Source organism: Acinetobacter sp. LipI_15 (assembly GCF_058242865.1).
Window position 1 is genome coordinate 2882836 of sequence record NZ_JBZAYN010000001.1, and the last position, 115343, is coordinate 2998178.

Here is a 115343-nt window from a genome sequence, read left to right on the forward strand (position 1 = left end):
TACCGCAGCCATGATCAAAGTAAATTTAGCGACTTGTGGTTTACCATTTTCATCTGCTTTTACATCAGATGAGATGGTGTGCTGTGATTCCTTAACCTGAACGTCAGCATACTCTCGTGGTTTACGGTAGCTATAAAAAACAGCAATTAATAAGCCAACAAACATCCCAAATACTGGAATTGCCATAGCAGTTGGAATTTGATCATAGCTGATGTTGAAACCGTATGGCTTACCAAAGGTATTGATGTTTTGACCTAAAATATCATTAAGGAAAATAGCACCAAAACCAAAAGGTACCAGCATATAAGTCGCCACAAGACCAAAAGTCAGAACACAAGCAATCAAACGACGGTCAAGTTTTAAATGATTAAATACACTGAGTAATGGTGGAATTAATACTGGAATAAACGCAATGTGCACTGGAATCACGTTTTGTGAACATACGGCGGCTAAAGCGATAGTAGCGAAAATGACGTATTTCACGCGATTCTTGGCTTTCACATTACTGTTACCTTTGAGTTTGGTAATCAGTTGATAAGCCAGTAAATCGGGCAAACCTGAACGCGCAAGTGCCAAAGCAAATGCCCCCAACACGCCATAAGCAAGTGCGATTTGAGCACCGTTGCCTAAGCCACTATTAAACGCTTCGATGGTGCCATGAATACCAAGGCCAGCTAACAAGCCACCTGTTACTGCACCAATGATCAGTGCAAATACAACAGGCACGCGTGCCAGCGACAGTCCAAACATGACTGTAATTGCGGCAAGAATAGCAAACATAAGAAAAAAGGGAGTCTGACAAAAAACCGTATTTTATCAGAATTTGCTCGCTATTTAGCCCCCTATCGATGAAGTGACACTGTTGAAAGATTTACTTAAAGCTGCTGTGATTGCGCAAATTGAGCGATGTAACCTGCAATTTTTTCGGGTTGGCTTAGCACAGCCCAATGATTGGCATTGACTTCAACTACAGATAAATCTTCAACCCAATTAGGTAATTCTTTAATGTAGTCTGGACTGACAAAATTATCATGTTTCAACACAATCGCTTGTACAGGACAGACGGCATGACGTTGTCTAGGCTGAGTTAAGCGGGGAATAAAATTAGCACGGTAAAGCGCAATACCGTGTTTACCATCATGCTGAATATTATGATTCAAAGGCAATTCTTGAGTACGTTCTAAATCATTCACAATTTTTCCCCAACGTTCAGCATTCAAAAAATGCCACGCGGTCGGTGCCAAAAATGGTAATTGGAATACCCCGATGTACCATGACTTACTTAATAATTTGAGTAATTTTTTCTGCTGATGCTTAAAGCTATTTCTGAGCAAAAATGCCGCATGATCCAAACATGGCCCAGAAATAGTTGAATAAGACAAAATACGTGAGCGAAATTTTGGCTCAGTCACCGATTCCCAAGATTGGATAGAGCCCCAATCATGCGCGGCCAAATGAAAACTACGTTCGCCTAATACCGCTTGCGTTACACTATCCAAATCAAGTGATAATTGCTCCAAACGATAGTCTCGTACTTTACGGGGCACAGATGACTGCCCTGCACCTCGCACGTCATAGCTCACAATATAAAATTCAGAACCAAGATGTTCAATAACTGGTTCCCATACTTCCTGATTATCAGGATAACCATGAACCAAAACCAATGCCGGCTTAGTTTCATCACCCCATGTCTTCACATAGAGCCGTTGTTGATCTGTGGTATTCACCCATTGCGTATTTAGTGGTTGCATTCTTCTTGTCCTTTTATCGATTCCATCGAATTGACGTTTTATTTGTGAACATGGGCAATGTGATCAATGCCACAGTTTGGAAACTCATTTAGTATGCAAAGTTCAGCATAAAAAAAAATTGACCCAGTATGAGCATAATCCAGAAAATAATGACAATGCCTATTGTCTCTAAATTCTTACTCAATCATTATGCCCCTTATAAAGGTGCTGGCATTTCGATTGATAAAATTGATCTCGCCAATTATCACATTCGCGTCAAAATGCCATTAACTCGCAAAAATCAAAATATCGTCGGTGTACATTTTGGCGGTAGTCTTTATTCAATGGTTGACCCATTTTATATGTTGATTTTGATGCATCACCTTGGCTCACGTTATATCGTGTGGGACAAAGCGGCAAATATCCAATTTTTATCCCCCGGGCGTGGAACGGTATACGCTGATATCCAGCTCGACCCAAATGAAATCAACCATATTAAAAACTTAGCAGATAACCACGTACCTGTGCTACGGAACTATAGCTTAAATATTTCTGATGAAGCAGGCTTACGTATCGCTGAAGTTCAAAAAACCCTATACATTCGTCGCAAGCAACCCCGTCCCCGCAAATAAAAAAGGCGCTTATCTTTAAGCGCCTTTTCATTCAATTTTATCGGATTGGATTAGCGATTTTGCTCAATTGCAGCACCTGCACCACCACCGATTGCACCACCAATCGCAGCACCGGTGTTACCACCAAAGATACTTTTACCGACTGCAGAACCAATCGCACCACCTACACCACTATATGAGGCATTTCGGTTTGAACCGTTTTGAGTTTTACTACCGACAGCTGCACCAGCACCACCACCAACGGCTGCACCTACAGCACCACCGACATTATTACCCACACCACCACCAATGGCACCACCTAAAGCTGCAGCACCAATACGTTGTTCATTTGGCGACATGCTTTCACAACCAGTAAGCATTACGGTCGACATCATCGCGACTGCGCATACGCTCATTACTTTTTTCATTGTGATGTTCCTTGTCTTCTTCAATACCTATGATTCTAAAACCATTGTATGAAACAATTAAATATAGCTTGTTACGGCTTGGAGCATAAATGCTGCATTTTGTAAAAAACCACGCCTAATCGCTCACAAATCACTCAGGATTTTCATCCAAAATCATCAAATCTTTTGTGGTTTCACCATTTTCAGTCAGCACAGCATGAGAGAGTTTGGCTTTGCTTTCTGGATCTGTTGCCTGATCTAGTTTTAGCGTGCGTTTAATCGGGTCTTGCCCTTTCTTAAACTCTACACCTTCTGCATCAATATTGGTGTTTTGACGAATAATCTGACCGTCCTGCTTCACCGTAGTCTTGGTTTCAATTTTAGAAGTCGGGATGATAACACCACCACGTTGTACTACTGGAATCGATAATTTCTTTTCAGAAAAATCACTTTGGTGATCTGAAAGTTCAATTTCACGTGCCACGATATCCTGACCTTTATTGGTCATTTCTAACACTGTTGCAGTTACTTGGCGTACAGGTTCTTGACCTGCAACACGGCGAATCACTTCTGTTTTTAGTACTGGAACTACAGCTTTATCTTCTACCACAATCGAATTGGGCATAGGTGCAGCAATCGCTGTCAATGAGCTGAATAATGCAGAAACTGCGAATAATTGCTGTGTGAATTTCATCAAAAGACCCCGTTATGTTTAAGTTTAAAAATCAAGAGATTTGTTATGTTCTATTTTTACTATAGGAAATAAATCAACATTAGGAAAGCTTTAATTTTCAATTCATCCGCATAAAAAAAGCCACCCAAAGGTGGCTTTTTTGAATGATTTAAGGGCTAATTAAAGACCGTTAAATTCATCGCTAAATGCTTGGCTTAATGCTTGATCTACATCAGAGAAATCATTGTGAAGCTCAAGCTCTGCAGCTTCAGACTCTTGACGACGACGTTCTAAGTGGTAAGCCAAACCTGTACCCGCTGGGATCAGACGACCTACAACTACGTTTTCTTTCAGACCACGTAATTCATCTTCTTTACCTGTTACAGCAGCTTCAGTTAACACACGAGTTGTTTCCTGGAACGATGCAGCAGAAATGAACGAGTCAGTAGAAAGCGACGCTTTGGTAATACCCATCAATTGACGTTCAAACTTCGCTGGGAACTTGTTCTGAGCTGCCACAGCTTGGTTTTCTTGAACAACGCGGATGTATTCCACTTGCTCGCCTTTGATGAAGCTTGTATCACCACCGTCAGTGATTTCAACTTTACGAAGCATTTGACGTACGATCACTTCAATGTGCTTGTCGTTGATTTTTACACCTTGCAGACGGTATACGTCCTGAACTTCGTTCACGATGTAATTTGTCAGTGCAACTTCGCCTTTCAAACGTAAGATGTCGTGTGGGTTTTGCGGACCATCAGAAATGGTTTCACCACGGTTCACATGCTCGCCTTCGAACACGTTAATCGTACGCCATTTCGGAATTAGCTCTTCGTAAATCTCAGAGCCATCATCCGGAGTAATCACAAGACGGTTCTTACCTTTGGTCTCTTTACCGAAGCTTACGATACCTGAAATTTCAGCAAGGATCGCGTGTTCTTTCGGTTTACGTGCTTCGAACAAGTCAGCTACGCGTGGAAGACCACCGGTAATATCACGAGTACGTGAAGATTCTTGTGGTACACGACCAATAACATCACCGACACCAATTGTTTCGCCATCGCGCACAGTCAGAATCGTGTTTTGTGGTAGGAAGTAGAACTGTTCGCCGCCATCTGTTGTATCCAATACAACAGCTGGACGCATATCTTTACCAGATGCTGGACGTGAAGTTACTGGAAGTACCTCAATAGTCGTCATACCTGTTGCATCATCAGTTTTCGATGTCACAGTTACGCCATCAGCGATTTGGCTGAAACGCACTTTACCTGCAACTTCGGTAACCAATGGATGTGTATGCGGATCCCAAGTCGCTACGATACCGCCAGCTTCCACAGCTTCGCCATCTTTAATGATGATTGAAGCACCGTATGGAATTTTGTAACGTTCGCGTTCACGACCGATGTCATCTGCGATACCGATTTCACCTGAACGTGAAGTTGATACCAAGTGACCTTTAGCGTGTTGTACTGTTTTCACATTGTGGAAACGTACTGTACCTTTGTTACGAACTTGTACGCTGTTAGCAGCAGAAGTTCGGCTCGCAGCACCACCTACGTGGAACGTACGCATTGTTAACTGTGTACCTGGCTCACCAATTGATTGAGCAGCCATTACACCCACAGATTCACCTGGATTCACCAAGTGACCGCGAGCAAGGTCACGACCGTAACATTTCGCACATACACCGAAAGTAGATTCACAGTTTACAACTGAACGTACTTTCACTTCATCGACACCTTGCTCTTCTAAGTAGTTTGCAAGTTTTTCGTCGATTAAAGTATTACGTGGAAGAATCACATCATCCGAACCTGGTTTCTTCGCATCTTCAGCAAGTACACGACCCAATACTCGAGTACCTAAGTTCTCGATGACATCGCCACCTTGAATGAACGGAGTCATTACAAGACCGTCGAAAGTACCACAATCTGGCTCAGTAATTACCAAGTCTTGTGCAACGTCAACCAAACGACGAGTCAAGTAACCTGAGTTCGCAGTTTTCAATGCAGTATCGGCCAAACCTTTACGTGCACCGTGTGTTGAAATGAAGTACTGAAGTACGGTCAAACCTTCACGGAAGTTCGCTTTAATTGGTGTTTCAATGATCGAACCATCTGGTTTCGCCATCAAACCACGCATACCCGCTAACTGACGAATCTGAGCTGCCGAACCACGGGCACCTGAGTCAGACATCATGTAGATCGAGTTGAATGATTTTTGTTTCTCGTCTTCACCCTGTTTGTTTTTAACAGTTGTGAAAGACAAGTTGTCCATCATCGCTTTCGCTACTTGGTCGTTTGTACGTGCCCAAATATCGACAACTTTGTTATAACGTTCGCCGGCAGTTACGAAACCTTGCTCGAATTGTTGTTCAATTTCGCGAACTTCAACTTCAGCTTTTTCGATAATTGCTTGTTTTTGTGGCGGAATCAACATGTCTTCCATACCAACAGACACACCTGAGTGAGTCGCTTGACGGAAGCCCAAGTACATCAATTGGTCAGCGAAGATAACAGTATCTTTAAGACCTAATTTACGGTAGCAAGAGTTGATCAATTTAGAGATGTTCTTTTTCGTCATCTCAACGTTGATTTGTTGGAAATCCATACCTTCAGGTACAACTTCCCAAAGTAAACAACGACCTGGAGTTGTGTCTACAACAATGGTTTGTTGTTCACGGTTACCATTTTCGTCAATGACTGTTTGGTGTACACGTGCTTTTACGCGAGCGTGTAAATCAACTTGACCTGTTGCAAGTGCACGGTTTACTTCGTCAGTATCCGCAAACACCATACCTTCACCTTTGGCATTGATCGCATCACGAGTGATGTAGTACAAGCCTAAGACAACGTCCTGAGAAGGTACGATGATTGGCTCACCGTTCGCAGGAGAAAGAATGTTGTTTGTTGACATCATTAACGCACGAGCTTCTAACTGAGCTTCAAGTGTTAATGGTACGTGTACCGCCATTTGGTCACCGTCGAAGTCGGCGTTAAATGCCGCACAAACTAACGGGTGAAGACGGATCGCTTTACCTTCAATCAGGGTTGGTTCAAATGCTTGAAGACCCAAACGGTGAAGTGTAGGCGCACGGTTCAACATCACTGGATGTTGACGAATTACGTGAGCAAGTACGTCCCAAACTTCTGGAGTTTCACGCTCAACCATTTTCTTCGCAGCTTTAATGGTTGTCGCTTGGCCAGATGCTTGTAGTTTCGCGAAAATGAATGGTTTGAATAATTCAAGTGCCATTTTTTTCGGAAGACCACATTGGTGCAGACGTAAAGTTGGACCTACAGTAATTACCGAACGACCAGAGTAATCGACACGTTTACCCAATAAGTTTTGACGGAAACGACCTTGTTTACCTTTGATCATGTCTGCCAAAGATTTAAGAGGACGTTTATTCGAACCAGTAATTGCGCGACCACGACGACCGTTATCAAGCAATGCATCAACAGACTCTTGTAACATACGTTTTTCGTTACGTACGATAATGTCTGGTGCTGCAAGGTCTAGTAGACGTTTTAAACGGTTGTTACGGTTGATTACACGACGGTAAAGATCGTTCAAGTCAGAAGTCGCAAAACGACCACCTTCTAGAGGAACCAACGGACGAAGATCAGGTGGAAGTACTGGAAGTACATTCATCACCATCCATTCTGGTTTGTTGTTCGACTCTTTGAACGCTTCCATCAATTTCAGACGTTTAGAAGCTTTTTTAAGCTTCGTTTCTGAAGTTGTATTTGGAATTTCTTCACGAAGACGTGAAATTTCAGCTTCAAGATCGATGTCTTTCAACAAATCTTGAACTGCTTCTGCACCCATTTTCGCAGTGAATTCATCACCGTGTTCTTCTAAAGCAGTGAAGTATTCTTCATCGTTTAGAAGTTGGTATTTCTCAAGTGGAGTCATACCTGGGTCAGTTACAACGTATGATTCGAAATACAATACACGTTCGATATCACGTAAAGTCATGTCTAAAAGCAGACCGATACGGCTAGGAAGTGATTTTAAGAACCAAATATGTGCAACTGGAGAAGCAAGGTCAATATGACCCATACGCTCACGACGTACTTTTGCAGTTGTTACTTCAACGCCACATTTTTCACAAATGACGCCTTTGTATTTCATACGCTTGTATTTACCACACAAGCATTCGTAATCTTTTACTGGACCAAAGATTTTGGCACAGAATAAACCATCACGTTCAGGTTTGAACGTACGGTAGTTAATGGTTTCAGGCTTTTTAACTTCACCATGAGACCACGACTTAATCATTTCTGGTGACGCAAGACCAATACGGATGCGATCAAACTCTACAGGAGCATGACCGTCTGAATCCGTCTTTTTGCGCATGATATCGAGCAAGTCTTTCAATTTTTTTCTCCGTGTGTTGTGGAGATTTTCACTTCACAACTGGGTCACAAATATTGTTTTTTAACTGAGAAATCCCCCTTGCCCCTCTTGATTAAAGAGGTGAGAAGCACTGCTTCGCAAGGGAGATTCAATGGAACTAATTAGTCACCATTTTTCAGTTCAATGTTGATACCTAAAGAACGGATCTCTTTGGTCAATACGTTGAACGATTCAGGCATACCTGGGTCCATGTAATGGTTACCATCTACAATGTTCTTATAGATACGGGTACGACCTTCAACGTCATCCGACTTCACAGTAAGCATTTCTTGAAGTGTATATGCTGCACCGTAAGCTTCGAGTGCCCATACTTCCATCTCACCGAAACGCTGACCACCGAATTGTGCTTTACCACCAAGCGGTTGTTGAGTTACTAGAGAGTAAGAACCAGTAGAACGCGCATGCATCTTGTCGTCAACCAAGTGGTTCAGCTTCAACATGTACATGTAACCTACAGTTACAGGACGGTCAAAACGTTCACCTGTACGACCATCATACAATACTGTTTGACCAGTACGTGAAATGCCACCAAGTTCTAACAATTCTTTGATTTGTGATTCTTCAGCACCATCAAATACTGGTGTTGCTAAAGGAACACCTTTACGCAAGTTACCTGAAAGCACCAAGATTTCTTCATCAGTCAAGCTATCAAGATCTTCTTGTTCGCCACCAACTTTGTTGTAAATCTTGTCTAAGAAATCACGAAGCTCAAGTACAGTACGCTGCTCTTTCATCATCTTGTCGATTTGATCGCCAAGACCTTTAGCCGCCATACCCAAGTGAGTTTCAAGAATCTGACCCACGTTCATACGTGATGGTACACCCAGTGGGTTAAGTACAACATCAACTGGAACACCGTTTGCATCGTGTGGCATGTCTTCTACAGGCAAGATGTTTGATACAACACCTTTGTTACCGTGACGACCCGCCATTTTATCACCCGGTTGGATGCGACGTTTTACAGCCAAGTAAACTTTAACAACTTTCAATACGCCAGTTGTCAGTTCATCGCCTGTAGAAAGTTTGCGTTTTTTCTCTGCAAATTTCTCGTCAATTTCAAGGCTCTTCTCTTTCAAGAACACTTGAATTTGAGTTAAACGTTCAGCAATCGCTTCGTCGACTGGTTGGATTTCAATAAGATCAACCAACTCAAGACCAGACAATAACTCTTCAGTTAATTTGTCACCGCGTTTAGTTGTACCGCCACCGTTAGATTCTTGACCTTTCAATAGACGAACAATACGTTCACGAGCTGCTTCTTCAAAGATTTTGTATTCTTCTTTCAAGTCTTTACGGTAAGCATCAAGTTGTGCTTTCTCAATTGCTTGAGCACGTTCATCTTTTTCAAGACCATCACGTGTGAACACTTGAACGTCAATTACAGTACCTTTCACAGATGAAGATACACGTAATGAAGAGTCTTTTACGTCAGCCGCTTTTTCACCGAAGATTGCGCGAAGCAATTTTTCTTCCGGAGTTAACTGCGTTTCACCTTTAGGCGTTACTTTACCAACAAGAATGTCACCAGCAGTTACTTCAGCACCGATATAAACGATACCTGATTCATCCAATTTAGAAAGTGCAGCTTCACCCACGTTCGGGATATCCGCTGTAATTTCTTCAGCACCCAATTTGGTATCACGTGCAACACATGAAAGCTCTTGGATGTGGATAGACGTTAAACGATCTTCTTGAAGTACACGCTCAGATAATAAGATCGAGTCTTCATAGTTGTAACCGTTCCAAGTCATGAACGCTACACGCATGTTTTGACCCAATGCCAACTCACCGCCATCTGTTGATGGACCATCAGCAAGAACGTCACCACGTGCAACTTTATCACCTAAACGTACAACAACGTTTTGGTTGATACATGTATTTTGGTTCGAACGTGTGTATTTGATCAGGTTGTAGATATCTACACCTGCTTCGCCTGCCACCATCTCTTCTTCGTTTACACGAATAACGACACGAGAAGCATCAACGAATTCAATACGACCACCACGTTTCGCAAGTACACACACACCCGAGTCATGCGCTACGTTTGCTTCCATACCTGTACCAACAAGCGGTTTGTCAGCACGTAATGTAGGAACAGCCTGACGCTGCATGTTTGAACCCATCAATGCACGGTTGGCATCATCGTGTTCAAGGAACGGAATAAGTGATGCCGCTACAGATACAACCTGCTGAGCAGATACATCCATATGCGTTACTTTTTCTGGTGGAATACGTACGAATTCACCTTGGTGACGTACAGATACGAATTCTTCAGTTAAGTTACCGTCTTTATCGATACCAGAATCGGCCTGTGCAATCACAGTACCTACTTCTTCAATCGCAGAAAGGTATTCAACGTCATCCGTTACACGACCATCAACAACTTTACGGTATGGAGTTTCCAAGAAACCGAAGTTATTACATTTCGCATAAACAGAAAGTGAGTTGATCAAACCAATGTTTGGACCTTCAGGAGTCTCGATTGGACATACACGACCGTAGTGAGTTTGATGTACGTCACGTACTTCGAAGCCCGCACGTTCACGAGTCAAACCACCTGGGCCCAATGCTGATACACGACGTTTGTGTGTAATTTCAGACAACGGGTTATTTTGGTCCATGAACTGAGACAACTGGCTTGAACCAAAGAATTCTTTGATTGCAGCAGCAACTGGTTTCGCATTGATTAAATCTTGCGGAGACAAGTTATCAGTTTCAGCTTGAGATAAACGTTCTTTAACAGCACGTTCAACACGAACTAGACCAACACGGAATTGGTTTTCTGTCATTTCACCAACAGAACGAACACGACGGTTACCCAAGTGATCGATATCATCGACTTCACCTTTACCGTTACGGATTTCAACTAATGTTTTCAATACATCAGTGATGTCTTCGTTCGAAAGAATACCTTCAACTTCACGAGACTTCTGATCCGTACCCACTTCGTAAGGACGACCCAAACGACGGTTGAACTTCATACGACCTACTGGTGATAAGTCATAACGTTCAGAAGAGAAGAATAAATTGTTGAATAAGTTTTCAGCAGCTTCTTTTGTTGGTGGCTCACCCGGACGCATCACTTTGTAGATTTCTACAAGTGCTTCTTCACGACCAGTTGTAGTATCTGCACGTAAAGAGTCCGCAATGAATGGGCCACGGTCGATGTCATTGGTATAAAGTACGTTGAATTGTTTAACACCGCCTTCAGCCAATTTCATCATAATTTCATGGCTTAGTACTGTATTTGCAGCAATTACTTCGCCATCACGTAACGTTACATCTTCAGCAACAATACGTTCATATAGATATTCATCAGGAACAGAAAGTTTTTCAAGACCTGCTGCTTCCATTTGACGAACATGGCGCGCGTTAATACGTTTACCTTGTTCAACAATTGTCTTACCGTCTGTACCCACGATATCAAACTGTGCCATTTCGCCACGTAGACGTTCTGGAACCAAGTCAATTTGATAGCTACCCATATCAAGATATACAGGTACTTTTTCGTAGAACATGTCTAGGATTTGTTCGTTGTTATAACCCAAGGCACGAAGCACAACAGTCGCAAGTAATTTACGACGACGGTCAATACGTACGTAGACCAAGTCTTTTGCATCGAATTCAAAGTCTAACCATGAACCACGGTAAGGAATGATACGAGCAGAGTAAAGAACTTTACCGCTAGAGTGAGTTTTGCCTTTATCGTGGTCAAAGAATACACCTGGTGAACGGTGTAATTGAGATACGATTACACGCTCAGTACCATTGATCACAAAGGTACCGTTGTCTGTCATAAGTGGCATTTCACCCATGTAGACTTCTTGCTCACGCACATCTTTGATTGTTTTAGTTTCGCGATCTTTAATGATCAGACGAATTTTTACACGCATTGGCGCCGCATAAGTTGAGCCACGAAGAATACATTCGCGCACATCAAATTCAGGCTTACCAAGACTATACTCAACAAATTCTAAAGCAGCATTGCCAGAATAACTTTCAATAGGAAAAACTGAACGAAATGCGGCTTGGAGACCGATATCTTCGCGGTTTTTTGGAGTTTTGCCGTCTTGAAGGAAAGTTCGGTACGAGTCGACTTGAATCGCGAGCAAGTACGGAACATCCATTACCTTGGGCAATTTACCAAAATTCTTACGGATCCGTTTCTTTTCGGTATATGAGTATGCCATCTGGAGTCCTCGGAAAGTAAACTAAGTCCGCCTGCAGAACGAACTTAGAAGGAATTACGCAGGCCGATATGGCCACCACTTTCACAAATGCTGCAATTTTTAGTGGTATTAAAACGCTTAACAATATTTTTTACTGAAAAATATTGGTAAGCGTTTGGTTTTATAAATTATTTTTAATTTGTATGATTTTTATATCATGCAAACAAAAATCGAGCCGATTATTGTAACGCAAAAAGGCTGATGACCCAAGGGCCACCAGCCATTTTTTGGAGCCGATTATAAAAAAATCGACTCCCCTTAAGATTACTTAAGTGTAACTGTAGCACCAGCTTCTTCAAGTTTTTTCTTAAGTTCTTCGCCTTCTTCTTTAGAAACGCCTTCTTTAAGAACTGAAGGAGCGCTTTCAACAAGATCTTTAGCTTCTTTAAGACCAAGGCCAGTAGCTTCACGAACTGCTTTAATTACAGCAACTTTGTTAGCACCGAAAGAAGTCAACTCAACGTTGAATTCTGATTGTTCTTCAGCAGCACCACCAGCAGCGCCAGGAGCAGCAGCAACTGCTACAGCAGCAGCAGATACGTTGAATTTTTCTTCGAAAGCAGAAATAAGTTCAACAAGTTCAAGAACAGTTTTTTCAGCAACTGCGTTTAAGATTTCTTCGTTTGTTAAAGCCATGAGAGTAACTCCAAATGGGTATTGAATGGTGTGTAAATTGATTTAAACTTAAGCAGCTTCTGACTCGTTTTTCTCTTTGAGCGCAGTAATAAGGCGACCCAATTTCGAAATAGGAGCTTGAAGAACGCTTGCAAGCATAGTAAGCGCTTTCTCTTGGTTTGGAAGGTTCGCGATAACGCTAACTTCAGCACCTTGATAAACTTTACCGTCAAATGCAGCAGCTTTAAGTTCAAATGCTTTATTAGTTTTAGCAAATTCTTCGAACAAACGAGCAGCTGCGCCCATGTCGTCTTCAGAAGTTGAGAAAGCTAAGATTGTTGGGCCAACAAGGTTGTCGCTCAAGATATTGAATTGAGTATCTTGAAGAGCACGTTTAGCCAAAGTGTTACGAACTACGCGAGTAGCAACACCTAGTTTACGAGCTTCAACACGTAGAGCAGTTAATTGCTCAACAGTTAAACCTTGGTAGTCAGCAACAACAGCAGCATACGCAGTAGAAGCAACTTCAGTTACTTCAGCTACGATCTGTTTTTTGCCTTCGATAAGAAGAGCCATTGTAAAACCTCCTAACGGTGATTTATGCACCTATACAGATGCACTCCCAATTCGTTAGCTCATCACTGAACCAACACGCGGAGGAGGAACAAATCACACCACCGCGTCTATTCAGGCTGGGCTATTAAGAAGAAAGCATAAAACTCCCCTCGCCTGAGGTCTTTGACGCTGATAAATCTAAATTTATCAATTCAAAGTTTGCCTGAATTACGCAATATACGACGAAGCGTTTCTTGCGTAATATTTAAAGCAGCGCTTTAAATATTACTCAGGGCTTTAAAATTCTGTAATAAGTCGAAACTTATTTAGAAACGTTTGCTACATCAACAACAAGACCAGGACCCATAGTTGAGCTTAAAGTGATCTTTTGGATGTAAACACCTTTAGAAGTAGCAGGTTTTGCTTTCTTAAGGTCAGCTACAAGAGCTTCAACGTTTGAACGAACAGCTTCAGCAGTGAAACCTACTTGACCGATCGCAGCGTGGATAATACCAGCTTTGTCTACACGGTAACGTGCTTGACCAGCTTTCGCGTTTTTAACAGCAGAAGCTACGTCAGGAGTTACAGTACCCACTTTAGGGTTTGGCATTAAGCCACGTGGACCAAGAATCGTACCCAACTTACCAACAACGCGCATTGCATCCGGAGCTGCAATTACTACGTCAAAGTCAAGGTTACCCGCTTGGATGCTTTCAGCAAGATCATCAAAACCAACAACGTCCGCGCCTTCAGCTTTAGCAGCTTCAGCAGCAGCGCCTTGAGCAAACACAGCTACACGTACAGTTTTACCAGTACCTGCAGGAAGTGTAGTCGCGCCACGAACAACTTGGTCAGATTTACGAGGATCAACACCTAGGTTTACAGCAACATCCAAAGATTCTTTGAATTTTACTGCTGGAAGGCCGTTAAGAACTGCAACTGCTTCTTCCAAAGTGTAAACTTTGTTAGCTTCAACAGCAGCAACAATGGCTTTTTGACGTTTAGTTAATTTAGCCATGTCTTATAGCTCCACTTCCAAGCCCATAGAACGCGCAGAACCAGCAATGGTACGTACACGTGCGTCTAAATCAGCACCAGTAAGATCTGGTTCTTTAGTAGTCGCAATTTCTTCTAATTGAGCGCGAGTCAACTTACCAACTTTAGTTTTGTTAGGTACAGCTGAACCCTTTTGGATGCCCGCAGCTTTCTTAAGAAGAATCGCAGCAGGAGGAGTTTTCATGATGAATGTGAACGACTTGTCGTTGTACACAGTGATCACTACTGGAATTGGAAGACCAGCTTCAACTTTTTGTGTCGCAGCATTGAATTCTTTACAGAATGCCATGATGTTAACACCACGTTGACCTAGTGCAGGACCAATCGGTGGAGATGGATTTGCTTTACCAGCTGGAACTTGCAGCTTGATATAGCCGTCAATCTTCTTAGCCATTTCAATTACCTCTGGGTACTAACGCCGCTAGGCTCCCCAATGATTTCAAGTAACGATACCGTTACAACAACAATGCCCGACTCATAACAAATCGGGCGTTTATCAACCAAGTTAAATTAAACTGATTTTTCGACTTGGCGAAATTCCAGTTCAACTTGAGTTGGTCGATTAAATACATTAATCGTCAACGTTAAACGTGACTTATCGTATAGAACTTCTTCCACCACGCCTTTAAAGTCGGTGAATGGACCGTCAATTACGAGTAATTCTTCACCTGGTTCAAACATCGTCTTAGGACGAGGTGATTCGCCAGTATTGCGTACACGTGCAAGAATCGCATCAGCTTCTTTTTGCGTAATTGGTGCAGGCTTTTCTGCAGTACCACCGATGAAACCTAATACTTTTGGACACTCTTTAACAATGTGCCAAGTTTCATCATTCATTTCCATCTCGACTAACACATAGCCAGGAAAGAATTTACGCTCAGATTTACGTTTCTTACCATCCTTCATTTCCACTACTTCTTCAGTAGGGACAAGGACTTCACCAAAGCTATCGGCTACAGCGCTACGCTGGATTCGATCATTAAGTGAGCGTAACACTTGTTTTTCATAGCCTGAATAGGCATGAATAATGTACCAACGTTTCATAGCTCTCTTACCCGATAATAAACTTCATTAACCAGCTCAAAGCATAGTCAAAGCACCATAATAAAATAGATGCCACTAAGACTACCGCAAGTACCTGCCAAGATGTGGTCATGGTCTCTTGCTTGGTTGGCCAAGTCACTCGACGTAACTCAATTCGAGCATCTTTCAACAATCGAACAAAGCCTTTGCCTTGATGGGTGGCGTATAATAAACCTAAAGCCACGATGATACAAGCCAAAATTACCCCAACACGGATCCAGACATCATTCGCTGGTGCCCAGTATGCTGGCAAATGTTGATTCACCATCATAGAACTACCGAGTAAAATCAACGCGATAACCCACAGAACATAGTCTAAAGGGGAACCAGAATTAACAACTTCAGCAGGATTATTTCTTTGAGGAATTGGCGCGTCGCTTAATGCGTCACGCGATTTATCATTCGACATTTTTGTACTCGTCGTAGGATTCGCGACTTATTATATGACCAGTTGAGCCAGCATCAAGCTTCTTTTTAAAAAAATTTGGCAGGCCAGGAGGGACTCGAACCCCCAACATTCGGTTTTGGAGACCGACGCTCTACCAATTGAACTACTGACCTGCAGAGCAAATCGAGAGTCGAAACTCTCGATCTGTACAAAGATAACTGTATTATATTATGCAGTTACTTTAGAAACAACACCCGCACCAACTGTACGGCCACCTTCACGGATCGCAAAGCGTAAGCCAGCGTCCATTGCGATTGGGTGGATTAATTCTACTGACATTTCTACGTTGTCACCAGGCATAACCATTTCAACGCCTTCTTTAAGCGCGATCGCACCAGTTACGTCAGTTGTACGGAAGTAGAACTGTGGACGGTAACCGTTAAGGAATGGAGTATGACGACCACCTTCGTCTTTAGAAAGTACGTATACTTCTGCGTCGAATTTAGTATGCGGTTTGATTGTACCTGGTTTAGCAAGTACTTGACCACGTTGAACGTCTTCACGTTTAGTACCACGTAGAAGAACACCACAGTTCTCGCCCGCACGACCTTCGTCAAGAAGTTTACGGAACATTTCTACGCCAGTTACTGTTGTTTTAACTGTATCTTTAATACCAACGATTTCAACTTCTTCGCCTACTTTCACGATACCAGTTTCAACACGGCCAGTTACTACTGTACCACGACCTGAAATTGAGAATACGTCTTCGATTGGCATAAGGAATGCTTGGTCGATAGCACGTTCTGGTTCTGGGATGTAAGAGTCTAGAGCTTCAACAAGAGCAACTACAGCATCTTCGCCGTATTGACCAGCTTCACCATTAAGCGCTGCAAGAGCAGAACCACGGATTACTGGAGTGTCGTCGCCTGGGAAATCATAAGTAGAAAGAAGTTCACGAACTTCCATTTCTACTAATTCAATTAATTCTTCGTCGTCTACGATATCGCATTTGTTTAGGAATACAACGATATAAGGTACACCTACCTGACGAGAAAGGAGGATGTGTTCACGAGTTTGTGGCATTGGACCATCAGTCGCCGAACAAACAAGGATCGCACCATCCATTTGCGCAGCACCAGTAATCATGTTTTTAACATAATCGGCGTGACCTGGGCAGTCTACGTGAGCGTAGTGACGGATTGGAGAATCGTATTCTACGTGTGAAGTATTAATTGTAATACCACGTGCTTTTTCTTCTGGTGCAGAGTCGATTGCAGCGTAATCTTTCGCTTCACCACCGAATTTTTTTGCACATACAGTTGCAATTGCAGCTGTTAAAGTCGTTTTACCATGGTCAACGTGACCGATTGTGCCCACGTTAACGTGCGGCTTATTACGTTCAAACTTAGCCTTAGCCATGCTTTTCTTCCTCGTTTACGTCGAACACAATTCTGAGTAAAACCCAGCTCCGACATATCGCCTAAAAAAAATAAACACCCAATACTTGAAAAGCAGACTAAAAAGCCTGCTTCTGGAATCTTGCGCAACATTTAAAGTTGCTAAACTGTAAAATCTGGAGCTCTTATCGAGATTTGAACTCGAGACCTCTCCCTTACCAAGGGAGTGCTCTACCACTGAGCTATAAGAGCAAATATAAGCACTTCAATAGATATGGAGCGGGAGACGAGGGTCGAACTCGCGACATGTAGCTTGGAAGGCTACCGCTCTACCAACTGAGCTACTCCCGCACGATGTTGGTACAAACCACTTATTGAAGTCTTAAAATTGGTGGTGAGGGAAGGATTCGAACCTTCGAAACTTTCGTAGCGGAGTTACAGTCCGCCCCCTTTGACCGCTCGGGAACCTCACCATTTTACACTTACTTCAGTGTTGTTCTTTCTACTCACTCTCAAACTTTCTAAGATGGTGCCGGCACACGGATTCGAACTGTGGACCTACTGATTACAAGTCAGTTGCTCTACCAACTGAGCTATGCCGGCGTTTCCTAGTGTTTCGTACGTTTCGTATCGGAACGGTGTGCAGTTTAGCAAATCTTGAAATCCTTGCAAGTGTTTTTTCTAAAAAAAACGTGAAAAACTCATAAAATCAATCCATTTGATGATAATTCAACCGCTTTGATCACTGCGCGAGCTTTTATTTGGGTTTCATTCCACTCTGATTCAGGATTAGAGTCATACACCACCCCTGCTCCAGCTTGAACATAGACCTTATTTTCACGAATTACACAGGTACGAATCGCAATCGACATGTCCATTTCGCCATGCCAGCCTAAATAACCAACAGCACCACCAAAAATTCCACGTTTTACTGGTTCAACTTCGTCAATAATTTCCATAGCACGGATTTTTGGTGCGCCTGAAAGCGTACCCGCAGGGAATGTTGCCTTAAAAACATCCAAAGCATCGACATCATCACGTACTTCACCTTGCACATTTGACACAATGTGCATGACATGCGAATAACGTTCGATCACCATTTGATCAGTCACGTGAACTTTACCGATTTTAGAAACGCGTCCAACATCATTTCGCCCCAAATCGATCAACATCAAATGCTCTGCAATTTCTTTTTCATCAGATAGCAAATCTTTTTCTAGCGCTAAATCTTCTTCTTTTGTTTTACCCCGTGGTCGCGTTCCCGCCAAAGGACGAACTGTTGCCACACCATTTTCTAAACGGGACAAAATTTCAGGTGATGAACCGACGATATGAAAAGGAATGTCATTTTCTAGTGTCTGCCCTTGCACCAAGAACAAATATGGCGATGGATTGAGGTGACGTAGTGCACGATAGACCTGCAAAGGCTCACCATCAAAATCTGAGACCATACGATGGCCCGGCACAACCTGCATCACATCACCGGCTTTAATGTACTCTTTTACTTTCGCAATAGAGTCAATAAAGTTGTCATGTCCAGTGATGGATTCAAACTGTGGTGCAGTATGCTTATTTGCTTTGAGTGCAATTGGGGTTGCCAAAAGTTCTTCTAGCTCATCCAATTGTTGCTGCGCCTTGGTATAGGCCTCAGCATCATTTACATCGGCATGCACAATTAAGAATAAGGTATCCTTAAGGTTATCAAAGACGATGACGGTTTTTGATAGCATCATCCAAATATCCGGAATCCCGACCGGGTCAGCTTCTGGAACGTTATTGAGCTTTGGTTCGATATAACGTACAGCGTCATAACCAAAGTATCCAACCAATCCACCGGTAAAGCTCGGCAACGCTGGCAAATCTTGCTGTGTAGGCACTTTATATTGTGCTTGGAAGTCACGAATGTATTGAAATGGGTCAGCACATTGTTGTTTTTCAACCGAGCCATCAGCATGTTGAACGGTCAACTGCCCTTCATTACACGAAAATACGGTGGACTCGCCCAAGCCAATAATGGAGTAACGCGCCCAGTTTTCGCCACCCTCTACAGATTCAAATAAATAGGCTTGTTTATGTTGTTTTAATCGCGCAAAGACAGACAGCGGAGTTTCTGTATCTGCCAAGCGCTGACGATATACCGGAATCAAGTTATATCCAGCAGTTTTCAGTTGTTCAAATTGAGTTTGTGTAGTCATTTGGGTTTCTCTATATTTCGCGTGGTCAATTTCAGTTAATTTCTTCTCATGCTGATTGAGTGACGCCATCGAAATACTACACACTTGCTCATTTTCACTTCCTTAACCCTACTTATTTCAACCCAATAATTCTTTTAAGTTATCAACCACGTGCTGCGGCTGACACTCTCGAATATTTTCACCATGATTATAGCCATAGCTGACCACAATACAATCAATACCCGCACGACGTGCTGCCTCTACATCATTGACAGAATCACCCACCATCAAAATTTGCTGTTTCGGCAAGGCATAATGCTCCGCACAATACTCTAGCTGCTTGGGATGTGGTTTACGCTCTTCAAAACGATCTCCACCAATCACATCATCAAAGTATTCATGCATACCTAGTGCCTGCACAATACTGCGTGCCGGTTGCTCTGGTTTATTGGTCACACAAATCAGAATTTTCTCTTCTGCTTTTGCCCAATCCAAGAACTCTAGAATACCGTCAAAGGGCTGCGTCAAGACACAAGGATCTGCATTGTAAATCTTTAGAAAAGTTTCCAGCAAAAGATGGTGCTGTGCGGCATCCACCTTCCCGGTCAAGTATTCAAGTACGCTATGACAAAACAATGAAGTTCCTTTCCCAATCCAGTTTCGCACCTGCGCTTCTGTGACCAAAGGTAATTGCAAAGCATTTAAACTCATATTCATCGCACGATGTAAGTCAGATGCTGAATCGACTAGCGTTCCATCCAGATCAAATAAAATCATTTGGCGTTCTGCTAAACGAACTTCAAACATAATGTCCCTCTATTTTTTTAAATTTTCCACATAAAAAAGGCATGCCCATGCATGCCTTTTTGAGGAATGTCTCGGTTTATTTAAACAACACCCATGCAATAATTGCAAGAATGATTAAAACAATGACCGAGATTAAGCCTACAGATGCATTTTTTTGCGCTTCACGTTCTTGCTCTACACAAGCTGCTGGAATTTCTACATCACATGCCTCATTTTTCGGAGCAGCAGTAATGTCAATTCCCTCAGGAATTGGCGCAGGTTTAGGCACACCCACATTGGTCGGCATACCATCACGAGTCAATTGAACTGAACCATCACGCTCTTTCAACTCTGGCATCCCTTGATCATTCATTTGTTGTGCTGCAGTTTTAACGATAGGCTCTTGTGCAGCAGTCTCAGAAACTGCAACAGCTTCAGACGGCTGCTGAACAGAAGTAATCTCTTCTGCTTGCAACGCTTCAACGCTTTGTTCGATATCCGCTGGGATCTGAACAGCTTTAGCTGGAGCCAATAAACTAAACTTCACACTGGCAAACTGTACAATATCACCTTCTTTTAAAAGTGATTCACCAGTCAAACGGACATCATTAATAAACGTCCCATTGGATGAATTGAGATCTTGCAACCAGAGTGCCTGATCTTTCAGTACAAAGGCAGCATGTTTACGCGATACATCAGATTCTTGTAAAACAATATCTGCTTGTTGATGACGACCCACCAACATATCTCGCTCAATACTAATTTCTTGTCCTGTTAAATCACCAGAAATTGCTTGAATTTTCCAAGTCATGAAGTTAATTCTCTATTGCTCGTTTTTTTCATCATAGCATGCTGTGGTTTCAAAGCTAAACCACTCTGCTGTCTAACCTAAGGCATGCCCGCCACTTTGCCATTCGGTACGGTAATGGTTTGGCGCTTCACCGCAGGTTCAATGGCGACTGGCGTGGAGACCACTGCCGCTGGCTGTGTGGTTTGTGGTGCTGTAGGTACCGTCTTATACACAGGGGCTGGTGCTGTACCTTTTGAAACAGGTATGCGCTGCTGATACACATCGTCCACATTTTCAGGTAATTTCGCAAAATTACCGTCATTATCCAGTGCCAGTTGCAGACTATAGAGCTGACTGTAACGTTGCTGAGACATTTTCTTCACATCAGCAGAATTTCCAACAATGGTCGGATGAATAAAGATCAGCAAATTGCGTTTACTGTTGGATTTTCCTTCCGAGCTAAAAAGTTTGCCCAGTACAGGAATAGCCCCGAGCCCCGGAACGGATTGACGCCCATGCAATGTATTGTCCGAGATCAACCCCCCCAACACAATCGTTTGACCATGCTCTGCCAAGATCGAGGTTTTAATCGCACGTTTAGTCGTAACTAAGTCCGACGCTTGGCCTTTATTGTCTTTTACATCAGAAACTTCTTGCTCGACCTCTAAACGCACCGAGCCGCCATCACCAATATGCGGCACAACTTTCAAAGTAACACCGACATCTTTACGCTCAATCGATGTATACGGATTGGCTGTACCACCATTGGTGGTGACCGAACCTGTCACAAATGGAACGTTTTCACCCACCACAATATAGGCTTCTTCGTTGTCCATCGTCACTATCGACGGTGTAGATAATAAATTGGATTTGGTCTTTTCTTTTAAGGCCTGAATCATCGCACCATAGAGTTTGCGCGAACCATCACTGCCTTCACGATAATCACCAAGAACTAAAGAAGTACCGGCACTCACCGCGCTACCTGCACCCGCAGCGCCGCCAGTTAAATATCCTGCGGCAATATTTTTTAAACTAGAACCAAAGTTATCAAAGTTAATTAAGCCGATACCACTACTGATATCTCCCAACGCCCATTGCACACCGAGCTGATCGGTATCCGTGCCTTCAACTTCAATAATCGCCGCTTCGATCAGCACTTGCTGACGACGAATATCGAGCTGCTGAATCGCAGATTCAATTTCTCGCATGAGCTGCGGATCTGCTTTTACAATCAGTGCATTTTGTGTGGCATCAGCAATAATACTCACGCCATTGGCATTAAAGCTTGAGATACCGTTTTGCGTATTATTGGAAGAGTTATTGCTGTTGAGGTTAATACCAGAACTGGTGTTGTTTTGTGAACTGAATGACTGTGAATTTGAACTGTTACTATCATTCATTAAACTGTTCATCGTGCTGCTATTTGAGCTATTCGATGAATTTGTACTCGAAACGGCCTGCCCTGTGACCAAGCCTTGTAAGATTTCTGACAAGTTTTTGGCACTTGCATACTTTAGACGAAAAACTTTCAATCCACCCAATCGATCTGCCGCAGGCACATCTAAGGTCTCAATAATCTTACGAATACGCTTACGTGTCGCTGTATCACCTTTAATGATAATACGATTGGTTCGATTGTCTGCGATAATACGAATTCGTGACCCTTTTGGGTCTTTTGATGCGCCGGTCGAACTCATCGACTCTAACAGCCCAATCATTTCTTCGGCCTGACTAGATTGCAGCGTCACGGCTTCGATATCATTTTGACCCGTTCCATCTAAATTACGAATAATCGTTTCGAGCTGATAAATATTACTTGCGCGATCTGACACAATCAGCGCATTGGTCCCTGCCACTGCTGACAAATGTGCAAATTGCGGCATCAATGGACGTAGGGCTGGAATTAAGTCGTTGGCATTGGTGTTATCAAGCCAAATCACTCGGGTGACAATTTGGTCTCCAGATGCACGGTGGCGCGCATCATAAGGAATGCCCGAGCTTTTTACATTACTGTCTGGAACCAGTTTAATGGTGTTGCCTGATGGAATCGCTACCACGCCATTGACATTCAATACACCGAGAAACAGGTCATAGACTTCATTTTTATTTAAAGGCTTATTGGAAATAACCGTTACATTTCCTCGTACCCGTGGATCAACTGCAAAATTTTTCCCCGTGATATCTGCGACTTCATTAATGAATGCCGTAAGATCTGCATCACGTAAATTGATTTTCCATGTTTGTGCATAACTTGCTGTGCTGACCATAGCAACCAAGGGCACCATGGCATAGGCAGCTAAAGTTGAACGGTTATTATTAAATAAAGCCATATACGCCTGTGTTTCCTAACCCTATAAAGTGATGAAACATCACTAAAAATCCTGTTGTATGGTCATCACTTGATCACCACGTTTGACTTCAAGTTTCACCTGCCCTTCACGGCGGGCTTGTTCTAATAATTGCGCCTCAGATTGTCCTGCACCGACTGCCTGCCCATTTAAAGACATGATGCGGTCACCCGGTTGCAAACCCAATTTATTTCTCAAGGCAGCAGGTGTTCGATTTGAAATCTCAAACCCACCATTACCTGATGGATTCACCCCCATTTCCTGCAGATATTGCTCACGATTTTCTGTCATGCGTTGTACGGCCTGACCAATCGCGGACTGCGTCGTGCCTTGCCCTGAATTTGCAGGATTAGCTGCATTTTGCATGCTGTTATTTTGCAAAGATCCGCCTGATGTTGCATTGGCTGTAGGGACAATCGGTTGATCTAATCCGTTTTCAATACCTTGGAACGCTAATTCACGCCGTGCACCATTACCCTGCGTTAAAATCACCTTATCCCAATAAACTTCAGCCAGTTGATATGATGAACCTTGAATGGTTTCTCCAACCAAGTAGCGATCTGAACTCTCATTGACCTTAATCACTGCCGACGAGTAGCGACTTGGCTGTCCAACCACCACACCTTGTAACACCATATTTAACTGCGCGTCAGCTGCTGAACTGCGGTTTTCCTGAAACAAGGCAAAAGAGCTAATATTAGGAACTTGCGTTTGCTGTGAACCCAATTCAACTCGGTCTAACTGCATGGCTTGTGGCGGTGCAATCAATAACCAAAATAAAGCGGCTAACTTCCAGCACAGGTACAAAATTATTAAAACCAAGACCACAGGTGCAAGTCGATCTGTTTGCTTCCAATTGATCTCGCGGATTTTTTCGAAATAGTCAGCCATCAGTTCACCCCACTCAATAGGGGTTGACGCGAACTAATCACATACGTATCTAATCCTGCCTTACCTTCATAGGAAGCAACATTCATCAAAAAGCGCTGGGTTAATTGCACATCCAACATGAGGTCTGGCTCAAGTGACATATTCATCATTTTTTGTTCACGTTGATCTCGAACATCAATCGACAATTTACCATTATCGTCTTTTAATTGAGCCAACATGGCAGGCACATTCATTGACTCTTGACGCTGTGCAAAGCTAAATGATAAATCCCCACCTGCCCACTGTATCTCGCCTGATGAACGACTAAATCCCTGTTGTGGCTTATATTTAAACTGCACATCTTTTAATTGAATGGCATTCATTGGCCATTGCCAATCGGCAAAACTTTTTAAGGTTTCAGGGGCAATTTGACCCTCTAAGTTTTTGATACTGATACTTTTGCCAAAACCATACCCCATCACACCTTGCAGTTTGGTATTACCACTATGAATTTCAACATTTGCACCCAAGCGCAATAAAATCAAATCCCACGGGCGCGTGTTCCAGTTTAACGAGCCTTTCAAGTTTCCTCGTGTCCAATCTGCTTGCCCGTGCCAAATATTGCCACTGACGTTATGTAGCATTTGGTTATTTTTATAAAACTTTGTAATGAGCCACGCTGCTGGTACTTGCAGCATAACGAAAATTAAAAAACTGATCGCAGCAAAAATGAGCCACCGAATATTATTAGTTTTATTGATCATCCCACCACAACCGATCCATCAATTTTTTTCCATCATTTAAACATTTTTCTTTATAGACACATTATGCATACTTTTTCTGCATAGCCAATTCAAAGAGATAAAAAAACCAGGCATTTGCCTGGTTTAATTATCCTGAACTCAGGATATGACGATTTCATGAATTATTCTTAAATTAAGAAGTCTTCTAGTTTCGCGCCTTTTTCTAGCTCAGCCACTAACCAACGCGGTTGTTTACCACGACCAGTCCAAGTGTCATCTGCATTAGTTTTGCTACGGTAACGTGGCTCAACAGCTTTACGAGTTGATTTTTTACGTTTGCTTGAACCAAATTCAAGGATTTGTTCAACGCTTAAATCTAAATTTTCTGCAATTTCAACAATACGGTTGTACGCATCTTCAATCGCTTGATCTTTTTTAGATGCAATCAGTGCTTCAGCTTCTACTTGAAGCTTCTTTAACTCTTCAACTGATAAATTACTAATATCAGGCATAATCTTTAACTCCGAAATTTCATTTTAATAATGCTTATGAAAACTCGTTCATAATATTATAATAAAATTTTTATTCAATAAATAATTTTCATTTTACTACAATATTTTAACACGACTCCTTAAAATATATAAAGTTAAATTGTATTTAAATATTATTTCCCACTGAATTTTCTAAGGCTTTTATTTTGGTTTTAATATTTTCTGGAATAGAGGTTTTTTGTAGGGTAGTTTTATCCACGCACACAATAACCGCATCGCCTGTTGCAACAATTTTTTGTTGCTGTTCACTCCATAATATATAACTCATACGAAATGCACTGTTTCTTAATTCTTCAACGCGCGTTGCCACTTTTAAAATATCAGGATAAACCACTGGGCTTAAATATTTACACTGGCTTGAAGCAACAACCGTAACCACAGACTGATTAAATATATCCAACTGATCTAAATAACCAATCCGCGCACTTTCCATATAACGATAATAATGCACGTTATTTACATGCCCAAAAGCATCCATATCCCCCCAAGCGACGTGTTGAGTATGAACCAATGAATATTGAGCTAAATCTTCTTGCATATAATGTCCTTATATTCGAATTTCCATAAAATTGGCATTATTTTCAAATATTAAATTTAATTGTTTGATCAAGTCATCCTGCTGATTTAAGGCTGACTTGATGCGTAAATAACTCATTAATACATCATTTGGATATAATTCTAACAATGCATCTGCTTCAGCTTGACGTGCTGTCGCTTGGTAAATATTCCATTTTGCAAAACTAAAAACAGGCAGCGCAGGATACTTTTCTTCCCAACGTTGAATCTGCTGTTCTACAGCCACATAGTCAGGGTTTTGCTTCAGCATTTTTTGCTGGAACCACAAAAAGAACACTTCTTTGTTAAATTGCTGTTCCAGCAAATGAATGGCCAATTGCTCATGCTCCTGACTCATCTCTGGCATACGAGACAAGACTTTCAACCATAGCACCTTGACCGCATATTTACGCTCTGTAATTTGATCTTGCAAATCCAAATAACGCTGCTTTAAATACTGCAAATCATCGACATCAGCTTGATCAAATGCAGATAATAATTGTTCCAACCAAGCTTGTTTTGTCAGCTCATCTAAATGTCCATAACGTGTTGAACGCAAATACAACCAAGGAAACTGCAACGCAAACATGCCCCATAGCGTGGTTAAACGCTGCTCATAGGCAGTGCTGACTTTTTGCAACCATGGCGATAGTTCATGTTGATTTAAAAATTCAAGATGCGTTAAAGCCTTTTCACCCTCTTGTTGGGATAAATAAATTTCAATCCGTTGCAATTCTGCAAGTTCAAAAGCCATTGGATTGGTCTGAGTTAATGCATTTAATGCTGTTTCATATTGTTGCTGAATCCAATATAAACGCGCATCAATCACCCCTTTTAATAATCCAGACTCAGTAAAAGCTTGCTGAATAAAGTTTTTTTGATCTTGCGCAGCATTTAAAAGCCAAATGACAGCCAATTGTTCATAGGGATGCAGTTTATTAAAACTAAAGACTGTTTCAGATTTACGCTGCTCTCGACTTAAATAGCGTTTAACCGCATACCAAAGCATTTGCACGAACAAACTCAGTAGTGCCAGCAATAATGCTAAAAACCAAATATTGGATTGAACTTGCCATTCACGCCAGTATAAATAGACATAGCCTGCACCATGTCCAAAACTCAGCAAACTAATAATGGCAACAACCAATAAGCTAATAAATAAATAGGCCAATAAAATATGTTTCATAGTCGATTATCCTATGAGTGCCCGAGTATTTAATAGTGGTACAGAAATAACCGGAATGTCCTTTAATTGTTCTAAACGTTGGCGTATCGGTTTTAATGAAGCATCTGGCAATTGCTGCATAATTTGCATAATTTCAGTGATTTCTTGTTGAAATTGAGGATATTGTCCTTGATTTAAAACTTGCTGAGCCAAAATTAAACGTAACTGCATTTCTTTTAATACCAAGCTACGCTGCATTAATACGGGACTCGGTTGTTCGACTGATTCGACTTGAATCCATTTTTGCCAAAAAGAAAGACCTTTTTGCTGCTCTTTTGAACTGTATGGCTTTAATATTTCTTTTTCTAACAATTGATCGATCGATTGCAGGGTATTTTTCACTTTATCAGATTGCAACTGACGCTCTGTCACATATTGCTTTAAGGTCTCACGGTCTTTTTGAATCACCTGATGCAAACTCATACGCAGTGCAGGTGCCAAGCTCAACTGATCTAATTGTTGGTCTAATTGGTTTAATTTTTCCAAAGCGACAGCAAATTGTTGTTGCTGCATGGCAAATTCAACCAAATCAAGTTGCTGGCCCACAACCATCATTGGCTCAATACTATGGGTCGCCTCAGCAGCAATCGAAGCATTCGATGTCGTTGCAGCCGACATCTCGGTCGTTGTGCCATTCAACTGGCGTTTCAAAGCCACGACCTGATCATTCAAACCTGCATTGCGCTGTTGCAATAAAGTTTGTTGTTGCATCAGTTCGGTTTGTTGAGCATTGACCTGAAACAAGTCAAAACTGAGTTTAGCCAACCAAAGTACGGCGACAATGACCACAACGACAAACAACTTCTTCATGTATTTCCCTGCACGACTTGCACATGCTGCAATATGTGTGTCGCGTTTAAATCTTCGAGTTGAATAATTTTAAAATCTTTGTTCAGTGTTATACGACTTTGCTCAAGTAGCTCGAACAACCTTACACCTAAAACTAAAAAATGTGCATGACTCAGCACTGATAAATGCGACTGAATCAAGTCAAGCCAATTGAGCCAACTGGCCTCACTGGTGATCAACATACAATACGGAGATGACAACTGATGTTCAGAAATAAGTGTTTTTACTTTTTGAGTGGTCTCTTCCGGTAGATGCCGTTCGTATAGCACAAAATTGAGAATCTGAATGCCACGTGCTAGCAACTGCTGCATCATAAATTGACGACCACCTTCACCGCGCCAAAACGCTACACAAGCCCCGGCCTCTAATTGTTCTAAATGGCTTAAGGTGAGCATTCCCTCTGAGGTTTCCACCTGCGGCACAACACTGTGAATGCCATAATCAGCCAGCTTTGCTGCGGTTGCGTCACCGACTGCAATCCATTGAGTATGTTCGAGCTGTTCAAGTGAAATGCCTGCCTTACGCAGACCTTGTATACCAAAGGTGACCGCAGAGGGGCTCACCACAACCAATACATCCGCAGCACTCAACTGGGCGTAGCACGCTGCCAATGCTTCTGACCATGCCCGCGGCTTGAGCTCAAGTAATGGAAGCTCAGCCACAGCAACACCCGCAGAGCGCAGCGTCAAGCTAAGCTGCGCTGCACGATCTGTCGGACGTGTATTGATAAAAAGCATGTATTAATACAGTGCCTTTAAAATTTCACCGGCACCTTGGGCTAACAAGTCTTGGGCCAATTTGACACCAAGCTGTTCAGCCTGTTCGGGAAGACCTACTTGCTGTGCTTTCAACAAGGTTTGACCGTCAACACTACCGACTCGACCTTCCAAATGAATCTGACCATTTTCTAAGGTTGCATAACCTGCAATCGGTACTTGGCAGCCACCTTCTAGATATGCATTAAATGCACGTTCTGCGCGTACACAGGCATTGGTCTCTGTATGCATTAAGGGCAAAATTAAATCCAATACAGTTTGATCTTGGCTACGACATTCTAGGCCCAATGCACCTTGTCCAACTGCAGGTAAACTCACAACAGGCTCAAGAGTATGACGAATACGCTCTGCTAAACCCAAACGCTTCAGCCCTGCACTCGCCAAAATAATCGCATCATAGTTGCCCGCATCGAGTTTAGATAAACGCGTACCCACATTGCCACGCAGATCAATAATCTCAAGATCAGGACGTTGTTTTAAAATTTGGCATTTGCGGCGCAAGCTCGATGTCCCAACCTTCGCACCTTGTGGTAAATCATCAAAACTGTTATAGGTATTTGAAACGAAAGCATCTAATGGATCTTCACGCTCACAAATCACGGCCAAGCTTAAACCTTCAGGCAATGCCATCGGCACATCTTTCATCGAATGAACTGCTAAGTCTGCACGACCATCCAACAACGCCGCTTCTAATTCTTTTACAAATAATCCTTTTCCCCCAATTTTGGCTAAAGGGGTATCTAGAATCTTGTCACCTTGAGTCACAAAGGTCACCAACTCAACTTTCAAATTTGCATGAAGAGCTTCTAAGCGTGCACGAATATGTTCCGCCTGCCAAAGTGCAAGCGGGCTTTGTCGAGTTGCGATCTTAAGGATATTCATAAATTTTAAAATACAGTCTATAGGGCTATTATTCTAAACTTAACTTGCTCAGTTGAAAATGCAAGCTTAATTCGCAATGTACTTTGACCCTTGCCCTATAATTTTTGTATTCGCTCACGCAAATTCGGTAAATGTCGACGGCTGACCGCCAAGCGCTCGTCTAAATCTCGACAACGCACTTGATATTGCCCTGAGCTTACAACCTCTAAACCATCTAAAAAGCTCACAGACACCAAGGCATTGCGATGAATGCGTATAAAACGATCACCAAATTCATGCTCTAAATCTTTCAGCGTTTCATCAATGAGTACGCTGCCATTTTTGTGCCGAACAGTGACATATTTCTGATCTGCAAGAAAATAGTAAATATTTTCCACAGGTACCAACTCTACACCACGATAGGTCTTTGCCGCGATTTGATGGCGGCTGATTTTAATTTCGTCCATATTTTCTTTTTGTTTTATCGTGCTCAATTGAGCTTGGGTTAATTTAGTTAAATGATCTAAAACCTGCTGCAATTCCTGTTGCATAACTGGTTTTAGTAAATATCCCTCTGCATTCGATTTAAATGCATCAAGTGCATGATGATCATATGCAGTGCAAAAAATAATAGCGGGCATGGGGTCTAATTCACGCAACAATTTCGCGCAAGTCAACCCATCCATTTCAGGCATTTGTATATCTAGTAAGATGACATCAGGCTCGAGGCTTTGAGCCAAGTCAATCGCTTGTTGACCATGTGAAGCTTTCGCAACCACCTGATGTCCAAGTTGAGTGACTAAACGTGACAATCGCTCTACTGCTAGAGGCTCATCATCACAGATTAGGATGTCCATTTCTCCTCCTTATCTCGTTAACGTCATTTATTTTTATTGGTCAACTGAGATTTCTATTTATATTGATATTGCACCACAGTCGTATACATTCCCTCGCCTGCGTAGGTTTGAAAAGTGACATGCTGACCATAATATGCCTCAAGTCGCTGTTTCACGTTTTCGATGGCAATACCATTCCCCTGACGTAATTTAATTGTATCCTGTGTATAAGGATTTGTAATAACGATATTAATTTGATTTTGTAATATTTCAATCAATATATTTATCGTACTCTTTGTCAAAATCTTTTCAACTCCATGAAAAATACTATTTTCTAACAAAGGTTGTAAAGTTAATAGTGGAATTTGTACTTGCGCGTATTGGTCAATGTCAGCCAGTTTCCATTCCACATTGAGCCGATCACCCAATCGCATTTGTTCGATGGCCAAATAACGCTGACACAGATCAATCTCATCTTTAAGACTCACCAACTTCAATTCTTGAAAACTTGCACGGAACAAACGAGATAAATTCAGCAGCATTTGCTCCGCTTTATCTGGGTCAATCGCAATCAAGCTAATCACATTGTTTAAGCTATTAAATAAAAAATGCGGATGAATCCGAGCTTGCATAGCCTGAATACGTGAGTTTAATTCACTATGATGTTGTCGCCCCCACTGTTCTCTTAAATATAAATATCGAAAACAAAATGCCCCAAGTAAAACCCCATAGCTCAGATTTAAAACCACACCAACAGTTAAAACGTCTGTACTGAAGCCAGTTAAACTAAAATTTTCACCAAAATAGATCAAGACATTTAAAATTAAGGTGGTGAACAACACCAAAGCTTGCAATAAAACAAACCCGCTAAACATGAGCATTTTCATGCTTAAACCACGCGTCTTACTTTGCAAAAGCTCTGAAAATGCAGCAAATGCCAATAAAATCCAGTTAATAAACAACACATGCTGCATGACACTGGAAAAACTTAAAGCATGCCACGATTGAGCTTGGGCCAAGGCCAAGACCAAAGCCACAATATTGCCCGCAAGAAACAGCTCCCACAGATAGTGCCAACGGCCCATTTTTCCTGAAAATACAGAAATTGTCATAGGCCCAAACCTTGTCTAAAAGTTTGATCAACTTGCCCTTCGGCAACTGGGTTCGAATTTGCTATACTCTTGCTCAGTTCTATGCTTTTTATCTTATTGAGCCGACATGACCACATCTTCTAATTCCTCAAATCCGTCACAAGCCCAAACTTCAGGCATGTGGGGCGGTCGTTTTTCCGAAGCTACTGACGCTTTTGTTGCTGAATTTACAGCATCTGTACAGTTTGACCAACGCTTTTATAAACAAGATATTGCAGGTTCAATTGCACATGCAACCATGCTTGCAAAAGTCGGCGTTCTGACTGAACAAGAGTGTGACGATATTATTAATGGCTTAAACACCATTAAAGCAGAAATTGAAGCGGGTAACTTCGAATGGCGCATTGACCTAGAAGATGTGCACATGAATATTGAGTCACGCTTGACTCAACGTATCGGTATTACAGGTAAAAAACTACACACCGGTCGTAGTCGTAATGACCAAGTTGCAACCGATATCCGTCTGTATGTTCGCGACGAAATCGATGCGATTTTAGAATTATTGAAAAAATTACAAAAAGGCATCCTAGGCTTAGCGGCGAAAAATACCAATACCATCATGCCGGGCTTCACGCATTTACAAACTGCACAGCCAGTGACTTTTGGTCACCATTTAATGGCGTGGTTTGAAATGTTGGTACGTGACTCAGAGCGTTTAATCGACTGCCGTAAACGTACCAACCGTATGCCTTTAGGTTCTGCTGCACTTGCAGGAACAACCTACCCAATTGACCGTGCATTCACTGCCGAATTACTAGGTTTTGAAGCTGTCGCTGAAAACTCTTTAGACGCCGTATCTGACCGTGATTTTGGTATTGAATTCAATGCGGCAGCATCACTTATCATGATGCATTTATCACGCATGTCAGAAGAAATGATTCTTTGGACATCGGCTCAGTTCAAATTTGTGAACATCCCTGACCGTTTCTGCACTGGCTCTTCAATCATGCCGCAAAAGAAAAACCCAGACGTTCCTGAGTTGATCCGTGGTAAAACTGGCCGTGTATATGGTGACTTGATGAGCCTATTGACCCTGATGAAAGGTCAACCATTGGCATACAACAAAGACAACCAAGAAGATAAAGAACCACTATTCGATGCAATCGATACTGTTCGTGGCTCACTCATGGCATTTGCCGACATGATCCCTGCACTAGTGCCAAACATTGACATAATGCGTGAAGCAGCGCTGCGTGGCTTCTCAACTGCAACTGACCTTGCCGACTACCTCGTTAAAAATGGCGTGGCATTCCGTGATGCACATGAGATTGTGGGTAAAGCAGTTGCTCTCGGTGTTCAAGAAGGCAAAGATCTTTCAGAATTAACCCTTGAGCAACTTCAACAGTTCTCTGACTTGATTCAGGCCGATGTCTTCGAAAAAGCATTAACACTTGAAGCATCTGTCAATGCACGTAACCACATTGGTGGTACTGCACCTGCTCAAGTTGAAGCAGCAATTGAACGCGCACACGCACGTTTAGAAAAACTTTACGCATAACTTTTTCAAGTTAAATGGAGTATTGATATGTCTCGACAAGTGTTTTGCCGTAAATATCAGGCTGAAATGGAAGGTTTAGACTTTGCACCATTCCCGGGTGCGAAGGGACAAGAATTGTTTGATACTGTATCTAAACAAGCTTGGCAAGAATGGCTAAAACACCAAACCACGTTGATCAATGAAAAACGTTTAAACGTGTTTGAAGCTGACGCGAAAAAGTTCCTTGAAGAGCAACGTGAAAAATTCTTCAGCAATGATGAATCTTTAGAAAAAGCCGAAGGGCTGAAGCCTGAGTAATTTTTAGAGCGCTGCTCTAAAAATTACGCAAGACAAGCGAAGCGCGTAGCTTCAAATGTCATGAAGGAGTCCAATGGGACTCCTTTTTTGTACTCAGGAGCACTGCTCCGCCACGCCGCAAAACAAGCAGCTATGCTGTGCGTAGGCTTTAATTGAAAAGAATCTCCAATCTTGGGGATTCTTTTTTATTGCTCTAAAAATTACGCAACACAAGCGAAGCGCGTAGTTTCAAATGTCATGAAGGAGTCCAAAGGGGCTCCTTTTTTATACTCCGCCACGCCGCAAGACAAGCAGCTATGCTATGCGTAGGCTTTAATTGAAAAGAATCTCCAATCTTGGGGATTCTTTTTTATTGCTCTAAAAATTACGCAACACAAGCGAAGCGCTTAGCTTCAAATGTCATGAAGGAGTCCAAAGGGGCTCCTTTTTTGTGCTTAGGAGTACTGCCACGCCGCAAGACAAGCAGTTATGCTGCACGTAGGCTTTAATTGAAAAGAATCTCCAATCTTGGGGATTCTTTTTTATTGCTCTAAAAATTACGCAAGACAAGCGAAGCGCGTAGCTTCAAATGTCATGAAGGAGCCTAAAAAGGCTCTTTTTTTGTGCTTCGGAGCACTGCTATTTTCGCAAAACAAAGATGACGTCTGTGTAAGCTTTCATTGGGAAATGATCTTCATCATTGCTGAAATATCTTTTATCCATTGATCAATTTTATTTAAACTTAAATAAATGTATTTATTATTTAAATAATGTTAAATGTGTTTTTATCATCACATATATCGATTTTCATTGTTTAAATCCAAACAAAACCTACCAAAGTTATCGGCCAATTTGTATCAAAAATTCTGAATGTAAATTTGTGATACATTTCTCAATAAAACACAACATTACACTACAATAAACTCCATGTATTTCTAAATCTGCTTTCCTATAATAGCAATCAAGAAGATGGAAACATCTTCCATAATAGCGATAAGTAACCCCGATTTTCCTTCCCAGATTTCCCCCAAAATCTGGGAATTTTTTTATCCAAAATTTGCGCCAACGTCTCACATTTAACTTCAAGCTCTAATCAAATGAAGCGCTGTTCAAACTAGTCAAACCCTCAATTTTTTCTAAAAACTCGGCAATAAAAAAGCCCCGATCACGGAGCTTTTAATAACTTACTTTAAATCAAGGTTGCTTTAAATACGGCCATGCGGCTTTCAAATATATAAACATCGACCATAACGTTAAAACTACGGCTGTATAGAGCAATCCATACGCCAACATTTCTAGGGGTTGCCAATTTAGCAAGAACACTGAAATCGCAATCATCTGAAATGCTGTTTTATATTTACCAACGGTTGAAACCGCAACACTGGTACGCGCGCCTAATTCAGCCATCCACTCACGTAGGGCAGACACCGTGATTTCACGTGAAATAATTACAATCGCTGCAAAGGCCATCGAAATGGTCGGTTGCCATTGCACCAAAACGATCAACGCTGTTGCAACCATCAATTTATCTGCAACAGGATCGAGAAAACGTCCAAATGCTGAAGTTTGATTTAAAGTTCTTGCAAGGTAGCCATCAAACCAGTCAGTGACAGCTGCGATCACAAAAATAGCGGTCAGCAATATATGACGTGACATGCTGGCAGCATGTTCACCCACGCCCATTGCAGGTGGCCAGTACGCCACCAACAAAAACACAGGAATTAAAGCAATTCGTGCCAATGTTAAAATATTAGGAATATTCAGGATTCGACCTGTTGTCATAGACACCCCAGTTTTCCCCTCATGCACGATGAAAATGCAAAATAATTTGAGGATTTATCCATCGTTAGTTGCACTCACTTTATACGAAATGCCCCTCAGTGTCACTAGGCAAACACCGTAACAGTCTGTCGCGCAATCGCTATCAACTGGTTATTTTCATCCCATAAATGAGCATATTCTGTAGCGTATCCATCCGCTGCATAATCGGTAAATACTTTATATTTAAACCAATTATGTAAGTTTGATTGCAAGGGATGTACATAGGTCAATGTCCACGTTAAAGAACTCGCAGGTGCCATGGTTTTGTACATAGGCAGTACACCGGGCGGCCACATATCCATCGAGACCATTAGGTCAGCAACAGTCATCTTACGGTTATCGTGGCGTTCTGGATTAAAACGCATCCAACCACTAAAGTCAGGCTTTTTGCTTGCAGTACACGGATACTGCCCATCTACCCAGGCCAAATCCATTTGCTGAAAGCACTGGGGTGCAAGTGGATGATGTTCGGCAATCTTTAAGCTGCTCACTTCAGGAAAATCGGGTGCTTGACGCTCCTGATTGACGGCAATGCTTGATTCACGTGGAACACCAAAGCTCGCCAATAAAATGCTTTGTACGGCATCATCTTGCCAAATTCGAACTTCGATGGTGGTGACGGATTTGCCCTGTCTTAAAATTTCCGCACTTAAACGCACGGGCGCCAATTGTACTGGGCCTACAAATGTCACACTACAGCTGAGTAAACGTCGCTGCGGATCTGCAATGGTGGCAACGGCTTTGTGCATCATCATGCCAGCCACTAAGCCGCCATAGATCGTACGCCCTTGCAACCATCCTTCTGGAATCTCAACCCATTCATTGTGTTCAATATGTTGATACAACTGTGCGAGTAACATCATCATCCCTGATCATATTTTTGATTTTTATATCATTGTATAAAAATCAAATGATGTGAATGATCAGTGACTCATGCGTCAATGAGCATTTTGGCAAATTCAGGATTGACCCGTCATCGATTGAACTTAGTTCGCTCTATTCATGCAGGATTTTATAAATGGTGCGCGCCATCACATCGCCTAATCCCGGTACAAGTTTTAAATCATTTTCAGAAGCCTTCAACACCCCTTGAATGCCACCAAAATGGGTCAGAAGATCCCGACGACGTTTTGGACCTAAGCCCGGAATCACCTCAAGTACCGATGAGCCACGTTTTTTATCTCGTTTCGCTCGGTGTTTGGTAATGGCAAATCGGTGGGCTTCATCACGAACCTGTTGAATCAAATGCAGGGCTTTATGGTCTTCAGGCAATTGGATTTTTTCACCATCGGTAAAGTGCAATGTTTCTAGACCCGGTTTACGCCCCTCACCTTTGGACACCCCGACCATAAAGGCATCGAGCTCGAGTTCTTGCATGACTTCCATCGCCATGTGTAATTGACCTTTACCCCCGTCAATTAATAGCAAATCGGGCAGCATATGCTTTTTATAGCGGCGGGTCAGCGCTTGACGCATGGCAGCATAATCATCTCCTTCGGTAATATCATTGATGGAAAATTGGCGATAGTCACGCTTTCTTGCGCCGCCCGCATCAAAGACCACACAAGACGCTATGGTCGCCTCACCCATAGTGTGAGAAATATCAAAACACTCAATACTGTCAATCGGCCGCCCAACGACTTGCTCTAACTGATGAAAGCGCTCATTCAATTCAAAATGGTCAGCCAGTTTACCTTTAATGGCGTGCTGCACATTCATCTGTGCCAATTCTTGCCACTCTGCACGGGTTTCACGCACTTTATGTTTGATTTGAATCCGCTTTTCAAAGTGCTGGTACAAAGCATCTTCCATGTCTTTGCGATCTGGAATATCGACATTGATGATAAGTTCTGCAGGGATTTCATCTGCCACCTGAAAGTAAAAATTGGCAATGAAGTCCGAGAGCATTTGACCTAGATCATCACCCTGCATATCAGGGAAATAACTCTTTCCGCCGAGCATTTTGCCATTGCGCACATGCATGATTTGCACACAGGTCACACCAGCTTGATAAGCAATGGCAATGATATCTGCCTCGCCTTTGACTTTATAAATCGCTTGCTGAGTTTGCACATCACGTAGCAGTGCCATACGATCACGATAAAACACTGCCTTTTCAAACTCCAAAGCTTCTGCCGCAGCTTCCATTTTCCCAATCAGCTCTTGATTGAGCTCTTTGGTGTCGCCTTGTAAGAACCGAATCGAGTTATTGACATCTTCTTTGTAATCTTCGGGTGAGATCAACCCCACACAAGGCGCGGAACAGCGCTTAATTTGGTATTGCAGGCATGGTCGTTTACGCTGCGAAAAATAGCTATTTTCACACTGACGCACATTAAACAATTTTTGCAGCACCACCAAAGTATCACGCGCGTTATAAGCACTCGGATAAGGCCCAAAAAACTTACCAGCTTGATGCTTACCTTTCCCACGTCCTGCGGCAATTCGTGGATAGGGTTTATCGGCAGAGATAAAAATATAAACATAAGACTTATCATCACGCAGCATGATGTTATACGGCGGACGATGCAACTTAATCAGGTTTTGTTCGAGCAATAGGGCTTCCGTTTCAGAACGCACCACCAAACTTTCAATATCATAAATACGGGCAACCAAAGCCTGCGTCTTGGGATGCTCAATGGTTTTCACAAAATAACTCGACACACGATTTTTTAAATTCTTTGCTTTACCCACATACAGCAACTCACCGTCTTTACCCAACATGCGGTAAACACCGGGTAAAGTCGTCATATTGGCAAGAATTTTTTCAATATGTTCGCGTGCGTTTTCGTTCACTTTTGCCTTGTTCCGTCTTCGATATTGCTCTTTGACATGATGTGATGCTTTTACCTGCATTTTCAAGCAATCCAGCAAATTTATTGTTGCTCATAACAATGAGCTGATTGCTAAAAGCTATTAATGCAAAATTCTAAATTTGCTATGCTCAAAACATCCCGCTTTAGGAACATGATGCATGACGAACGCCAATCCCGCCATCCATGTCGTACACCCGACAACTTCGACGCAGAGCACTGCTGAAAAAAACCGTTTGATGGGGAAGCCGCGTTTTCATTTTGAACCGCATGACGTTATGCAACGCTTAAAGCAACGGATCATTAGACAAGAAGCAGCATTAGACGAAATCGAAAAAATGCTGCATGTGGTCAAGGCTGATTTTTCCAGTCCTGAACGACCGCTCTCCGTAACCTTAATGCTTGGACCGACAGGTGTTGGTAAAACCGAAACTGTGCGTTTAATCAGTGAAGTGATTTATGGCCGACCTGATGCCTTTTGCCGTATTGATATGAACACGCTCGCACAGGAACATTATGCGGCTGCCATTACTGGTGCGCCTCCGGGCTATGTCGGTTCTAAAGAAGGCCATAGTTTATTTGATGAAGTTGCCATTGCAGGTAGTCATACCCGTCCGGGCATCGTGCTTTTTGATGAACTGGAAAAAGCGTCAACCGAAGTGCTTCGCGGCTTAATGAATGTGCTAGATAGCGGAAAATTAACCCTAACCTCAGGTACAAAAACCATCGACTTTCGTAATTGTATGATCTTTATGACCAGCAATGTCGGTGCACAAGCGGCACAGCAATATCTAGATAAGTTAAATTTTTTGCCCGAAAAAATACAAAAGGTTTGTCTCAAGCGCGTGCCGGTCAGCAGCATTATTGAAAAAGTCATGCAACGTAAATTCGACCCTGAATTTATTAACCGTATTGATCGTGTATTGCAATATCAACCCGTTCAAGATGATGCCTTGCCCCGTTTGGTGGAGATTGAACTGGAAAAACTTAATCAACGCCTACAACATCAAAAACGCAGTATCAAACTCACAGATGCAGCCAAAGCACATTTTTATCAGAACCATGATATTCGTTATGGCGCACGACATTTAGCACGAAAAATACGGGTTGAACTTGAACCTATTTTGGCGGTGTATTTTTTGAATCATCCCGAACAAACTAAAATACACCTAGATGCACAACTTGGACAATTGGTTATTATTAAATAATTCACTGGTCTTTAAAAGGCATGCTCACATACCTTTATTCAGCATTCTTATATTTATTGGATTGGAACACCAATCTATTTATTGGATTGGAACACCAATCGCTTTAGCAAAAGCTTGCGGATCTTTCGGTGAAACCATGACAAATTTGGTTTTGCCATCTCGAAGATATTCAATTTTTAAACGTTTAATGGAAAGCGCAGGTGCCGCAGACAAATCCTGACTTGCACTGATGCGTTGGATATCCTGCAAAGGAATCTGCCAACGTAGAAACATGCTACGGATGTTTAATTCTGTAGCGGAAATTTGATAACGTGTATTGAATATTGGCCACCACAGCAGTAATACCGTTAAAATATACACCGCGGTATGAAGAGGATATTGCTGCATCGTGCCTTTGGCTTGCATGGTGAGTAATAATTGAATGAGTAAACCGCTCATACAAACAATAAACGCCACCACCCACCAATCTTTTTTTGAACGAAAAACTTGCATCTTATCCCCCATCAACTGCTTTTATTCTATACAAGATTTTGCAGGATGCATCTGCTATTTCAGCTTTATTTTTGCAGGAAATAAGCATACTTATCACATTATTTTCAAGAATATGGAGATCCATTTCGCTCAAGTTTCGCTAGTCATCTATTGTTATTTTTGGCGTTATTTACGCTCGGATCACGCTTCTTTCTACATAGGTTGTTCCTGCAAACGTTTATAATTCTTTTTCTCTCGATACATTTTAGCATCGGCTTGTTGTACCAAGCTCATGGCATCTACATAGCCTTGCTGATGGTCTGTTTGGCACAGCCCAATACTTAAACTTAAGCCTGCTTCCATTTCCGCCACCGCTTCTAATAAACGAGGAATCAAACTCGCTTCCACATGCTTTTCACTACATCCCGGCAAGACCAAACAAAATTCGTCTCCGCCATAACGGAAGCAATGATCATCTAAACGTGCAACCGACTTTATGGCCGCAGCAACCATTTGTAGTACCTGATCTCCACGTGGATGACCTTGTTCATCATTGATCTTTTTAAAATCATTGATATCAATAAACACTACTGTCACAGGTTCATGATTACGCTGTGCGGTATATAAAATACTGGTCAATAAGGTCGATAAATGCCGGACATTTAAGAGTCCTGTTAATGGATCGCGCTGTGAAAGCTCTTCCATTTCTTGTGCATGAAACTCTAGCGCATGCGCATACTGTTCCATTTTTTCACGGGAGATCTTCACCTCATTAATCAAACTCCACACATAGGTTTCCACCACCAATGTAGTGTCGAACATAAAGAGCTTTTCCAAGGTGTTAATAATCCGCTGATATTGTTCCGTATCATTAAAGGTACGCTGAATTAAGCGAAACAACATGGTCTTTAGGGTATGCACCGCAGAGAGATACAACTTCGGCTCTACACCTATGCGCTTATGAACCAAACCAATCCGTAAACGGTTATTCACATACGCGCTGTCATAGCGCCCGGAAAATAAATCCAATAAATATTGATGCTGCGCGCGTTGCAAACGCTTCAAGGTATCAAGATCACCAATCAAAGTGGCAATTTCTGGAATTGAGGTCTGATTTTCATAAAATTCATCGACCATACTGTCGAGGATCGGCGCCACAATTCCACCAATCGAAGCCAGTTCCGCCAGCTCTAAATCAGTCAAGCCAAGCAACTGTTTACGTCGTTCTATATCTTGCATCGAAATATGCATTTGATGCATCAATGTTTGGTTGGTTGCTTTCATGAATCGGATCCCCTTCCCGCCAAATCCTTCCCTTCAGGCGTTTACACAGGGTTTCTATGCAGTAGGTCTGCAATGTTTCCACCGTTTTCACCTTTGGGTTTTGGCTATCATTGATGATGACGCTTTTCTTTCAGCTCAATGGTTTGGCATGGGCTTAAGTTTGGACGTCAACATCATATTCCTCGTCTGTTGGCACATTTTTTCTGGCTTATTCTGGTTCTGGCTTATTCTGGCTAACACTATTACTGCTTTTAGCTGATTTGCTCTGCATGATTATTTTTATTCTGCTTGCACGATAACTGATATTTCGCTGACTGTCAGCATAAAAAAACGCCCCTAAGGGCGCATTTTTTCAATATTTATTCTACTTTTAAAATAAATATGGACGTACAAAAATCAGGAAGAACAGCCCCAACATCAGGAACCACTTTAAAAAGTAATACAGTGAACGATTGGTTTTTTTCAAGGCTTTGGCTTTTATGCGAATTTGATAGACATAGCCAAACACTTTATTTAAACCACCCGTTTTATCACCACTTTCATTGGGTGAACTCGCAGCAGTCATGACATTTTTACCAAACCAATGGTTAAAAGCTTCCATCCACTTCGACTTTAATGGCCGTTCAACGTCTGCAAAGAAAATGATCCGGTTCTGATCCGTTTTATTTTCAGCATAGTGAATATAAGTTTCATCAAACACCACACTCTCGCCGTCACGCCATGAGTACCGCTGACCATCGACATCAATAAAGCAACGGTCGTCATTGGGCGTCAGTAAGCCCAAGTGATAACGCAATGAACCGGCATAGGGATCTCGATGACGGACTAAACGACTGTCGGGCGCCAACTCGGTAAACATCGCGGCTTTAATGGTGGGTAGGTTTTTTAATAAAGTCGTAGTTTTTGGGCAAAGTTCAGCAGCCGAAGGATGGGCTGAGTCATACCATTTTAAATAAAAGCGTTTCCAACCTGTTTTAAAGAACGAGTTAAATCCAAGGTCATCATAAGTACTCGATGCTTTGATGCCACCTTTTTCATATAAGGCCTTGGCTTCATCACGAATCATTTCCCAGTTTTCATCTAAGACTTTTAAATCTTTAAAATGCTGCGTGTCGATATAGGGTTGGCTCGGCACTTTTGAAAACATGTACATGAGAAAATTGATCGGTGCGAGCAATGTCGAATGATCAAAAAACTGACGATAAAATGAATGACGGACTTTACCGCGTTGCTGGATATAAAACGCAGAAATGACAAAGACCGCCAGGATAATCCACTTAATCATATGAGGACCTGGTGCTAATAAGCATTGTGCTTAATGAAAAATTAACTTTTGAGAACGCGGCGAGTATAGCATAGTGCTCAGTGACGCTTAAATAAGCAGCATAGAACACTGTGTCTCAGCAAAGATGGATGACAATGGTAAAAGTAAATTGACTATTCTGCCGAAAAATACACTTGCTTTTTTCTTGAATTTTTCTTTCGCATCTCAATCTATAGCTTACATTTATAAAAAAATGTGAACTGAAACATAAGCTTCAACATATTTAATCAGAACGATAGCGTTTAAAGGCAGATCCGAAGGCTATTTCCAAAAGAAATTTTGATGACCCTAGCGTCACGGCTTGATACAACTTGTTATGTTCTTTTTAGATATAGTTATCGTAAGATTAGCGAGGCATAAAGTGTACGCAGGAACCGCGTACTCGCTTCACAACATCAACTTAGAAGTCCTCCAAAATAAAGGAGATCAGGCATGATCCACGCTGGCAATGCCATTACCGTCCAAATGCTTTCGGACGGAATTGCAGAATTCCGCTTTGACTTACAAGGTGAGTCGGTCAACAAATTTAACCGCGCAACAATTGAAGATTTTAAAGCTGCAATTGACGCTGTTAAAGCAAACGGTGACATCAAAGGTTTAATCGTTACTTCAGGTAAATCTACATTTATCGTGGGTGCAGATATCACTGAATTCGGTGAAAACTTCGCTCAAGGCGAACAAGCGATTGTGGATTGGGCATTGCCTGTTCACGACATCTTCAATGCGTTTGAAGATCTAAACGTTCCTAAAGTTGCTGCAATCAATGGTATGGCATTGGGCGGCGGTTTTGAAATGTGCTTAGTGTGTGACTATCGTGTGATGTCAGAAGCTGCACAAGTTGGCCTTCCAGAAATCAAACTGGGTATCTACCCTGGTTTTGGTGGTACGGTTCGTTTAAGCCGTGTGATTGGTATCGACAATGCGGTTGAATGGATGGCAATGGCTGCGCCGAAAAAGCCTGCTGCTGCGCTCAAAGACGGTGCTGTTGATGCAGTTGTTGCCGCAGACAAACTACAAGACGCTGCAATTGACCTTGTGAAACAAGCGATTGCTGGCCGTGTAGACTGGAAAGCAAAGCGCCAAGAAAAATTAGATCCTGTTAAATTGAACATGCTTGAACAAATGATGGCATTCAATACAGCGAAAGGTGCAGTTCTTGCAAAAGCAAATCCTGCTCAATACCCAGCACCAAAACTTCTTTTAGACTCATTACAAGCAGGTGCAAGCCTTCCACGTGATGAAGCATTGAAAATCGAAGCGCAAGGTTTTGCTAAAGCGGCTGTAACTCCACAAGCAGGTGCGTTAATTGGTTTATTCCTTAACGACCAAATTGTGAAGAAAACTTCGAAGAAATATGAAAAAGGTGCGCACCCTGTCAACCAAGCCGCTGTATTAGGCGCGGGTATCATGGGTGGTGGTATTGCTTACCAAGCGGCAAGCAAAGGCACACCGATCATCATGAAAGACATTGGTAATCCACAACTTGCTTTGGGTATGAAAGAAGCAAATGGCTTACTGACCAAACAAGTTGAACGTAAGAAGATGAAACCTGCGCAAATGGGTGAAACTCTTGCGCGCATCCGTCCAACTTTAAGCTATGACGAGTTTAAAGAAGTGGACATCGTGATTGAAGCGGTGACTGAAAATCCAAAAGTAAAAGGCATTGTACTTGCTGAAACTGAGAAAAATGTTCGTGACAATACGATCATTGCTTCAAATACTTCAACAATTTCAATCACACGTTTGGCTGAAAACCTACAACGTCCTGAAAACTTCGTAGGTATGCACTTCTTTAACCCTGTTCACATGATGCCATTGGTAGAAGTGATCCGCGGTGAGAAAACATCTGCTGAAGCAATCGCGACAACTGTGGTTCTTGCTCAGAAAATGGGTAAAACACCAATCGTGGTTAACGACTGCCCAGGCTTCTTGGTAAACCGCGTACTATTCCCTTACTTCGGTGCATTTGACCTTCTACTGAAAGACGGTGCTGACTTCCAGCAAGTTGATAAAGTGATGGAAAAATTCGGCTGGCCAATGGGTCCTGCTTACCTCATCGACGTTGTGGGTATCGACACAGGCGTACACGGTGCGGAAGTAATGGCAGAAGGTTTCCCTGACCGCATGAAGCCAGACTACAAAGGCGCAACTTTAACCATGTACGAAAACAAACGTCTTGGTCAAAAGAACGACGTTGGTTTCTACAAATACGAACTTGACCGTAAAGGTAAGAAAGCCAAAGTGGTTGATCCTGTGGCTTACGAACTTGTGGCTTCTGTTGCAACTGCGGAAAAACGTGAATTTGACGCTCAAGAAATCATTGACCGTATGATGCTGACGTTCTGTAACGAAACTGTTCGTTGCCTAGAAGACAACATCGTAGCGACTGCTGCTGAAGCAGATATGGCGATGATCATGGGTGTAGGTTTCCCTCCATTCCGTGGTGGTCCATGCCGTTACATCGACCAAACAGGTGTCGCTGAATACGTAGCGCTTTGCGACAAATATGCGTATTTAGGTAAGGCTTATGAAGCGCCACAAATGTTGCGTGACATGGCTGCTAACAACAAAAAATTCTACGGTTAAGGAGCAACGTGAATGGCTACTTTAAATCCACGTGACGTTGTCATCGTTGATGGCGTACGTTCAGCAATGGGTAAAACCAAAAATGGTATGTTCCGTAACGTCCGTGCTGACAGCTTATCTGCTGAATTAGTACGCGCGCTTGTTGCTCGTAACCAGTTTGATACCAATGAAGTTGAAGACGTAATCTGGGGCTGTGTAAACCAAACCCTAGAGCAAGGTATGAACATTGGTCGTAACATTGCATTGTTAGCAGACCTACCACGTACTGTTGCAGGTCAAACAGTGAACCGTCTTTGTGGTTCTTCTATGCAAGCAATCCACACAGCGGCTGCGCAAATTGCAACCAACCAAGGTGATATCTTCATCATTGGTGGTGTAGAGCACATGGGTCACGTTGGCATGATGCACGGCATCGACATCAACCCTGAAGCGTCTAAGCACTATGCAAAAGCATCTAACATGATGGGCTTAACGGCTGAAATGTTAGGTCGTATGAACGGTATTTCTCGTGAAGAACAAGATGCGTTTGGTGTTGAATCACACCGCCGTGCTTGGGCTGCAACACAAGAAGGTCGTTTCAAAAATGAAATCGTGGGCGTTGAAGGTCACGATGCAAATGGTTTCAAAATTCTGTGCGATATCGATGAAGTGATTCGTCCTGATGCAAACCTTGAAGCATTCCAAGCTTTACGTCCAGTATTCGATCCGAAAGGCGGTACAGTAACTGCTGCAACATCTTCAGCGTTGTCTGATGGTGCGTCTGCAATGTTGCTGATGTCTGCGGAACGTGCTCAAGCGCTAGGTCTTAAGCCACGTGCTGTAATTCGCTCTATGGCGGTTGCAGGTTGTGACGCTGCGATCATGGGTTATGGTCCTGTACCAGCAACTCAAAAAGCGCTTAAACGTGCTGGCTTGTCAATTGCTGATATTCAAACGTTTGAATTGAACGAAGCGTTCGCTGCGCAAGGTTTGTCTGTTCTTAAAGGCTTAGGCATTTATGACCAACAAGACCGTGTGAACTTGAACGGTGGTGCGATTGCATTGGGTCACCCATTGGGTTGTTCTGGTGCGCGTATCACAACGACTTTGCTGAACGTGATGGAACAGCAAGATACACAAATCGGTCTTGCGACGATGTGTATCGGTCTTGGTCAAGGTATCGCGACTATTATCGAACGTGTTTAATATTTAGTTAAATACTGAGATAAAAGAAACCCCGCTTAGTGCGGGGTTTTTTAATAAAGATTTAATTAGATTATTAACACAATTTATGCATAATACGCATAGAAATCAAACAAAACCAAACAAGAGTTTCTATGAAAAATATTGTGTTACCACTGATCGCCAGTCTTGCATTTACAGGTTGTGCAACAACAAAAATCTCCGAAGAGTCGCGCCAAAAATTAAATCAGACCCAAGCTGCAATCCAAGTAAAACCTGTAGCGATTTTTGTGAACTCATGCCTTTTAACCAATGAATTAGGGAAAGATTTAGTACTCATCGAGCCTACTAAACTTACAAGTGAGAAGTTTATTCAAACTTTTACACAACAGTTAAACCAACATAATGTCACTGTTAGTACCTCTGCTACGCCGTTTATTTGTGGTTCAATGCCTGAAGAACAGCTTAAAAAATACGAATTTCAGGTTGATAGCAATTCTAAAAGAGCGCCTATCAGCACATATCCTCTTCTAAATCAAAATAGCAATATGACTGATGATCAACGTGCAGCAGCATTTGCACTTACTCAGTTTATAGCCAAAACAGATGCTGTAAATTTATCAAATGTTCGAAATAGAAATGCAAAACTAGATATGCCTCAGCTTGATGAAACAACTGTCAAGACTTTAAAAGAATGGGCAAACTCAAACTATATTTTTTTAGTTTCGCTTGATGGATTGAATGCATCTGTAGGAAGTAAATTTGCAATGGGTGCCTTAAGTGTAGGTGTAACACTAGCAACTATGGGTGCAGGTGCTGGAATAGTTACAACATACATGCCTAAGGAAGGTCAGCAATACTCAGTTCGTTTATTAGACTTAGATAAACAAACATTTGAATGGCATAAAGCTGACTTACTTAAAGGTAGAATCTACTCTACTAATAACCATAATTTACAAGCAGACCAAATCCTTAATCCATTGTTTGAAACTAAAGTAAATTAAGTTCAGGCTCAGATATAAAGTTGCATGCTGAGTACAACGCTTTTCAGCATGCAACAACAGAGATTGAGTGTTCAAATTTACCACATTTAGGCTTAACAAGGGTCAGCTCTAAATAAGTTTAAAAATTCATTTCGTTAAAATATTCTATGACCACTAAAAAATAATCAACATCATTTATTAACCTTAATTACTCATTTGGGTACATTTTATTAAATTACTCGACCTACATATAAGTACTACCAAACTAACTCAAAACTGGATCCCATTTTTTCAGTATTAAGTAAAGTAAGTGTTGAGTTGATCCCCAACTCTTCAACTCAACATTCTACAATTCTAGGCTTAAATTTTCTGCGCCAACAAAGTCGCAAAATGCTGTTTAATCCGCTGCCCTTCTGAATCCACCCGATGCAACTCCCCGACATTTTCATTGTATTTCACAATATTCCAGCCCTCATACAAAGCATTTAACTCCCCTGCTTTAAAGCTAAATGGAAAGTCAGGCTGTGCAGGCAGATCAGGCGTATCCATCGCACAAACTATCAGGTTATAACCATTGATATTTGTCGCTTGCTGCATCTGCTGAATCAGAGGCTTCACTGTCTTGGCTTCTAAAAACATCATCACCACGGTACAGCAAATAAAGTCGTATGTACCTGTAATGCTTGGGTCAGCGTTTAGATCACGCTGCTGCACATGAATATTTTCAATGCCTTCCGCAGCGATCACCTCTTGCAGCTTGTGCAAACTGTGTGGATTGACATCCCAAGCATCTACCTCAAAACGCTGCTCAGACAACTGACTTAAGTACAGCGAATTACGCCCCTGCCCACAGCCGACATCCAAAGCACGACCACCTTGCAAATATGGTGTTGCTGCCAAAATTTCTGAATGTGTTGGACTGAGCTGATACTTCTTATAAAAATAGTCCTGTGCTAAGCAATAAAAACTCAACTGACATTGCACATCGTCACTCGCAGACACAATCTTGTGCCACGCCTGCGGTTCGATAAACGGCGGTGGCTGATCTGGGCTAAATACATGCGTGGAAAGGATATTTCCAGACGCATCTAACATGGCAAAGTTCACTTCACCTTGCAGTACGGTGAGTTTTGCCCAAGTGCCTGCTTTGGTATTGTGCTGATTTTTAAAACCTTGTGGAATCGACTGCTGCGTCCACACAGGGAACTGTTTATAACAAATAAGCTGCTGCATCTGACGTAATCCCTCATGCGACGTTATTTTATGCCATACCAATGGCGGAAATGTATATTTACCATAACGGCTTTAACAGTGATTTTAAATCAGCTTTGAATTGAGAATTTCGGATGCTGTGCAATGCACGCTGTTTTTGTTTGTTTTTCTGCGTAACACCATGTTATCCGTTTGTAACATTGGTGGAATATTCACACAATCAAATCCCTCACTCTGTACCGTGTAACCTAAGCGCTGTTGATAAGGCATAAAATTTACAATGCCTTATTTTAACTAAGTTTTATAGAGTGATGACTATGAACGCGATCAAAACTACTTTAGCTGCTGCTTTAGTTGCTGCTACAACTTCTGCTATGGCAACTACTGCTGTAGAACAAAAACCTGCGACTGCTGTTGAAGCTGTAAAAGCTCAAGCTGCACAAGCGAAAACTGCAACTGTAGCTGCTGCTCAAGCAACTAAAGATGCTGCTAAAACTCAAGTGGCTGTTGCAGAAAAAGCAACTCAAACTAAAACTTTAACAGTGAAAGAAACCACTAAAGCAAAAACTGCTGACATGAAAAAAGCAGTTGTAGAAAAAGCAGCAGCAACTAAAGAAACTGCAGTTGCAGCAATAGATGCAACTGTAGAAAAAACTGTAGCGGCTAAAGACGCTGTTGTTGCAAACACTGTTGCAGCAAAAGACGCGACTGTAGCAAAAACTGTAGCAACTAAAGATGCTGTCGTTGCAAAAACTGTTGAAGCAAAAGATGCAGCTGTAGAAAAAGCAACTGATGCAAAAGAAGCTGTTGAAACTAAAACTGAAGAAGTAAAAGCTGAAGCGAAAAAAGACTGCGCTAAAAAATGTGCAGAGAAAAAAGCTGAAGCAGCAAAAGCTGAGAAAAAAGGTTTCTTTTCTTGGTTCAAAAAAGCAGCTTAATCATTGATTAAATGCTAAAAAAGATGCCTTCACGGCATCTTTTTTTTGCCCATTTAGACTGCAATACTGCTTTCTGCCAACGGAATAATTTTTGATAAACAAACTGATTTTTCCCTTGTGATTTCGCCTGATATAGGCAGGCATCGACATGCTGTAGAGTCGTGGAGTAATTAGACAAACTCAACTGTTGAAACTCGGCCAAGCCCATACTAAAGCTGACATCTAGCATTAATTGATCTTTTCGAAACGGCACATGTTCGCAGCGTTCCAAAATTGTTTCACACAACATTTTACCCTGCTCCAAATCGGCACCTTCGAGCAAAATTAAAAATTCTTCACCGCCCCAACGACTAATAAAACTCGCGCGTGGACTACAATTTTTTAAGATTTTTGCCAAATGCACCAAAACACTGTCCCCCATTTGGTGTCCATATTGGTCATTAATTTTTTTAAAATTATCGACATCGAGCAAAATGACGCAGCCTTTATCAACCGCACCCTCTATAAATATTTGTTCTTTAAAGGCATGGCGATTTTTCAGTCCCGTCAACTCATCGCAAAAACTTACACGTTGCAAAGCCAAATATAGACGTTTATTTCGTGCATACAGCTCACAAATAAACAGAAAAATGATCAAATAAATACCCAATGCCAAACGATAAGAACTGATCCGCGAGAGCATATGTACCTGTGCATCCGACCAATATTCCCCAGCCAATGGCATGGCACCATACCAGCCACAGATCAGCGTCATTAAGCCAATCAGCCAGCAAAAGGTTTTGAAGTCATATTTGATCGCGTAGTAACACATCAATAAAGGCAAGACCATGCAAGCATAGAAGATCTGATCATTTGAGATCACATATTGGACGGCCAGTGCCACGATCAGATAGCCATAATCCACCCACGGTACATTCATCCAGCGCTGAACACCAAACAGTAAACACACCACAGCCAAACTTGTTGCAAATTGCTCTAGAAAATAATCAACAAAGGCAAAGTATTGGTTGTCCATCTGAAAGCACGCCACAAACAAGAGACTGCCTGCAAAAGCACTCACGATACTCGGAACAGCTAACATTAGGGTTCGCTTAAAGCGGCGTTTTTTTAAATGGCTCAGCGCTAAATAGGCTTTAATAAATACCCAAATCTGAAATGCCGAAATCGCACACAGGAGAAATTTATCTTCTAAGATTTTGGCAGGATCGACCATCAGCGAAGCCACAAAGATCGCACTAAAAGCATAAAGCACGATCAGTAAATCGTGACTTAAATGCTTTCGCATTAAAACCATGCCATAGGCAGCGAATGCATTTACCACCCAAACAGGGCTAATGAATAATTCATAGGTATAGCCTATCGACACCAATGAAACCGCACATATGGCAAGCCATAGCAGTATTAATTTTTTCATACGCTAAAAAAATCGTCTCTAAAAATGGCGATAAACCTTTCATTCAAAGCCAATCGGTCTAAGGTTAGAATTTTTGCAAGTTCAATACAGCTCAGCTTCTTATGAGTTATGGGCTGCTGGCTAAAAAGTTATGTTTAAATTTTCGGCGTATTTTAAGTGATTTAAGTCACACTATTGGTTGATAGTTGTATTAAATTTGCAATTTAAACAATCGAAGACTGTTTTAAAGCCAATGTTTTTTGCGCCATTCGTGCTAGTTCGGAACTCAGTTCCCCAAATGATGCTCGATAACAACAAAAAAGCCATCCGCTAAAGGATGGCTTTGAATTGCATAACATGTCTCGAAGTTGTGCTGAATAATTTGAATGAAAAGGACTTATTTTAATATTTGTAATTGTTCCATCAACCAAGCCATGTATTTATCTTGATCCATAAAGTCAGGCGCCGTCCCTGTATCCAAACTATAAAATTGTTGATTAAATTCAATCACAATCTGTTCAGTCAGATGCCAATCTTCAATCATGCGAAAATACTGACTGAAGAAAAAACGGTTCTTGCCCCAATTGTTTAAACTTTCCAAACGTGGATATTGGCGGTTCGCGATAAAGTCGATATAGACCTGCTGAATATCATCAAAAATCTGAATAGCTCGCATGAGCATGGACCTCTATATGATGTAAAACCTTGCTATAAGCCACTTTATCGCGCAATTTTGAAAGAGAGATGACAGTCAGTTAAAGCTTTTGTTTCAACTCTGAACGGTTCTTTTGGCGGATCTCATCCATTTGCGCATTGAGCGCTAACATCTCTGTATAAAGCTGATTAAACTGCTTTAAAGGCGCATCTTCATAGAACATAAATAATTTATTTTTCTTTTCCCATTTATTGGCTTTTAGTACAGCAAAGATCTCATCAGCCTTCGCCAAGCTTTGCTTTTCTAACTCAAATAAAGCATGCGACTCATCACTATCACGACTGTCTCTTAAACTCTGGGCAATTTGCTGACGAAACACCTGTTTGACTGCCAACTGTTTGGCCTGCGCTAAACCATTTTCCTCTTGCTGTGTGGTTTTTTGTTCATAAGCATCGACCACTGCATGCACCTGCTGCAGCATTTGCTCAGTCTCTTGATATTGGTTTTTTTTATCTTTTAATAAGCGATCGATATCGAGAAATTTATCCCAATTCAGTGCTTTAAGATCACGAATATATTGATTCCGCGCTTCTGCACGCTGCACCATTTGGCTCAAAATAAAATCCGCCATGATCTTATAATCACCCGTTAATCGTGCATCTGTTACATTGAGTTGTATCGGTTCTTCCCAGTGCTGAGCTTGCTGAAAGATTTGCTCAGTTTTTTCACGTAAAACCGTTTCATAGGTCGAGAGTTGGGCAGCTTCTTTTTGCTGCACTGAATATTGATAAAACATCCAACCAAACACCAATACCGTGGCACTGGCCAAGACAACAAAGATACGCGGCATAATGAGCTCCGAACCCTCTTTTATTCAGTTTAACGAAAAGTTTGAAGATTGACGATAAAATAGCCATGTTTTTTAGCGATGCTATTTAACTTCATCAATGTAGAAAGACCTAAATTACGCATGCCATCAAAACGAAAATTCATGGATAAAGCATGAATTTTCGCATTCAATTTGCTGTAGAGGTGTATTCGATTATGGGGTCTTGATCGGATTGGTATTTAACTGACGGTCGATGTTTCCGAGATTGATTTGCTCACGACTGATTTGCACATTGGTCGCATTACGGTCAATCCCAAAGGGTTGCAACATAATATATAAACCATTGCGTGGGTCAGAAGACTGCAAACCTGCGGCAATATTTAAAACATGCTGTTGCATCAAAGGCGATAAATTCGACATATCTGGCACTGCTGTGGCAGGTAAGATATCAATATTTGACACGATTGTTGCATCGACACCTTTGTTTTGAGTATCACGCTCAAGTTGCATCACCCGTTGCTGTAAGGCTTTACGGCGATCCACCTGCTCTTGATACTCAACAATGCCCGTCTCTGCACGCATTTCACGCTCTGCCATAATGGTTAAAGCAGGCATCTGAATGGCTTGTTGTTCGGTTTCATCAGCTTTTGTAGTGGCTTTTTCCGCAGCCAATGTACTCATAGCCGTCATTGCTGCACTAACAAAAACCAAAACGGAAACAGATTTAGGGAGATTCATCATGTTCATTCCGAGAGATTTAAAAATAGAAAATTGAAAAAATTTACACTGCTATTATTGTACAACAATTAATCAATTTACCAGATTTAACCCCGACAAACGGCAGGAGAGCACAGCTTATTTAAACCTCACTTTGCTCATTCTAGACTTGAGATATCGTCCTTTACCTATCTGCATTGCCGCTGCTTTTTCTCTTTTATACTGTTCCAATTCTTAACAGCACAGGAAATGACAAAGCAAACTCTTGCTGCGGATGTCGGCTAAAGAAATCCTGCAAAGCTGCACACGGCTGAAGTGTCGGATGCCGCTGTTGATAGTGTTTAAGCCCAGACCACGTTTGCAAATAGTCCAAAATTTGCTGTGCACTCCACCTGTAATTTAAAAACAGCTGAGGGACTGCTAACTCCTGAAATGGAAACGGAATACTACGATATTCTTCGTCGATGTAACGACGTTCAGCATCCCAATAGCCTTTTAACGTGACAAAATACAGATCCTGTAAGAGTTGGCTTAATTCCGCGTGTTCAAATTGAATCAGACCATAACCCACAATGGCGATATGACCTTGGGGTTTCAATACGCGTCGTACTTCTGCATAAAATGCAGCAAAATCGAACCAATGAATCGCTTGCGCGACTGTGATTAAATCCACTGAATGGTCTGCAAGCGGACAATGTTCGGCGCTAGCTTGCTCATAACGCACATTGTCTAAATTGGGTGCTTGTGCCAATTGTTCAGCACTCAGATCTGCCGCTAAAACCTGTTGAAAATAGGATGCCAAACCTTTGGTAAATTGACCTGAACCTGCACCGCAGTCCCATGCCAGTTCACGCACGGCAACATGCTGCAAGATGCTATCGACGACTTCAGCAGAGTAACTTGGACGTGCTTGTTGATACAGCGCACTCCCTGTAGAGAAAAGGTCTTTCATTGTAGGAATTCATTGGTTGTTTTTTTATCATTTTAATCGAATTTTTAGGGTCGGAAACTAGCACTTAAATCATAGCTTCAGCGATAAAATTTAAGCTTCAAGCATTTACTCAATCACATGCTGTATATAAAAACTGGTCTGCGCAATCGGGCTTAATTGATCATTCATTTGATAATATTTCACATCATAATGACCAGTTTTCCATCCAGTCATAGGATAGAAACTCACCCAGTTTTGTTGCTGTTGCTCACTGACTTTGCGTGGCGTAAAGAGCAGCTCTTCACCGCTATCACGATGCGTCCAACGCACCATGACTTGCATATTGTTTGGAACTTTCCCCATGGTATCAAAATGTGCATACAACGGCTGTGTGAAATAGATTTCACGAGGCAAGACACTATCTACATCTAACTGTGATTGATCTGTCACATACGCTTGCCCTGCCAATCGCTGATGCGGATCATTTTTGGCTTGTAGAAATTCGTCTAACATCTGTTGCGCAAATTGTTGCTTATTTTGAATCCCTGCAAAACTGTAATTGGGAAATGCCTGCTGTAAATATCGCCCCAATTGTTGATCTGAAGTCTGCTGAATAATGCTCTTTAGCTGACGATGTTGGCTTTTGAGTTGTTGCTGTATATCTTTAGAATGAGGTTGATCCGAGGCATCTTGATCTAAAGCCAAGAGTGCCACAGGATTACTCGTCACCAAAGAGACAAGCGAGTGCTCAGGTGGCGACGATGTCAAGCTTGGTTGGTCATTCCACGATGCCGCAATATAGCCCAGTGCAAAACAGAGCAGTCCAAGCACCGCATATTGAAGTCGCTTCAACTGTCACTCCACGAACCTATGTTCATTTGATTAAAAGCCACAGCGAAGCACTTCTGTGCCGACAATATACTCACCAGAGTTCATCGTCGTACCCGTATTAATCACCTGATTTAAGCTAAAGTTAGATCCAACTTTTAATTTAAGCAGACCATTATCACATGCTGCAGTGATTCTACTGCACGATGCTGTAATTATTTTATCGAGCGATGATTCACAAGAAGTACAATTGCCATTATCACAAAGCGCTGCTGCATTTTCACTTTTACATTCATAGGTCACACCATTTTGGATAATGGTTTTAGAATAGGAAGAATCGACATTACTGCCGCCCCCGCCACCACATGCGCTCAGCAAGGCACTCATGCCGATCAAAACAGGAAATAATATTTTTTTCATAACCTTAACCCTTATTTTTTAATAATTTTCTTATAGCAATTGGGCCCATCATCTGGCATCGATTGTAGCAGTTAAACTGTGCGAAATATCAACACCTGAAAAACAGCAGACGAAAAAAAACCTCAAACAATCGTTTGAGGTTTTTCGAATATGGTGGCGAGACCCAGGATCGAACTGGGGACACACGGATTTTCAATCCGTTGCTCTACCTACTGAGCTATCACGCCGATGCGGTGTATTAAGCCGCATCTCAGTTAATTAGTCAATCATATTTATAAAAATATTTTTCGTATGCATATTTTTTAGGCAAAAAAAATCCCTGATGGGATCAGGGATTGATAAACTGAAAAATCAGTTTTGAATATGGTGGCGAGACCCAGGATCGAACTGGGGACACACGGATTTTCAATCCGTTGCTCTACCTACTGAGCTATCACGCCGATGGGGCGTATTAAACAATTTCAGTCTCATGGCGTCAAGCATCCGTTGCGCTTTTTTGTGCAAATGTTTATTTTTAAATCAATATTTCACACTATTTGCTTATTTTTTGAGTGCTTTTAAATTTCCACAGCTGAAATTACAGTGACGACAACGTATTTATCCAACAAAAAAGCAGCTCACTGGCTGCTTTCAATTGGGGGACCAGTTATTCAGCCGCAGTAATTTTACCAATGTGCGCCAAACAGCGATGTATCGCGCCACAACCTGGTTCAAAAGTTTTCACCCCTTTTTCTTCTTCCATACGGGTAGCCTCACTGACCAAGCGCTCTGCAACACCACGCCCACGATTTGCAGGGTGTACCACAATATATTCAAGGGTTTTGCTTTCACCTTGGCCTGTACACCAAATCGCGCCAATCAATTTTGTATTAAATTCTGCAGTATAAACTAAGGTATACTGAGCTAAGTTCTGCTCAAGTTGTTCAATCGCATCGGAACCGTCGCTAAACTCAGGGCTGGTGTCATACAGTCGCTCAAGCTGGCTGCGCACTTCATCATTTTCCAAAGAAGTATAGGCATGTACGGTAATAGGCATTGATAAACCCTCCTGAGCAATCTAATATGCGGTGACTTTTCGTCACAGCGAAAATATTTTTACATCAATCATTTTGACGTATTTGAGGAACGTGTCTATGACAGATCGTATCAGTGAAGTGGTAAGAAACACCAACGAAACCAAAATTCGAGTTCGTGTGAATCTTGATGGTACTGGTCAAGGCACTTTAAACACTGGTGTTCCATTTTTAGATCATATGATTGATCAAATCAAGCGACATGGTCTGTTTGATATTGATATTCATTGTGATGGCGATCTTGAAATTGACGATCATCATACTGTAGAAGACTGTGGGATTACACTGGGTCAAGCTTTTGCTCAAGCACTGGGCAATAAAAAAGGTTTACGTCGCTACGGTCACTTCTATGCGCCACTTGATGAATCACTGAGTCGTGTTGTGGTAGATTTATCTGGCCGTCCGGGTCTTTGGATGGATATTCCATTCACTCGCGCGCGCATCGGGACTTTTGATGTGGATCTTTTCTCTGAATTTTTCCAAGGTTTTGTGAACCATGCGTTAATGACGCTGCACATCGACAACCTAAAAGGTAAAAACAGCCACCACCAAATTGAAAGCGTATTTAAAGCCTTTGCCCGTGCATTACGTATGGCGTGTGAAGTTGACCCGCGTGCCGAAAATACTGTTGCGTCTACCAAAGGAACATTGTAATGACCCGTATTGCCCTTCTTGACTATGGCATGGGAAATCTTCACTCAGCAGCAAAAGCCCTCGAACACGTGGGCGCAACTGTTGATGTCACCAATGATCCTAAGCTGATTGCACAAGCAGATAAAATTGTGTTCCCCGGTGTGGGAGCAATGCGTGACTGTATTCAAGGCATGCATGATGCAGGCATTGATGAAGTGGTCCGTAAAGCGGCATTTAATAAACCTGTGCTTGCGATCTGTGTCGGTATGCAGGCCCTAATGCAGCATTCCGAAGAAAATGGCGGTGCAGATGCATTGGGTATTTTTGAAGGTTCGGTTAAACGCTTCCCTGATGTAGAGGGATTAAAAGTGCCGCACATGGGCTGGAACCAAGTGCATCAGGCAGACCCTAGCCATCCGATGTGGAAAAACATTGAGCAAGATGCACGTTTCTATTTCGTACATAGCTTCTATGTAGAGCCGCAAGATTCAAGCATTGTCACTGCAACCTGTGACTATGGTTTGAAATTTTGTACCGCAATTCACAAGGAAAACTTGTTTGCGACACAATTTCACCCAGAAAAAAGTCATACAGCCGGTCTGCAATTGCTGAAAAACTTTGTGGAATGGGATATTTAAAATTCCTTCACCGCAAAAAAGCCCGCTCCTTGTGGGCTTTTTTGTACAGTTTATTTTTCATCCTTTTATTTTCTACATATTCATTTTAGAATTTGCCTACTTATAAAAATACCAACGCCTAGGAATAATAATGAATACCTTCACATCTGACTCACCGACCCAAGCCAGTGGTCGCTTTAGCCGTCGCGCATATCTTGCATGGAATCTACTGCTCGGCATTATTTTTACGCTAATTGCTGTTGTGGTCGGCCTGCTCATACCCGGTGCGCAAAATGCGCTGACTGAGGGTGCTATGTCAACGCCACTCATGATTATTTTCTTTATCATGTATGCCATCGTCATTTATTACAGCGTCATTTTCTTAATCCGTCGTTTACATGACCGAGACCATTCAGGATGGCTTGCACTGCTGATCTTAGTTCCTGTAGTGAATATATTGTTTGCGCTCTATGTGTTATTTGCACCGGGTAATAGCGGTAGTAATAGCTTTGGACAACCACGCCCGACCAAAGGCTGGGAAACAGTGCTGGCTGTTTTGTATATCGTGGTGTTTATAGTCGGGATACTTGCTGCGATCATGATTCCGTCTTACCAAAACTAAGTGATCCGCTCTCAACAAGCCACGATTCAACAACAATAATGATAAATCATTAGATGCCGCCTAGATCGCTCTAAACAGCAATACATCTACTCAAACAAGCTCACACAAGTGGGCTTTTTTTGTACTTTACCTTTATAATCAACGCGCTTTTTATGTTCAGGATCAAATCCTGTACTTTTTCACATTTTTATGTCGTTTTTAGCTCAATTTTTTTGCGGCTAAAAATGAATGATAACTATACTTTTTACGATAATTTAAGATCATTTAATATGAATAATTCACCCAATATAAACTCTGGTTGGAACCGTGACGGTCGTTTTAATCGCATGTCTTTTATCGGTTGGAATGTCTTCTATGGCCTCATGCTGAGCATATTGATGCTACTGATCGTCAGCATGATGCCCAATACCCTCAATGCCCTAATAGCTCATGCTGAAAATCCAATGACGCAAGTGATTGGATTTATCCTAAATGTTTTAATGCTGATCCCTTTGATGATTTTTTCAGTGCGTCGTTTGCATGACTTTAATCTCTCAGGCTGGTTTGCACTCTTAGAGTTGATTCCGTTGCTCAATATCGTCATGTGCATTGCGCTGATGCTCATCCCGGGGTCTGCAAATGCCAATCAATATGGCGAGCCACGTACATCCAAAACATGGGAGGTGGTCCTCGCCTTTCTCTTTATCGGTTTATTCTTACTGATCTTGGTAAATGTATTATTTACTGCGCGTTTTCTATTTTAAGTCGTCACTGACTTTAAGCCTATTGGTCACTGTCATAGCAACGCGCTATGACAGGCAGGTGAGTCAATGGCTCATGCTCAACGCCACATCTCGGTATTTGCATTTCCCTACTAAACGCTCTAGGCTGCAACAACAAGCCTTTGAATTGAATCACAATGACTGATGCTCTACTGACACCTATTTTGCCAACAAAAGAACAGATTAAAGATTTTCCATTGTTCCAAAATTTAGTGCCAGAGCAGATCCATGTCATTCACAATGCCGAACAATGCCAACACTGGGCCGATGAATTGCAGACGACTGCCTTATTCGGTTTCGACTCTGAATCTAAGCCGACTTTTCGTAAAGGTGAGGTCTCTACCGGTCCACATTTAATCCAACTCGCGACGGCGCAACAGGCGTGGCTGTTTCAAATGAACGAATGCACTTGGGATTTTTTAAGACCAATCTTGAGTAATCGTGATCAAATTAAAGTAGGTTTTGGCTTAAAAAATGATGCACATTTATTTCGTAAAAAAGGCATCGAACTGAATAGTGTCTTGGAACTCTCCAAGTGCTTTGCTTCTTTTGGCTTAAGCCAACCTGTGGGTTTAAAAAATGCCATGGCACTGCTTTTTCGTGTGAATTTTCCAAAATCTAAATCGGTCAGCACCTCGAATTGGGCCAAAAAGCGCTTAAGTCCGGAGCAAATTCGTTATGCCGCTGCCGATGCCTATGCCCCTGTTTTGGTCTTTGAAGAATTATTACAACGTGGCTTATTACCCAAAACCATTCCCAATACTTCTCTCAAACTAAGAATTCGTCCGCACATGAATTTATAAATCCTTAATTATTTTAATGATTTAATTTATATTCAGCGATGTAACCGCTCTGTAACTGGATATTGCCCCAATCTATGGCATGACCAAGTGCAAAGATCGGCTGAAGAGTGCCAATGAATTTGCAGTTTATTTGCACTAGAGATTTAAACAGTGCGTTATTGCCTTAAAAATAGTCACAGCACAGTCTAAAAAAAATAAAATCGCACCTTTTAAGTACATTTATATCTTTGATTTAATTCATTTTAATTACATTAATATACATTTATATTTTTATTCAACTAAGGTTTTGATCTCTCTAAGTTTTATAGCAGAATTACATGATTTATCTCATTCTTTCTATACTTTCATAATTTGTTTTCATCAATCTCCTTTTGCTAAAACAAGTCTGCCAAATACATAACACATCATAATTTAAAAGCTTGGAGAACCTGACATGTTGAACTTATTTACAGGAAAAATCAGCGGTGTACTCAGCCTGACTTTACAAGGGATCAGTAAAGCGGTTGGACTGGTTTTAAATACTGTTTTGGATACAGTAGACAGCGTATTAGAGACCGTAAGTAGCTTAACAGCGCCCTTAACGGATGCACTGACTGAGCTTCCGCTCATTGGTGGGACCATCGAAAAAGTACTCGCGGTTGAAAATCAGTTGGTTGGCACCTTAGGTGATGGCTTACATGCGGTAGCCGATCAACTAGCGACAGGTGATCTTCTCGGCGGTGTACAAACCGCTCTCAATGGCGTAACTGGTGTGGTCGGTCAAACCGTGACGGAAGTTGCAGGTTTGGTTGATCATCTCAGTGGCGTGGCTGCACCAATCACAGATGTACTTTCTGACCTGCCATTGCTGGGCGGTCTATTGGATGCAGTAGGCGAAACTACGGGGAATTTAACAGGCTTGTTGGCTGAAACGGGCGACTATGTAGCCAGTATTGATCCTACCGAATTATTAACATCCGTCCTGAATGATCCTTTAGCAAGTATGGGTAGTGTCGTGCAAGATGTTTCAGGCACTTTAGCTGCCTTACTGGATGACATTGTACCGATTACATCGATTGCCACTGAACTTCCTGTGGTCGGTGATCTTGTTCAAGTGGTCGGTGAAAGTACCACAGCCCTCAATCAAGGCTTATACGATGTCGGTAGCTTACTTCAATCCGTAAACATCGATTTATTACAAACAACCGCTTATGTTTAATGACTAAAAACGCTAATACACAGCGCATTTTTATAGACCAACAATAAAATCCAATCCTTTATTTGCACTAGCCTGACCTATGTCAGGCTTTTTTAATTCATCAATTCTGATATTAGCATTTAGTGAATAGCCGTTTATTTGATAAGATTAGGTACAAATTCATTCTTAATTTGATTGAGCAAGGAGCGAAAGCATGCTGATCATCCCTGCAATTGACCTGAAAGATGGCAAATGTGTCCGTTTAAAACAAGGTCGTATGGAAGACGATACCGTATTTTCTGACGATCCAGTGGCAACTGCACAGCATTGGGTAAATGAAGGCGCGCGTCGCTTACATTTGGTAGATTTAAACGGTGCTTTCGCTGGTACACCGATTCATAAGCCTGTGGTTGAAGCGATTGCTAAAGCACAGCCTGAATTACCAATTCAAATTGGTGGTGGTATCCGCTCTCTTGAAACCATTGAACACTACCTTGATGCAGGCGTATCGTTTGTCATCATTGGTACAAAAGCGGTAAAAGAGCCTGAATTTGTTGAAGAAGCATGCAAAAAATTTGCAGGCCATATCATTGTCGGTATCGATGCCATGAACGGTATGGTAGCAACAGATGGTTGGGCAAATGTCACTGATGTGAAAGCTACTGATTTGGCAAAACGCTTTGCAGATGCTGGCGTATCAAGCATTGTCTACACCGACATCGCACGTGATGGCATGATGCAAGGTGTGAACGTTGAACAAACCGTTAACCTTGCAACGTATTCAGGCTTACCTGTTATTGCATCGGGTGGCGTGACCAACCTTGACGACGTGCGTAACTTAAAAGGCCAACCGGGCATTTTAGGTGCGATTACCGGCCGTGCAATTTATGAAGGCACATTGAACCTTCGTGAAGCTCAATTACTGCTTGATCAACAAAGCCTGTAATTTACCCGAGCAGAAAAGAGGTCTTCGGGCCTCTTTTTTTATTTCTCATTTTTATTTCCCCTCTTCGAACAATCAAATACACATGCCAACCGTCCAATCTGCTTGGAAAGCCAAGTTTCCGCAGCTCGCACTCATCCTGATTACCATGATTTGGGGCGCCAGATTTATCACCGTGCAATACGGTTTAAATTTTAGCAGTCCAGTGCTGTTTGTCGGTCTACGTTTTGCCGCAGCTACACTGGCTGTGAGTCTGTTATCGCTCAAATATCTTAGACATTTTTCTCAATATGATGTCATTGCAGGCGCAAGTATTGGCGCGGTGATCGCGATCGGCTATGCGACGCAAACAGTCGGCTTGCAAAGCATCAGCAGCAGTGAATCGGCTTTTTTAACCGCGCTGTATGTACCGCTAGTTCCGATTTTTATGTGGCTCTGTTTTCGGCATAAACCACATCTGATGACATGGCTGGGAGTAAGTTTGGCTTTTGTTGGTTTGGTTTTTTTAACTGGTAATGGTTTTGGCGCTATTCAGCTCAATTTTGGGCAAATCATTACGCTGCTCGGGTCGATTGCCATTGCTTTTGAAATTATCTTGATCAGCTATTTTGCACCCCGCGTCAATCTGCGCAGAGTGACGGTTCTACAGTTGGCATTTGCCTCTCTGTTCTGTTTTTGCTTTGCCCCACTGGTGGGTGAAACCACTTTACCAAAATTTGAATGGCCATTAATCGCTGTACTCTGTGGATTAGGTCTGGCCAGCGCCGTAATTCAACTGGTGATGAACTGGGCGCAGCGCATGGTTGATCCTGCACAGGCAGCAATCATCTATGCAGGTGAACCGGTTTGGGCCGCGATCATTGGGCGGCTTGCCGGTGAACGCTTAACACCGCTCGCTCTCATTGGCGGACTGTGTGTAGTTCTTGGTGTGATTGTGAGTGAATGGCGGCCGAAATGGTTAAAGAAAAATATAGATAAAACTACAGAAGAAATATCTTAACCCTCAAAACAGCCCTCAATGACGAGGGCTGTTTTGCATGATACCCTTCATAAATAAAGGAGGCTTAAATTTAGAAGGACACCATCTTGCCCGGATTGACCATAGCCCCCAGCCCATAAGCGGTTTTCGCCATTGGAATCACCATCGGTGCAAGTGCGCGACCAAACAAAATGTCCTGATGCTGAATACTGGTGAGCATTTTAAAATCATCGGCATTGCCACAAAAATCATCGGCAATGGCTTTGCCTATACGCACGGTTTGCGCCACACCATGACCACTCCAGCCTTGCACGGCATAAATCGGATATTTCCCATCGGACTTACGGCTATCGGCTGCGCCATTCATGGTTAAATCTGTGGTGCCACTCCAAACAAAATCCAGCTCAACCTGTTTCAATTGCGGGAACACATGCTTGATTCGGCTCAGTAAATAATCATGGGTTTTTTCAGGCGTCCAGCAAGAACCCGTCCCTTCACCGCCAAACAGCAAACGGTTTTTAGATACCCCGCGATAATAATCAATTTGGAACTGTGTATCGTACACAGGTGCATCGCTCGGCAGAATTTCAGCAAGATCGAGCTCTAAGGGCGCTGTGGTACACACATAAGTATAAAATGGAATGGTGGTTTGATTATGGCTTTGCAGCAGTTTAAATGAGGCATGATGTACCCCAATCACGGCGCTCTTACGTGCTTTAATCACACCGCCAGTAGTCGTCACATAAATCCCATCTTCACGCTCATCCACCGACAGCACTTCGGTTTGCTCATAAATTTTGCCACCTTGTTGACTAAAACCATAAGCAAGGCCACGGTTTAAAGCCAAAGGATGAATATGCCCGCCGAGGGTATCGAGTAAACCGCCATAATAATTTTCCGATTTCACATGCTCAAACAACTCGTGCTTGCCCATAATCTGGGTATGGTCTTCACCCAAATATTTACGCGCATCTGCACCTTCGGTTAAACCCACCAAATGCCCTGGGTGTACGGCTGCGGTAATGTGCTGATGTTTGCGTTGTAGATCTAAATCATAGTTCTGCGCAATTTGGTCAATTAAAGACATCGCCTCCGTCGAAGTGAAGTGCCATAAGCGTTTAGCCTCTTCATAACTAAAGTGCTCAATCATTTCCCCTGCTTCCCAACGCGCCAGGCCTGGGGTTAATTGCCCACCATTACGCCCCGATGCAGCACTACCAATACGGTTTTTTTCGACCAATACTGCATCTACACCTTGTTCTGCCAAATGCAGTGCCGTGGACGCACCCAATAAGCCACCACCAATCACCACCACATCACACTCAATATCTGCATCAAGGGCATCAAAAGCCTGCCATGCGCTTAATGAGCTTTCATAGTAATTGGCTGGAAAATCAAAACTGCCACGCACAGGATTGACCCAATTCCACTCTTTACCGCTTTGCACATTGACACTGTTTTTATATTCAACATCATTTACAAATTTTGGCTTTGTATTCATTTTATTTACATTCCTATTTATCAATTCTATTTAATCGTTATAGAGGCTTCAGCCACTTAATACGCACTACCAATCACAATGTTTTGTTTTCTTAACTTTTTATAAGCGAACAATACAACGCCTACTGCCAACCAAATGCCACCGCAAACCAAGGCGTTGTGTTCTAAATTCACCCAAAGGCACATCAGCGTAGCCACTGAAAGCAGTGGTAAAATCAGGTTGAGAAAGATATTTTTAAGACCATGACGTTGACCATCACGTACATAAAACTTCATAAACACGGAGAAGTTCACAGCTGTAAAGGCAATGAGGGCACCAAAGCTAATCATGCTGACCACGGTGGCTAAATCTAAACGAATGGCTGCCAAGGAAATCAAACCAATCAACAAGACTGCATATAAAGGCGTGCCCAACTTGCTATGGACTTGACCGAATGTGCTTTTATGGAAAATGCCATCTCGTCCCATAATATGAATCAGGCGTGATGCGCTGGCATGCGTGGCAAGCCCTGAGGCAAATGTATTCATAATTTGGGCGCATAAAAATACCGATTGGAATAGCGCCCCGCCCACGTACAGGACGATCTCAGGCAGCGCTTCATCTGGATTGTTAAAACGGACATTGGTTGGAAAATACAATTGCACAAACCAGGATGCCGTAATAAAAATCACACCGCCCGTAAGCGTGGTGAGGATAACCGCACGCGGAATAGTACGTTTCGGATCTTTAGTTTCATGTGACATGGTGGTCACTGCATCAAAACCTAAGAAGCTAAAGCACAGGATTGAAGCCCCTGCGATGAGTGGCAAAATTGACGTATCACCATTGAATAGCGGTGTGAGCGTCAAGACATGCGCATAACCTTGCTCACTCCCTACCCCTTGAATGACCAAATAAATAAAAAAGCCCATCAGCAATATAGGTGTGCAAACAAAGATCATGCTTAAGTTGGCCAATATATTGATACGAAAGCAGTTGATTAAAGTGACCAAGCTGGTAAATAAAATCACCCACGCCCAATACGGTACGCTTGGAATGACCGCTTCTAAATAAATGCCTGCCAACAGCGCATTAACCAAAGGCAACATGATGTAATCCAGTAAAGAACACCAACCGACAAAAAATCCAGTTTGAGGCCCACAGGATTCTGCCGTGTAAGTATAAGCAGAACCCGATTTATCCGAATGTTTACTAAAGCGCGCATAACTAAATGCAGTGAGGAGCATGGCAAATAAAGCCAAAATATAGGCCAGTGGTACACGGCCATCGGTAATACCTGAGACAATGCCAAAGGTATCAAATACAACCATTGGCGTCATATATGCGACACCAATGATCACCACTTGCCATAAAGACATTTTTTTTAAAACAGACGCTGAAGTTTCCATGCACGTCACCTGAACTATATTTATTTGCGTTACAGGTTCTTTTGCAATCAACATGCCATATAATATTCATTCATTATTTTAATGATGATTCAAAAAATGCCAAAGTATGATTTAGAAACCAGAAAATCAGCCATTCAGATGTATAAAAAAACTGACTACAAAGTGGCTGTATGCAAAGAGTTTAACATCTCTCGAGTCACCTTGGATGCTTGGATTCGCCTGGAGGAAGAGACCGGAAGTTTGCTCCCAAAAGCCGCAAAAAACCGTGGTGCACCGAGCCACATTCGCGACTGGAATGAATTTCAAGTATTTGTAAAAAATACAAAATTTAAAAATATTAGTGATCTAGTTCCATTATTTGAACAGCGATTTAGCTATCCTGTTTCGTATGCGGTATTGGTACGCGCAATACACGTTTTAGGTATGCGCCGTCGCCGTGGTCGATTCTATAGCTAATACCTAAACTGGTGTAATTTTAAATAAAAATCCAGAAAATAATTTAAATAAACAACTATACATTAATGTAAATTTATTTTAGTAAAAACGTAAATTTATATTATTAAGAATGTAAGTTATAATTCTTAAAAATGTATAGTCAATTTTGCTTAAATAACCAAAGTTAAGCACTTTTATGTGCAATTGCTTTATAAAAGAGCATTTTTTGATGCCGCCTATCGAATGGTCAAACGAAAAAAATAAAAGCGACCCATGGGTCGCTTGTCATTATGCTGCTGTATTTACTCATACATCGGTCTGTTGTCATTGACACGAATTAAACCTTTAATCGCGCGGTACACAATCCATAACCAAGACAGTCCGATCACCGTGACACAGAAGGTACTCGCTCCCAGTGCCACACCCGCAAAGGCATTGGCATTATTGCCGGTAAAGAACAGAAAAATAAAAGGCACGAAAGCAATGATGTTCCAAATGAGATACCACCAAAACGTACTGATCTGCCAAGTAAAATGGCTTTCAAAAATCGTACCGCGGACATCACTGCGTTTGACGTAATTGATAATCAGCGCGAGAATCGCAAGCAAGCCGGCAGAAAAAATCGCCACAATATAAAGAATATACAAAATAATCGTGAGCAGGCGGTTTGGATCTTTATCAATGGAATAATTCATTTCGCTCTCCGTCATGATGATTTTGCGGATCATTCCACCCTAGATATGCAGGATATTAAATGGTGAAATTAGCCATAAAATCAGTAATATGTTAAAGGCTATGGTACAGAAATATATTTTTCGAAACGGTTGTTTTTGTGTTTTATGCCGCAAACGTTGCTGAGCCAGCCATGCCGCCGGCCACCCACCTAAAAAAGACAAAAGATGCAGTGTATTTTCTGGCACGCGTCGATTCCCCATTTGCGCAGCTTCTTTATCCTGCGCATAGAACCAATAGGTCAGGACATTGATAATACTCACAAAAAGCAGCACCATACCACTGATTAAACCCGCCACAGACAAGCCCGCCAAGGCGAGGATATAAATGATGCACAAGATTTGCATCGGCTCTGCCTGACGCGGCATCTGCACCACATTTTTTTTATTGGGGCGTTGTGCAGCTTTGGTTTGTGAGGCTTTTAAATAATGCACTTGCTGCGCACGAAAGCGTCCGCGTTCGTCTAAGATCACAGCATAATCCAACGCGCAGCCCACGATTGGTCGTGGGCCGGGACGGGAAAAGTCTTTAATGTGCAAAAATACGCGATCTTTGGTGCTATCGTTCGGTTGAATGAAGCCGTAGCCCTTATCATCAAACCATTCTACTAAGCGTCCTTGATCACGCATGCTTTTCCCTCTCGTTGTTTTTAAAATTTATGCTGTGACGAATTTTAATCGTTCAATCAGCATATTACGCATTTCAGCAGGGTTTTTCTGCAAAATATCATCCCCTGTACGGCCTTCTGCCGCATTTTTCTGTGCCACCTGTAAACGCATCATCCAGAAACGACCCGCTGCCATCGCCAAATATAACTCTAGGCATGATTTTTCATCTGCGGTTAATGGACGCACGCTTTCATAGGCATTTAAAAAGGCAATGGCTTTGTCTTCATTCAAATGTACATCCGGATATTCAGTACAAAAGTCATTTAAAGTAATAGCAATATCAAACAAGAGTTCGTCTTTGTTTAACTCATAAAAGTCTAAAATGCCGTTGAGTTGATCGCCTTCAAATAGAGTATTGTCACGGAACAGATCAGAATGAATAAAACCGGTAGGACGGTCTGGATACATCGCCGTTAAGATGTCATATAAGCCCAACAGATTGTTAAGTAACGTGGTATCTGCTTCATTTAATGTTGGACGAATATCACGTGAAACTTGTAACCAATAAGCATGATCACGATATTCTGCACGTTCCAAAGGGAAATCTTGTAAAGCCACATGCATTTTCGCTTGGGCTACAGCAATCGCTTCTGCTTGCGCTAAGCTCGCAGGCATGGGATGTTGACCTTGCATGCGTGGCGCAATCTGTGCAGGTTTATCCTTTAAGCTATGAATCGCTTTACCTGAATGATTCAGTGGTACAGGCACAGCTAGACCAGCCTGCCCCAAGTGTTCGAGTACAGGAACCAGCTCCCCTGCACCTTGCTCGTCCATCTCTTCAAATACAGTTAATACATACTGCGTGCCATTTTCGCAAACAATAAAATAGTTGGTATTTTGAATACCGCCTTGAATCGGAATCAGGTCAATCACCTCCAGTCCATAAGGTGCTGCAAAATCCTGAACTTCCTTTAAAGTCAAAGTGGTATAAACCGACATAGAAAACCTGCGAAAAAACTTACATATTTTTGATAGAATAACCGCTCCGACTACTAAGGTGTAGCATCTAAGTCGCGAAGTTTCATAATCGGCTGTTATTTTTGGAAAAAATTATGCTTGCTAAACGTATTATTCCTTGCCTCGACGTGGACAACGGTCGTGTAGTGAAAGGTGTTCAATTTCTTGATATTCGTGATGCAGGCGATCCAGTTGAAGTTGCACGCCGTTATAACGAACAAGGTGCGGACGAAATTACCTTCTTAGACATTACCGCAACCTCAAATGGTCGTGATACCACTTACCGTACAGTAGAGCGTATGGCTGAGTCTGTATTTGTGCCATTAACAGTCGGTGGTGGCGTGCGTAAAGTAGAAGATATCCGCCTGTTATTAAATGCGGGTGCGGACAAAGTTTCGATTAACTCTGCTGCCATCTATAACCCTGAATTTGTACAAGAAGCCTCTCAGCGTTTTGGCGCACAGTGTATTGTGGTTGCTATTGATGCGAAAAAAACCGGCGATAATAAATGGGAAATTTTCACCCACGGTGGTCGTAAAGAAACCGGCATCGATGCCATCGAATGGGCAGTAAAAATGGCGGACTTCGGTGCAGGTGAATTACTTATCACCTCGATGGATGCCGATGGAACCAAAGCCGGTTATGACATTGAACTGATGCGTAATATCAATGACCGTGTGACCATTCCAACCATTGCTTCTGGTGGTGTCGGTAATCTCCAACATTTGGCTGATGGTATTTTAAAAGGCGGTGCAGATGCGGTGCTTGCAGCCTCTATTTTCCACTTTGGTCAACACACCATTCCTGAAGCGAAAAAATATCTAGCAGAACAAGGCATTGAAATGCGTCTTTAATGGGCTTGTTTTCAATGAAGATTGAAAAAGAGCGATGATTCGCTCTTTTTTTTGCTTTGGTGTTTTTGATGCAACGCCATTGATTTGTAGCAGAGCATCGCCCATACAATTCATCAACGATAGACATAAAAAAAGGAGCCTTGTCGGCTCCTATAAACCAAGAAAAACTACAGCACTTGGTCTGATACGTAAAACAAATGAAAAAATATACATAGCAACTTCATCAATCAACTCGTCGTGTACAAGCCTTTTGATGATTTAAATATAGGGCATTTACACTGTATTTGATTGACAGTAGATTCATAATTTATTGACAAATTGCGACAGCTCAAATGGGTAGCAACGCTCGTTGTCAAAACGCACAGCGCATTCATATTAGACCGTTTCAAGAAGTGCAGCTGGCTTTTCACGCTCAGCCACCCACTTTGCAGGAAATACCCGATTGACCCAGTGTGACAATGGCTTGGCAATCGCTGTCGGTAGTAACACACCCAATGGGTTCTGTTCCTGTAATTTTGCCGAGGAGATCACCCGAGTCCCTAAAATATAATCAAACCACGGCTTGGTCACACACCAATTGGCATCCTGATTTGAGTTCATATGGTGGTCATAGTGCCATGGAATCTTTTTCATCGCCCACTCTGGCTCAAGATGTGCGCGACGATGGATATAATAATAATTCCCTGCGCAATACAGCACAGACAAACTCATTCCTTTGGAAATGGGATAAAACAGCGGGACAAATACGGCGGAAACTACCACCAGTGACAATATTTCATTTTTCGTGCGCCAGTTCTGTACACCTTCAACATAACCATGATCATGAAAATCTGTTTTTCGAACTTCACGATGATGTTCCCAATGTGATTTCATGCTTTTCGGTACTAGACTAAAACGTGGCTTGCCTGACCGATGCGTCCCATGCAAAACATATTTATGTGCGACCCATTCAAAGGCATTGGCGACGACCAACCCTGCAATAAAACCTTTTAACATGACCAATATCTCCTTTTCTTAGCTCCACTATAGGTAATGAAAAGGGCTAGATATTGACCGTTTTTTTTAATATTATTGACAAAACACGACAAAATTTAGAATTAAAAAAATATGCAACAACTCAAGGACTATACAGGATCGGTCTATGGAGGACTGGGCCATTTGCTCTATGCTTATCACCAAGCCCAAGGCATTGCTATTCCTGAAAAATTGAATAAAGTTCAAAACTTAGAGCGTTTTGATTATGCCATTTGGCGTGATTTATTGATGGATTTAGATCAAAAGATCCAAAAGCCGGCGCTGGGTTTAGAAATTGCAGAACATGTGCAACCCAAACATATTGGCATTATTGCGTATATTGCTCTGTCCTGTGAAAACTTGGGCGAAGCGCTGCTCCGCTACCATGATTTTCATCGCTTAATCTTCGATGGCAGCCCATTGCTGATTGATATTCAAAATGATTTTTTCTCGATCGGTTGGAATGATTTACCCATGAATATGGCCAATCAATTGACCGATGAAATTGCGATTGCCTTAATGCTGCAGTTTCTAAAATTATTCATGCGTTTTGAAGATATCAATTTACACGAAGTACATTTTCATAATCCTGCACCAAAAAATGTCGCTCAGTATGAACAATATTTTCGCTGCAAAGTTCGTTTTTCCCAAGAAAAGTCGAAGGTTATTGTTCCCATTCAAGAACTGTCTCGCCCCTTTTCCCAAGGCGATCAGACCTTACAAAAACTGTTAATGCAACAGGCACAGTCTTTATTAGAAAAACTGCCGAATACCACGCAAATCGACCAACGCTTACAGCAAGCCATCTTAATGGGTTTGCAAAAAAAACAGTTCCAAATTGAACATGTCGCTACGCAACTCAATCTTTCCGTCCGACAATTACAACGCCATTTACAACAACAAGGCAGCACCTATCAGCAACGCATGCAGGAGGTCCGCTGTATGATGGCTGAAGAATTTTTAAGAGACCCACATTTAAGTTTGCAAGAAATTGCGCTACTGCTGGGTTATTCAGAACAGAGTGCATTTCAACGTGCTTTTAAACAATGGCGAAATTTAACCCCACAGCAATGGCGCTTATCGCAAATTGAAGCAGTAAGTTAAAATGTGACGCAGTTATCATTTTATATATTGTGATTTTCAGCAAAATCCATTAAAGCTATGCATATTCAATAAATGAATAAAACAACACTTCACAACTAGATTGCACTCATGCTGAGTGAAAGATTGAAAATCTATTCCAAATGACAAAAACAAATGAAGTTTTAAATGAATAAATATTTGGCAGAACTGATCGGTACGTTTTGGCTGGTCTTTGGTGGTTGTGGTAGTGCGGTCTTGGCTGCGGCCTTTCCTGAACTTGGTATTGGCTTCGCAGGCGTGGCACTGGCCTTCGGTTTAACGGTGTTAACGGCTGCTTATGCGCTGGGTCATATCTCAGGGGGACATTTTAACCCTGCCGTGAGTATCGGCTTGTGGGCCGGTGGTCGTTTTGAAGCCAAAGAACTAGCACCCTATATTATTTCTCAATTGCTGGGTGCAACCCTCGCCGCATTTATTCTATTCATCATTGTACAAGGTCAGGCCGGATTTACCGGTGTCGGCGGTTTTGCCACCAATGGCTATGGTGAGTTATCTCCGGGCAAATACTCTATGCTCTCAGCGTTAGTTATTGAAATTGTGCTGACGGCTGGCTTTCTGATTGTGATCATGGGAGCAACAGATAAACGTGCACCTGCCGGATTTGCCCCAATTGCAATCGGTCTTGCGCTTACATTGATCCATCTCATCAGCATTCCCGTCACCAATACTTCGGTCAACCCAGCGCGTAGTATGGGTGTGGCATTCTTTGCTGAAACTGCTGCGCTTTCACAAGTTTGGCTATTTGGGGTAGCCCCTATCATTGGCGCGGTGATTGGTGCTGTCATCTATAAACTGATGGCAAAAGACGCATAAATAGAAGAAGACACCATAAAAAAAGCTCACAATCTGTGAGCTTTTTTTTCATTCATCCCGAATTGAGCATTGCTTCCTTCGACGGTCGATGACACAGCATTAAAGAAATGGATTTTCCACTTCGTTGTCTTCACCGCCCTGCGCTATTTTTTCAGCTAAGTTGGTTTCTGCCTCAAGCGTTGTCACCACATCATTGAAAAATGCCTGTAAAGCTTTCGCTGCAGCTAATCCAGCTTGGTCTTTCGTCACCTGTAGGTTGCCATAAATATTAATTCGATCTTGGCCATTTTCTAGTGTTAAGTCATGAATTGCATGCGACGCTGTGTCATTTTCAAATGCTTTAAACATGTTGGATATCCTTCTTTCTTTTTGTAGTGATGCAGCAATAGAAATACGTGAAAAAGATTTCAACTGCAAGCAAAGATCCTCTTCATCACTCGCAATTCAGCGCTATTATCTGCTCGATTATTTCAAAATTTGTAGCAGATATTGCAAAATTTCTTCAATCAATTGTTTGACCAAGGCATCTTGATTGTTGTCATTTTCACTGCTTGCCATGGATGTCTCTCCCACAGAACCACCACTCGATTTAAAGTCTTTTTGCAAACTTAAAATCTTGTCTTCTGCGACATCTGCAGCACACTGGCTTTCAGCATCCCAATGCAAATAAGCAATGTCTTGATTTGCTTTGACTTGGGTGGCTTTGAGTGGCAAACGGTAGGTATTGCGCTTTTGGTCTTCAGTTAATTCTGGAAAGAAATTAATTCCAGTCAATTCTTCTAGCGCACAAATACTCATCACTTTGACTGTCGGTGCCGTATCACGCAAGGTATTGTCCGCATAGTACACGCCTGCAACACCTTTTTTCGGCAAATAGATCGCCTTATAAGTAGCGGTCGGCACAATGACCCCTTGCCCGATGGTTTTTAATTTTTTCGCACTATATACCGGCCCCGTTACCACATAGACATCTTGCTTTTGTTTGGTCACTATCGCCCGTGTGGCTTCTTCTAACTCACGCCACACTTGCTGATTATTTTTTGGAGCTTGCGGCACCATATTGGCCAAAGAAAAACTATCTAACTGCGCAGCTTTATTGGGCATATCGGCATTTGGCGCCATGTGTCCACGGTCATAGCCTGAAGATTTATAGTCTGAAAGCAAAGCCCGATATTCAGACGGCACGCGAGTCTCTTCATGAAAGTTATCTTCACGCGGAATTTTTTGACTCAGGCGTGCGGGGGTTAATGCTTCTGCAACCCAAAGCGGTGTCTTGGATATCCCTGAATACATGACATTAAAGCCATTAAAACACAGTGGAAAACTGTTTTTATGTAGGCTTTCACGGACCAAATAAGGTGGCACTTCACGATAAAATTGGTCCAAACAGGCGCTATTTGAAGTGCTGCTCATAGAAACAAGTTGTTGAATTTTTTCTTGCCCGAAAGCAATAGCAAAGCTTCCTGTTGCCACCAGACCCAACAGCACTTTTATGCCATTTTGCCCAAATAACTGTGAAAGCGGATTTGCTGAATTGCGTTTCTTTTTGACCATGACTTACAACAATGACTTCTAAAAGGACTATTTTTCCGCAGCTTAGCAAGGGTGCAAATTTTAGTACACTTTTCTTTTTTAATTTGCTTAACAATCACACAAATATTGTTTAACAAAGCAGCAGTTGATGTAACTTTATGTCGCAGTTGTGCAGGTCTTTATAGGAAGTCATGAAGCAGTTGCGTATGTTTCATTGAATTCGCCTCAAGAATTATGACAAGGTAAAAATACGAAAAATTGCGATAAAAATATACGGAGTGATTATGCATTCTAAAATTTTAGGTTTAGGTTTAATTTCAGGTTTAATGAGCGCAGCAGCATTTGCAGAGCCGCCGATTCAACCCGGTGATACATTAGAAAGCTTGTCTAAAGTCAAAATTGTGACCACCGTGAATGGTCAATCTGGTTCCATTCAGGACTTGGTTTCAAGTGGCCAAGTTCAATTGGTTGAAGCTCCTGCCGGACAAGTCAATGCCGCTGCAACAGAACAGCCCTTAAACCCTGAACAAGCTCAGGCAAACCAAATCGATCCGAATGCCCCTGCAGTCCCTGCAAATGCTGAACAAGCCGTGACTGAAGCGGAAAATGCACTCGCAAATGAACAACAAAGTGTAGCTGCTGCACCTACAGAGCAGTCCGTTCCAACTGAACAAACAGCAGTGGCCAATACACCTGAAGCCGCGGTAACTGAAGCACCTGTGGAAACAGCACAGCAAGCACCTGAAGCCGTATCAGCGGATAACAACGCTGCACCCGTCATTGCCTCTTCTGCAGAAGCGCCAGTGAATGCCGATAGCGCATCGGCTGCATTGCCTGAAGCTCCTCAAGGACAACAAGATGCTTTTATGGCAGCACCTGAGACTCAAAGTGTAAATCCTGCAGATGCATCAATTCAAGCCAACCCAGAAGCACCTGTTGCTGACGAAGCCATCCAAGCTGCGCCTGAAGCCTCTGCAGATGTAGACGCGACAATCAACTAATCAGCGTATTTTCAAGGATGAAATAACGCAACATCTTCATTCTGTTGTTTTGCTCGCATACTCCTCCCAGGAAAAAGCAACAGAATGATCTCTATGTCTTTGGACTAAAAAAGTTTAATTATTACAGATAAAAAAAAGCCAGAATTGATCTGGCTTTTTCGTGTCTAACTTTTAAATCTATGCCTAAAAGTTCAATCTACGTCTTAAATTTCAATCTGACTGCCCAACTCAACCACACGGTTGGTTGGAATTTGATAAAAATCGCTGACTGGACTGGTATTTCGCTGCATAGAGATAAACAGCTTTTCTCGCCATGGCGCCATGCCTTCACCCAGGGTATGAATAATGCGGTCTCGGGAAATAAAGAAACTGATTTGCATTAGATCAAATTCAAAGCCCAATTCACGATACGCATGCTCCAAAGCGGCAGGAATATTCGGCTGATCTTTAAACCCATAAAACATCGTGATTCGATAGAATCGATCATCTAGTTTTTCCGTGATCACCCGCTCATTTTCGGGTACAAACGGCACGTCTCGGGTATTGACCGTAACCATAATATTGCGTTCATGCAGAACTTTGTTGTGCTTAATATTATGCAACATGGCATGAGGCACGATCTCAGGCGTTCCTGTCAAGAATACGGCATCACCTGGAACAAACTTGGTTTCACTACCCATGCTGACACTGCGAATAAACAGGTCAATAGGCAAAGCATCTTTACCGAGCCGATTGAGCACCAATGCCCGTCCATCTTTCCACGTCATTAAAATCGTAAACAATACCGCACCAATCAGGATTGGAACCCAACCGCCCGCTGCAATTTTTAATGATGTCGATGCAACAAAGATCAAATCAATCAATAAAAATGGCACTGCAAATATTGCCACTTTCCAAACCGGCCAACGCCATAAACCATAAGCTAAAACTGAGATCAAAATCGTACCGCAGAGCATGGTCATGGTCACAGCTACGCCGTACGCACTGGCCAAATTCGCACTGTTTTCAAACAGCAAGATCAAGATCAGCACCGAGATAAACAATGCCCAGTTAATAAATGGCAAATAAATCTGACCACGTTCAACTTCAGAGGTATGTTTCACTGTCAAACGCGGCAAATAACGCAATTGAATCGCCTGATTGACCATAGAAAACACCCCTGTGATCACCGCTTGAGAGGCAATCACCGCGGCCGCTGTCGCCAAAGCAATCATTGGATACAGTGCCCATTCTGGGATCAGCATATAAAATGGATTGGCTAAAGCTTCTGGATTACGCAGTAGCAAGGCACCTTGGCCTGCATAGTTCAACAGCAAACACGGCATCACCACAATAAACCATGCCAAGCGGATTGGGAGTCGGCCAAAATGCCCCATATCGGCATAGATTGCCTCACCACCTGTCATCGTCAAGATGACCGCACCCATGGTCAAGAATGCAACATAGGGCTGCTGTACCACAAAATTGAAAGCCCAATGCGGACTGATCATGGTCAACACAAATGGCGTTTGCGAAATACTCCATAATCCAAATCCGCCTATGGATAAAAACCACATGAGCGTTAAAGGCCCAAAGAATTTACCCATCGTGCCTGTGCCATGGCGTTGCACTAAAAATAGCCCCGCTAAAATACCGATCGATAAGGGTTGCAGCCATTGGTTAAACATCGGCGTCGCAATACTTAAGCCTTCAATCGCAGATAACACAGAGATTGCGGGGGTAATGATCCCATCACCAAAGAACAAAGATGCCCCAATAAAGCCAAGGGCAATCAGGTAAATTTTTTTGTTTTCGGCAATTCGTGTGGTTCGTAGATTCAAGGCCAACAGCGACATAATACCGCCCTCGCCATTGTTATCTGCACGCATGATGATGCTGACGTATTTAAAACTAATCGTCAGCATGATGCACCAGAAAATCAGGGACAGAATACCCAGCACAGACGCTTCGCTAATCGCCAAATGTGCTGTGAGGAAACATTGGCGCAGCGCATATAACGGGCTCGTCCCAATGTCTCCGAATACTACGCCCAAAGCTGCCAAGGTGATGGCAGGCAATGCGGCTTTTTGTGCAGTACTTTGCATATAATTGTCTTCAATTTAGACAGGATTTTTGCGAATCATAGCACCGCTCAAGATGTTTTTGTCTAATTCAATTGTTTCTCTTGGCAGAATATATTTTTTTCGCTATTATCCACCGCGCAAAAGGTGAAGTGTCCGAGTGGCTGAAGGAGCACGCCTGGAAAGTGTGTAAACGTTTATAGCGTTTCGAGGGTTCGAATCCCTCTTTCACCGCCAGAATAAACTGCAATGCCAAGCAGAATGAAGGTCTAAATTGATAAAATTTAGGCCTTTTTTAATTTTATTGTTCTCAATATTAAATATCCCCCTAATTGATCTTCTATTTGTTTAGCTCAATAACTTCACAGTATTTGAGTCCTGATTGATGGATTTAAATCACACGTTTTTTTCCTAATGCACGACTTATGGATTTTTTATTGGCAGCAAGAAAGACACGTTTATTTACAAATACAAATTTTATATTCTAAAGACAATTACTTAAGCCTATGCTAAAAATAAATCATCCTCTCAATATAGGTGCTATTCAAAAAATTATTCATTAATTTAAACATCATAGAACTGAAACGCGATTGCGGTACTTTTAACTTGATCAACGAAAAACTTAAAAAACACCTTTCATATATCACTGCTATTCGGGAGAGAACATGAATAACAGCCAGAATTATGTTAAGCAGATCAAGAACGCCAAACGTGGTGGCTATACCCCAACCCTTGCCAAAGACATCAATAAACATAAAATTCAAAAAGCACAGCGTCTGATTGACGAATGGCGAAAGCTCGCCAATGAACTCCGCCCCCAAATGCAACTGGAGATGGCATATACACTTGAAGAATGCGCACAGGATCTAGACCAAATTTTAAGAATGAAATAGCACTCAACGCTCACCCATCCTATTTTTTCGCCCACATCTTGTGGGCGAAACATTACCTATTTTTATTTCTCTAGTTTTTAGAGCCAAACATCGGTCGAATGCTGAATAAATCAAACGTATAAATTACATTCGATTTGCTGTTTTTTTAACTTGCACCACTTCAAAAAATCTGTAGAATGCATTCCACAACGCCGGCATAGCTCAGTTGGTAGAGCAACTGACTTGTAATCAGTAGGTCCACAGTTCGAATCCGTGTGCCGGCACCATTTCTTAGCCTCGCTTTTTAGTGAGGCTTTGATGTTTATAGAGCCGCTCTTTTATGGCTTCCTCGCGCTAATCTGCACATAACGAATCAGCCCATCTCGATACAACTTCTCGCACAATTTTGCCGTCATCTTGATTTTGAATTGATCCACATGACTCAGGCTCGTCTGACTTTGTTGTTCTTGAATATAATCGGCAAAACCCTGAAATACGAATTCGCTGATATCTTCGATCTGGATATTTTCGAAACCTGCCTGTTGCACTTGGTGTTGTAAATTTTGTTTTGAATTTAAATTTTTCAAATTCACATCTGCTGCTTTCAGCAGACTTTGATATTTCAGTCGCTGTAATGAATTTAAATTCAAAAACGCATCGGATAACATTAAATAGTGAAAAGCAAAGCGCCCTTTTGAATTCAAAACATCAACCACTGATAAAAGCAATAAATTCAAATCACTATGATACGCAGCATCAATACACAGCACCGCATCCATACAGTTTTGTGGATAAATATTTTTTAAATTCAAAAATGAATCTTGTTGTATTTTAATTTTTGAATTTAAATTTTTTTGGATTTTTTCCACACATGCCGTTTGCAATTCGACTGCGGATAAGTTTTGAATTTGAAAATGTTCCATCCAAAAAACCAAGCTCGCGCCCTGCCCACAACCAAGGTCTAAAACACGATCTGTAGATTTTAATTGAATGGATTCGGCAAGATGGAAAGCGAGTTTTTGACAGGCTGCAGGATAGGATGATTTTGCATCATCCCAATAGCCCAAATTGCTCCAAGCAAGCTCCGCATCATCTCCGAGTAGTCGACTGTTAATCGCATATTTATGGCTAGGGACGTACTGACGAATTGCTTGAAGCCATTTCATGTTAGTAACCGAGTTGAGGGGCAACCTCCACTTTAGGTTTTAAACCCACAAACGGCAATGGCGCACCAAAAATTTCTGCAATATGCATAGCAGACGTTACCGCAGACTCTAAAATCGGCAGACCATCGCAAGACCATGAGCCACAAAAGAAGACTTTACGCTCAGGGGATAAATGTCGTTGCTGTAACTCTTTATTCAGCGCCACCGTATGTGAATCCACCACTGCGCGTGTCAAACTGACCGAAGAGATCACTTTTTTAGGATCAATCGGTGTCACTGGCTGCCAAGTTTGGAACACTGGAGTTTTACCCACCAAGCTCGGCTCGATTGAGTTAAGCCACACGGTAAATTGCTGACGGGTAAATTTACGGTCCATCATATAACTTAGTACAGACCAATCTTTACGCTTCGGCGGCATCACGGTTTGATCAGTGTGAATCACCAACTGACCTTGCTCAAATTTAAATTTCTTTAAAAGCTCAATATCGTCAGCAAACTGAGTAGAATCTAAAAATTCTTCCGTTTTGGTGGTTGGTGTTGCGACTACCACGCGATCGAATAGATGATGTGCTCCGGCCTCAGTTTCCACCAAGACTTTATCGTCTTGCTCGTGCACTTTGGTAATTGCCGTACCACTTTGAATATTTAAACCTTCAATCAGTTTATCAACCAACGCAGGTGTACCACCTTGGATACGCAGCAAGGCATCGCCATTGGTCAATTGACGCAAGAAAATCAACAGCGGTTTTGCAGGCCATTCGCCAATCGTTTTCGGGTTACAGGTGCAAATGGTATACAACACTGGCATGACCGCACCATGCCAAAATACTTCTTCAATTTCATTTTTATTAATGAACTCGGCAAGCGTGATGTCCTGATTTTTTGATTTAAAAAATCGAGTGATCGCGGCTTTGAGTTGCAACATTCCTTTGACTAAACGCCAGCCATATTGTTGTAAGCCTTTACGGTTATTAATAATTGGGAAATTACCAATACGGCTACGACTGGTGGTCAACCACGTTTCTGTACGATCTTCAAATAGCCAACTGCATGCCATATAGGTACGGACGGGGAAGGTTTTAATCCCTAAATGGGTCGCCAAACTTAAGGTATTTTTCCAGAGGTGTGGATTCATCACACGCAAAGGGGCATCGATCAAGCCGCCTTCAAACTCAGTGCTGTGGCTATCCATACCACGACCAGGCAGAGCTTCGAAAATTGTAATGTTATGCCCTGCGTCTTTAAGAATTCTTGCGGTAGCCAGCCCAGCCATGCCACTACCGATGACTGCAATTTCCAATTTTCTTTTCCATCTATAAAACACAGTTTAAAAGTATGACTGATCAGAAGTTAAAAATAGCTATTAAAAAATACCAGATTCGCACTTTTTGTATGGATTTCAGTACAGCCGTTTTTAAGTTAAATTTACAAATATTTACAGTCAAAAAGCACACAATTTAAGCTTTGTTTTTTAAACATATTTTTCTTTAAAATTTTAATTACCCTATAAAACCAAACAATTAAATTAACCATTTTTATAACTTTCGGTTTACTTTAAAGCCAAGTCTCGCTAAGATGCGCCACATAAGAAAGTGATAAATTCATCACAATTTATCAAAAGTAAAATGATATTTAAATCATGACAACTATAAATACTACAGCGCTCAATAAAAAAGCCTCTGACTGTTCAGAGGCTTTTTTTTCGGCTATTTCAACGGCATGAATTTCACTTAAGCCTCATGCGCTAGCGCAATTTCACCAAATTTTCCGTTATTGAAATCATCAAAGGCTTGAATAATTTCAGCTTTGCTATTCATCACAAATGGGCCATAACCTTGAATCGGCTCATTTAGTGGCTCACCGCTAAGTAACAGAAATTGTGTGTCCTGCAACGCTTGTAGCTGAATGGCGATATCATCTTTGGCAAACATGACCATCGAACTGTCTTGAACTTTATGGCTTTCATTCACCACAACCTCACCCTTCAAGACCACCAAAATGGTGTTATGCCCTTCAGGTACATGTAAGGTGGTTTCATATTGAGCTTTCAATTCACCATCCCAGACATTCACTGGACTAAAGGTTTGTGCAGGCCCAAGGTGACCACCCATTTCACCAGCAATCACCCGAATATGCCCTGCACCTTCATCCATGTCTATGCGAGGAATATCTTGGCGTGTGATCGCTTGATAACGAGGCTGGGTCATTTTGTCTTTTGCCGGTAAATTCACCCACAATTGAACCATCTCAAAAAGACCACCTGCTTGAGCAAATTCAGGCGAATGAAATTCTTCATGTACCAGACCCGACCCTGCGGTCATCCATTGCACATCGCCTGTTTGAATTGTGCCGCCACCACCACTTGAGTCCTTATGAGTCACTTCACCGCTGTAGGCGATAGTCACCGTTTCAAAACCACGATGTGGATGTGAACCTACACCATGCCGTGCAGTGGTGGGATCGAACTGATAAGGTGCCGCATAATCCAAAAGCAAAAATGGGCTAATCGCCTGACCTAGACGATCATAGGAAAATAAGCTTTTGACTGGAAAACCATCGCCCACCCAGTGCATTTGCTGATTACGATAAACACCAATTACTTTTTTCATTTCTTAGCTCCTATATTCATACGATAGGATGAACATAGCGCTTATTTTAAGCTTTGAAATACTTGATGGCCATCATCCAGATAGCATTCTATATCTCAAAATTAGAACAATACTCAGACATACAATCTGCACCTCACTCAAAACCAAGCATTAATTTCGAAATTCTAAGGTTTAAGACATATACAACGATGAATTATCCCAATTTTATGATTGAGCTTCTCATTTAAACCCATTTTATTGTCTCATTTTTACAACTATTCTAAATCTAGTTAACACGCAGATTTCATCTGATCCTGCGTACTTGCAAACAGGAAAGAGGACAATAAAATGGGCAAACCTTACGTTCGTTTAGACAAAGACAATGCCGCGGTACTTTTAGTTGACCATCAAACAGGTCTACTTTCATTGGTTCGCGACATTGATCCAGATAAATTTAAAAATAATGTGCTCGCACTGGCTGCAGCCGCGAAATATTTCAATCTTCCAACGATTCTCACCACCAGTTTTGAACAAGGTCCAAACGGTCCATTGGTTCCTGAACTAAAAGAAATGTTCCCTGACGCACCTTATATTGCACGCCCAGGTCAAATTAATGCTTGGGACAATGAAGACTTTGTGAAAGCCGTCAAAGCAACCGGCAAAAAACAATTGATTATTGCGGGTGTAGTGACTGAGGTTTGTGTTGCATTTCCAACCTTGTCTGCTTTAGAAGAAGACTTTGATGTCTTTGTAGTGACCGATGCTTCAGGTACTTTCAACCATTTAACCCGCGACTCAGCATGGGAACGTATGACACAAGCAGGTGCACAGCTCATGACCTGGTTTGGTACCGCATGTGAATTACACCGCGACTGGCGTAATGATATTGAAGGTTTAGGTGCGCTTTTCGGCAACCATATTCCAGACTACCGCAACCTCATCAACAGCTATACGCAAAATACTGAAAAGAAATAATCCTTCAGTAGTAAAAAGCGGCTCCGAGCCGCTTTTTTTATACCTGATATATAAATTGACGTATGATAATTTGAATTGAAATAATTTTTCACTGCATAAGGTGATCCATGCATTCATTTGATGACTATTACTACTTTTACTTGGTGGTGAAACATGGCGGTTTTAGCGCTGCAAGTGAAGCATCGAATATTACAAAATCAAAATTAAGCCGACGCATTTTAGATCTCGAAGCCAAATATAATGTCACCCTGATTCAGCGTTCTACCCGACACTTTAAGGTCACGACATTAGGCCAAGAATTGTATGAAGAATGCATAAAAGTGATCGAACAAGTTGAATGTGCGCATCAGGTGCTCCTGAAGCAAAAAAGTGAACTTGAGGGCTTGGTTAAAATTAGTTGTCCACCCGTCATGATGGAACATCAAATTCGCCCCTTGTTAAATCAATTTTTAAAAGATCATCCCAAAGTTCAGGTCGAACTTGAGCTGTCTAGCCGCCGTGTAGATGTCTTGCATGACGACATTGATTTAGCGATTCGTACCAATTTTAGTAAGAATGAAGACTCGAGCATTATTGTACGTGACGTGATTAAAACCGTGCATTGCTTAGTGATTAGTCCAGATCTTTTACAAGGACGCGAGTTAAAGCATATTACGGAATTGACAGAATTTCCGAGTATCGTTTTAGGTACACAGAAAAACCGCTATCAATGGCATTTGCATCATACCGGACAGCAAGAGCAGATTGAAATTGCCTTACAACCTCGGATTAAAAGCAATGACTTAGCCGGTGCTTACTATGCAGTACTCGATGGTTTAGGCATTGCAGACTTACCCTATTTAACCGTGCAAGCAGATATAGAGGCAGGTCGTTTAATTCACCTCTTCCCCGAATGGTGCTCAAATGTCGGTAAGGTACAATTGGTATATGCTTCCCGCAAAGGTCAGCGCTTAGTCATGGAGAGATTAATTGACTATTTAGTCGCTGGAATTCGTGACTATGCTCCAAAACATGATGGCTATTTAGTTTAATGTTCTAGAACCACAAAAAAAGCCAGAACTCAGTTCTGGCTTTTTTAAATCTACGGTTGGATCACCAAATTAGATTTTACCCACTAGGTCGATCGATGGTGCAAGCGTCGCTTCACCTTCTTTCCATTTTGCAGGACATACTTCACCTGGGTGTGCATGTACATATTGAGCAGCTTTTACTTTACGCATCAATTCAGAAGCATCACGGCCGATACCACCTGCATTGATTTCAACGATTTGGATTTTACCTTCAGGGTCAATTACGAAAGTACCACGGTCAGCTAGACCGTCTGCTTCAATTAAAACATCAAAGTTTTTCGCAAGTGTCCAAGTTGGATCGCCAACCATTGGGTATTCGATTTTCTTAATTTCTTCAGAAGAATCGTGCCAAGCTTTATGCGTGAAGTGTGTATCAGTAGATACTGAATAAATTTCTACGCCCATTTTTTTGAATTCAGCATAGTGATCAGCAAGATCGCCTAATTCTGTTGGACATACAAAAGTAAAGTCAGCAGGATAGAAAAACACCACAGACCATTTACCATAGAAGTCTTTTTCTGAAACTTCAATAAATTGACCGTCTTGGTAAGCGGTAGCGTTAAATGGTTTTACTTCAGTATTAATTAAACTCATTTGATATTCCTCTAACTCATTTCAGGGATTGCTTATCTGTTGAAGCTAGAATACGAAATATCAAACCATAGGTAAAACCGAACTTTTTTATAAAAACTATCGGATTTTTAGATTTGTTATTTAAATCAATCTTTGCCTTTCCATCGTGCAAACCAATCAAGTTCAATGGGTGCAAGCCTTTATATCCATAAAGAGGGTCTGCCAAGCAGCCTGTGTAAACTGTTGTTTATAGTGTGATGGTGGCGTTTTGACTTTATGTGATAACCATGCCCGACAATAATTTTCCGTTGCCCCTAAGACCAATGACATCATTAATTCTTTGGGTAAATGCTCAATCAAATGCCAATCGGGTTGTGCGGTCAACCAATCCAGTAGTGCGCTATTGCATTGCAAATTATGTTTTTTTAACTCGGCTTGTAGCGTTTCCTTACGCATACTAAACCCTGCCGCATACAAGAATCCTGCAAAATCTGGATAGGCTTCGACCCAGTCTATATACGAGCACAAAATGGCTTGAATGCCTTCCTGCAGCGATTGGGCCTGTGTCAATGCATCTGCCCTTTTCACAAATTGATCTTGCAACGCCGCAAAATACAATGCCGCCACTAAACCATCTTTATTTTTAAAATGATGGTAAATCGCGCCAACACTGGTCTCTGCACGGTCTCTCACATGTTCAATCGTCGTCGTTTCAATCCCTTGCTCTAAAAAACATGCAAGGGCTTCTCCTAAGATCTGCCGTTTAAGTTCCGCTCGGCGACCACTGTAAATTCGTTGCAATAATGCTTGATTTGACGACATCGATACCTTCCCTTTGATCGGGTCATTTTAAAACAATGTTGGCTTTTTTTAATAGCTGTGACGTCATTTACGCCATTAACAGAACAATATTCTGTATTAGAATTATATTCTGAATAATGACGGATAATTAAGCATGAGCCAAGCATTAAAATTATGGAAGACCTTCCAAAACAAACCCGCAGGGAAATGGACTTTTTCAAAATTGCTGTGTTTGAAAGCACCGTATTTCAGCAGTATTTCGCCTGTTTTTGATGAATTAAAGCCCCAATACTGTGAACTACATATAAAAAAACAGCGCAGCGTGCTGAATCATATTGGCACTGTCCACGCGATTGCCATGTGTAATATGGCTGAATTGGCTGGCGGTACCATGACCGATGTGACCGTTCCGAGCAGCCATCGTTGGATTCCCAAAGGCATGACTGTGGAATATTTGAAAAAAGCCGATACAGATTTAACGGCCATTGCCACGCCTGTCGATGCTAATTTTACGTGGAATGCAGGGAGTGATTATTTGGTGAATGTCGTGGTGAACAACACGCGTAATGAAGTGGTTTTTAAAGCCGTAATTACCATGTGGGTATCAGCAAAAAAATAAGTCATCGACTCAATTGCAGCATGAAACTGATCTTTCAAAATAAGCCATGCATAAAAAAGCCCTCAAGATTGAGGGCTTTTTTTTGATGATGATCTACCGTTTTAAACGCTGTATTTAAGGTTTATTAGAACGGTAAGTCGTCATCTAAATCTGCTGCAGCAGGAGCCGGTGTCGGTGCAGGCTGTTGTTTTGGCGCAAAACCACCTGGGTTGTTGTTGCCATAGCTGTTGCCTTGAGCCGGTTGGTTATTGCCATAACCGCCTTGGTTTGAGTTATTACCGTAGCCACCTTGGTTTTGGTTATTGTTATAACCACCTTGTTGATTATTAAAACGAGGCTGACCAAAATCGCCGCCTTGACCTTGTTCGCCTTGTTGGCGGTTATTGTCAAGCATTTGCATTTGTTCACCACGAATTTCAGTCGTGTAACGCTCTTGACCGCCTTGATCTGTCCACTGACGAGTACGTAATGAACCTTCAATATACACTTTAGAACCTTTGCGCAAATATTGCTGTGCAATTTCACCTAAACGGTTATGCAACACAATACGGTGCCATTCTGTTTGCTCTTTACGCTCACCTGTATTTTTATCAGTCCATGAATCACTCGTTGCAATTGAGAACTGAGTGAGAGAACCACCATTTGGGAAAGTTTTTGTTTCAGGGTCACGACCTAAAGTACCAACTAAAATGACCTTATTTACACCACGCATCAGACGTATTCTTCCTATTTGTTTCTATTATTTACTTTATAAGAGTTATGCTTAAATGGCTACCTCTTTCCCTAACAAGTGCGTTAAATGTTGTCGCGCAGATTCATCCATCTGCTGCTTATCCACTTTTACATAAGCCACTTGCTGGTCAGACATCACCACAACTTCTTCAATACCACGAATTGCTAAAAGCTGAGAAGTCCATTCATCCGTTTCTTTATCTTCAGGCAAACTAAACACCATAGACGATAAATAACGCGGCTGAGCCAATCCAAAACTAATGATCAACCATAAAATGGCTAGCCCTGTCAGGATGCCCCATCCCATTGCCGTATCATTTAGCAACAAAAGTTGCCCGCCAATCATACCACCAAAAAATGCCCCCAGAAACTGACTGCTGGCGTTCACGCCCATGGCTGTTGCTTTGGATTGAATTGGAGCCGCTTTTGATAACCATGACGGTAATAATGCTTCCATCACATTAAATGCAATAAAGAATAATCCTAAGCCAGTAAGCAGAATATATTTAGATTCGAAACCAAAAATTAAGATGCCCAATCCTAGAATAATGCCACCAATGGCGGTCAAGAAAATGCCGCGCATTTTGCGATATTTTTCCGCCAAAATAATACTTGGAAATGCAAAAAACAGGCTCACGACCAAAAGCGGCAAATACACCAGACCATGTGAATGTAATGGAATATTGGCAAAGTCAATCAACTGAGACGGCACATAGATAAACATCGCTGTGAGCAGTAAATGCAATGAAAAGACTGAAACATGTAAACGATTTAGATCAGGCATTTTCAGTACTTGCTTTAACTGCGTCAGATAACCTTGTTGAAAATTTTTATGATGACGCGTTACTCTCGGTACCAATAGCAACATCGCAATCGCGGCAAGTCCCATGATGGTGGTCACCCAAAATAAACCCGAGATGCCGACTAAACCCGTGAGCCAAGGCCCAAGGCTAAACGCGACCACAAAGGACAAACCGATACTCATCCCCATCATGGCCATGGCTTTAGTACGCTGTTCTTCACGTGTGACATCGGCTAACAAAGCCATCACTACGGCAGATACAGCACCACCACCGGCAATCGCACGCCCGATAATCACGCCATAGATACTATCGGACATTGCAGCAATTGCACCACCTAAAGCAAACAACAGCAGCCCGATCACCACCAACGGTTTACGGCTATAACGGTCTGCAATCAAACTAAACGGAATCTGTAAAATTGCTTGGGTCAACCCATAGACACCCACCGCTAAACCAATAAGTGCTGGTGTTGCCCCTGCATATTGCTGACCTGCCACAGAGAAAACAGGAATAATCATGAACAGCCCCAGCATACGTAAGGCGAAAATACTACTCAAAGCAAAAGTTGAGCGTCGTTCAAGAGCATTCATCATAGCTGGTTAAAAATTCATTAATCTTGGAATGGGATTATAGGACATTCAGCTTAAAGCGAAGCAGGATTTTTATTGATTTTAAATATCCTGATGATTGGACAAATAAAAAGCGCAGCTGATGCTGCGCTTTTTGGGAGATTTTAGGCAAATTTAAATTAGCCTAGATTTTCTTGACGCTTTTTATATTGAATTGAGGCAATCACAGCCCAAACAATAAATGCCACACCAATTAGACCCGTTACCACTTCAGGGACATGAAGACCTGTGCCACTCGCCAACATAATGAAGGCCAAAGCACCAATCGCATAATGCGCACCATGTTCAAGGAAGATATAAGCATCTAAGGTGCCTTTATCCACTAAGTAAATGGTCATTGAACGCACGAACATAGCACCAATAGCAAGACCGAGCATAATGATTACGACATCAGAGGTAATCGCAAATGCACCAATCACACCATCAAAACTGAATGAGGCATCGAGTACTTCAAGGTAAAGGAAACCACCAAAACCTGCTTTGATCACGCCCGTCGGTACGCCATTTGCGTCATGTCCAACCGCATTACCGTTTTCATCAACTTCAGGTTCACCACCCAATAAATGACTCAGTACTTGGACACCGATATACACCACGATCCCCCAGATACCCGCCATCACTACCGCTAGACGAGAGGCTTCGGCTACGTTTGCTGCCATTACCAATAACGCAATTAGGGCAATAAACACGGACATCGCAGGAACGTTTGCAAGATTAGCTAAACGGCGCTCTAGCCAACGGAACCAATGGGTATCTTTCCCTTCATCTAAGAAGAAGTTCAGGAACACCAATAATAAGAAAGCACCACCAAAGGCCGCAATTTCTGCATGATGGGCCATCAATTTAGCTGAATACTGAATTGGATCATTCAACGCCATTTGAACCACTTCCATTGCACCCATGTCTGCGGTCACAGCCACGATCACAATTGGGAAAATCAAACGCATACCGAATACAGCAATCACGATCCCGACGGTTAAGAAAATCATTTTCCAAAAATGATCCCAACCACGGAGTACCGATGCATTCACTACAGCGTTATCAAATGACAATGATACTTCCATCACTGCCAAAATTGCAGTAATGGTCAGTGCTGTCAGCATGGCTTGCACACCTGCATTTGGGCCATGATTCAGACCCCAATATGCAGAAATGGCAAGACACACGATCGTAAAGACGATTGAGAAACCAAAATGTTTCATCATGAGAGATCGACCTATTCATTCAATAAGATTTCAAAATGAGGGAATACCCAGTTTGAAGCTAAGTTTATGGCGCAATTATGCCGCTTTTCAGGATTGAAACCAAAAATTATTCGTTACATTTTGAATAAACACTCTAAGATGGAGGCTCTCAATTACATCGCATCATGGTGTAGACCCGTCTTTCATTTTTAACGACAGGAATGTTCAATGCGTTTTTCTGAAGAAGTTTGGCAACGTAATACCGCGTTATATCAGCAGATACTCCATCTACCGTTTAATCAGGAATTGGCTCAGGGCAGCTTAAGCCGCGACGCCTTTTGTCACTATGTCATTCAGGATGCCCATTATTTATTGGCCTATGGTCGTGCACTTGCAGTGTGTGCAGCCAAGGCATTTGATGCCGACGATGTGATTCAGTTTTCTGAAGCGGCAAAAATTGCCATCGTGGTGGAACGCAGTCTGCACAATGACTTTATGCAAGGTTTCAACATCAGCAAAGAACAGTTTGAAAATACTCCACTGACCCTTGCCTGCCATCATTACACTTCATTTCTAACAGCGACAGCATGGTCAGAAAGTTACCCTGTGGTCCTTGCCTCACTCCTGCCTTGCTTTTGGATCTATGCTGAAGTCGGCAAAGCCATTGTCAGCCAATCTGTGCCGAATAACCCTTACCAAGCATGGATCGACACCTACTCAGGTCAAGACTTCAACAGCGCTGTACAAAATGTGATTCAAACCATTGATCGAGTGGCGGCTCGCTGTGATGCAGATACACGTGAAAAAATGCATGCGGCTTACACGAACGGCGCAAAATTAGAATGGATGTTCTGGGACAGCGCGTATCAACAGCGGACTTGGCCCATTGAATAAACCTGTGATTTTAGCTGTATAAAAATTTAGGGATCTAAAATTGCTTTTAGATCCTTTTTTTATACGGTTGGATTCGGTTTTTAGAATGACCTTGCATGATCATTTTAAGCATTAGCGTTTAAAACGATACCATCCGAGGAAAATCCCCATCGCGATAATCACCAAGAAGATCGCAAAACGTGCTTCACGCAATTCACTGCGCGCTGCTTTGCGTTCCTGCATTTCTTCTGAATGAAATTGTGATTTGATCATCGGATCAAGTTGAGCAATGGCCAATAAATCCTTGGGCTTTTCACCTTTACCTAAAATCAAATACAGTCCTTTCACCTGCATTTCATTGAGTTTACCCAGTTCAATATTCAGTTGAGTTGCGTGTGCATTATAGTCAGGCACCCAATCTTCTACGCGGGCATATACATGGGCACGACTAGCATCAAAGATTGATGCATCCTGCACTTTCTTGCCAGTTTGATCTTCCAGTTGTTCACTCAGATCGGAAAATTGGGACAGTACATAGTCTTTTTTCTGTGCCAACTGCACGCCGTCAAAACCGTACTCTTGTATTTTTTGTGCAGGATTATTTTTCAACAATAAACCTTGAGGAACGACTTTAAAGTCCAGTACGGTGTTATCAGGGACTTGGTTGGTTTGCAGCACCATATATACTACAGACCATAGCTGTTCATTTTGCGCGACCGCAGGCACGCTCACGCTATAGCGCTGCTCTTCTGCAGGGTCAATAAACTGTTCAAACGCGAGGATTTGACTGTCTTCAGCCCACAGGATTTGACTTGAAAACATGAGGCAGATGATCACCCAAAATTGTTTTAACATTATTTGCTCTTATCATGATTATTTGCTGTTCTGGCAGAATTATAATCAATTATTCAAATACTTACATTTTAAATCACACATTTAGTGATTGGAAATTCATCATAATTTAATACAAATCTATTGTTTTATAAATGATCTAGAACCGATAAAAAGTTAATCTGAAACAGCATCGATATAGGCTTTTGATGCTTACTGAAAACTCTGCCATGCATAAATCAAAACAGCCGCAGCAAGCACCCAACTCAACGTTGCTACACTCAAACATGCCGTTAAGCTCAAACGTGTTGCGAGCAGATACACCATTAATAAATAAATGAAATAGGGGATGAGAGACCAGAGTCCAAACAGTGCTGTTTTTTGTAATGCGGCTGCACCCTGATCATTTGCCACAATTACATGGGCAATCAACGCAAAAGTCGGAAACAATGGAACCAAACCTGCAATATAAAACGCCTTACTTTTAGACAGCAAAGCAATTAATACCACAACAAAGGCACCCATTAAGCTTTTGAGAAATAAGGACAACATGGCATTCTATAGTTTCGAGAAAACTGCATTTTACGCCTTTTCTGCGATAGTCCTGAGATTTTCCAATGCATTTTTATGCGCATAGCACAGGAGATTTAAACGATGAACTTAAAAAAGTCATAGCGCCTTGATCTTTATGCACCTTTACACCATAGGCTAGATGTAAAGCGCGCTTTTTGTTGCTCAGCCATTTGCTTAAACTGCGCTTGAACTTTTAAATCTTCAGCACTCATCAAATGTTGATTGTTTTCAACAATTGCCAAAACCAAATCAAACTGTTGAGGAATTTTTTCGCAAGCCAGCTGCTTTTTTTCAGCTTCTGTTTTGGCTTGACCTAATTTCGCAATATACAGATCAATTTTTCACTTTCGGTATTCAGCGCCAAAGTTGCTTGTTCTAAGCTGTCATATTTTTGCGCTTTCGGTGTGTGGTTCGGGGTACATGCACTCAAAAACACACTACACATCAATAAACCCATCACACCTAATATTGGATTGAGATGAAGTTGCCATTTCATGTTAAAAGTCCTAGATTGCTGATTTGCAGATGTTTTAGGGCATCGGCACAGACAGCTATATTTTGATTCGGCCATTTTTCTCACAAAGTCACGCATAAATCTAGGTTTAAATTACACTTGAACATTTTTCATGCGCTATCATATATAGGTTTTTCGATGAATATTTTAGGACCCCTTGCATGAGCCAAAGCCATATCCGTATTCGAGGCGCACGTACCCATAACTTAAAAAATGTGTCACTCGATATTCCACGCGACAAGTTTGTGGTCATTACGGGTCTTTCTGGTTCAGGGAAGTCCTCTTTGGCTTTTGATACCTTGTATGCTGAAGGTCAACGTCGCTATGTTGAGTCCTTATCTGCCTATGCACGCCAATTCCTTTCGCAAATGGAAAAGCCCGAAGTTGACTCGATTGAAGGCTTGAGTCCTGCGATTGCCATCGAACAAAAATCAACGAGCCACAACCCACGCTCAACAGTGGGAACAATCACCGAAATTTACGACTATTTACGTCTACTCTATGCCCGTGTCGGCACGCCGTATTGTCCTGAACATGATCTCCCGATGGTGGCTCAGACTGTGTCTGAAATGGTTGATACCGTCAAAGGTCTAGAAGAAGGTACGGCGCTTATGTTGCTTGCCCCTGTGGTCCGTGACCGTAAGGGTGAATACACCAACTTATTTGAACAATTACAAGGTCAGGGTTTTGTCCGTGCCCGTGTCGATGGTGAAGTCATTGATATCGACACACCACCCGAATTAGACAAAAAGAAAAAGCACACCATTGAAGTAGTGGTCGACCGTTTTAAAGTACGTGATGACCTCGGTAACCGTATTGCAGAAAGCTTTGAAACTGCACTACGTATGGGTGGCGATATTGCCATTTTGTCGTGGATGAAAGGCGAACAAGAAGATCGCGTATTTTCTGCGAAACACTCTTGCCCTGAATGTGAACGTGCCGTTGGTGAACTTGAACCACGGCTATTTTCCTTCAACAATCCATTCGGTGCATGCCCTGTTTGTGATGGTTTAGGCACACGCAGCCATTTTAGTGCTGACAAATTGATTCCCAATAATGAAGTTTCGATTAGCCAAGGGGCAATCCGTGGTTGGGACCGTCAACGTCCGTATTACTACAGCATGATCCAAAAAGTTGCCGATCATTTTGGTTATTCTCTAGACACACCGTGGAATGAACTCGATGCCGACACCAAAAAGAAATTCCTTTATGGTACAGGCAAGGAAAAAGTTGACCTCAGCTATATTGATGAACGTGGTCGTTCGCACAAACGTGTGCAAGCCTTTGAAGGGATTCTACCTCACCTAGAGCGTCGCTATCGTGAAACGGAGTCGAACTATGTGCGTGAGGATTTAGCACAGTATTTATCCAATGCCGCATGTGATGCTTGCGGTGGCTCACGTCTCAATGAAATTTCACGTCATGTCCGAGTTAAAGATAAAACCATCGCGCAAATCACCAAGATGTCGATTGGCGATGCTGAAAGCTATTATCAAGACCTCAACTTAAGCGGTGCCAAAGGCGAAATTGCTGACAAGATTTTCAAAGAGATTCGTGAACGTTTGCACTTCCTAGTCTCTGTCGGTTTGAACTATTTAAGTTTATCGCGTTCGGCAGAAACACTGTCGGGTGGTGAAGCTCAGCGTATTCGTTTGGCTTCGCAAATTGGCGCGGGCCTGATGGGCGTAATGTACGTGCTGGATGAACCCTCAATTGGTCTACATCAGCGTGATAATGACCGCCTATTGGAAACCCTAGTACGTTTGCGTGACTTAGGTAATACCGTATTAGTTGTAGAACATGATGAAGATGCGATCCGTGCCGCCGACCATATTATTGATATTGGCCCCGGTGCAGGTGTGCATGGCGGTCATGTCATTGCCGAAGGAACTTATGATGAAATTTTGGCAAACCCTGACTCACTGACAGGTCAGTATTTATCAGGCAAGTTAAAAATCGAAGTTCCAAAACAACGTGTACAGCCACCCAAACCTGAAGAGCAAATCAAGTTAATGGGCGCTGCGGGTCATAACCTAAAAAATGTTGATCTGACCATTCCTTTAGGGGTAATGACCTGTGTGACAGGTGTGTCGGGTTCAGGTAAATCGACACTGATTAACCGGACATTATTGCCGCTTGCAGCAACCCAATTGAACGGTGCAACCACACTGACTGCGGAAAAATTTGACTCGATTGATGGCTTACAATTCCTCGATAAAGTCGTCGATATTGACCAAAGCCCAATTGGTCGTACACCACGTTCAAACCCTGCAACTTACACTGGTTTGTTCACCCCTATTCGTGAACTGTTTGCGCAAACCCCTGAAGCCAAAGCGCGTGGCTATGCTGCAGGTCGTTTCTCGTTTAACGTGAAAGGCGGTCGCTGTGAAGCCTGTGAAGGTGATGGGATGATTAAGGTTGCAATGCACTTCTTACCTGATATGTATGTGCCTTGTGATGCCTGCCACGGCAAGCGCTATAACCGTGAAACGTTAGAAGTTGGTTATAAAGGTCGTAACATTTCAGATGTCTTAGAAATGACGGTTGAAGATGCCATGCATTTCTTTGATGCTATTCCTGTAATTCACCGTCGTTTGGAAACCTTGAACCAAGTGGGCTTGGGTTATATCCGTTTGGGTCAGTCTGCAACCACACTTTCAGGTGGTGAAGCGCAGCGTGTGAAATTGGCACGTGAGTTGGCGAAACGCGATACAGGCAAGACTTTGTATGTGCTTGATGAACCAACGACAGGTCTGCACTTCCATGATATTGCCAAGTTGCTCGACATCCTGCATGAGCTACGTAATAAGGGTAATACCATCGTGGTGATTGAGCATAATTTGGATGTGATTAAAACTGCCGATTGGATTGTGGACTTAGGCCCTGAAGGTGGTGCGGGTGGCGGTATGATTATTGCCGAAGGTACACCTGAGCAGGTGGCTAAGAATAAAGTATCGCATACAGCGAAGTTCTTAAAGCCGATGTTGAAGTGATATAGAAAGGGCTCATAAGAGCCCTTCTTTTTTAAAGTTATCTATTACAAATTCAATGTTTTTCTTATTTGCTAAATCATTACTAGAATTAAGTTTATTAACTAAAATTGCTTCGATACTTTGCTTGATTAAAGGCGTTAAAGCTATATCTATCTTCTGCTGTAGGATTCGCTCCATTATTTTTCCTTTATGAATCTTTTTTAACTCCTCATCTACTGAAGAGTCTGAAAAAATAAAATTCTCCCAATCATTTTGAATTGCATTTTTTAGCACTAAGTTCGCTTTATTCTTGATTCCTCCATCTAAGATATACACCTTTAACACATCGAATAAAGGGGGCAATCCTGCTTGTGGATTTTTTGCTTTCCAACGCTTGATATACCAATGGAAGAAGTTTTCTTTTTTATAACCAAATGATGTAGCATTATCCCAAATATACTCATAACGTTCATGTAATTCTTGATCAAGCCAATCCATAACATTTCTTTTAAGTTTTTTTGATAAATCATTTCGTCCAAACTTTTTAAGTAGAAAACAATAAAAATCTAACTCTTGTAAATCTGTAAACTCTATTGACGATGTTGACTTCTCAAATAAACAATCACAATAATCTTGATCTACCTGTAAGTTTCGCCATTGATTCATTAAAGTGCGGAGTTCTTTTGTTATTAAATTATTTTTTTCTAATATATAATCTGAATTAGCTAACTCTCTTAGTTTCGAATAATCTAAACTACCCTCTTGATCAAACCATTTTTTATACTCAATTAACCATTTCCCTAAATCAGTAGTAAAATGATATGAGACTTTATTAAGCTGATTTAATACTTTAAATTTTGTTCCCTGCAACTCCTCATCTTCAACTTGATCCATTAATTTGATAGCATTTTCAGGTGTAAAATCATTCCATCCTAAATTTAAACCTTGACCATAATCCTCAATCAAATATCCTTGTAAAACTCTAATTAAAATAATTTCTTTTGTTGAGTAAGCAACTTCTGCAGGTAATTGTTCTAGAAACTGCTTATACAGTTTTATTACTTTTTGAAAAAATCTAAAATTATGAATCTCTAACTCTTCAGCAAATTTAATCATCAAATTAACTAAATCGTCATCTATATCTTTTGTTTTTGCACGAATCAAAGGCTCAACAGAATTAATTTTGATAGTTTCATCAATCAACTTTTCTTTATATTCCACATATTTCTTCTTATTTTCATCTTCATTTTTTGACTCATCTAAAATCAAAACAACTTGGCAATTTCGCTCTAATTTCAGTTGATTCGCCAAGCCCATTACATCTTTGATGTCTAGATTTTTAGACATTCGTTCAAAGTCATCAAAACAAATAATGGCATCTTTAACTTGAGCATATAACATGGATTCAAAAATTCGTGCAGAAGAACTAATTCCATATTCGCTGCTCGTTAGTTTAACCTCTCTTAAAGCTGTAAGTCCCTTTTTGATGAATGTGGGTATTTCAAAGTTCTTTGAGGATTCTTGATTAAAGTAATTACTACTCATATTTGTGGATATAGCAGCTTTAAGATCAGATAAATTTTCTATACCAAACAATGATACATAAGCATATTTTTTACTAAATATTCTTTGATCTTTATTTCTTTGAAAAGCTGGCAAATGTTTAATTTTTTCTTCTTCAAATTTTGCACGTATTTCTAGAAATTTATTCCACGCAAAAGTTTTACCTACTCCCCAACAACCTGTAATCGCAATTGCGATCCCATTATTATTATTTGTTCTAAAAATTTCTTCTAAACGTTGTTCTTGAGACTGGTTCATTTTCTTGAAATATTAATAACTTGTACCTTTTATATCTGCAAAAAAATATAAATTCAATCTCATAACGGCGACATGGATGTCGCCTGTTTGACTGGGGCATACGGATGTACTCTCAGTCAAACAAAACATTTTGCCTACTTTTGTGCTTTCAAAAGTAGCAACGTCCTACACAATGGAAACTCAACCCCAATGCAAAGCGAGGACATGCAAATTCAAAATTCAAAATTCAAAATTCAAAATTCAAAAAATTAACGTAAATAATGAAACACTCCCAACTTATCCAACACATCCAAAGTTAACTGCTTACGCTCTGCCACATCATCCCCTGCTGCCATCAGCAAATTCAAACTAAACGCCGTGATCTTGCCATGACCATCATCCACCCAACCGGTATACCAACCGACTTGAGGTTCCACATCCATACCCCAACCACTCTTGGCATATAACTTCGCATCCCCACGGCTTTCAATATAAAGCATGTCTTTGACTTGCTTTTGTACCGCGACATCAAACGGTAATTTCTCTGTCGCAAGCTGATACGCAAATTTGACTTCTTGTTCAGGCGTAATCTTTAACGGCCCAACCAACCAAAAATTATCCACCTGTTTGCCAATATTGGCATTGCCAAAACCGACCCGTTTGACTTCTTGTTGCATTAACGCCAAACCTATTCGCCTTGCCAGTTCCTGATATACAGGAACCGCAGACGCTTGCATGGCTTCGCCCAAAGTCAGGTCTTTTTCCCATGACGGGAAAGCACGTTTTTCACCTTTCCATTTAAAAACTTCAGTGGTTGTCACCTTCTGATGCTGCAAACCAATTAAAGCATTTAACATTTTAAAGGTAGATGCAGGAATGTATGCTGTCTGAGCACGCTGTAAGTCATTGCCATAATCGCTCATGCGCTGACCATCAAATGTGACAATTACCGCCTGTGTCTGTGCTTGATTAAATAAAGACGGAATTTCACTCATCCGTGAATTTTCTAAATTGGCTTGAGTGGTTTGTTTTAAGTGTTGAGATGAATCCAACATGCCTTCATTTGCTGTACATGCTGACAAACTCAGGATAGTCATCAACGATAGATATATTTTTTTCATTGCACTATTTTTATGGCGTTTAAAGTCCACAGTATAAGATGAAGTTCAAACCTGAATTGTGTACTTTTCAACAGTCTTGTATCTGTTCCAAACTTAGCTTAACCACTATTTATTTTTAAACAAAACATCCTTATGATGACGCCTATCGTGGACTCAACAACGAATAATTTTTAATTTTTTAAAATATAAAAGCATACTAACAATGAATAAATTTATCTTAAGTTTCAGCCTCTTATTATGTCCGATATATAGCTTTGCCGATGGCTATCTAAACGAATACATGGTGCTGTTTGTCTCACAAGAAGACCCCGATCTTAGCCCATGGAAAGATAAGCCGCAGTGTAAAGCCCTCAGCACCCCGACTTCACACAAAGGGATCTATGAAAATCAATATGTCTATGCCAATGGCAATGCCCTGACCACCATCTTTCTGAGCAACAGCAAAATTAAAAATGGTGAATGTGAACATCTCATTCACTTTCCAGATGGTATTCAAGGCTCAGGCGTATTTGAAAGTTTCTTCCCCAACGGCAAACCCCGTAGCCGCATTGCTTATAAAAATGGGGAGTACGAGGGCAAACTTGAGTTTTGGTTTGCCAATGGGATAAAAGAGCAAGAAAGTAGCATCATCAATGGCGAGTCCCAGGGGGATTACAAAATTTGGCATCCCAATGGCCAACTGGCTTTTTCTCAAAATTATAAAAATGGTCTCGAAAATGGCCTGCGCCAACGCTGGTACAGTAATGGTAAACCGTGGACATATGCCAATTTTCAAAACAATAAATTGATTGGCGAGCTGAAAATGTGGTTTGAAAACGGCAAACTAGAACGCCAAGGTTATTATCGTAATGGCGTTCGTCATAACAGTTATAAAATTTGGTATGACAATGGGCAACCTGAAGCGGTGCTTCAGTACAATTTAGGCAAAATTACCCAAGCCCAGTGTTGGAATGTAGATGGTAGTCAAATGAACCAACAAGCCTGCAATAAATTATATAAAGATGAAGATTAATTCATTTGTCTGGCTAACTTTATGAATCTGCCAAGCTGCGTTTAGACTGAAACACGATCACGCCCCGCAGCTTTGGCTTTAAACAATGCTTGGTCTGCTCGCTCTAATAAATCGATCCAGCTTTCGGCGCCAACAGCAACACCAATACTCACCGTCACAATGAGATCGGCTTCGTCCTCTGCCAAATTAAAATTCACATTCTGAATATCGTGCCGTATGGTTTCGGCAATGTATTGGGCTTTGAGCATATCAATCTCCTCGATCAGGACTAAAAATTCATCTCCACCATATCGCACCACCAAGTCGGATGAACGAATATGTTTTCGTAATTGATTGGCAACATGTTGAATCACCAAATCGCCGACAATATGCCCATAGCGATCATTCACCTGTTTAAAGTGATCAATATCAATCACGATCAGTGCTGTATGTAAAAATCCTGAATTTTGGCTGTCGCGAAATTTAATATATTCATCTAAGGCAAAACGATTGGCGACATTGGTGAGTGAGTCAGTATTGGCAATATGTTTAAGCTGAAATTCAAAGGCATCACGCTGTTCCAACATGTTTTCAATATGCTGAATGGCATCAAATAAACTGAGATAACCTACTTTGGCAGGTTCAATCACGCCTTGATCCATTTGTCGGTGCCGAGCCAGTTTAAATAACTGATTACGAGCACGAATTAAAGGTTCAAACACCCATTTCTTGGCATAGAACATCGTTAATAATGCAGTCAGTAATGACACGAGCGAGACAAAAAGCGTGAAAATCAATTTATTTCGCGCTTCACGTTGTTCATCCGCAGCTACTTTGAGACTGTAATCTAAAATATAACTTTGCAATTCCACCACTGTGACAAATTTATTGACCATTGCATCAGTGAGCTGGGTGCCATCCATGTGATAACGCTGATGTTGAAGACTTTTTTGAGTCAAACCATCAATAATTGGCAAACCTTTATCTAAAAATTCCGTCCTTACCGCATGATGTAACTGTTTAAACTCGGGAGTTTTGTCATGTTCAGACTGCACGACATTGATCAATTCCCATAGATAGCGTGTTTGACGCTGGGTTTGTAAACTCCGCGCTAAATTTTGCTCTGGAATTTCCTGTTGAAATGATACCGCAGCCATAATATTTGATGCGACTCTTCCCGCCTGATCACGTAATTCTGCCAGTAATAAAATCAGCGTGTAATAATTCGATACACGAGTATCTTTACCATGAGAATGATTGACCAATTTCTGCATGGCAATATAGCTTTGATCCCAAGCTTGGAACATCGCCAAAATGGCATGATCCAATTTTTTAGCTTCACGTTGTTGTGTCGGCAGCGCAATATATTGATCGACCGTTTTGCGACCCTGCAACAAATATGGATATAAATTGGACTCTAACTGCTGGGCGATCGGTGCAAAGCCCGTTTCTTTTAAAACTTTCAGTGTATCTTGATATTGCCGATCAACGCCTTGACGATATTCAGCCAACTCAATAATTTTTTGCTCGCGCTGTTCACCTTGACTCGACATTGCACTGTTAGCTGGCGCACGTTCACGGGAAATTTGGTTGGTTAAATCTGCCACCATTTTCAGCATCTGAATTTCTTTCAGCGCTTCGGCACTTTTGAGGTAGTTTTGATTGCTGCTCACAATCAATGGAACACTGATAAATACGATAGACAAGACGATTACTAGCATCGCAAGTTGCAAGCGCTTACTAATATGCTCTGTTCGTAATGTTTCCATCTATTTTATGCCCCAAAATTGTTGCATACCCCAACCCACTTCTCAACTAAACGCGGGAATATTTAAATTAATGATCAATAATTTATTAATTTGTAAAATGAACATTTATAGCTCTAAATTCTATACAAATATGCTTAATCTGTCACATTTTTATCACTTTAGAACGAGATAATTTGCTAAAAAACAGCAGCATATTTCAAAGTGAAATATTTTTTATTAACTTGTTTAAATAAATATTTACAATTGCAATAAATTGGTGCAGAATGCACCGTATTAGGGCACACTAGATTTCTTCCTCAGCAGAATATTTTAGTTTCCCGAAAATTTTGGCTAAAAAATCCTGATTTTCCTTGAAAATCAGGATTTTTTTTGTCTATATCACTTTAATTGAAAGATAAATAGAATTATTAACGCACCATAAAAGTGCATTTATTTCTACGAGATATTTGCTCTATATTTTATCTTTAATATAAAGTTGCATTTTTGAATAAAAAAAAGCCCAACCTTGGGGAAAGCTGGGCGAATAAAAAACAATAATGGAGAATCAGGGTCAAAGTCACACTTTTAAACCGTGTGACGACTCGATTGGCAAATTATGAATCAAATAAAACCTGATGTAAAGCCAAGTATTTCACTAGGATATTAAAAATATCACAAAGACACATATTTAAGTGATATATCCCTCAAACTTAAAACAAAAATGTCTATTTAATATACAAATAAGTGGTTTTAGCCCAACAATTCAGCAGTCAAAGTCCCGATTTATTACCTCAAATGCGTGAAAAGCGTTAGAATTTACCCACTACAATAAATGTTATTTTGAATTAAAATAACAATAATAATTGTTATTTCAGATTGAAAAGTTGTGTATTTTTTCAAGTGTATTTTTTTAATTAAGAATTTAATCAAACTTACTTAATTGTTCTCAATGATTTTTTTTTCAGTGACTTATTAGTTAGAGTAAAAACTGAATTTCTTATTATGAAATAAAGATCTGAGTCAGAGACTGAATAATAACCTTTAGGATCATTGACTTAATATATTGTTACAATACAATGCTCAATGTTTAATCCATTTGTAACAACTGGTAGAAAATCATGAAAAAACTCGGTTTAGCCACTGCTTTATTATTAGCCATGACCGGTGCTCAAGCTTACCAATTTGAAGTTCAAGGCCAAGCAGAATACATCGACACAACTGCAAATGACAAAGATTTCATTGGTGGTGTTCAAGGTACTTACTACTTCAAAAATGTTGACTCTACAAAAGGTCCTTTAGCAGAAGCTGCATTCTTAAACCAAGCTTCTAACGTATCTGTTGCTTACAACTACGGTGAAGTTGGTTCAAAAGGTACTGACGTAATTGCTCATAACTTCGGTGCTAAAGCTGAAGCTTATGTTCCAACTAAAGTTGTTCCTGTATACGCTAGTGCTTCTTACAGCCACACTATCCTTGACAGCAAAAATGCAAACAACACTGATGACAACGGCGACCGTTATGCATTAGAAGTTGGTGCGCTTCCAACTCAAAACTTCTTAGTTGCTGTTGGTTACACTAGCGTTGCTGACCAAGCTGCTGTTGACGCATTCAACGTTATGGGTAACGGTGTTGCTAAAGCTGTTGCTGAAGCTACAACTATTGGCCAAGACCAAGACGCTATCACTGCACGTGCTAAATATGTTGGCGCAATCGACGACACTAACATGGCAATTGGTTTCGAATCAGGCATCATCTACGGTGATGACACTGCTTACCAATTCAAAACTGATCTTTTCGTAACTCCTAAATTAAGCGTTGGTGCTTCTTACGCTGAATCTAGCTTTGAAGGTACTCCAGACTCAGCTTGGGGCGCGAATGTAAACTACTTCATCACTCCTGCTGTTGCAGTTGGTGCTAGCTATGTAAATGCTAATGCTAAAGAAGTTGTTGCGCTTGATACCCAAACTGTTGGCGTAAATGCTAAATTCCGTTTCTAATTTATATTAGATCCTGAAGACAAAAAGGACGCATGTGCGTCCTTTTTTACTGCCATTATTTGTCTTTAGGTTCATGACGTTCGGGTAAATGGGCAATATATTGCAAGGCGATTAAGCGTGAAACGATGAGAGCCAAATACATCACCCCGCAGAACATTTGAAGCATGGCCAAGACCCGTGCTGGCGCACTCACGGGCATGAGATCCGACAAGCCCGTTGCGGACTGCAAACTAAAACTTAAAAATAATAAATCTAACCACGACTGCATGCCCGGCGCTGCAGGATTCACAAAACTATCCGGATAAATCAGCTGACAAATACTATAGAGAAAGGCAAAACCCCATGCGATGAGGGTAAAAACTGCTCCTGCTGCAAAGAGTTCATCTTTGGTTAAATAGCGATCTGCGAACATATAACGCAATACGCCATAAGCGGCACTAAAATACGCACAGGCTTCAAAACCATGCGCAATAATTTGAATATTCGGATGATTTACACCCAGCATAATCAAAGTAGAAAACAATACGGCGCAGCCAACAAAACTCAGTCCTAGAATCGTAAACATTGGAGTTTGGCGAATCACTTTGGCAATGATCAATAGTACCGACACCCCAAGTACCCAAATTAGCGCACGAAAAGACAGACTTTCTCGGGTAATCGCGGTTAAAACCAAGATCAGAAACTGCACCAGTAACAGCCATGCTGAAGGTAAAAGTCTAAAGCTTTTCCAAAAATCTACAAAACCTTGCATTATTTTCAATCTCTATATTTTTTTCATGCGCTGAAATGATTGATCTGAAGCATCATCAACTGATTGATTTTAAATTAGCACGAAGTGAGTTTTTTTTATTGCAAAAATTTGTTGATCTTAATCTGAAAAAGCATCCATATGAGCACTGTTCTAGCTGGGTTTCTTATTACCAAAGAGGTTCAAAAAACCTACTGTAAGTTTCAGTTTTCAGGCACATATTCAAAGGAATCTCCTACGTGGTAGATTTCATTATGAAAAAACATCTCGTATTTGCACCCCTCTGTCTGCTCATGCTCTCTGCCTGTACACAAGACAGTCCACTCCTCAAAGGCCATGAAAATTATGTGGGGACTTGGCAAAACAACCACAGTGAGTTAGTGATCAAAGCGTCGGGCGAAGTGACGTATCACCATCAAGAACATACCGAAAAAAGTATTGCCAACCAAACCTTCAGTGGTGCTGAACAGTCGCGAATAAAAGCCCATTTGAGTAGTTTTGGTGATCAGAGCTTTAGCATCGGTCAGGATGATTTCTCTCAACAATTCACCATTTAGCGCTCACCTTATCAAGATGATCAGGGCCATTGGAAAATGTCGGTCAATGGAGAAAGTTATACACGCAAATAGGACAGAGATTTGTCCATGATCCACTGCTCCATATAATTTACTTAGATATAAAAAAAGCCCCTTGTTAGGGGCTTTTTAGGCGATTCAGATTAGTGATCTGAAGCACCTGAGATACCAATACCAGTTTGTGAACGTACATACTGTGCATCAAATGCTTTGCGCTCTGCTTGTGCTTGTGCTGAATTATCAGTCACAGAGAACAACCAGCAGCAGATGAACGCCAATGGCATTGCAAAGATTGCAGGACCATTGAATGGGTTAACTGGTGTTTCAGAGATTGCAAATGTATCTACCCAAACTGCTTTAGACAATACAATGAGAATCACCGCAGTTGCTAAACCAACCACACCACCAATCACCGCACCACGCGTCGTTAAACCTTTCCAGAACATCGACAATACAAGCACAGGGAAGTTTGCACACGCTGCTACAGAGAATGCCAAACCAACCATGAATGCAACGTTTTGTTTCTCGAACAAAATACCTAAAATCATCGCGAAGATCGCAAGACCTAAAGTCGCGATTTTAGACATACGAAGTTCAGATTCTGGCGTTGTTTGACCTTTCTTGAATACGTTTGCATACAAGTCGTGAGAGATTGCCGATGCACCTGACAATGTTAGACCTGCAACTACTGCAAGAATCGTTGCGAATGCTACCGCTGAAATGAAGCCCATGAACAAGTCACCGCCCAATGCATCAGATAAATGCACCGCAGCCATGTTGTTACCACCAACAAGCTCTAGCTTGCCAGTTACCGCCATTTTCGCTACATCAAGGAATTGTGGGTTGTTTGAAACATAAAGGATCGCACCAAAACCAATGATGAAAGTTAAAAGGTAGAAATAACCAATGAAACCTGTTGCCACAACTACTGATTTACGCGCTTCTTTCGCATCTTTTACTGTGAAGAAACGCATTAAAATGTGTGGCAGACCTGCTGTACCGAACATTAATGCAAGACCGAGAGAGATCGCATCAATTGGGTTTGCAGCCAATTTACCAGGCCCCATAATGTTTGCAGCTTCAGTTAAAGATACATCATGCACCTTCGAGAAAACTTGGATCGATTGAGAGAACATTTCAGAGAAGCTGAAGCCCACGCCTTTCATGACCATGAATGCCATGAAAGTTGCGCCAGAAAGTAGCATCACTGCTTTAATGATCTGTACCCAAGTTGTTGCCAACATACCACCGAAGATTACATACGCCATCATCAGTAGACCAACGATCACAACCGCAATGTTGTAGTTTAGACCGAATAGTAGTTTGATCAACTGACCTGCACCCACCATCTGTGCAATCAAGTAGAACGCGACAACCACAAGCGAGCTGACTGCTGCAAGTGTACGTACAGGTTTCTCAGCCAGACGGAATGACACCACGTCAGATAAGTTGAACTTACCTAAGTTACGCAGACGCTCAGCCACCAAGAACAGTACGATTGGCCAACCCACCATAAAGCCCAATGAATACAGCAAGCCGTCAAAGCCAGAGCTGAATACCATTGCGGAAATACCGAGGAACGATGCTGCTGACATGTAGTCACCGGCAATCGCTAAACCATTTTGGAAACCCGAAATACCACCACCGGCAGTATAGAAGTCTGCAGTGTTCGTGGTTTGCTTCGCTGCCCATTTTGTAATAAACAAAGTCAAACCAACAAAGATTGCGAACATGATAATCGCATGCCAGTTGGTTGCTTGTTGTTGTGCTTCACCTAAATCTGGTCCTGCCATTGCCATGCTTGACATGAGCAGAGCGGGAGCCGCCAGTGCTGTTGCTTTCAATGAATTCCATTTCATCTTAGTGAAGTCCTTTTTCTTGAGTAATTGCTTCTACTTCACGCATTGCTTCTTCGTTTAATGCATCTAATTTATTATTTGCAATGTACGAATACACACCACAGAGCAGGAATGACAATACAATAATGCTCAAACCTAATGGCATACCAATCGTGGTCACACCACCACTCACGGATTGCATCAAGAACTCTTTGTTATAGCCCACAAGTAGCATGAAGCCGACATAGACCACCAACATGATGATCGTCAAAGTCCAGCTCAATTTACTTTTACGGCTAACCATTTCCTTAAATTTTGGATTCTGTAGAATTTGTTCTACCTGTCTCTCATCCATAATGTTCTCCTTACGCCGAACCTTGGCGCGCAATTTTCTAATTCGAATTATTTCGAAGCTAAACTTACCAATGTTCCTTATCTCTTGTAATTTAGACTTTGGTCGTTAAATTTTGAGCAACAACCTCCCTAAGCCTATGGATGCGTTATCATTAAGCGAGAATTAATATGCTGCAGGCTCTATGAATAGTTGGCTTATCGTCGGGGTATTGGCCCTTTACATCGCATTACTCTTTGTATGTGCATTCTTTGGTGAAAAGCATGCCAGCAGGCTCAGTACTCGCGGCAGAATGCTTCTCTTTAGTCTAACTTTAGGGGTTTACTGTTCATCTTGGACGTTTTATGGCGCAACAGGTGCTGCCGTTCGAGAGGGCATTATTTTCCTGCCAATCTATCTGGGGCCACTGCTATTCGTTGCGCTCGGCTATGATATTTGGCGACGTTTAGGCCGTGTCCGTCAGCATCATGCCATTTCATCGATTGCCGACTTTGTAGCAGCACGATATGGTAAAAGTGGCCCCTTAGCGTCATTAGTCACGATCCTTGCCGTGATTGCCATTATTCCCTATTTAGCCTTGCAGCTACGTGCGATTGCCCTCAGTGCAACAGTCATTTTAGAGCCGACCGCTGGTCTGACCGGCACCACCAATAGCGTGCTGTTTTTGACTGGTGTTTTGGCGATTTTGGCGATGATGTTTGGGACACGACAGATTGCCAATACAGAACAGCACGGTGGCTTAATGTTGGCTGTGGCATTTGAGTCTTTCGTCAAGCTGTTTGCACTACTTGCAGTCGCATTTTTCTTTGTTTTTGAATCACCTGAAAACATGGCGCAAATCAGCCATGACATCAACACCACCTTTAAAGATGTCCAGCTCAAAGGTGTGCCAGAAAGCTTCTGGATTCAAACTTTACTGGCTGCTTTAGCGATTATTTGTCTACCACGTCAGTTCCATGTCGCAGTGGTTGAACTGCGAGATGAAAAGCATATTCGTGGTGCTCGTCGTTGGTTTGCCATTTATCTGATTTTAACCATTATCGCGATCATCCCGATTGCCAGTTGGGCACTGCATGCAGCACCGGCTTACTTGGCAATCCCCGATGTTGCCGTGCTCTCACTGCCTTTAAGTTATAACCAAGACTGGTTGACCTTACTTGCGTTTCTCGGTGGTTTTTCAGCATCGACAGGTATGCTGTTGGTGTCGTCAGTGGCCTTGTCGATTATGCTCAGTAATGACTTGATCATGCCTGCACTGTGGCGTACACGCTTATTGTCACGCCACGATAAGCGCCTACCACTCGTACTGAAATTCACACGTCGTGTATGTATTTTAGCGGTCATGTTATTGGGCTTCTTGTTCTTCCATTTCTTCAATGACATTGACCAATTATCGGTATTTGGCCTATTGGCCTTCAGTGCTGTGGCACAGTTTGCACCAGCGTTGATTGGTGGTTTGTATTGGCGTGGCGGAAGTAAGCAAGGCGTGTATGCGGGTCTGTTGGTCGGTTTTGGCATGTGGGCTTATACCCTGTTATTGCCAACCGTATTGCGTAGCCTGCCTGAACAATTTAAAACCTTTACCGAAAATCTTTTAAGTCAGGGTCCGCTAGGCTTGAGTTGGTTACGTCCTGAAGCACTGTTAGGGTTTGAGTCTTTCGATCCCCTTACCCATGGCGTGGTTTGGGCACTTGGATTAAATATCACCCTCTATATTTGGATTTCCCGCGTCTTCCGCCCAAGTGTTGCCGAGCAAATTCAGGCCGAAAGTTTCTTTTATTATGAAACCAAGCCCCTCCCGGCTCAAAGTACATCAAACGACATCAGCTATATTCACCATGATGTGGCACGCTTAAAAGTAGGTGATCTGATTACTTTGGCAAAACGCATTACCGGTGAAGGTCCAACTATGCGCGCCTTCAACCAGTTCTGCGCACAAAACAATGTCGTTTTGAATGAAAATAGCAGCGCCAACGGCATGTGGTGGCGTTTTACCGAACAGTATCTTGCCGGCACCATCGGTGCGGCATCTGCCCGTACCCTACTCACCACAGCCATGGTCAATAATGGTTTAGCACTCGGTCAGGTCGCAAATATTCTTGACCAAGCCTCACAGTGGCAGCGCTTTAACCAAAACCTGATCATGACCATGATCGACCATATGACTCAAGGTGTGTCCGTGGTTGATGAAAATATGTGTTTGGTGGCATGGAATAATCAATACCTCAAACTGTTTGATTATCCAAAAGACATTGTCTATGTCGGTTGCCCAATTTCAGACTTGATTCGTTATAACGCTGAACGCGGCGAATGTGGTCCTGGTTCAGTCGAAGAACATGTGCGTAAACGTATGCATTGGATGCAAGTCGGCAGCGCACACGAATTTGAACGAATTCGTAAAGATGGCCGTGTAATTCAGATGCGCGGGAACCCGATCGAAGGCGGTGGTTTCGTCACGACCTTTGCCGATATTACCGCATTCCGTGAAAATGAAGCCTTGCTTGAAGGGCGTGTACAAGACCGTACCCAACAGTTGGCAGATGCCCTGTCCGAACAACAATTGGCACGTGAGCAAGCCGATAAAGCCAATATGTCGAAAAGCCGCTTCATTGCTGCTGCAAGCCATGACTTATTGCAACCGATGCATGCTGCTCGCCTGTTTAGTACCGCCCTCGAGCAAAGCGTACAAAATGACGATGATCGTAAAACGCTTCAGCAACTAGATCGTGCGCTGCATGGTGCGGAAAGTATGCTCTCTGCCCTCTTGGATATCGCACGACTCGAAGGTGGAACCATTCAACCAAAACGTCAGCCTTATCCGCTGCATGATTTACTCAGCGATCTTGAACTGCAATTTAAATCGATTGCGGCACAGCGTAATATCAAACTGACCGTACATGATGCTCAGTTCTGGATTGACACCGACCCACAGTGGATTCGTCGTATTATTCAAAACTTCGTCAGCAATGCCCTACGCTATACGGCGCGTGGTCGTGTTGTGGTGGGTGTGCTACGTTCAGCACGTCCAGGACATATTCGTATTGGCGTTTGGGATACGGGTCCTGGAATCGCGGAAGAACAGCGCATTAAGTTGTTCCAAGAGTTCGAACGCTGTGGACATACCTCTCCTTGGGGCGAACAGGGTCTGGGCTTAGGTTTAGCCATCGTGCAACGCATGACCAGCCTACTCGACTACCCAGTGCATGTGTTCTCAGAACTTGGTCATGGTTCGTGTTTTATGATTGAAGTGCCTGTGGTCGCTGCGCCAAAAGTGGTCGCTGCACCGACTCAAGCGGTTCCGCTGAAGACCAAAGCCTATAAGATTCTGTGCTTAGACAATGATGAAACCATTTTGGAAGGGATGTCGACCTTACTGACCAAATGGGGCTATCAAGTCTTTAAAGCCACTGAACCTGAACAGGCCATGGAGTTGATTCAACAAGAAAATATTCAAGTTTGGTTGGTTGACCAACACTTGAATAACAACAAGATCGGTCTCGACTTTATTTTAGATAACCGTCAGGAAAATGTCCCTGTGGCGCTGATTACCGCAGATTCTGATCCTGAACTACCGCAACGTCTAAAAGAGTTAAACATCGTCTTACTGAAAAAACCATTGAAACCGGCTTCACTGCGTTCATGGTTATCTGGTTTAAAAATTTCAAATCAGTAGCGTTGTTACAGGACATCGCTCTGTGAAAAGTAGCCCATTTCATTCACATGAAATGGGCTTTTGTTTACCTTGCTTTTACTTAAACTTACCTAACTGGCAAAAAAATTTGTCTCAACGGCAAGACCATTCAAAATAGCCCCGATATTTCGTCTATTTATTAGCCATAAATATCAAATTTTGATTGCCTATGGCAAAAGATATCGAATGCGTGAGTGAACACTTGTACACTTAGTTACAATTAAAAATCTATTTGATTTAAATCATATTTTTATAACCAAAAATAAAAACTAAAACTTTAGTCGTATATTTAGCTGCGGCCGTTCGTTTTAAAAATATTCATAAGAAGTTGATCAGTTTCAAGCCAATTCAAGAAGCGTCATAACTCAACACTTGAGAAGCTGATCTCCCCCGCATATTAGGAGTGATCTTGTGAATATTTCAGAAACAATGCCGCATGGTTTTGATCAAAATCTACAGTTTCATCGTCAGTATGGTGCCAATGCCATTTTGCCAGAGATCGATTGGCGTCAGCTATTTAAGTTCAGCAAATTAAGTGATGTGCAAGTCGAAGCGCTGGAAACGCTCTATCGCAGTGCCGTTCCTCTCGCGTTACAAGTGTTTGATGAACTGAATTTTGATGTCTTTGCGCCGAATGCCTACAAACCTCAAGGCCTTGGCTTATTCGATCGACTGGCAGAGCAAGAAGACCTACTGCTGCAAAATTTAGAAGCAGAATCCAATGGCTTGGGTTTGGACACCCGTCATCAGATTTGGAGCATGCTACTGCGTGGTGGTGCGGTTTTGGTGTTTAAAGCGTGGCTCGGTAAAGTCAAAACCGACAAAAACCAGCTGGATAAAACACAGTTTGATGAATTATCTGATTTACTATTTATTAAAACAGCGCCATTTGAATTGGCACAACGTTTAAATGTCGATGCCAACTCCAAGCAAGACCATATCTTCCTGATGTATGACAATGATGTTTATCTGGATCGTTTTAACAGCTTAGAAACTGCAGCCCTATTTGTGGATTTGGGTGTTTATGATGCGGCTTTCCTGAGTTTACGTGATGACCGTGTCGCGGATTATCTCAAAGCGCGCGGCTATGTGTCCGATGAACAAATTGATGAATTACAATGTGCGCTCAACCCTTTGTACTGTACCGATCTGACGCCTAAGCAAGACTATATTGCTTAAGTTATTGTTGAAGTTGTTTATATAAGGTATTAACTGATGTTACGCAGTAACATCAGAAGCACAATTTGATTCAAATAAAAGAACGATACGCGGTAACGTCATCCGCAAGTGTTTGAGACAGGACGACTTCTAATCACAAATGTTTTTGCGATACTTTGAATAATTTGGCGCAAGTGTACGAGTTTTGCGGATGACAATGGTTTTGGGTACTTTTGCCGAAACAAAAGTACCTCCAGCCGAAGGCTGATCCCTTTATTTAATCCCTAGATGTAAGACTCCTTCGAACTGACTTAAAAATCATTTTAAAAATGCGAAATTACTTTTAGGTGCGTAATATCAGTTATTGGTTTAATTCGCATTGTTCTATCGCTTAAACAGCATAAAAAAAGACCTCCACGATGGAGGTCTTTTTTTTGGAAAAAATCCTTAGATTTTCTTTTCTTCAATATTCAATGCATTAATTGCCAATACAGCTTGAGTTCGGTTTTGTACGCCCAACTTACGGAAAATTGCCGTTACATGCGCTTTAATAGTTGCTTCAGACACATCCAACTCATAGGCAATTTGCTTATTCAACAAACCTTCTGCCACCATCATTAACACACGGAATTGTTGCGGTGTTAAAGACTGAATACGTTCTGCCAATGCTGTTTCATCTGCAGCACGTGGGTCAAAGTTCATGTTGGCAGGTAAATTTGGTGGTAACCAAATCTCGCCTTCTAAGACTTGACGAATCGCTTCACCAATGTGGCTTGGATGTGCAGATTTTGGAATATAACCCATCGCACCATGTGCAATCGCACGTTGGATAATCGACGCTTCTTCATGCGCAGAGACCACAATGATTGGAATCGATGGATATTGCGCGCGAATATGCACCAAGGCAGAAAAGCCTGAAGCACCCGGCAAGTTTAAATCCAATAACACAAGATCAGGCTCAGGGCCATTTTCAAGACGTTCATAGCATTCATTGACTGCTGCAGTCTCATGAATTTGCGCCTGAGGCAAACTATAACGAACCGCCTGAATTAAAGCATGACGAAACAGCGGGTGATCATCAACGATTAAAATATTCATAAGCAACGTGAGAGATCTTGTGCACAATGACCCTATTCTAACCACACATGCTATGTGAAGGATATGCAAGAACTTATTTTTTTGCATTTAAAATGTAGATTTTCACCTAAAATGCGTCTTTTTTCGCATTTTCTATAAATCTTTAAATCTAATCATATTTTCATATAAATTTTATCAACACAGTAAAAATGCTTATATCTAAGCATTATATGTTGAAATATCAACAGTTTAAAATTTGAAGTTTCACGAATCTTGTGGTTTTTCCAACATATCTAAAAATCAGATAACTTTTCTGATTTTCGTTATTTTACAGTGATCCACCCATCGGGATTAATAAAAGGCATTCCGAGAAACCACACTTTTAGGTTTAAAAAATGTCTCAAGTTAATCTACAAAAACCCCTGAATATTGTTGCTGTGTCAGGTGGTCTAAACAATCCATCTAAAACTGAAGCTTTGGTACAAGCCATTGTTGATGAACTCGGTGATGCAACTCCAATCAATGTGCATTTTATTAAGTTTAGTGAAATTGGCAATTTATTAGGTGGCGCGATTTACCGTAACCAATTGCCACAACGTGTACAAGACGACCTTGCTGCCGTTGAAGCTGCTGATGCGCTGATTGTTGGAACGCCAGTTTACCGTGCTTCATTTACAGGTCTGTTTAAACACTTTTTTGACTTTGTCGAACAAACTGCATTGGTCGATGTACCTGTCTTGCTTGCAGCTTCGGGTGGTTCTGAACGCCATGCCTTAGTGCTTGAACATCAACTGCGTCCATTATTTAGCTTCTTCCAAGCGCAGACATTACCAATCGGAGTCTATGCAACAGACCGTGATTTCACCCCTGAATACACCATTCATAGTGAATTACTCCGTGACCGCATTACTTTAGCTGTAGCACGTGCGCTGCCGATTTTGGAATGGGCTCCAGCCAAAGGTCAGCGTGCTGAAGTGGTGAAAGCCAAGTCTCAACAAGCCAACCAAAACTTGGGCATTAATAAGCAAATCGAGCAAGAAGAAGTCCTTCCTTCTGCAGCTGTTCCAAGTTTGGATGCCGCTGAAGCTCGACTGCATAGTAAAAAGCCAAAAACGCAAGTGGCCTAAACACCACAGCATAACAATTCGATCCCGAGGGTTTGCAAAATGTCAGTACAAGAAAAAAACATTACATTTGCGTACTGGGTACCAAACGTGAGTGGTGGTTTGGTGGTCAGTAATATTGAACAGCGTACCGATTGGAGCTATGACTATAACGTGCGTTTGGCACAAGCTGCAGAAAAAAGTGGCTTTGATTATGCGCTGACTCAAATTCGTTTTACCGCAGGTTATAACGCAGAAAATCAACACGAATCGGTTAGTTTCAGCCATGGAATTTTGGCCAAAACTGAAAAACTCAAAGTCATTGCAGCGATTTTACCCGGCCCTTGGAAACCGGCTCTGGCTGCAAAACAATTGGCGACCATCGATCATCTTACCAATGGCCGTATTGCAATCAATGTTGTAAGTGGTTGGTTCCGTGGAGAGTTTGATGCGATTGGTGAAGAATGGCCCGAGCATGATCAACGCTATGCGCGCTCTGAAGAGTTCATTCGTAGCCTAAAAGGTGTTTGGACGCAGGATAACTTTAGTTTTGATGGTAAATACTATCAATTTAAAGACTACACTCTATCTCCGAAACCGGTACAAAAACCGCATATTGAAATCTTCCAAGGTGGCAGTTCACGTGCAGCACGTGACATGGCATCACGTGTTTCCGATTGGTACTTCACCAACGGCAATACCCCTGCTGAGTTGAAAAAGCAAATCGATGATATTCGTAAAAAAGCCAAAGCCAACAACCATCAGGTCAAAATCGGGGTGAATGCCTTCATTATTGCCCGAGATACGGAGGAAGAAGCCCAAGCGGTGCTTCAAGCGATTATCGACAATGCCAATACCGAAGCGGTCAATGCCTTTGGCGATGCAACTCGTGAAGCAGGTGCATCCACCAAAGAAGGCGAAGGTAACTGGGCAAAATCTACTTTTGAAGATTTGGTTCAATATAACGACGGCTTTAAAACCAATCTGATTGGCACGCCACAACAAATTGCAGAACGCATTGTGGAACTCAAAAGTGTAGGCGTCGATTTGGTACTCTCAGGTTTTCTCCACTTCATTGAAGAAGTGGAATACTTTGGCGAAAAAGTGTTGCCACTGGTTCGTGAACTGGAAGCTCAACAGCAGCAAGTTGTGCAGGCTAAATCAGCATAATTGTTGATGCAGTCACAGCTCATAAAATCAGCATAATAATCACAATCGGCTCACTTCACTTTCCTCCCCTAAGGCTCGGCTTAGGGGATTTTTTATCTCGAGTCCCATTTAAAGATATGCTTTGATTCTAGAAAATGAGCTAACCTATAGACAAAGAAAAAGCCCGACATCCTGTCGGGCTTTTTCTATATGGATACTTAAGCATGACTCCTGTCTTGCTTCACAGTCCTGATGGTGAACACTTTGTTATTGTTTTATGTTCCGGAACGTCCTGTTCCTGTATAAGTTAATCTTAGGTAAAATTTAAAAGCGCGCATAGCGTCTAAAAACTTCGTTACTTGTACGCTTAAGCTGACAGGATTGTGCGCAATCGGTTAAGTTAAACCATAGATATTATATGGTTTTTTTATAGAAATCGATTTTTTAGATAATTTCATTACCAATAGATACCCCCGTAATTCTGGTGATATTTCCAACAAAAACGAGGCAATAAACATGCAACTTGTTTGGTTTCGACAAGATTTAAGACAACATGACCATAGCGCACTGTGGCAGGCGACACAGTCTGGTCAAACGGTTGCATTTATTGCGCTTTCTCCTGAACAATGGGCAAGGCATGATGATGCCCCTATTAAAATCCATCGCTATCTTGCCCAACTGGAACTTTTGCGACAGCAATTGGCTGAACTAAATATTCCACTGATTATTCAGCATATTCCCCATTGGTCAGACATCGCCACTGAGCTATTAACCTTATGTACTCAGCTCAATATACACACTGTTCATGCACATATTGAACATGGTGTGAATGAACTTAAACGAGATCGCGAAGTACAACAGTTATTAGAACAGCAGCACATCTCTGTTGAGCTGTACCATGACCGCACCCTGTTTCCTGTTGGCAGTATTCGCAATCAATCTGGACATCCTTATCAAGTTTTCGGTGCATTTAAGAAAAATTGCTACGAAAAATTGAGTATCAGTCTGCCTACTTGTTATCCCGCTATTGAAGCCCAAGCGGCTCTCGCCTCGCATCCGCTGTGGCAAACCGAATTCGATCTTCGTCCTTTTTATCCCGCAGGGCTGTTAGCAGCTCAAATCGAGCTTTGGCCGATTGGGGAAAATCATGCACAGCAGTGCTTAGATGAATTTATAGAACAACATCTGAGTCGTTATGCTGATGATCGGGACTATCCAGCGCTCAATGCTACCAGTCGAATTGGCATGTATCTCAACTTGGGCATCTTGTCTATTCGCCAATGTCTGCAAGCCCTGTTTCGTGAACAAGGTGGCTATTTCCAGATCGACCACAGAGGGCAACAAACGTGGCTCGATGAGCTACTTTGGCGTGAATTTTACCAACACATTTTATTTGACTACCCGCAGGTATCTCAGCACCAGCCGTTTCAAACCAAAACCTTAAAAATAAAATGGCGCCATGCACCACAAGACTTGGCTGCATGGCA

At 41.9% G+C, this 115343-nt stretch carries 104 protein-coding genes, 9 tRNA genes and 1 pseudogene (2 of these 114 only partly in view); 37 read left to right on the top strand and 77 right to left on the bottom strand.

Annotation, left to right across the window (positions count from 1 at the left end; translation table 11 throughout):
• Nucleotides 1-780: the 5' portion of a Na+/H+ antiporter family protein gene (locus tag AC4CU0_RS13640; RefSeq protein WP_490743322.1), read on the bottom strand. 588 nt of this gene lie to the left of the window's left edge; the window shows 780 of its 1368 coding nt (coding positions 1-780); its start codon is at nucleotides 778-780; the stop codon falls past the left edge of the window.
• Between the two features lie 95 nt (nucleotides 781-875).
• A complete protein-coding gene (locus AC4CU0_RS13645; RefSeq protein WP_180182579.1) occupies nucleotides 876-1751 on the bottom strand; it encodes an alpha/beta fold hydrolase in 876 nt (291 codons plus the stop codon).
• A gap of 128 nt (nucleotides 1752-1879) precedes the next feature.
• Here AC4CU0_RS13645 and AC4CU0_RS13650 point away from each other — a divergent pair, with 128 nt between their 5' ends.
• Nucleotides 1880-2362 (top strand): DUF4442 domain-containing protein, encoded by a 483-nt coding sequence (locus AC4CU0_RS13650; protein ID WP_490743323.1) that lies wholly within the window; start codon nucleotides 1880-1882, stop codon nucleotides 2360-2362.
• A gap of 50 nt (nucleotides 2363-2412) precedes the next feature.
• Here the strand turns inward: AC4CU0_RS13650 and AC4CU0_RS13655 are convergent, their stop codons facing one another.
• The 30 genes and pseudogenes from AC4CU0_RS13655 to AC4CU0_RS13800 form a co-directional block, all read right to left on the bottom strand.
• On the bottom strand, nucleotides 2413-2769 hold the full coding sequence (locus tag AC4CU0_RS13655; protein ID WP_490743324.1) for a YMGG-like glycine zipper-containing protein: 357 nt from the start codon (nucleotides 2767-2769) through the stop codon (nucleotides 2413-2415).
• Nucleotides 2770-2899: 130 nt separating this feature from the next.
• A complete protein-coding gene (locus AC4CU0_RS13660; protein ID WP_490743326.1) occupies nucleotides 2900-3442 on the bottom strand; it encodes a hypothetical protein in 543 nt (180 codons plus the stop codon).
• A gap of 159 nt (nucleotides 3443-3601) precedes the next feature.
• Nucleotides 3602-7801, bottom strand: coding sequence for a DNA-directed RNA polymerase subunit beta' (gene rpoC, locus AC4CU0_RS13665; protein WP_078192842.1), 4200 nt, complete (start codon nucleotides 7799-7801; stop codon nucleotides 3602-3604).
• A gap of 140 nt (nucleotides 7802-7941) precedes the next feature.
• Complete coding sequence (gene rpoB / locus AC4CU0_RS13670) at nucleotides 7942-12030, bottom strand: DNA-directed RNA polymerase subunit beta (protein ID WP_490743327.1); 4089 nt, start codon at nucleotides 12028-12030, stop codon at nucleotides 7942-7944.
• Between the two features lie 303 nt (nucleotides 12031-12333).
• Nucleotides 12334-12705, bottom strand: a complete 372-nt coding sequence (rplL, locus tag AC4CU0_RS13675) for a 50S ribosomal protein L7/L12 (protein ID WP_180065896.1) — start codon at nucleotides 12703-12705, stop codon at nucleotides 12334-12336.
• 48 nt (nucleotides 12706-12753) lie between these two features.
• Complete coding sequence (gene rplJ / locus AC4CU0_RS13680; RefSeq protein WP_078189829.1) at nucleotides 12754-13260, bottom strand: 50S ribosomal protein L10; 507 nt, start codon at nucleotides 13258-13260, stop codon at nucleotides 12754-12756.
• Between the two features lie 301 nt (nucleotides 13261-13561).
• Nucleotides 13562-14257, bottom strand: a complete 696-nt coding sequence (rplA, locus tag AC4CU0_RS13685) for a 50S ribosomal protein L1 (protein WP_078189830.1) — start codon at nucleotides 14255-14257, stop codon at nucleotides 13562-13564.
• Nucleotides 14258-14260: 3 nt separating this feature from the next.
• A complete protein-coding gene (rplK, locus tag AC4CU0_RS13690) occupies nucleotides 14261-14689 on the bottom strand; it encodes a 50S ribosomal protein L11 (protein WP_004868049.1) in 429 nt (142 codons plus the stop codon).
• Nucleotides 14690-14805: 116 nt separating this feature from the next.
• Nucleotides 14806-15339 carry a transcription termination/antitermination protein NusG gene (gene nusG / locus AC4CU0_RS13695; RefSeq protein WP_490743328.1) on the bottom strand — a complete coding sequence of 178 codons (534 nt, stop codon included), beginning with the start codon at nucleotides 15337-15339 and terminating at the stop codon, nucleotides 14806-14808.
• Nucleotides 15340-15346: 7 nt separating this feature from the next.
• On the bottom strand, nucleotides 15347-15787 hold the full coding sequence (gene secE, locus AC4CU0_RS13700; RefSeq protein ID WP_490743329.1) for a preprotein translocase subunit SecE: 441 nt from the start codon (nucleotides 15785-15787) through the stop codon (nucleotides 15347-15349).
• 76 nt (nucleotides 15788-15863) lie between these two features.
• A tRNA-Trp gene (locus tag AC4CU0_RS13705) sits at nucleotides 15864-15939 on the bottom strand.
• Between the two features lie 55 nt (nucleotides 15940-15994).
• Nucleotides 15995-17185 (bottom strand): elongation factor Tu, encoded by a 1191-nt coding sequence (tuf, locus tag AC4CU0_RS13710; RefSeq protein ID WP_180084375.1) that lies wholly within the window; start codon nucleotides 17183-17185, stop codon nucleotides 15995-15997.
• Between the two features lie 155 nt (nucleotides 17186-17340).
• Nucleotides 17341-17415 (bottom strand) — tRNA-Thr (locus AC4CU0_RS13715).
• A gap of 23 nt (nucleotides 17416-17438) precedes the next feature.
• Nucleotides 17439-17514, bottom strand: a tRNA-Gly gene (locus tag AC4CU0_RS13720).
• Nucleotides 17515-17552: 38 nt separating this feature from the next.
• Nucleotides 17553-17636: transfer RNA gene (locus tag AC4CU0_RS13725), tRNA-Tyr, on the bottom strand.
• A gap of 54 nt (nucleotides 17637-17690) precedes the next feature.
• Nucleotides 17691-17766: transfer RNA gene (locus AC4CU0_RS13730), tRNA-Thr, on the bottom strand.
• 98 nt (nucleotides 17767-17864) lie between these two features.
• A complete protein-coding gene (gene trpE / locus AC4CU0_RS13735) occupies nucleotides 17865-19358 on the bottom strand; it encodes an anthranilate synthase component I (protein WP_078193306.1) in 1494 nt (497 codons plus the stop codon).
• Nucleotides 19359-19475: 117 nt separating this feature from the next.
• Nucleotides 19476-20144 carry a phosphoglycolate phosphatase gene (gene gph, locus AC4CU0_RS13740; RefSeq protein WP_490743330.1) on the bottom strand — a complete coding sequence of 223 codons (669 nt, stop codon included), beginning with the start codon at nucleotides 20142-20144 and terminating at the stop codon, nucleotides 19476-19478.
• A gap of 76 nt (nucleotides 20145-20220) precedes the next feature.
• Nucleotides 20221-20934 carry an FHA domain-containing protein gene (locus AC4CU0_RS13745; protein ID WP_490743331.1) on the bottom strand — a complete coding sequence of 238 codons (714 nt, stop codon included), beginning with the start codon at nucleotides 20932-20934 and terminating at the stop codon, nucleotides 20221-20223.
• A gap of 77 nt (nucleotides 20935-21011) precedes the next feature.
• Complete coding sequence (gene gspD, locus AC4CU0_RS13750; RefSeq protein WP_490743332.1) at nucleotides 21012-23243, bottom strand: type II secretion system secretin GspD; 2232 nt, start codon at nucleotides 23241-23243, stop codon at nucleotides 21012-21014.
• A gap of 42 nt (nucleotides 23244-23285) precedes the next feature.
• Complete coding sequence (locus AC4CU0_RS13755) at nucleotides 23286-24152, bottom strand: type II secretion system protein N (protein ID WP_180007029.1); 867 nt, start codon at nucleotides 24150-24152, stop codon at nucleotides 23286-23288.
• Nucleotides 24152-24895, bottom strand: coding sequence for a type II secretion system protein N (gene gspN, locus AC4CU0_RS13760; RefSeq protein WP_168379021.1), 744 nt, complete (start codon nucleotides 24893-24895; stop codon nucleotides 24152-24154). The genes AC4CU0_RS13755 and gspN overlap by 1 nt, the downstream gene beginning before the upstream one ends.
• 167 nt (nucleotides 24896-25062) lie before the next feature.
• Nucleotides 25063-25389: an H-NS histone family protein gene (locus tag AC4CU0_RS13765; protein WP_078190459.1), complete on the bottom strand. Its 327-nt coding sequence runs from the start codon at nucleotides 25387-25389 to the stop codon at nucleotides 25063-25065.
• A 142-nt stretch (nucleotides 25390-25531) separates the two neighbouring features.
• Complete coding sequence (locus AC4CU0_RS13770) at nucleotides 25532-25963, bottom strand: acyl-CoA thioesterase (RefSeq protein ID WP_472585092.1); 432 nt, start codon at nucleotides 25961-25963, stop codon at nucleotides 25532-25534.
• Nucleotides 25964-25972: 9 nt separating this feature from the next.
• Entirely contained in the window at nucleotides 25973-27166 is a 1194-nt protein-coding gene (locus tag AC4CU0_RS13775; RefSeq protein WP_490743333.1) for a heme biosynthesis protein HemY, read from the bottom strand.
• Nucleotides 27167-27172: 6 nt separating this feature from the next.
• Nucleotides 27173-28015, bottom strand: a complete 843-nt coding sequence (locus AC4CU0_RS13780) for a hypothetical protein (RefSeq protein ID WP_180007023.1) — start codon at nucleotides 28013-28015, stop codon at nucleotides 27173-27175.
• On the bottom strand, nucleotides 28012-28791 hold the full coding sequence (locus AC4CU0_RS13785; RefSeq protein WP_180002832.1) for a uroporphyrinogen-III synthase: 780 nt from the start codon (nucleotides 28789-28791) through the stop codon (nucleotides 28012-28014). Before AC4CU0_RS13785 ends, AC4CU0_RS13780 begins: the two co-directional genes overlap by 4 nt.
• A gap of 3 nt (nucleotides 28792-28794) precedes the next feature.
• Nucleotides 28795-29712 (bottom strand): hydroxymethylbilane synthase, encoded by a 918-nt coding sequence (hemC, locus tag AC4CU0_RS13790; RefSeq protein ID WP_218954373.1) that lies wholly within the window; start codon nucleotides 29710-29712, stop codon nucleotides 28795-28797.
• Nucleotides 29713-29807: 95 nt separating this feature from the next.
• Nucleotides 29808-30548 (bottom strand): LytR/AlgR family response regulator transcription factor, encoded by a 741-nt coding sequence (locus AC4CU0_RS13795; RefSeq protein WP_111886003.1) that lies wholly within the window; start codon nucleotides 30546-30548, stop codon nucleotides 29808-29810.
• A 53-nt stretch (nucleotides 30549-30601) separates the two neighbouring features.
• Nucleotides 30602-31755 (bottom strand): annotated as a pseudogene (locus AC4CU0_RS13800) (sensor histidine kinase).
• On the opposite strand from AC4CU0_RS13800, the gene argH reads away from it, so the two are divergent.
• Both argH and AC4CU0_RS13810 read left to right on the top strand, forming a co-directional pair.
• Nucleotides 31746-33176 carry an argininosuccinate lyase gene (argH, locus tag AC4CU0_RS13805; RefSeq protein WP_490743334.1) on the top strand — a complete coding sequence of 477 codons (1431 nt, stop codon included), beginning with the start codon at nucleotides 31746-31748 and terminating at the stop codon, nucleotides 33174-33176. The pseudogene AC4CU0_RS13800 and the gene argH overlap by 10 nt on opposite strands.
• A 27-nt stretch (nucleotides 33177-33203) precedes the next feature.
• Nucleotides 33204-33473: an oxidative damage protection protein gene (locus AC4CU0_RS13810; protein ID WP_078190466.1), complete on the top strand. Its 270-nt coding sequence runs from the start codon at nucleotides 33204-33206 to the stop codon at nucleotides 33471-33473.
• A 1173-nt stretch (nucleotides 33474-34646) separates the two neighbouring features.
• On the opposite strand, the gene pgsA is transcribed toward AC4CU0_RS13810, so the two are convergent.
• The 3 genes from pgsA to uvrC form a co-directional block, all read right to left on the bottom strand.
• Nucleotides 34647-35234 (bottom strand): CDP-diacylglycerol--glycerol-3-phosphate 3-phosphatidyltransferase, encoded by a 588-nt coding sequence (gene pgsA, locus AC4CU0_RS13815; protein ID WP_180007017.1) that lies wholly within the window; start codon nucleotides 35232-35234, stop codon nucleotides 34647-34649.
• A gap of 104 nt (nucleotides 35235-35338) precedes the next feature.
• Entirely contained in the window at nucleotides 35339-36133 is a 795-nt protein-coding gene (locus AC4CU0_RS13820) for a thioesterase family protein (protein ID WP_490743517.1), read from the bottom strand.
• Between the two features lie 136 nt (nucleotides 36134-36269).
• Nucleotides 36270-38069 carry an excinuclease ABC subunit UvrC gene (uvrC, locus tag AC4CU0_RS13825; RefSeq protein WP_180109655.1) on the bottom strand — a complete coding sequence of 600 codons (1800 nt, stop codon included), beginning with the start codon at nucleotides 38067-38069 and terminating at the stop codon, nucleotides 36270-36272.
• 178 nt (nucleotides 38070-38247) lie between these two features.
• On the opposite strand from uvrC, the gene AC4CU0_RS13830 reads away from it, so the two are divergent.
• The gene (locus AC4CU0_RS13830) at nucleotides 38248-39294 is read left to right on the top strand and encodes an AAA family ATPase (protein WP_490743335.1); all 1047 of its coding nucleotides are present in this window, start codon (nucleotides 38248-38250) and stop codon (nucleotides 39292-39294) included.
• Between the two features lie 78 nt (nucleotides 39295-39372).
• Here AC4CU0_RS13830 and AC4CU0_RS13835 read toward each other — a convergent pair whose 3' ends face one another.
• The 3 genes from AC4CU0_RS13835 to lpxO all read right to left on the bottom strand — a co-directional run bounded on the left by AC4CU0_RS13835 (nucleotide 39373) and on the right by lpxO (nucleotide 42334).
• Nucleotides 39373-39786 carry a PH domain-containing protein gene (locus AC4CU0_RS13835; protein WP_168379012.1) on the bottom strand — a complete coding sequence of 138 codons (414 nt, stop codon included), beginning with the start codon at nucleotides 39784-39786 and terminating at the stop codon, nucleotides 39373-39375.
• 192 nt (nucleotides 39787-39978) lie between these two features.
• Nucleotides 39979-41049 carry a diguanylate cyclase domain-containing protein gene (locus tag AC4CU0_RS13840; RefSeq protein ID WP_490743336.1) on the bottom strand — a complete coding sequence of 357 codons (1071 nt, stop codon included), beginning with the start codon at nucleotides 41047-41049 and terminating at the stop codon, nucleotides 39979-39981.
• Between the two features lie 370 nt (nucleotides 41050-41419).
• Nucleotides 41420-42334, bottom strand: coding sequence for a lipid A hydroxylase LpxO (gene lpxO / locus AC4CU0_RS13845; protein ID WP_490743337.1), 915 nt, complete (start codon nucleotides 42332-42334; stop codon nucleotides 41420-41422).
• A 471-nt stretch (nucleotides 42335-42805) separates the two neighbouring features.
• Between lpxO and fadB the strand changes: the two genes are divergently transcribed.
• From fadB to AC4CU0_RS13860, 3 genes are all read left to right on the top strand, one after another.
• Nucleotides 42806-44959, top strand: a complete 2154-nt coding sequence (gene fadB / locus AC4CU0_RS13850; protein ID WP_078190473.1) for a fatty acid oxidation complex subunit alpha FadB — start codon at nucleotides 42806-42808, stop codon at nucleotides 44957-44959.
• Nucleotides 44960-44971: 12 nt separating this feature from the next.
• Entirely contained in the window at nucleotides 44972-46144 is a 1173-nt protein-coding gene (gene fadA / locus AC4CU0_RS13855; protein ID WP_180010561.1) for an acetyl-CoA C-acyltransferase FadA, read from the top strand.
• 131 nt (nucleotides 46145-46275) lie between these two features.
• Nucleotides 46276-47124: a hypothetical protein gene (locus AC4CU0_RS13860; protein WP_111885962.1), complete on the top strand. Its 849-nt coding sequence runs from the start codon at nucleotides 46276-46278 to the stop codon at nucleotides 47122-47124.
• Between the two features lie 339 nt (nucleotides 47125-47463).
• Here AC4CU0_RS13860 and tehB read toward each other — a convergent pair whose 3' ends face one another.
• Nucleotides 47464-48336: an SAM-dependent methyltransferase TehB gene (tehB, locus tag AC4CU0_RS13865; RefSeq protein WP_490743338.1), complete on the bottom strand. Its 873-nt coding sequence runs from the start codon at nucleotides 48334-48336 to the stop codon at nucleotides 47464-47466.
• Between the two features lie 296 nt (nucleotides 48337-48632).
• On the opposite strand from tehB, the gene AC4CU0_RS13870 reads away from it, so the two are divergent.
• Entirely contained in the window at nucleotides 48633-49253 is a 621-nt protein-coding gene (locus AC4CU0_RS13870; RefSeq protein WP_490743339.1) for a hypothetical protein, read from the top strand.
• A gap of 7 nt (nucleotides 49254-49260) precedes the next feature.
• Here AC4CU0_RS13870 and AC4CU0_RS13875 read toward each other — a convergent pair whose 3' ends face one another.
• The 10 genes from AC4CU0_RS13875 to AC4CU0_RS13920 all read right to left on the bottom strand — a co-directional run bounded on the left by AC4CU0_RS13875 (nucleotide 49261) and on the right by AC4CU0_RS13920 (nucleotide 56062).
• Nucleotides 49261-50667, bottom strand: coding sequence for a GGDEF domain-containing protein (locus AC4CU0_RS13875; RefSeq protein ID WP_490743340.1), 1407 nt, complete (start codon nucleotides 50665-50667; stop codon nucleotides 49261-49263).
• 376 nt (nucleotides 50668-51043) lie between these two features.
• The gene (locus AC4CU0_RS13880) at nucleotides 51044-51322 is read right to left on the bottom strand and encodes a hypothetical protein (protein ID WP_078190480.1); all 279 of its coding nucleotides are present in this window, start codon (nucleotides 51320-51322) and stop codon (nucleotides 51044-51046) included.
• 79 nt (nucleotides 51323-51401) lie between these two features.
• Entirely contained in the window at nucleotides 51402-52151 is a 750-nt protein-coding gene (locus tag AC4CU0_RS13885) for a hypothetical protein (protein WP_168379002.1), read from the bottom strand.
• A gap of 192 nt (nucleotides 52152-52343) precedes the next feature.
• Nucleotides 52344-52871 (bottom strand): hypothetical protein, encoded by a 528-nt coding sequence (locus tag AC4CU0_RS13890; protein ID WP_373683023.1) that lies wholly within the window; start codon nucleotides 52869-52871, stop codon nucleotides 52344-52346.
• 193 nt (nucleotides 52872-53064) lie between these two features.
• Nucleotides 53065-53799 (bottom strand): class I SAM-dependent methyltransferase, encoded by a 735-nt coding sequence (locus AC4CU0_RS13895; RefSeq protein ID WP_490743341.1) that lies wholly within the window; start codon nucleotides 53797-53799, stop codon nucleotides 53065-53067.
• A 105-nt stretch (nucleotides 53800-53904) separates the two neighbouring features.
• A complete protein-coding gene (locus AC4CU0_RS13900; RefSeq protein ID WP_180134818.1) occupies nucleotides 53905-54630 on the bottom strand; it encodes a hypothetical protein in 726 nt (241 codons plus the stop codon).
• A 30-nt stretch (nucleotides 54631-54660) separates the two neighbouring features.
• Complete coding sequence (locus tag AC4CU0_RS13905; RefSeq protein WP_490743342.1) at nucleotides 54661-55026, bottom strand: hypothetical protein; 366 nt, start codon at nucleotides 55024-55026, stop codon at nucleotides 54661-54663.
• A gap of 151 nt (nucleotides 55027-55177) precedes the next feature.
• Nucleotides 55178-55253, bottom strand: a tRNA-Phe gene (locus AC4CU0_RS13910).
• Between the two features lie 137 nt (nucleotides 55254-55390).
• Nucleotides 55391-55466 (bottom strand) — tRNA-Phe (locus AC4CU0_RS13915).
• Nucleotides 55467-55672: 206 nt separating this feature from the next.
• A complete protein-coding gene (locus AC4CU0_RS13920; protein ID WP_078190486.1) occupies nucleotides 55673-56062 on the bottom strand; it encodes a GNAT family N-acetyltransferase in 390 nt (129 codons plus the stop codon).
• 97 nt (nucleotides 56063-56159) lie between these two features.
• Here AC4CU0_RS13920 and hisB point away from each other — a divergent pair, with 97 nt between their 5' ends.
• From hisB to AC4CU0_RS13960, 8 genes are all read left to right on the top strand, one after another.
• The gene (gene hisB, locus AC4CU0_RS13925) at nucleotides 56160-56753 is read left to right on the top strand and encodes an imidazoleglycerol-phosphate dehydratase HisB (RefSeq protein WP_078190487.1); all 594 of its coding nucleotides are present in this window, start codon (nucleotides 56160-56162) and stop codon (nucleotides 56751-56753) included.
• Nucleotides 56753-57370: an imidazole glycerol phosphate synthase subunit HisH gene (gene hisH, locus AC4CU0_RS13930; protein ID WP_490743343.1), complete on the top strand. Its 618-nt coding sequence runs from the start codon at nucleotides 56753-56755 to the stop codon at nucleotides 57368-57370. Before hisB ends, hisH begins: the two co-directional genes overlap by 1 nt.
• Before the next feature lie 130 nt (nucleotides 57371-57500).
• Nucleotides 57501-57971 carry a DUF805 domain-containing protein gene (locus AC4CU0_RS13935; protein ID WP_168378999.1) on the top strand — a complete coding sequence of 157 codons (471 nt, stop codon included), beginning with the start codon at nucleotides 57501-57503 and terminating at the stop codon, nucleotides 57969-57971.
• Nucleotides 57972-58240: 269 nt separating this feature from the next.
• On the top strand, nucleotides 58241-58714 hold the full coding sequence (locus AC4CU0_RS13940) for a DUF805 domain-containing protein (protein WP_490743344.1): 474 nt from the start codon (nucleotides 58241-58243) through the stop codon (nucleotides 58712-58714).
• A gap of 155 nt (nucleotides 58715-58869) precedes the next feature.
• Nucleotides 58870-59535, top strand: coding sequence for a 3'-5' exonuclease (locus AC4CU0_RS13945; protein WP_490743345.1), 666 nt, complete (start codon nucleotides 58870-58872; stop codon nucleotides 59533-59535).
• A gap of 433 nt (nucleotides 59536-59968) precedes the next feature.
• The gene (locus AC4CU0_RS13950) at nucleotides 59969-60733 is read left to right on the top strand and encodes a hypothetical protein (RefSeq protein WP_490743346.1); all 765 of its coding nucleotides are present in this window, start codon (nucleotides 59969-59971) and stop codon (nucleotides 60731-60733) included.
• 193 nt (nucleotides 60734-60926) lie between these two features.
• Nucleotides 60927-61658, top strand: coding sequence for a 1-(5-phosphoribosyl)-5-[(5-phosphoribosylamino)methylideneamino]imidazole-4-carboxamide isomerase (gene hisA / locus AC4CU0_RS13955; RefSeq protein ID WP_078190493.1), 732 nt, complete (start codon nucleotides 60927-60929; stop codon nucleotides 61656-61658).
• 82 nt (nucleotides 61659-61740) lie between these two features.
• Nucleotides 61741-62655 carry a DMT family transporter gene (locus AC4CU0_RS13960; RefSeq protein ID WP_490743347.1) on the top strand — a complete coding sequence of 305 codons (915 nt, stop codon included), beginning with the start codon at nucleotides 61741-61743 and terminating at the stop codon, nucleotides 62653-62655.
• A 70-nt stretch (nucleotides 62656-62725) separates the two neighbouring features.
• Here AC4CU0_RS13960 and AC4CU0_RS13965 read toward each other — a convergent pair whose 3' ends face one another.
• Nucleotides 62726-64135 (bottom strand): NAD(P)/FAD-dependent oxidoreductase, encoded by a 1410-nt coding sequence (locus AC4CU0_RS13965; protein ID WP_168378993.1) that lies wholly within the window; start codon nucleotides 64133-64135, stop codon nucleotides 62726-62728.
• A gap of 56 nt (nucleotides 64136-64191) precedes the next feature.
• Complete coding sequence (locus AC4CU0_RS13970; protein WP_490743348.1) at nucleotides 64192-65523, bottom strand: APC family permease; 1332 nt, start codon at nucleotides 65521-65523, stop codon at nucleotides 64192-64194.
• A 96-nt stretch (nucleotides 65524-65619) separates the two neighbouring features.
• Between AC4CU0_RS13970 and AC4CU0_RS13975 the strand changes: the two genes are divergently transcribed.
• Complete coding sequence (locus tag AC4CU0_RS13975) at nucleotides 65620-65979, top strand: COG3415 family protein (protein ID WP_180050672.1); 360 nt, start codon at nucleotides 65620-65622, stop codon at nucleotides 65977-65979.
• Nucleotides 65980-66260: 281 nt separating this feature from the next.
• On the opposite strand, the gene AC4CU0_RS13980 is transcribed toward AC4CU0_RS13975, so the two are convergent.
• From AC4CU0_RS13980 to AC4CU0_RS13990, 3 genes are read right to left on the bottom strand one after another with little or no spacing between them, the layout of a single operon-like run.
• On the bottom strand, nucleotides 66261-66653 hold the full coding sequence (locus AC4CU0_RS13980) for a DUF4870 family protein (RefSeq protein WP_490743349.1): 393 nt from the start codon (nucleotides 66651-66653) through the stop codon (nucleotides 66261-66263).
• A 39-nt stretch (nucleotides 66654-66692) separates the two neighbouring features.
• Entirely contained in the window at nucleotides 66693-67319 is a 627-nt protein-coding gene (locus AC4CU0_RS13985) for a DUF1294 domain-containing protein (RefSeq protein ID WP_490743350.1), read from the bottom strand.
• Between the two features lie 27 nt (nucleotides 67320-67346).
• Entirely contained in the window at nucleotides 67347-68297 is a 951-nt protein-coding gene (locus AC4CU0_RS13990) for a homoserine kinase (RefSeq protein WP_111884520.1), read from the bottom strand.
• A 113-nt stretch (nucleotides 68298-68410) separates the two neighbouring features.
• On the opposite strand from AC4CU0_RS13990, the gene hisF reads away from it, so the two are divergent.
• A complete protein-coding gene (gene hisF / locus AC4CU0_RS13995; RefSeq protein ID WP_078190498.1) occupies nucleotides 68411-69169 on the top strand; it encodes an imidazole glycerol phosphate synthase subunit HisF in 759 nt (252 codons plus the stop codon).
• A 375-nt stretch (nucleotides 69170-69544) separates the two neighbouring features.
• On the opposite strand, the gene AC4CU0_RS14000 is transcribed toward hisF, so the two are convergent.
• The gene (locus AC4CU0_RS14000; RefSeq protein ID WP_490743351.1) at nucleotides 69545-70165 is read right to left on the bottom strand and encodes a hypothetical protein; all 621 of its coding nucleotides are present in this window, start codon (nucleotides 70163-70165) and stop codon (nucleotides 69545-69547) included.
• A 111-nt stretch (nucleotides 70166-70276) separates the two neighbouring features.
• On the opposite strand from AC4CU0_RS14000, the gene AC4CU0_RS14005 reads away from it, so the two are divergent.
• Nucleotides 70277-71287 carry an AraC family transcriptional regulator ligand-binding domain-containing protein gene (locus AC4CU0_RS14005; RefSeq protein WP_490743352.1) on the top strand — a complete coding sequence of 337 codons (1011 nt, stop codon included), beginning with the start codon at nucleotides 70277-70279 and terminating at the stop codon, nucleotides 71285-71287.
• A gap of 165 nt (nucleotides 71288-71452) precedes the next feature.
• Nucleotides 71453-72139: an aquaporin Z gene (gene aqpZ, locus AC4CU0_RS14010; protein ID WP_490743354.1), complete on the top strand. Its 687-nt coding sequence runs from the start codon at nucleotides 71453-71455 to the stop codon at nucleotides 72137-72139.
• A 99-nt stretch (nucleotides 72140-72238) separates the two neighbouring features.
• Here aqpZ and AC4CU0_RS14015 read toward each other — a convergent pair whose 3' ends face one another.
• Entirely contained in the window at nucleotides 72239-72487 is a 249-nt protein-coding gene (locus AC4CU0_RS14015) for a hypothetical protein (protein ID WP_078193158.1), read from the bottom strand.
• Nucleotides 72488-72604: 117 nt separating this feature from the next.
• Nucleotides 72605-73693: a DNA/RNA non-specific endonuclease gene (locus AC4CU0_RS14020; RefSeq protein ID WP_490743355.1), complete on the bottom strand. Its 1089-nt coding sequence runs from the start codon at nucleotides 73691-73693 to the stop codon at nucleotides 72605-72607.
• Between the two features lie 263 nt (nucleotides 73694-73956).
• Here AC4CU0_RS14020 and AC4CU0_RS14025 point away from each other — a divergent pair, with 263 nt between their 5' ends.
• A complete protein-coding gene (locus AC4CU0_RS14025) occupies nucleotides 73957-74673 on the top strand; it encodes a hypothetical protein (protein WP_490743356.1) in 717 nt (238 codons plus the stop codon).
• A gap of 203 nt (nucleotides 74674-74876) precedes the next feature.
• On the opposite strand, the gene AC4CU0_RS14030 is transcribed toward AC4CU0_RS14025, so the two are convergent.
• Nucleotides 74877-76757, bottom strand: coding sequence for a potassium transporter Kup (locus AC4CU0_RS14030; RefSeq protein WP_078193161.1), 1881 nt, complete (start codon nucleotides 76755-76757; stop codon nucleotides 74877-74879).
• Nucleotides 76758-76879: 122 nt separating this feature from the next.
• Here AC4CU0_RS14030 and AC4CU0_RS14035 point away from each other — a divergent pair.
• The 3 genes from AC4CU0_RS14035 (at nucleotide 76880) to AC4CU0_RS14045 (ending at nucleotide 77892) form a co-directional block, all read left to right on the top strand.
• Nucleotides 76880-76970 (top strand) — tRNA-Ser (locus AC4CU0_RS14035).
• Nucleotides 76971-77398: 428 nt separating this feature from the next.
• The gene (locus AC4CU0_RS14040) at nucleotides 77399-77626 is read left to right on the top strand and encodes a hypothetical protein (protein ID WP_078190515.1); all 228 of its coding nucleotides are present in this window, start codon (nucleotides 77399-77401) and stop codon (nucleotides 77624-77626) included.
• 190 nt (nucleotides 77627-77816) lie between these two features.
• Nucleotides 77817-77892 (top strand) — tRNA-Thr (locus tag AC4CU0_RS14045).
• A 51-nt stretch (nucleotides 77893-77943) separates the two neighbouring features.
• On the opposite strand, the gene AC4CU0_RS14050 is transcribed toward AC4CU0_RS14045, so the two are convergent.
• The 3 genes from AC4CU0_RS14050 to AC4CU0_RS14060 all read right to left on the bottom strand — a co-directional run bounded on the left by AC4CU0_RS14050 (nucleotide 77944) and on the right by AC4CU0_RS14060 (nucleotide 81380).
• Nucleotides 77944-78771 (bottom strand): SAM-dependent methyltransferase, encoded by an 828-nt coding sequence (locus tag AC4CU0_RS14050; RefSeq protein ID WP_490743357.1) that lies wholly within the window; start codon nucleotides 78769-78771, stop codon nucleotides 77944-77946.
• 1 nt (nucleotide 78772) lies between these two features.
• Complete coding sequence (locus tag AC4CU0_RS14055; RefSeq protein ID WP_143221600.1) at nucleotides 78773-80071, bottom strand: FAD-dependent oxidoreductase; 1299 nt, start codon at nucleotides 80069-80071, stop codon at nucleotides 78773-78775.
• A gap of 430 nt (nucleotides 80072-80501) precedes the next feature.
• Nucleotides 80502-81380, bottom strand: a complete 879-nt coding sequence (locus tag AC4CU0_RS14060) for a pirin family protein (protein ID WP_180025915.1) — start codon at nucleotides 81378-81380, stop codon at nucleotides 80502-80504.
• A 327-nt stretch (nucleotides 81381-81707) separates the two neighbouring features.
• Between AC4CU0_RS14060 and ycaC the strand changes: the two genes are divergently transcribed.
• Nucleotides 81708-82334 carry an isochorismate family cysteine hydrolase YcaC gene (gene ycaC, locus AC4CU0_RS14065; protein WP_078193174.1) on the top strand — a complete coding sequence of 209 codons (627 nt, stop codon included), beginning with the start codon at nucleotides 81708-81710 and terminating at the stop codon, nucleotides 82332-82334.
• 107 nt (nucleotides 82335-82441) lie between these two features.
• Nucleotides 82442-83365, top strand: a complete 924-nt coding sequence (locus AC4CU0_RS14070; protein ID WP_490743358.1) for a LysR substrate-binding domain-containing protein — start codon at nucleotides 82442-82444, stop codon at nucleotides 83363-83365.
• Between the two features lie 69 nt (nucleotides 83366-83434).
• Here the strand turns inward: AC4CU0_RS14070 and ahpC are convergent, their stop codons facing one another.
• Nucleotides 83435-83998: an alkyl hydroperoxide reductase subunit C gene (ahpC, locus tag AC4CU0_RS14075; RefSeq protein WP_078190520.1), complete on the bottom strand. Its 564-nt coding sequence runs from the start codon at nucleotides 83996-83998 to the stop codon at nucleotides 83435-83437.
• 162 nt (nucleotides 83999-84160) lie between these two features.
• The gene (locus AC4CU0_RS14080) at nucleotides 84161-84799 is read right to left on the bottom strand and encodes a TetR/AcrR family transcriptional regulator (RefSeq protein WP_180059338.1); all 639 of its coding nucleotides are present in this window, start codon (nucleotides 84797-84799) and stop codon (nucleotides 84161-84163) included.
• A 133-nt stretch (nucleotides 84800-84932) separates the two neighbouring features.
• On the opposite strand from AC4CU0_RS14080, the gene AC4CU0_RS14085 reads away from it, so the two are divergent.
• On the top strand, nucleotides 84933-85397 hold the full coding sequence (locus AC4CU0_RS14085) for a hotdog fold domain-containing protein (protein ID WP_078190522.1): 465 nt from the start codon (nucleotides 84933-84935) through the stop codon (nucleotides 85395-85397).
• A gap of 124 nt (nucleotides 85398-85521) precedes the next feature.
• On the opposite strand, the gene ssb is transcribed toward AC4CU0_RS14085, so the two are convergent.
• The 3 genes from ssb to AC4CU0_RS14100 all read right to left on the bottom strand — a co-directional run bounded on the left by ssb (nucleotide 85522) and on the right by AC4CU0_RS14100 (nucleotide 88766).
• Nucleotides 85522-86109 carry a single-stranded DNA-binding protein gene (gene ssb / locus AC4CU0_RS14090; protein ID WP_078190523.1) on the bottom strand — a complete coding sequence of 196 codons (588 nt, stop codon included), beginning with the start codon at nucleotides 86107-86109 and terminating at the stop codon, nucleotides 85522-85524.
• Nucleotides 86110-86160: 51 nt separating this feature from the next.
• Nucleotides 86161-87525 carry an MFS transporter gene (locus tag AC4CU0_RS14095; protein WP_490743359.1) on the bottom strand — a complete coding sequence of 455 codons (1365 nt, stop codon included), beginning with the start codon at nucleotides 87523-87525 and terminating at the stop codon, nucleotides 86161-86163.
• Between the two features lie 155 nt (nucleotides 87526-87680).
• Nucleotides 87681-88766 (bottom strand): DUF475 domain-containing protein, encoded by a 1086-nt coding sequence (locus AC4CU0_RS14100; RefSeq protein WP_427988028.1) that lies wholly within the window; start codon nucleotides 88764-88766, stop codon nucleotides 87681-87683.
• Nucleotides 88767-88973: 207 nt separating this feature from the next.
• Here AC4CU0_RS14100 and tenA point away from each other — a divergent pair, with 207 nt between their 5' ends.
• Entirely contained in the window at nucleotides 88974-89639 is a 666-nt protein-coding gene (gene tenA, locus AC4CU0_RS14105; protein ID WP_180022380.1) for a thiaminase II, read from the top strand.
• 111 nt (nucleotides 89640-89750) lie between these two features.
• On the opposite strand, the gene AC4CU0_RS14110 is transcribed toward tenA, so the two are convergent.
• The 4 genes from AC4CU0_RS14110 to AC4CU0_RS14125 all read right to left on the bottom strand — a co-directional run bounded on the left by AC4CU0_RS14110 (nucleotide 89751) and on the right by AC4CU0_RS14125 (nucleotide 91518).
• Entirely contained in the window at nucleotides 89751-90473 is a 723-nt protein-coding gene (locus AC4CU0_RS14110) for a hypothetical protein (protein WP_490743360.1), read from the bottom strand.
• A gap of 189 nt (nucleotides 90474-90662) precedes the next feature.
• Nucleotides 90663-91001, bottom strand: a complete 339-nt coding sequence (locus AC4CU0_RS14115) for a GlpM family protein (protein ID WP_180065212.1) — start codon at nucleotides 90999-91001, stop codon at nucleotides 90663-90665.
• 134 nt (nucleotides 91002-91135) lie between these two features.
• On the bottom strand, nucleotides 91136-91264 hold the full coding sequence (locus tag AC4CU0_RS14120; RefSeq protein WP_490743361.1) for a hypothetical protein: 129 nt from the start codon (nucleotides 91262-91264) through the stop codon (nucleotides 91136-91138).
• Nucleotides 91265-91335: 71 nt separating this feature from the next.
• On the bottom strand, nucleotides 91336-91518 hold the full coding sequence (locus AC4CU0_RS14125) for a hypothetical protein (protein ID WP_490743362.1): 183 nt from the start codon (nucleotides 91516-91518) through the stop codon (nucleotides 91336-91338).
• A 179-nt stretch (nucleotides 91519-91697) separates the two neighbouring features.
• On the opposite strand from AC4CU0_RS14125, the gene uvrA reads away from it, so the two are divergent.
• Nucleotides 91698-94529 (top strand): excinuclease ABC subunit UvrA, encoded by a 2832-nt coding sequence (gene uvrA / locus AC4CU0_RS14130; RefSeq protein ID WP_180024597.1) that lies wholly within the window; start codon nucleotides 91698-91700, stop codon nucleotides 94527-94529.
• Between the two features lie 12 nt (nucleotides 94530-94541).
• Here uvrA and AC4CU0_RS14135 read toward each other — a convergent pair whose 3' ends face one another.
• Nucleotides 94542-96329, bottom strand: a complete 1788-nt coding sequence (locus AC4CU0_RS14135) for a KAP family P-loop domain protein (protein ID WP_490743363.1) — start codon at nucleotides 96327-96329, stop codon at nucleotides 94542-94544.
• Between the two features lie 248 nt (nucleotides 96330-96577).
• Entirely contained in the window at nucleotides 96578-97429 is an 852-nt protein-coding gene (gene blaOXA, locus AC4CU0_RS14140; RefSeq protein WP_490743364.1) for a class D beta-lactamase, read from the bottom strand.
• A gap of 202 nt (nucleotides 97430-97631) precedes the next feature.
• Between blaOXA and AC4CU0_RS14145 the strand changes: the two genes are divergently transcribed.
• On the top strand, nucleotides 97632-98441 hold the full coding sequence (locus AC4CU0_RS14145; protein WP_490743365.1) for a toxin-antitoxin system YwqK family antitoxin: 810 nt from the start codon (nucleotides 97632-97634) through the stop codon (nucleotides 98439-98441).
• A 41-nt stretch (nucleotides 98442-98482) separates the two neighbouring features.
• On the opposite strand, the gene AC4CU0_RS14150 is transcribed toward AC4CU0_RS14145, so the two are convergent.
• Nucleotides 98483-100189 carry a GGDEF domain-containing protein gene (locus AC4CU0_RS14150; protein WP_490743366.1) on the bottom strand — a complete coding sequence of 569 codons (1707 nt, stop codon included), beginning with the start codon at nucleotides 100187-100189 and terminating at the stop codon, nucleotides 98483-98485.
• A 1097-nt stretch (nucleotides 100190-101286) separates the two neighbouring features.
• On the opposite strand from AC4CU0_RS14150, the gene omp33-36 reads away from it, so the two are divergent.
• Nucleotides 101287-102165 (top strand): porin Omp33-36, encoded by an 879-nt coding sequence (gene omp33-36 / locus AC4CU0_RS14155; protein WP_490743367.1) that lies wholly within the window; start codon nucleotides 101287-101289, stop codon nucleotides 102163-102165.
• Between the two features lie 55 nt (nucleotides 102166-102220).
• On the opposite strand, the gene AC4CU0_RS14160 is transcribed toward omp33-36, so the two are convergent.
• Nucleotides 102221-102916, bottom strand: a complete 696-nt coding sequence (locus tag AC4CU0_RS14160) for an ion channel (protein ID WP_180010633.1) — start codon at nucleotides 102914-102916, stop codon at nucleotides 102221-102223.
• Between the two features lie 251 nt (nucleotides 102917-103167).
• Here AC4CU0_RS14160 and AC4CU0_RS14165 point away from each other — a divergent pair, with 251 nt between their 5' ends.
• Entirely contained in the window at nucleotides 103168-103470 is a 303-nt protein-coding gene (locus AC4CU0_RS14165; protein ID WP_490743368.1) for a hypothetical protein, read from the top strand.
• A gap of 161 nt (nucleotides 103471-103631) precedes the next feature.
• Here the strand turns inward: AC4CU0_RS14165 and AC4CU0_RS14170 are convergent, their stop codons facing one another.
• Nucleotides 103632-105347, bottom strand: coding sequence for a cation acetate symporter (locus tag AC4CU0_RS14170; protein ID WP_180063017.1), 1716 nt, complete (start codon nucleotides 105345-105347; stop codon nucleotides 103632-103634).
• 1 nt (nucleotide 105348) lies between these two features.
• Nucleotides 105349-105681 (bottom strand): DUF485 domain-containing protein, encoded by a 333-nt coding sequence (locus tag AC4CU0_RS14175; RefSeq protein ID WP_078190540.1) that lies wholly within the window; start codon nucleotides 105679-105681, stop codon nucleotides 105349-105351.
• Between the two features lie 181 nt (nucleotides 105682-105862).
• On the opposite strand from AC4CU0_RS14175, the gene AC4CU0_RS14180 reads away from it, so the two are divergent.
• Nucleotides 105863-109351, top strand: coding sequence for a hybrid sensor histidine kinase/response regulator (locus AC4CU0_RS14180; protein ID WP_078190541.1), 3489 nt, complete (start codon nucleotides 105863-105865; stop codon nucleotides 109349-109351).
• A gap of 447 nt (nucleotides 109352-109798) precedes the next feature.
• Entirely contained in the window at nucleotides 109799-110548 is a 750-nt protein-coding gene (locus tag AC4CU0_RS14185; protein ID WP_171525947.1) for a hypothetical protein, read from the top strand.
• 426 nt (nucleotides 110549-110974) lie between these two features.
• On the opposite strand, the gene AC4CU0_RS14190 is transcribed toward AC4CU0_RS14185, so the two are convergent.
• Complete coding sequence (locus AC4CU0_RS14190; protein ID WP_078190543.1) at nucleotides 110975-111625, bottom strand: response regulator; 651 nt, start codon at nucleotides 111623-111625, stop codon at nucleotides 110975-110977.
• 374 nt (nucleotides 111626-111999) lie between these two features.
• Here AC4CU0_RS14190 and msuE point away from each other — a divergent pair, with 374 nt between their 5' ends.
• The 3 genes from msuE to AC4CU0_RS14205 all read left to right on the top strand — a co-directional run.
• Nucleotides 112000-112731: an FMN reductase gene (gene msuE / locus AC4CU0_RS14195; protein WP_078190544.1), complete on the top strand. Its 732-nt coding sequence runs from the start codon at nucleotides 112000-112002 to the stop codon at nucleotides 112729-112731.
• A gap of 39 nt (nucleotides 112732-112770) precedes the next feature.
• Nucleotides 112771-113877, top strand: coding sequence for a dimethylsulfone monooxygenase SfnG (gene sfnG, locus AC4CU0_RS14200; RefSeq protein WP_490743369.1), 1107 nt, complete (start codon nucleotides 112771-112773; stop codon nucleotides 113875-113877).
• A gap of 495 nt (nucleotides 113878-114372) precedes the next feature.
• A protein-coding gene (locus AC4CU0_RS14205; protein ID WP_490743370.1) for a cryptochrome/photolyase family protein crosses the window boundary here: on the top strand, nucleotides 114373-115343 show its 5' portion. 448 nt of this gene lie beyond the right edge of the window; 971 of the gene's 1419 nt are visible here — the first part of the coding sequence; its start codon is at nucleotides 114373-114375; its stop codon lies off the right edge, out of view.

Excerpts from the sequence above, each read along its gene's own strand:
- AC4CU0_RS13645 (WP_180182579.1), bottom strand. The coding sequence starts at position 1,751 with ATGCAACCACTAAATACGCAATGGGTGAATACCACAGATCAACAACGG.
- AC4CU0_RS13650 (WP_490743323.1), top strand. The coding sequence starts at position 1,880 with ATGAGCATAATCCAGAAAATAATGACAATGCCTATTGTCTCTAAATTC.
- AC4CU0_RS13655 (WP_490743324.1), bottom strand. The coding sequence starts at position 2,769 with ATGAAAAAAGTAATGAGCGTATGCGCAGTCGCGATGATGTCGACCGTA.
- AC4CU0_RS13660 (WP_490743326.1), bottom strand. The coding sequence starts at position 3,442 with ATGAAATTCACACAGCAATTATTCGCAGTTTCTGCATTATTCAGCTCA.
- rpoB (WP_490743327.1), bottom strand. The coding sequence starts at position 12,030 with ATGGCATACTCATATACCGAAAAGAAACGGATCCGTAAGAATTTTGGT.
- rplL (WP_180065896.1), bottom strand. The coding sequence starts at position 12,705 with ATGGCTTTAACAAACGAAGAAATCTTAAACGCAGTTGCTGAAAAAACT.
- rplJ (WP_078189829.1), bottom strand. The coding sequence starts at position 13,260 with ATGGCTCTTCTTATCGAAGGCAAAAAACAGATCGTAGCTGAAGTAACT.
- rplA (WP_078189830.1), bottom strand. The coding sequence starts at position 14,257 with ATGGCTAAATTAACTAAACGTCAAAAAGCCATTGTTGCTGCTGTTGAA.
- rplK (WP_004868049.1), bottom strand. The coding sequence starts at position 14,689 with ATGGCTAAGAAGATTGACGGCTATATCAAGCTGCAAGTTCCAGCTGGT.
- nusG (WP_490743328.1), bottom strand. The coding sequence starts at position 15,339 with ATGAAACGTTGGTACATTATTCATGCCTATTCAGGCTATGAAAAACAA.
- secE (WP_490743329.1), bottom strand. The coding sequence starts at position 15,787 with ATGTCGAATGATAAATCGCGTGACGCATTAAGCGACGCGCCAATTCCT.
- tuf (WP_180084375.1), bottom strand. The coding sequence starts at position 17,185 with ATGGCTAAGGCTAAGTTTGAACGTAATAAGCCGCACGTTAACGTGGGC.
- trpE (WP_078193306.1), bottom strand. The coding sequence starts at position 19,358 with ATGACTACACAAACTCAATTTGAACAACTGAAAACTGCTGGATATAAC.
- gph (WP_490743330.1), bottom strand. The coding sequence starts at position 20,144 with ATGTTTGAAGTTCGTTTAGCAGAACGCCAAATGATTTTATTTGATCTG.
- AC4CU0_RS13745 (WP_490743331.1), bottom strand. The coding sequence starts at position 20,934 with ATGACTTGGAAAATTCAAGCAATTTCTGGTGATTTAACAGGACAAGAA.
- gspD (WP_490743332.1), bottom strand. The coding sequence starts at position 23,243 with ATGGCTTTATTTAATAATAACCGTTCAACTTTAGCTGCCTATGCCATG.
- AC4CU0_RS13755 (WP_180007029.1), bottom strand. The coding sequence starts at position 24,152 with ATGGCTGACTATTTCGAAAAAATCCGCGAGATCAATTGGAAGCAAACA.
- gspN (WP_168379021.1), bottom strand. The coding sequence starts at position 24,895 with ATGATCAATAAAACTAATAATATTCGGTGGCTCATTTTTGCTGCGATC.
- AC4CU0_RS13770 (WP_472585092.1), bottom strand. The coding sequence starts at position 25,963 with ATGCAAGAAGATTTAGCTCAATATTCATTGGTTCATACTCAACACGTC.
- AC4CU0_RS13775 (WP_490743333.1), bottom strand. The coding sequence starts at position 27,166 with ATGAAACATATTTTATTGGCCTATTTATTTATTAGCTTATTGGTTGTT.
- AC4CU0_RS13780 (WP_180007023.1), bottom strand. The coding sequence starts at position 28,015 with ATGAAGAAGTTGTTTGTCGTTGTGGTCATTGTCGCCGTACTTTGGTTG.
- AC4CU0_RS13785 (WP_180002832.1), bottom strand. The coding sequence starts at position 28,791 with ATGCTTTTTATCAATACACGTCCGACAGATCGTGCAGCGCAGCTTAGC.
- hemC (WP_218954373.1), bottom strand. The coding sequence starts at position 29,712 with ATGAATATCCTTAAGATCGCAACTCGACAAAGCCCGCTTGCACTTTGG.
- AC4CU0_RS13795 (WP_111886003.1), bottom strand. The coding sequence starts at position 30,548 with ATGGACATCCTAATCTGTGATGATGAGCCTCTAGCAGTAGAGCGATTG.
- argH (WP_490743334.1), top strand. The coding sequence starts at position 31,746 with ATGACCACATCTTCTAATTCCTCAAATCCGTCACAAGCCCAAACTTCA.
- AC4CU0_RS13810 (WP_078190466.1), top strand. The coding sequence starts at position 33,204 with ATGTCTCGACAAGTGTTTTGCCGTAAATATCAGGCTGAAATGGAAGGT.
- pgsA (WP_180007017.1), bottom strand. The coding sequence starts at position 35,234 with ATGACAACAGGTCGAATCCTGAATATTCCTAATATTTTAACATTGGCA.
- AC4CU0_RS13820 (WP_490743517.1), bottom strand. The coding sequence starts at position 36,133 with ATGTTACTCGCACAGTTGTATCAACATATTGAACACAATGAATGGGTT.
- AC4CU0_RS13830 (WP_490743335.1), top strand. The coding sequence starts at position 38,248 with ATGACGAACGCCAATCCCGCCATCCATGTCGTACACCCGACAACTTCG.
- AC4CU0_RS13835 (WP_168379012.1), bottom strand. The coding sequence starts at position 39,786 with ATGCAAGTTTTTCGTTCAAAAAAAGATTGGTGGGTGGTGGCGTTTATT.
- AC4CU0_RS13840 (WP_490743336.1), bottom strand. The coding sequence starts at position 41,049 with ATGAAAGCAACCAACCAAACATTGATGCATCAAATGCATATTTCGATG.
- lpxO (WP_490743337.1), bottom strand. The coding sequence starts at position 42,334 with ATGATTAAGTGGATTATCCTGGCGGTCTTTGTCATTTCTGCGTTTTAT.
- fadB (WP_078190473.1), top strand. The coding sequence starts at position 42,806 with ATGATCCACGCTGGCAATGCCATTACCGTCCAAATGCTTTCGGACGGA.
- fadA (WP_180010561.1), top strand. The coding sequence starts at position 44,972 with ATGGCTACTTTAAATCCACGTGACGTTGTCATCGTTGATGGCGTACGT.
- AC4CU0_RS13860 (WP_111885962.1), top strand. The coding sequence starts at position 46,276 with ATGAAAAATATTGTGTTACCACTGATCGCCAGTCTTGCATTTACAGGT.
- tehB (WP_490743338.1), bottom strand. The coding sequence starts at position 48,336 with ATGCAGCAGCTTATTTGTTATAAACAGTTCCCTGTGTGGACGCAGCAG.
- AC4CU0_RS13870 (WP_490743339.1), top strand. The coding sequence starts at position 48,633 with ATGAACGCGATCAAAACTACTTTAGCTGCTGCTTTAGTTGCTGCTACA.
- AC4CU0_RS13875 (WP_490743340.1), bottom strand. The coding sequence starts at position 50,667 with ATGAAAAAATTAATACTGCTATGGCTTGCCATATGTGCGGTTTCATTG.
- AC4CU0_RS13880 (WP_078190480.1), bottom strand. The coding sequence starts at position 51,322 with ATGCGAGCTATTCAGATTTTTGATGATATTCAGCAGGTCTATATCGAC.
- AC4CU0_RS13885 (WP_168379002.1), bottom strand. The coding sequence starts at position 52,151 with ATGCCGCGTATCTTTGTTGTCTTGGCCAGTGCCACGGTATTGGTGTTT.
- AC4CU0_RS13890 (WP_373683023.1), bottom strand. The coding sequence starts at position 52,871 with ATGATGAATCTCCCTAAATCTGTTTCCGTTTTGGTTTTTGTTAGTGCA.
- AC4CU0_RS13895 (WP_490743341.1), bottom strand. The coding sequence starts at position 53,799 with ATGAAAGACCTTTTCTCTACAGGGAGTGCGCTGTATCAACAAGCACGT.
- AC4CU0_RS13905 (WP_490743342.1), bottom strand. The coding sequence starts at position 55,026 with ATGAAAAAAATATTATTTCCTGTTTTGATCGGCATGAGTGCCTTGCTG.
- AC4CU0_RS13920 (WP_078190486.1), bottom strand. The coding sequence starts at position 56,062 with ATGCCTATTACCGTACATGCCTATACTTCTTTGGAAAATGATGAAGTG.
- hisB (WP_078190487.1), top strand. The coding sequence starts at position 56,160 with ATGACAGATCGTATCAGTGAAGTGGTAAGAAACACCAACGAAACCAAA.
- hisH (WP_490743343.1), top strand. The coding sequence starts at position 56,753 with ATGACCCGTATTGCCCTTCTTGACTATGGCATGGGAAATCTTCACTCA.
- AC4CU0_RS13935 (WP_168378999.1), top strand. The coding sequence starts at position 57,501 with ATGAATACCTTCACATCTGACTCACCGACCCAAGCCAGTGGTCGCTTT.
- AC4CU0_RS13940 (WP_490743344.1), top strand. The coding sequence starts at position 58,241 with ATGAATAATTCACCCAATATAAACTCTGGTTGGAACCGTGACGGTCGT.
- AC4CU0_RS13945 (WP_490743345.1), top strand. The coding sequence starts at position 58,870 with ATGACTGATGCTCTACTGACACCTATTTTGCCAACAAAAGAACAGATT.
- AC4CU0_RS13950 (WP_490743346.1), top strand. The coding sequence starts at position 59,969 with ATGTTGAACTTATTTACAGGAAAAATCAGCGGTGTACTCAGCCTGACT.
- hisA (WP_078190493.1), top strand. The coding sequence starts at position 60,927 with ATGCTGATCATCCCTGCAATTGACCTGAAAGATGGCAAATGTGTCCGT.
- AC4CU0_RS13960 (WP_490743347.1), top strand. The coding sequence starts at position 61,741 with ATGCCAACCGTCCAATCTGCTTGGAAAGCCAAGTTTCCGCAGCTCGCA.
- AC4CU0_RS13965 (WP_168378993.1), bottom strand. The coding sequence starts at position 64,135 with ATGAATACAAAGCCAAAATTTGTAAATGATGTTGAATATAAAAACAGT.
- AC4CU0_RS13970 (WP_490743348.1), bottom strand. The coding sequence starts at position 65,523 with ATGGAAACTTCAGCGTCTGTTTTAAAAAAAATGTCTTTATGGCAAGTG.
- AC4CU0_RS13975 (WP_180050672.1), top strand. The coding sequence starts at position 65,620 with ATGCCAAAGTATGATTTAGAAACCAGAAAATCAGCCATTCAGATGTAT.
- AC4CU0_RS13980 (WP_490743349.1), bottom strand. The coding sequence starts at position 66,653 with ATGAATTATTCCATTGATAAAGATCCAAACCGCCTGCTCACGATTATT.
- AC4CU0_RS13985 (WP_490743350.1), bottom strand. The coding sequence starts at position 67,319 with ATGCGTGATCAAGGACGCTTAGTAGAATGGTTTGATGATAAGGGCTAC.
- AC4CU0_RS13990 (WP_111884520.1), bottom strand. The coding sequence starts at position 68,297 with ATGTCGGTTTATACCACTTTGACTTTAAAGGAAGTTCAGGATTTTGCA.
- hisF (WP_078190498.1), top strand. The coding sequence starts at position 68,411 with ATGCTTGCTAAACGTATTATTCCTTGCCTCGACGTGGACAACGGTCGT.
- AC4CU0_RS14000 (WP_490743351.1), bottom strand. The coding sequence starts at position 70,165 with ATGTTAAAAGGTTTTATTGCAGGGTTGGTCGTCGCCAATGCCTTTGAA.
- AC4CU0_RS14005 (WP_490743352.1), top strand. The coding sequence starts at position 70,277 with ATGCAACAACTCAAGGACTATACAGGATCGGTCTATGGAGGACTGGGC.
- aqpZ (WP_490743354.1), top strand. The coding sequence starts at position 71,453 with ATGAATAAATATTTGGCAGAACTGATCGGTACGTTTTGGCTGGTCTTT.
- AC4CU0_RS14015 (WP_078193158.1), bottom strand. The coding sequence starts at position 72,487 with ATGTTTAAAGCATTTGAAAATGACACAGCGTCGCATGCAATTCATGAC.
- AC4CU0_RS14020 (WP_490743355.1), bottom strand. The coding sequence starts at position 73,693 with ATGGTCAAAAAGAAACGCAATTCAGCAAATCCGCTTTCACAGTTATTT.
- AC4CU0_RS14025 (WP_490743356.1), top strand. The coding sequence starts at position 73,957 with ATGCATTCTAAAATTTTAGGTTTAGGTTTAATTTCAGGTTTAATGAGC.
- AC4CU0_RS14030 (WP_078193161.1), bottom strand. The coding sequence starts at position 76,757 with ATGCAAAGTACTGCACAAAAAGCCGCATTGCCTGCCATCACCTTGGCA.
- AC4CU0_RS14040 (WP_078190515.1), top strand. The coding sequence starts at position 77,399 with ATGAATAACAGCCAGAATTATGTTAAGCAGATCAAGAACGCCAAACGT.
- AC4CU0_RS14050 (WP_490743357.1), bottom strand. The coding sequence starts at position 78,771 with ATGAAATGGCTTCAAGCAATTCGTCAGTACGTCCCTAGCCATAAATAT.
- AC4CU0_RS14060 (WP_180025915.1), bottom strand. The coding sequence starts at position 81,380 with ATGAAAAAAGTAATTGGTGTTTATCGTAATCAGCAAATGCACTGGGTG.
- ycaC (WP_078193174.1), top strand. The coding sequence starts at position 81,708 with ATGGGCAAACCTTACGTTCGTTTAGACAAAGACAATGCCGCGGTACTT.
- AC4CU0_RS14070 (WP_490743358.1), top strand. The coding sequence starts at position 82,442 with ATGCATTCATTTGATGACTATTACTACTTTTACTTGGTGGTGAAACAT.
- ahpC (WP_078190520.1), bottom strand. The coding sequence starts at position 83,998 with ATGAGTTTAATTAATACTGAAGTAAAACCATTTAACGCTACCGCTTAC.
- AC4CU0_RS14080 (WP_180059338.1), bottom strand. The coding sequence starts at position 84,799 with ATGTCGTCAAATCAAGCATTATTGCAACGAATTTACAGTGGTCGCCGA.
- AC4CU0_RS14085 (WP_078190522.1), top strand. The coding sequence starts at position 84,933 with ATGAGCCAAGCATTAAAATTATGGAAGACCTTCCAAAACAAACCCGCA.
- ssb (WP_078190523.1), bottom strand. The coding sequence starts at position 86,109 with ATGCGTGGTGTAAATAAGGTCATTTTAGTTGGTACTTTAGGTCGTGAC.
- AC4CU0_RS14095 (WP_490743359.1), bottom strand. The coding sequence starts at position 87,525 with ATGATGAATGCTCTTGAACGACGCTCAACTTTTGCTTTGAGTAGTATT.
- AC4CU0_RS14100 (WP_427988028.1), bottom strand. The coding sequence starts at position 88,766 with ATGATGAAACATTTTGGTTTCTCAATCGTCTTTACGATCGTGTGTCTT.
- tenA (WP_180022380.1), top strand. The coding sequence starts at position 88,974 with ATGCGTTTTTCTGAAGAAGTTTGGCAACGTAATACCGCGTTATATCAG.
- AC4CU0_RS14110 (WP_490743360.1), bottom strand. The coding sequence starts at position 90,473 with ATGTTAAAACAATTTTGGGTGATCATCTGCCTCATGTTTTCAAGTCAA.
- AC4CU0_RS14115 (WP_180065212.1), bottom strand. The coding sequence starts at position 91,001 with ATGTTGTCCTTATTTCTCAAAAGCTTAATGGGTGCCTTTGTTGTGGTA.
- AC4CU0_RS14125 (WP_490743362.1), bottom strand. The coding sequence starts at position 91,518 with ATGAAATGGCAACTTCATCTCAATCCAATATTAGGTGTGATGGGTTTA.
- uvrA (WP_180024597.1), top strand. The coding sequence starts at position 91,698 with ATGAGCCAAAGCCATATCCGTATTCGAGGCGCACGTACCCATAACTTA.
- AC4CU0_RS14135 (WP_490743363.1), bottom strand. The coding sequence starts at position 96,329 with ATGAACCAGTCTCAAGAACAACGTTTAGAAGAAATTTTTAGAACAAAT.
- blaOXA (WP_490743364.1), bottom strand. The coding sequence starts at position 97,429 with ATGAAAAAAATATATCTATCGTTGATGACTATCCTGAGTTTGTCAGCA.
- AC4CU0_RS14145 (WP_490743365.1), top strand. The coding sequence starts at position 97,632 with ATGAATAAATTTATCTTAAGTTTCAGCCTCTTATTATGTCCGATATAT.
- AC4CU0_RS14150 (WP_490743366.1), bottom strand. The coding sequence starts at position 100,189 with ATGGAAACATTACGAACAGAGCATATTAGTAAGCGCTTGCAACTTGCG.
- omp33-36 (WP_490743367.1), top strand. The coding sequence starts at position 101,287 with ATGAAAAAACTCGGTTTAGCCACTGCTTTATTATTAGCCATGACCGGT.
- AC4CU0_RS14160 (WP_180010633.1), bottom strand. The coding sequence starts at position 102,916 with ATGCAAGGTTTTGTAGATTTTTGGAAAAGCTTTAGACTTTTACCTTCA.
- AC4CU0_RS14165 (WP_490743368.1), top strand. The coding sequence starts at position 103,168 with ATGAAAAAACATCTCGTATTTGCACCCCTCTGTCTGCTCATGCTCTCT.
- AC4CU0_RS14170 (WP_180063017.1), bottom strand. The coding sequence starts at position 105,347 with ATGAAATGGAATTCATTGAAAGCAACAGCACTGGCGGCTCCCGCTCTG.
- AC4CU0_RS14175 (WP_078190540.1), bottom strand. The coding sequence starts at position 105,681 with ATGGATGAGAGACAGGTAGAACAAATTCTACAGAATCCAAAATTTAAG.
- AC4CU0_RS14180 (WP_078190541.1), top strand. The coding sequence starts at position 105,863 with ATGAATAGTTGGCTTATCGTCGGGGTATTGGCCCTTTACATCGCATTA.
- AC4CU0_RS14185 (WP_171525947.1), top strand. The coding sequence starts at position 109,799 with ATGCCGCATGGTTTTGATCAAAATCTACAGTTTCATCGTCAGTATGGT.
- AC4CU0_RS14190 (WP_078190543.1), bottom strand. The coding sequence starts at position 111,625 with ATGAATATTTTAATCGTTGATGATCACCCGCTGTTTCGTCATGCTTTA.
- msuE (WP_078190544.1), top strand. The coding sequence starts at position 112,000 with ATGTCTCAAGTTAATCTACAAAAACCCCTGAATATTGTTGCTGTGTCA.
- sfnG (WP_490743369.1), top strand. The coding sequence starts at position 112,771 with ATGTCAGTACAAGAAAAAAACATTACATTTGCGTACTGGGTACCAAAC.